General features: G+C 57.1%; 97 protein-coding genes, 3 tRNA genes and 2 pseudogenes (2 of these 102 cut by a window edge). 30 read left to right on the top strand and 72 right to left on the bottom strand.

Annotated features, from left to right (window positions below; all coding sequences use genetic code 11):
* Both ACZ5K9_RS08355 and hflX read left to right on the top strand, forming a co-directional pair.
* Nucleotides 1-402, top strand: the final stretch of a protein-coding gene (locus ACZ5K9_RS08355; protein ID WP_464270880.1) for a phenylacetate--CoA ligase family protein. 921 nt of this gene lie to the left of the window's left edge; only the last 402 of its 1,323 coding nucleotides appear in the window; its start codon lies beyond the left edge, outside the window; it ends in the stop codon at nucleotides 400-402.
* 428 nt (nucleotides 403-830) lie between these two features.
* On the top strand, nucleotides 831-2,534 hold the full coding sequence (gene hflX, locus ACZ5K9_RS08350) for a GTPase HflX (RefSeq protein WP_464270879.1): 1,704 nt from the start codon (nucleotides 831-833) through the stop codon (nucleotides 2,532-2,534).
* Nucleotides 2,535-2,640: 106 nt separating this feature from the next.
* Here the strand turns inward: hflX and ACZ5K9_RS08345 are convergent, their stop codons facing one another.
* The gene (locus tag ACZ5K9_RS08345) at nucleotides 2,641-3,594 is read right to left on the bottom strand and encodes a bifunctional riboflavin kinase/FAD synthetase (protein ID WP_464270878.1); all 954 of its coding nucleotides are present in this window, start codon (nucleotides 3,592-3,594) and stop codon (nucleotides 2,641-2,643) included.
* A gap of 107 nt (nucleotides 3,595-3,701) precedes the next feature.
* Between ACZ5K9_RS08345 and ACZ5K9_RS08340 the strand changes: the two genes are divergently transcribed.
* Together ACZ5K9_RS08340 and ACZ5K9_RS08335 are read left to right on the top strand one after the other, a co-directional pair.
* Nucleotides 3,702-3,789 (top strand) — tRNA-Leu (locus ACZ5K9_RS08340).
* A 427-nt stretch (nucleotides 3,790-4,216) separates the two neighbouring features.
* Nucleotides 4,217-5,860: an AMP-binding protein gene (locus ACZ5K9_RS08335; protein WP_464270877.1), complete on the top strand. Its 1,644-nt coding sequence runs from the start codon at nucleotides 4,217-4,219 to the stop codon at nucleotides 5,858-5,860.
* A 952-nt stretch (nucleotides 5,861-6,812) separates the two neighbouring features.
* On the opposite strand, the gene ACZ5K9_RS08330 is transcribed toward ACZ5K9_RS08335, so the two are convergent.
* From ACZ5K9_RS08330 to gabT, 3 genes are all read right to left on the bottom strand, one after another.
* Nucleotides 6,813-7,229 (bottom strand): universal stress protein, encoded by a 417-nt coding sequence (locus tag ACZ5K9_RS08330; RefSeq protein WP_464270876.1) that lies wholly within the window; start codon nucleotides 7,227-7,229, stop codon nucleotides 6,813-6,815.
* A gap of 81 nt (nucleotides 7,230-7,310) precedes the next feature.
* Complete coding sequence (locus ACZ5K9_RS08325) at nucleotides 7,311-9,083, bottom strand: aldehyde ferredoxin oxidoreductase family protein (RefSeq protein WP_464270875.1); 1,773 nt, start codon at nucleotides 9,081-9,083, stop codon at nucleotides 7,311-7,313.
* A gap of 148 nt (nucleotides 9,084-9,231) precedes the next feature.
* Nucleotides 9,232-10,536: a 4-aminobutyrate--2-oxoglutarate transaminase gene (gene gabT / locus ACZ5K9_RS08320; protein WP_464270874.1), complete on the bottom strand. Its 1,305-nt coding sequence runs from the start codon at nucleotides 10,534-10,536 to the stop codon at nucleotides 9,232-9,234.
* A gap of 320 nt (nucleotides 10,537-10,856) precedes the next feature.
* Between gabT and ACZ5K9_RS08315 the strand changes: the two genes are divergently transcribed.
* The 6 genes from ACZ5K9_RS08315 to ACZ5K9_RS08290 all read left to right on the top strand — a co-directional run bounded on the left by ACZ5K9_RS08315 (nucleotide 10,857) and on the right by ACZ5K9_RS08290 (nucleotide 17,581).
* Complete coding sequence (locus ACZ5K9_RS08315) at nucleotides 10,857-12,665, top strand: sigma-54 interaction domain-containing protein (RefSeq protein ID WP_464270873.1); 1,809 nt, start codon at nucleotides 10,857-10,859, stop codon at nucleotides 12,663-12,665.
* A 168-nt stretch (nucleotides 12,666-12,833) separates the two neighbouring features.
* On the top strand, nucleotides 12,834-14,072 hold the full coding sequence (locus ACZ5K9_RS08310; RefSeq protein ID WP_464270872.1) for an amino acid ABC transporter substrate-binding protein: 1,239 nt from the start codon (nucleotides 12,834-12,836) through the stop codon (nucleotides 14,070-14,072).
* Nucleotides 14,073-14,278: 206 nt separating this feature from the next.
* A complete protein-coding gene (locus tag ACZ5K9_RS08305; protein ID WP_464270871.1) occupies nucleotides 14,279-15,163 on the top strand; it encodes a branched-chain amino acid ABC transporter permease in 885 nt (294 codons plus the stop codon).
* A 3-nt stretch (nucleotides 15,164-15,166) separates the two neighbouring features.
* On the top strand, nucleotides 15,167-16,156 hold the full coding sequence (locus tag ACZ5K9_RS08300) for a branched-chain amino acid ABC transporter permease (protein ID WP_464270870.1): 990 nt from the start codon (nucleotides 15,167-15,169) through the stop codon (nucleotides 16,154-16,156).
* Nucleotides 16,149-16,874 (top strand): ABC transporter ATP-binding protein, encoded by a 726-nt coding sequence (locus ACZ5K9_RS08295; RefSeq protein WP_464270869.1) that lies wholly within the window; start codon nucleotides 16,149-16,151, stop codon nucleotides 16,872-16,874. The genes ACZ5K9_RS08300 and ACZ5K9_RS08295 overlap by 8 nt, the downstream gene beginning before the upstream one ends.
* A complete protein-coding gene (locus tag ACZ5K9_RS08290; protein WP_464270868.1) occupies nucleotides 16,871-17,581 on the top strand; it encodes an ABC transporter ATP-binding protein in 711 nt (236 codons plus the stop codon). Before ACZ5K9_RS08295 ends, ACZ5K9_RS08290 begins: the two co-directional genes overlap by 4 nt.
* Nucleotides 17,582-17,626: 45 nt before the next feature.
* Here ACZ5K9_RS08290 and ACZ5K9_RS08285 read toward each other — a convergent pair whose 3' ends face one another.
* The 24 genes from ACZ5K9_RS08285 to ACZ5K9_RS08170 all read right to left on the bottom strand — a co-directional run bounded on the left by ACZ5K9_RS08285 (nucleotide 17,627) and on the right by ACZ5K9_RS08170 (nucleotide 41,977).
* Nucleotides 17,627-18,034 (bottom strand): hypothetical protein, encoded by a 408-nt coding sequence (locus ACZ5K9_RS08285; protein ID WP_464270867.1) that lies wholly within the window; start codon nucleotides 18,032-18,034, stop codon nucleotides 17,627-17,629.
* A gap of 135 nt (nucleotides 18,035-18,169) precedes the next feature.
* A complete protein-coding gene (locus tag ACZ5K9_RS08280; protein WP_464270866.1) occupies nucleotides 18,170-18,394 on the bottom strand; it encodes a transcriptional coactivator p15/PC4 family protein in 225 nt (74 codons plus the stop codon).
* 51 nt (nucleotides 18,395-18,445) lie between these two features.
* A complete protein-coding gene (locus tag ACZ5K9_RS08275; protein ID WP_464270865.1) occupies nucleotides 18,446-19,474 on the bottom strand; it encodes an RluA family pseudouridine synthase in 1,029 nt (342 codons plus the stop codon).
* Nucleotides 19,475-19,481: 7 nt separating this feature from the next.
* Nucleotides 19,482-20,507, bottom strand: coding sequence for a PIN/TRAM domain-containing protein (locus tag ACZ5K9_RS08270; protein ID WP_464270864.1), 1,026 nt, complete (start codon nucleotides 20,505-20,507; stop codon nucleotides 19,482-19,484).
* Between the two features lie 138 nt (nucleotides 20,508-20,645).
* Nucleotides 20,646-21,125 carry a CarD family transcriptional regulator gene (locus ACZ5K9_RS08265; protein WP_464270863.1) on the bottom strand — a complete coding sequence of 160 codons (480 nt, stop codon included), beginning with the start codon at nucleotides 21,123-21,125 and terminating at the stop codon, nucleotides 20,646-20,648.
* Between the two features lie 240 nt (nucleotides 21,126-21,365).
* Entirely contained in the window at nucleotides 21,366-23,360 is a 1,995-nt protein-coding gene (locus ACZ5K9_RS08260; RefSeq protein WP_464270862.1) for a sodium-translocating pyrophosphatase, read from the bottom strand.
* Between the two features lie 55 nt (nucleotides 23,361-23,415).
* Complete coding sequence (pth, locus tag ACZ5K9_RS08255) at nucleotides 23,416-24,081, bottom strand: aminoacyl-tRNA hydrolase (RefSeq protein ID WP_464270861.1); 666 nt, start codon at nucleotides 24,079-24,081, stop codon at nucleotides 23,416-23,418.
* The gene (locus tag ACZ5K9_RS08250; RefSeq protein ID WP_464270860.1) at nucleotides 24,082-24,711 is read right to left on the bottom strand and encodes a 50S ribosomal protein L25/general stress protein Ctc; all 630 of its coding nucleotides are present in this window, start codon (nucleotides 24,709-24,711) and stop codon (nucleotides 24,082-24,084) included.
* Between the two features lie 40 nt (nucleotides 24,712-24,751).
* Nucleotides 24,752-25,675: a ribose-phosphate pyrophosphokinase gene (locus ACZ5K9_RS08245; protein ID WP_464270859.1), complete on the bottom strand. Its 924-nt coding sequence runs from the start codon at nucleotides 25,673-25,675 to the stop codon at nucleotides 24,752-24,754.
* A 171-nt stretch (nucleotides 25,676-25,846) separates the two neighbouring features.
* A tRNA-Gln gene (locus tag ACZ5K9_RS08240) sits at nucleotides 25,847-25,921 on the bottom strand.
* 12 nt (nucleotides 25,922-25,933) lie between these two features.
* The gene (gene ispE / locus ACZ5K9_RS08235) at nucleotides 25,934-26,800 is read right to left on the bottom strand and encodes a 4-(cytidine 5'-diphospho)-2-C-methyl-D-erythritol kinase (RefSeq protein WP_464270858.1); all 867 of its coding nucleotides are present in this window, start codon (nucleotides 26,798-26,800) and stop codon (nucleotides 25,934-25,936) included.
* 124 nt (nucleotides 26,801-26,924) lie between these two features.
* Entirely contained in the window at nucleotides 26,925-27,374 is a 450-nt protein-coding gene (locus ACZ5K9_RS08230; protein WP_464270857.1) for a DUF1844 domain-containing protein, read from the bottom strand.
* An 18-nt stretch (nucleotides 27,375-27,392) separates the two neighbouring features.
* Entirely contained in the window at nucleotides 27,393-28,976 is a 1,584-nt protein-coding gene (gene serA / locus ACZ5K9_RS08225; protein ID WP_464270856.1) for a phosphoglycerate dehydrogenase, read from the bottom strand.
* A 123-nt stretch (nucleotides 28,977-29,099) separates the two neighbouring features.
* A complete protein-coding gene (locus ACZ5K9_RS08220) occupies nucleotides 29,100-30,509 on the bottom strand; it encodes a M48 family metallopeptidase (protein WP_464270855.1) in 1,410 nt (469 codons plus the stop codon).
* Nucleotides 30,506-30,922, bottom strand: a complete 417-nt coding sequence (gene rsfS / locus ACZ5K9_RS08215) for a ribosome silencing factor (protein ID WP_464270854.1) — start codon at nucleotides 30,920-30,922, stop codon at nucleotides 30,506-30,508. Before rsfS ends, ACZ5K9_RS08220 begins: the two co-directional genes overlap by 4 nt.
* A gap of 32 nt (nucleotides 30,923-30,954) precedes the next feature.
* A complete protein-coding gene (gene nadD / locus ACZ5K9_RS08210) occupies nucleotides 30,955-31,644 on the bottom strand; it encodes a nicotinate-nucleotide adenylyltransferase (protein WP_464270853.1) in 690 nt (229 codons plus the stop codon).
* 27 nt (nucleotides 31,645-31,671) lie between these two features.
* Entirely contained in the window at nucleotides 31,672-32,928 is a 1,257-nt protein-coding gene (locus ACZ5K9_RS08205; RefSeq protein ID WP_464270852.1) for a glutamate-5-semialdehyde dehydrogenase, read from the bottom strand.
* A 94-nt stretch (nucleotides 32,929-33,022) separates the two neighbouring features.
* Nucleotides 33,023-34,258, bottom strand: coding sequence for a glutamate 5-kinase (proB, locus tag ACZ5K9_RS08200; RefSeq protein ID WP_464270851.1), 1,236 nt, complete (start codon nucleotides 34,256-34,258; stop codon nucleotides 33,023-33,025).
* Between the two features lie 143 nt (nucleotides 34,259-34,401).
* A complete protein-coding gene (locus tag ACZ5K9_RS08195; protein ID WP_464270850.1) occupies nucleotides 34,402-35,838 on the bottom strand; it encodes a YihY/virulence factor BrkB family protein in 1,437 nt (478 codons plus the stop codon).
* Nucleotides 35,839-35,853: 15 nt separating this feature from the next.
* A complete protein-coding gene (locus ACZ5K9_RS08190) occupies nucleotides 35,854-37,197 on the bottom strand; it encodes a protein kinase domain-containing protein (RefSeq protein ID WP_464270849.1) in 1,344 nt (447 codons plus the stop codon).
* A 40-nt stretch (nucleotides 37,198-37,237) separates the two neighbouring features.
* A complete protein-coding gene (locus ACZ5K9_RS08185; RefSeq protein ID WP_464270848.1) occupies nucleotides 37,238-37,963 on the bottom strand; it encodes a metallophosphoesterase family protein in 726 nt (241 codons plus the stop codon).
* Nucleotides 37,964-38,202: 239 nt separating this feature from the next.
* Nucleotides 38,203-39,339 (bottom strand): glycosyltransferase family 4 protein, encoded by a 1,137-nt coding sequence (locus ACZ5K9_RS08180; protein WP_464270847.1) that lies wholly within the window; start codon nucleotides 39,337-39,339, stop codon nucleotides 38,203-38,205.
* Nucleotides 39,336-40,739 carry a glycosyltransferase gene (locus ACZ5K9_RS08175; RefSeq protein WP_464270846.1) on the bottom strand — a complete coding sequence of 468 codons (1,404 nt, stop codon included), beginning with the start codon at nucleotides 40,737-40,739 and terminating at the stop codon, nucleotides 39,336-39,338. The genes ACZ5K9_RS08180 and ACZ5K9_RS08175 overlap by 4 nt, the downstream gene beginning before the upstream one ends.
* Nucleotides 40,736-41,977, bottom strand: a complete 1,242-nt coding sequence (locus tag ACZ5K9_RS08170; protein ID WP_464270845.1) for a glycosyltransferase family protein — start codon at nucleotides 41,975-41,977, stop codon at nucleotides 40,736-40,738. The genes ACZ5K9_RS08175 and ACZ5K9_RS08170 overlap by 4 nt, the downstream gene beginning before the upstream one ends.
* A gap of 128 nt (nucleotides 41,978-42,105) precedes the next feature.
* On the opposite strand from ACZ5K9_RS08170, the gene ACZ5K9_RS08165 reads away from it, so the two are divergent.
* Nucleotides 42,106-42,489, top strand: a complete 384-nt coding sequence (locus ACZ5K9_RS08165; RefSeq protein ID WP_464270844.1) for a RidA family protein — start codon at nucleotides 42,106-42,108, stop codon at nucleotides 42,487-42,489.
* A 360-nt stretch (nucleotides 42,490-42,849) separates the two neighbouring features.
* Here the strand turns inward: ACZ5K9_RS08165 and ACZ5K9_RS08160 are convergent, their stop codons facing one another.
* The 7 genes from ACZ5K9_RS08160 to ACZ5K9_RS08130 all read right to left on the bottom strand — a co-directional run bounded on the left by ACZ5K9_RS08160 (nucleotide 42,850) and on the right by ACZ5K9_RS08130 (nucleotide 52,800).
* A complete protein-coding gene (locus ACZ5K9_RS08160) occupies nucleotides 42,850-42,963 on the bottom strand; it encodes a DUF2135 domain-containing protein (RefSeq protein WP_464270843.1) in 114 nt (37 codons plus the stop codon).
* A 1,651-nt stretch (nucleotides 42,964-44,614) separates the two neighbouring features.
* Nucleotides 44,615-45,127: a hypothetical protein gene (locus ACZ5K9_RS08155; RefSeq protein WP_464270842.1), complete on the bottom strand. Its 513-nt coding sequence runs from the start codon at nucleotides 45,125-45,127 to the stop codon at nucleotides 44,615-44,617.
* A 1,027-nt stretch (nucleotides 45,128-46,154) separates the two neighbouring features.
* Complete coding sequence (locus ACZ5K9_RS08150) at nucleotides 46,155-46,922, bottom strand: M48 family metallopeptidase (RefSeq protein ID WP_464273946.1); 768 nt, start codon at nucleotides 46,920-46,922, stop codon at nucleotides 46,155-46,157.
* A gap of 76 nt (nucleotides 46,923-46,998) precedes the next feature.
* Nucleotides 46,999-47,640, bottom strand: a complete 642-nt coding sequence (locus ACZ5K9_RS08145; RefSeq protein ID WP_464270841.1) for a glycine zipper family protein — start codon at nucleotides 47,638-47,640, stop codon at nucleotides 46,999-47,001.
* Nucleotides 47,641-47,664: 24 nt separating this feature from the next.
* Entirely contained in the window at nucleotides 47,665-48,813 is a 1,149-nt protein-coding gene (locus ACZ5K9_RS08140; RefSeq protein ID WP_464270840.1) for a vWA domain-containing protein, read from the bottom strand.
* Between the two features lie 148 nt (nucleotides 48,814-48,961).
* Nucleotides 48,962-50,536: a protein kinase domain-containing protein gene (locus tag ACZ5K9_RS08135; RefSeq protein ID WP_464270839.1), complete on the bottom strand. Its 1,575-nt coding sequence runs from the start codon at nucleotides 50,534-50,536 to the stop codon at nucleotides 48,962-48,964.
* A gap of 14 nt (nucleotides 50,537-50,550) precedes the next feature.
* Entirely contained in the window at nucleotides 50,551-52,800 is a 2,250-nt protein-coding gene (locus tag ACZ5K9_RS08130) for a DUF6404 family protein (protein WP_464270838.1), read from the bottom strand.
* Between the two features lie 817 nt (nucleotides 52,801-53,617).
* Here ACZ5K9_RS08130 and ACZ5K9_RS08125 point away from each other — a divergent pair.
* From ACZ5K9_RS08125 to ACZ5K9_RS08105, 5 genes and pseudogenes are all read left to right on the top strand, one after another.
* Nucleotides 53,618-54,858: pseudogene (locus ACZ5K9_RS08125) on the top strand (IS256 family transposase).
* A 105-nt stretch (nucleotides 54,859-54,963) separates the two neighbouring features.
* Nucleotides 54,964-55,038 (top strand) — tRNA-Thr (locus tag ACZ5K9_RS08120).
* A gap of 1,946 nt (nucleotides 55,039-56,984) precedes the next feature.
* The gene (locus ACZ5K9_RS08115) at nucleotides 56,985-57,683 is read left to right on the top strand and encodes a DUF429 domain-containing protein (RefSeq protein WP_464273911.1); all 699 of its coding nucleotides are present in this window, start codon (nucleotides 56,985-56,987) and stop codon (nucleotides 57,681-57,683) included.
* Between the two features lie 441 nt (nucleotides 57,684-58,124).
* The gene (locus tag ACZ5K9_RS08110) at nucleotides 58,125-59,102 is read left to right on the top strand and encodes a lipoate--protein ligase (protein ID WP_464273910.1); all 978 of its coding nucleotides are present in this window, start codon (nucleotides 58,125-58,127) and stop codon (nucleotides 59,100-59,102) included.
* A gap of 396 nt (nucleotides 59,103-59,498) precedes the next feature.
* Entirely contained in the window at nucleotides 59,499-59,825 is a 327-nt protein-coding gene (locus ACZ5K9_RS08105; protein ID WP_464273909.1) for a carboxymuconolactone decarboxylase family protein, read from the top strand.
* A gap of 60 nt (nucleotides 59,826-59,885) precedes the next feature.
* Here ACZ5K9_RS08105 and ACZ5K9_RS08100 read toward each other — a convergent pair whose 3' ends face one another.
* Genes ACZ5K9_RS08100 through ACZ5K9_RS08075 form a run of 6 tightly spaced genes read right to left on the bottom strand, consistent with a single transcriptional unit; the run spans nucleotide 59,886 to nucleotide 65,008 of the window.
* Entirely contained in the window at nucleotides 59,886-60,197 is a 312-nt protein-coding gene (locus ACZ5K9_RS08100) for a DUF6506 family protein (protein ID WP_464273908.1), read from the bottom strand.
* 33 nt (nucleotides 60,198-60,230) lie between these two features.
* Nucleotides 60,231-61,220, bottom strand: coding sequence for an ATP-NAD kinase family protein (locus ACZ5K9_RS08095; protein ID WP_464273907.1), 990 nt, complete (start codon nucleotides 61,218-61,220; stop codon nucleotides 60,231-60,233).
* A gap of 46 nt (nucleotides 61,221-61,266) precedes the next feature.
* Nucleotides 61,267-62,241 carry an alpha-ketoacid dehydrogenase subunit beta gene (locus tag ACZ5K9_RS08090; protein WP_464273906.1) on the bottom strand — a complete coding sequence of 325 codons (975 nt, stop codon included), beginning with the start codon at nucleotides 62,239-62,241 and terminating at the stop codon, nucleotides 61,267-61,269.
* A gap of 54 nt (nucleotides 62,242-62,295) precedes the next feature.
* Complete coding sequence (locus tag ACZ5K9_RS08085) at nucleotides 62,296-63,255, bottom strand: thiamine pyrophosphate-dependent dehydrogenase E1 component subunit alpha (RefSeq protein WP_464273905.1); 960 nt, start codon at nucleotides 63,253-63,255, stop codon at nucleotides 62,296-62,298.
* Between the two features lie 40 nt (nucleotides 63,256-63,295).
* Complete coding sequence (locus ACZ5K9_RS08080) at nucleotides 63,296-63,658, bottom strand: Lin0512 family protein (protein ID WP_464273904.1); 363 nt, start codon at nucleotides 63,656-63,658, stop codon at nucleotides 63,296-63,298.
* A gap of 15 nt (nucleotides 63,659-63,673) precedes the next feature.
* Nucleotides 63,674-65,008 (bottom strand): dihydrolipoamide acetyltransferase family protein, encoded by a 1,335-nt coding sequence (locus ACZ5K9_RS08075; RefSeq protein WP_464273903.1) that lies wholly within the window; start codon nucleotides 65,006-65,008, stop codon nucleotides 63,674-63,676.
* 415 nt (nucleotides 65,009-65,423) lie between these two features.
* Here ACZ5K9_RS08075 and ACZ5K9_RS08070 point away from each other — a divergent pair, with 415 nt between their 5' ends.
* Nucleotides 65,424-67,340, top strand: a complete 1,917-nt coding sequence (locus ACZ5K9_RS08070; protein ID WP_464273902.1) for a sigma-54-dependent Fis family transcriptional regulator — start codon at nucleotides 65,424-65,426, stop codon at nucleotides 67,338-67,340.
* Between the two features lie 220 nt (nucleotides 67,341-67,560).
* Here the strand turns inward: ACZ5K9_RS08070 and fdhF are convergent, their stop codons facing one another.
* The 15 genes from fdhF to ACZ5K9_RS07995 all read right to left on the bottom strand — a co-directional run bounded on the left by fdhF (nucleotide 67,561) and on the right by ACZ5K9_RS07995 (nucleotide 83,752).
* Complete coding sequence (fdhF, locus tag ACZ5K9_RS08065) at nucleotides 67,561-70,233, bottom strand: formate dehydrogenase subunit alpha (RefSeq protein WP_464273901.1); 2,673 nt, start codon at nucleotides 70,231-70,233, stop codon at nucleotides 67,561-67,563.
* Nucleotides 70,234-70,329: 96 nt separating this feature from the next.
* Nucleotides 70,330-71,793, bottom strand: coding sequence for an NADH-quinone oxidoreductase subunit N (locus ACZ5K9_RS08060; protein ID WP_464273900.1), 1,464 nt, complete (start codon nucleotides 71,791-71,793; stop codon nucleotides 70,330-70,332).
* 35 nt (nucleotides 71,794-71,828) lie between these two features.
* On the bottom strand, nucleotides 71,829-73,397 hold the full coding sequence (locus ACZ5K9_RS08055; protein WP_464273899.1) for an NADH-quinone oxidoreductase subunit M: 1,569 nt from the start codon (nucleotides 73,395-73,397) through the stop codon (nucleotides 71,829-71,831).
* The gene (locus ACZ5K9_RS08050) at nucleotides 73,394-75,175 is read right to left on the bottom strand and encodes a Na(+)/H(+) antiporter subunit D (RefSeq protein ID WP_464273898.1); all 1,782 of its coding nucleotides are present in this window, start codon (nucleotides 75,173-75,175) and stop codon (nucleotides 73,394-73,396) included. The genes ACZ5K9_RS08055 and ACZ5K9_RS08050 overlap by 4 nt, the downstream gene beginning before the upstream one ends.
* The gene (locus ACZ5K9_RS08045; protein ID WP_464273897.1) at nucleotides 75,168-75,425 is read right to left on the bottom strand and encodes a hypothetical protein; all 258 of its coding nucleotides are present in this window, start codon (nucleotides 75,423-75,425) and stop codon (nucleotides 75,168-75,170) included. Before ACZ5K9_RS08045 ends, ACZ5K9_RS08050 begins: the two co-directional genes overlap by 8 nt.
* On the bottom strand, nucleotides 75,422-76,927 hold the full coding sequence (locus tag ACZ5K9_RS08040; RefSeq protein ID WP_464273896.1) for a monovalent cation/H+ antiporter subunit D family protein: 1,506 nt from the start codon (nucleotides 76,925-76,927) through the stop codon (nucleotides 75,422-75,424). Before ACZ5K9_RS08040 ends, ACZ5K9_RS08045 begins: the two co-directional genes overlap by 4 nt.
* A 7-nt stretch (nucleotides 76,928-76,934) precedes the next feature.
* Nucleotides 76,935-77,237, bottom strand: coding sequence for an NADH-quinone oxidoreductase subunit NuoK (gene nuoK, locus ACZ5K9_RS08035; RefSeq protein WP_464273895.1), 303 nt, complete (start codon nucleotides 77,235-77,237; stop codon nucleotides 76,935-76,937).
* A gap of 31 nt (nucleotides 77,238-77,268) precedes the next feature.
* Complete coding sequence (locus tag ACZ5K9_RS08030) at nucleotides 77,269-77,784, bottom strand: NADH-quinone oxidoreductase subunit J family protein (protein ID WP_464273894.1); 516 nt, start codon at nucleotides 77,782-77,784, stop codon at nucleotides 77,269-77,271.
* Nucleotides 77,772-78,395, bottom strand: coding sequence for a NuoI/complex I 23 kDa subunit family protein (locus tag ACZ5K9_RS08025; RefSeq protein ID WP_464273893.1), 624 nt, complete (start codon nucleotides 78,393-78,395; stop codon nucleotides 77,772-77,774). The genes ACZ5K9_RS08030 and ACZ5K9_RS08025 overlap by 13 nt, the downstream gene beginning before the upstream one ends.
* Nucleotides 78,392-79,465, bottom strand: coding sequence for an NADH-quinone oxidoreductase subunit NuoH (nuoH, locus tag ACZ5K9_RS08020; RefSeq protein WP_464273892.1), 1,074 nt, complete (start codon nucleotides 79,463-79,465; stop codon nucleotides 78,392-78,394). Before nuoH ends, ACZ5K9_RS08025 begins: the two co-directional genes overlap by 4 nt.
* A gap of 2 nt (nucleotides 79,466-79,467) precedes the next feature.
* On the bottom strand, nucleotides 79,468-80,661 hold the full coding sequence (locus ACZ5K9_RS08015) for an NADH-quinone oxidoreductase subunit D (RefSeq protein WP_464273891.1): 1,194 nt from the start codon (nucleotides 80,659-80,661) through the stop codon (nucleotides 79,468-79,470).
* Nucleotides 80,662-80,686: 25 nt separating this feature from the next.
* Nucleotides 80,687-81,169: an NADH-quinone oxidoreductase subunit C gene (locus ACZ5K9_RS08010; protein ID WP_464273890.1), complete on the bottom strand. Its 483-nt coding sequence runs from the start codon at nucleotides 81,167-81,169 to the stop codon at nucleotides 80,687-80,689.
* A 29-nt stretch (nucleotides 81,170-81,198) separates the two neighbouring features.
* A complete protein-coding gene (locus ACZ5K9_RS08005; RefSeq protein ID WP_464273889.1) occupies nucleotides 81,199-81,768 on the bottom strand; it encodes an NADH-quinone oxidoreductase subunit B in 570 nt (189 codons plus the stop codon).
* The gene (locus ACZ5K9_RS08000; protein WP_464273888.1) at nucleotides 81,759-82,112 is read right to left on the bottom strand and encodes an NADH-quinone oxidoreductase subunit A; all 354 of its coding nucleotides are present in this window, start codon (nucleotides 82,110-82,112) and stop codon (nucleotides 81,759-81,761) included. The genes ACZ5K9_RS08005 and ACZ5K9_RS08000 overlap by 10 nt, the downstream gene beginning before the upstream one ends.
* Before the next feature lie 230 nt (nucleotides 82,113-82,342).
* A complete protein-coding gene (locus tag ACZ5K9_RS07995; protein ID WP_464273887.1) occupies nucleotides 82,343-83,752 on the bottom strand; it encodes a B12-binding domain-containing radical SAM protein in 1,410 nt (469 codons plus the stop codon).
* A 99-nt stretch (nucleotides 83,753-83,851) separates the two neighbouring features.
* On the opposite strand from ACZ5K9_RS07995, the gene dtd reads away from it, so the two are divergent.
* The 4 genes from dtd to ACZ5K9_RS07975 are packed head-to-tail and all read left to right on the top strand — an operon-like array spanning nucleotide 83,852 to nucleotide 86,593.
* Nucleotides 83,852-84,301 (top strand): D-aminoacyl-tRNA deacylase, encoded by a 450-nt coding sequence (gene dtd, locus ACZ5K9_RS07990; RefSeq protein WP_464273886.1) that lies wholly within the window; start codon nucleotides 83,852-83,854, stop codon nucleotides 84,299-84,301.
* A gap of 37 nt (nucleotides 84,302-84,338) precedes the next feature.
* Nucleotides 84,339-84,884, top strand: coding sequence for a hypothetical protein (locus tag ACZ5K9_RS07985; protein WP_464273885.1), 546 nt, complete (start codon nucleotides 84,339-84,341; stop codon nucleotides 84,882-84,884).
* 37 nt (nucleotides 84,885-84,921) lie between these two features.
* Nucleotides 84,922-85,590 (top strand): metallophosphoesterase family protein, encoded by a 669-nt coding sequence (locus tag ACZ5K9_RS07980; RefSeq protein WP_464273884.1) that lies wholly within the window; start codon nucleotides 84,922-84,924, stop codon nucleotides 85,588-85,590.
* Nucleotides 85,514-86,593 (top strand): Lrp/AsnC ligand binding domain-containing protein, encoded by a 1,080-nt coding sequence (locus tag ACZ5K9_RS07975; RefSeq protein WP_464273883.1) that lies wholly within the window; start codon nucleotides 85,514-85,516, stop codon nucleotides 86,591-86,593. The genes ACZ5K9_RS07980 and ACZ5K9_RS07975 overlap by 77 nt, the downstream gene beginning before the upstream one ends.
* Nucleotides 86,594-86,680: 87 nt before the next feature.
* Here ACZ5K9_RS07975 and ACZ5K9_RS07970 read toward each other — a convergent pair whose 3' ends face one another.
* Nucleotides 86,681-87,280, bottom strand: coding sequence for a Tll0287-like domain-containing protein (locus tag ACZ5K9_RS07970; RefSeq protein ID WP_464273882.1), 600 nt, complete (start codon nucleotides 87,278-87,280; stop codon nucleotides 86,681-86,683).
* A gap of 132 nt (nucleotides 87,281-87,412) precedes the next feature.
* Between ACZ5K9_RS07970 and ACZ5K9_RS07965 the strand changes: the two genes are divergently transcribed.
* Nucleotides 87,413-87,988 (top strand): rhodanese-like domain-containing protein, encoded by a 576-nt coding sequence (locus tag ACZ5K9_RS07965; RefSeq protein WP_464273881.1) that lies wholly within the window; start codon nucleotides 87,413-87,415, stop codon nucleotides 87,986-87,988.
* Between the two features lie 147 nt (nucleotides 87,989-88,135).
* Here ACZ5K9_RS07965 and ACZ5K9_RS07960 read toward each other — a convergent pair whose 3' ends face one another.
* The 4 genes from ACZ5K9_RS07960 to ACZ5K9_RS07945 all read right to left on the bottom strand — a co-directional run bounded on the left by ACZ5K9_RS07960 (nucleotide 88,136) and on the right by ACZ5K9_RS07945 (nucleotide 94,649).
* Entirely contained in the window at nucleotides 88,136-88,525 is a 390-nt protein-coding gene (locus tag ACZ5K9_RS07960) for a metallopeptidase family protein (protein ID WP_464273880.1), read from the bottom strand.
* A gap of 94 nt (nucleotides 88,526-88,619) precedes the next feature.
* Entirely contained in the window at nucleotides 88,620-89,945 is a 1,326-nt protein-coding gene (locus tag ACZ5K9_RS07955; protein ID WP_464273879.1) for a DUF362 domain-containing protein, read from the bottom strand.
* 356 nt (nucleotides 89,946-90,301) lie between these two features.
* Nucleotides 90,302-93,505, bottom strand: coding sequence for a carbamoyl-phosphate synthase large subunit (carB, locus tag ACZ5K9_RS07950; RefSeq protein WP_464273878.1), 3,204 nt, complete (start codon nucleotides 93,503-93,505; stop codon nucleotides 90,302-90,304).
* Nucleotides 93,506-93,752: 247 nt separating this feature from the next.
* Nucleotides 93,753-94,649 carry a Tim44 domain-containing protein gene (locus ACZ5K9_RS07945; protein ID WP_464273877.1) on the bottom strand — a complete coding sequence of 299 codons (897 nt, stop codon included), beginning with the start codon at nucleotides 94,647-94,649 and terminating at the stop codon, nucleotides 93,753-93,755.
* A 141-nt stretch (nucleotides 94,650-94,790) separates the two neighbouring features.
* Between ACZ5K9_RS07945 and ACZ5K9_RS07940 the strand changes: the two genes are divergently transcribed.
* Nucleotides 94,791-95,111 (top strand): heavy metal-binding domain-containing protein, encoded by a 321-nt coding sequence (locus tag ACZ5K9_RS07940; protein WP_464273876.1) that lies wholly within the window; start codon nucleotides 94,791-94,793, stop codon nucleotides 95,109-95,111.
* Here ACZ5K9_RS07940 and ACZ5K9_RS07935 read toward each other — a convergent pair.
* From ACZ5K9_RS07935 to ACZ5K9_RS07925, 3 genes are all read right to left on the bottom strand, one after another.
* Nucleotides 95,108-95,887, bottom strand: a complete 780-nt coding sequence (locus tag ACZ5K9_RS07935; protein ID WP_464273875.1) for a thymidylate synthase family protein — start codon at nucleotides 95,885-95,887, stop codon at nucleotides 95,108-95,110. The genes ACZ5K9_RS07940 and ACZ5K9_RS07935 overlap by 4 nt on opposite strands.
* A 273-nt stretch (nucleotides 95,888-96,160) precedes the next feature.
* Nucleotides 96,161-96,808 (bottom strand): superoxide dismutase, encoded by a 648-nt coding sequence (locus tag ACZ5K9_RS07930; RefSeq protein WP_464273945.1) that lies wholly within the window; start codon nucleotides 96,806-96,808, stop codon nucleotides 96,161-96,163.
* 291 nt (nucleotides 96,809-97,099) lie between these two features.
* On the bottom strand, nucleotides 97,100-98,515 hold the full coding sequence (locus ACZ5K9_RS07925) for a DNA recombination protein RmuC (protein ID WP_464273874.1): 1,416 nt from the start codon (nucleotides 98,513-98,515) through the stop codon (nucleotides 97,100-97,102).
* A gap of 500 nt (nucleotides 98,516-99,015) precedes the next feature.
* Here ACZ5K9_RS07925 and ACZ5K9_RS07920 point away from each other — a divergent pair, with 500 nt between their 5' ends.
* On the top strand, nucleotides 99,016-100,341 hold the full coding sequence (locus tag ACZ5K9_RS07920) for an IS1380 family transposase (RefSeq protein WP_464273873.1): 1,326 nt from the start codon (nucleotides 99,016-99,018) through the stop codon (nucleotides 100,339-100,341).
* A gap of 1,815 nt (nucleotides 100,342-102,156) precedes the next feature.
* Nucleotides 102,157-102,675 (top strand): annotated as a pseudogene (locus tag ACZ5K9_RS07915) (lipocalin family protein).
* A gap of 780 nt (nucleotides 102,676-103,455) precedes the next feature.
* On the opposite strand, the gene ACZ5K9_RS07910 reads toward ACZ5K9_RS07915, so the two are convergent.
* The 3 genes from ACZ5K9_RS07910 to ACZ5K9_RS07900 form a co-directional block, all read right to left on the bottom strand.
* Nucleotides 103,456-104,298: an IS3 family transposase gene (locus ACZ5K9_RS07910; protein ID WP_464273872.1), complete on the bottom strand. Its 843-nt coding sequence runs from the start codon at nucleotides 104,296-104,298 to the stop codon at nucleotides 103,456-103,458.
* A complete protein-coding gene (locus ACZ5K9_RS07905; protein WP_464273871.1) occupies nucleotides 104,286-104,618 on the bottom strand; it encodes a transposase in 333 nt (110 codons plus the stop codon). Before ACZ5K9_RS07905 ends, ACZ5K9_RS07910 begins: the two co-directional genes overlap by 13 nt.
* 1,354 nt (nucleotides 104,619-105,972) lie before the next feature.
* Nucleotides 105,973-106,248 (bottom strand): hypothetical protein, encoded by a 276-nt coding sequence (locus tag ACZ5K9_RS07900; RefSeq protein ID WP_464273870.1) that lies wholly within the window; start codon nucleotides 106,246-106,248, stop codon nucleotides 105,973-105,975.
* Between the two features lie 329 nt (nucleotides 106,249-106,577).
* Between ACZ5K9_RS07900 and ACZ5K9_RS07895 the strand changes: the two genes are divergently transcribed.
* The 4 genes from ACZ5K9_RS07895 (at nucleotide 106,578) to ACZ5K9_RS07880 (ending at nucleotide 110,425) form a co-directional block, all read left to right on the top strand.
* Nucleotides 106,578-107,141: a Uma2 family endonuclease gene (locus tag ACZ5K9_RS07895; RefSeq protein ID WP_464273869.1), complete on the top strand. Its 564-nt coding sequence runs from the start codon at nucleotides 106,578-106,580 to the stop codon at nucleotides 107,139-107,141.
* Nucleotides 107,142-107,328: 187 nt separating this feature from the next.
* Nucleotides 107,329-107,892, top strand: coding sequence for a Uma2 family endonuclease (locus tag ACZ5K9_RS07890; protein WP_464273868.1), 564 nt, complete (start codon nucleotides 107,329-107,331; stop codon nucleotides 107,890-107,892).
* Between the two features lie 1,575 nt (nucleotides 107,893-109,467).
* Nucleotides 109,468-109,926, top strand: a complete 459-nt coding sequence (locus tag ACZ5K9_RS07885; RefSeq protein ID WP_464273867.1) for a universal stress protein — start codon at nucleotides 109,468-109,470, stop codon at nucleotides 109,924-109,926.
* Between the two features lie 304 nt (nucleotides 109,927-110,230).
* A complete protein-coding gene (locus ACZ5K9_RS07880) occupies nucleotides 110,231-110,425 on the top strand; it encodes a ferredoxin (protein WP_464273866.1) in 195 nt (64 codons plus the stop codon).
* 635 nt (nucleotides 110,426-111,060) lie between these two features.
* Here ACZ5K9_RS07880 and ACZ5K9_RS07875 read toward each other — a convergent pair.
* A complete protein-coding gene (locus ACZ5K9_RS07875) occupies nucleotides 111,061-111,195 on the bottom strand; it encodes a hypothetical protein (RefSeq protein WP_464273865.1) in 135 nt (44 codons plus the stop codon).
* A 358-nt stretch (nucleotides 111,196-111,553) separates the two neighbouring features.
* Here ACZ5K9_RS07875 and ACZ5K9_RS07870 point away from each other — a divergent pair, with 358 nt between their 5' ends.
* The gene (locus tag ACZ5K9_RS07870) at nucleotides 111,554-111,748 is read left to right on the top strand and encodes a ferredoxin (protein WP_464273864.1); all 195 of its coding nucleotides are present in this window, start codon (nucleotides 111,554-111,556) and stop codon (nucleotides 111,746-111,748) included.
* 809 nt (nucleotides 111,749-112,557) lie between these two features.
* Here the strand turns inward: ACZ5K9_RS07870 and hepT are convergent.
* From hepT to ACZ5K9_RS07850, 4 genes are all read right to left on the bottom strand, one after another.
* Nucleotides 112,558-113,064: a type VII toxin-antitoxin system HepT family RNase toxin gene (gene hepT / locus ACZ5K9_RS07865; RefSeq protein ID WP_464273863.1), complete on the bottom strand. Its 507-nt coding sequence runs from the start codon at nucleotides 113,062-113,064 to the stop codon at nucleotides 112,558-112,560.
* The gene (locus ACZ5K9_RS07860) at nucleotides 113,061-113,294 is read right to left on the bottom strand and encodes a nucleotidyltransferase domain-containing protein (RefSeq protein ID WP_464273862.1); all 234 of its coding nucleotides are present in this window, start codon (nucleotides 113,292-113,294) and stop codon (nucleotides 113,061-113,063) included. Before ACZ5K9_RS07860 ends, hepT begins: the two co-directional genes overlap by 4 nt.
* Before the next feature lie 1,166 nt (nucleotides 113,295-114,460).
* Entirely contained in the window at nucleotides 114,461-114,622 is a 162-nt protein-coding gene (locus tag ACZ5K9_RS07855; RefSeq protein ID WP_464273861.1) for a hypothetical protein, read from the bottom strand.
* A gap of 434 nt (nucleotides 114,623-115,056) precedes the next feature.
* A protein-coding gene (locus ACZ5K9_RS07850) for a right-handed parallel beta-helix repeat-containing protein (RefSeq protein ID WP_464273860.1) crosses the window boundary here: on the bottom strand, nucleotides 115,057-115,343 show its final stretch. Its footprint extends 1,435 nt past the window's final position; the window shows 287 of its 1,722 coding nt (coding positions 1,436-1,722); its start codon lies beyond the right edge, outside the window; the stop codon is at nucleotides 115,057-115,059.

Raw genomic sequence — 115,343 nt, 5'->3', positions numbered from 1 at the left:
ACCCGTCTTTTGCCGGGACACTGCCAATGCGGCCGGGCTCACCGACGATTGGACCGCATCCAAGGCCGCTCCGACGATATGTTCATTCTTAAAGGCGTCAACATTTTCCCGGTCCAGGTGGAACAGGTCCTCATGGCCATTCCTGAAGTCGGCAATAATTACCGCATCGTTTTGGATCGGCAGGAAAACGTGGATGTGATGACCGTGGAGGTCGAGGTCACCGACAAAATCTTTGTGGAAGACATGCGCCGGCTTCAGACCATCCAAAAGAAGATCGCCAAGGAATTAAAAAGCGAACTGCTGGTCACTCCGGAAGTCAAACTGGTGGAACCCAACGGCCTGCCCAAGAATGAGGGGAAAGCTGTGCGTCTGCTCGATCGACGGAATCCTTACGCCGGTTGAAAAGGGTTGCGAAAATGGGGCATCCTTGGGAGGTTCTGGCCCAACCTGGCTTAACCACAGATCGCAGCCCATGGATGGGCATCGGGGGAGATACAGGGCCGACGGGCACGACGGACGATAGCTTTGGGAAGTCTCCGGTGCGGGGTCGCAATGGCTGCCGCCCCACAGAGCCGCGGGAGCCCGGGCCATGCATGGAGCCCCATGAGCCTCCCGCCGCCGCGGCACGGACATTCCGCGAAATTGCACGCACACTGCGGGTGTGAATGATTTTTTTCCTGGGATTCTCCGGTTAAAATAAAACCACTTCAAACATGCGACGGATGCTCATTTAATCCCATCCTTTCAAGGGATGTCCTCTGGAGGCGAGACACACAGGAGGATCAACCATCTCGAAAATCTACGGAGACATCACAGGTCTGAAAAAGCAGGTGCGAAAGCGCCTGGAAAACTTTACCCGACGGCGTTCCTTGCCTCGCGACGTCATTTCCCCGGATCTGGCTCGGGACCTGGCTCGCGTGTCTTTCGAAAGCGGGCGCCAAATCGGCCTGATGATCGGACGGGACGGTGCCGTGGAAATGGTCCTCGTCGGGGATTCTCGATCCATCTACATCCCGGATCTTCCCAAATCCCGCGCCGGCCGGTGGCGGTTGCGCGGGCTCCGTTTTGTGCACACGCACCTGCGGGAGGAACCGCTCACCCAGGACGACCTCATGGATTTGGTGTTTCTGCGCCTGGACTGCATCGGGGTCGTGCGGGTGGATCTCCACGGAGGGGCGAAAGACCTGGAGATAGCCCACATTCTTCCCACATCGGGAGCGGCGGAACCAGCTTGGCGGGTGCTCCCGCCCACGCCGTGTGCAGAGCCGGCTCTGGATTTCCTTCAGTTCGTTCAATCCTTGGAAGAAGAACTGGAACGAGGGCGACAGTCCTATGCAGCGGCCGAGGCCAGGGACCGGGCGATTCTCGTGAGTGTGACTACCGAAGATCGCGAATCCGCGGAAACGTCTCTGGAGGAACTGAAGGAACTGGCACGCAGTGCCGGCATCAGCGTCGCAGACACCATCATCCAGCGGCAGCGTCAGGCCAATCCGAAGTATCTCATCGGAAAAGGCAAACTCAGTGAGATCATCGTCCGAGCTCTCCAATGCGGTGTGGATCTTCTGATCTTCGACCAAGATCTCAATCCTTCCCAAATCCGATCCATCACCGACACCACGGAGTTGCGTGTCATCGACCGCACCCAGCTCATCCTGGACATATTCGCTCAAAGAGCCCAGAGCCGAGAGGGAAAACTTCAGGTGGAAATCGCCCAACTGAAGTATCTATTGCCTCGATTGGGCGTGAAAGACGACGCCTTGTCGCGACTGCGGGGCGGTATCGGTGTGCGCGGTCCGGGAGAAACCAAGCTGGAGATCAACCGGCGACGCATCAAAGACCGGATCGCTCACTTGGAAAGGCAGTTGCACCAGATTCGAAAAGACCGTTCCCAGCGCCGGGCCAAGCGGCTTCGTCAGACCCTGCCCATTCTGTCCATCGTGGGCTATACGAACGCAGGAAAATCCACGCTCCTCAATACCCTGACCCATAGTCGAGTATGGGCTGAGGATCAATTATTCGCTACCTTGGACCCAACCACCAGACGCCTTCGCTTTCCTAGAGATGTGGAAGTCATCGTGACGGATACGGTGGGGTTCATCAGAAATCTTCCGCAAAATCTTCTCGATGCCTTCGCCGCTACGCTGGAGGAACTCAACGACGCGGATCTCCTCCTCCACGTTGTGGACATCAGCAACCCTCACTACGAAGAACAAATGGCGTCTGTGGATCTGGTTTTGGAAAAGTTGGGCTTGGACCGTAAGCCCACGGTTCTGGTCTTCAACAAAATCGACAAGACGGACGCAGAAACTCTTGCACGGGCTCTGCGCCGTTACGATGCCGTCGCCATATCCGCCATCGACCGAAGCACCCTCATGCCCTTGATTGAAGTGCTTCAGCATAAGGTAGAAAATTTCCTACCTGTGGAAAGCGGGATGAACGGAGAACAACCCGGAGTTCCCGCGCCGCCGTCTCCGGTCTCCCAAGGGGAAGGGGATTCGCTTGAAAGCCTCGCTTCGGAAGGAATGCGGGCTTAAAACAAGACCGGCTCAGGGCGTCTGCTGCTGCGGCCTGAGCCCGGTATGTGGCTTGAGTGAAAATCTGAAGGATCCCGCCCGAACGGGCGGCGCTCGATCTCCGGCATTATCCGGACGCGGCGAGGGCCATGGGCTTTCTGACGGCTAGAATGTGCCGTACGGTTTCCACGTCCTGGCGGATCTGGGCAACGAGAGCTTCAGGGCCCGGGAAACGCCTTTCGTCTCGAATGCGCTCCATAAAACGAACGGCAATTTCTTTGCCGTACAAATCACCATCGAAATCCAATACGTGGACTTCCAGAGACGGGGTCGGATCGCCGAAGGTGGGATTCCAGCCGAAATTGGCCGCACCCATATGTTCTTTGCCGTCGATATCCACTTCCACGGCATAGACTCCGGGCTTGGGAGGCACTTGCTTTTGGATGTCCAGGTTGGCCGTTGGGAACCCCAGGAGCCGCCCCCGTTCTCGGCCTTTGACGACGCGGCCGACAATCTCGTAAGGGCGTCCCAAAAGGCGTTCCGCCTCGTGGAGTTCCCCATTTCGAATGAGTTGGCGGATGGCGGTGCTGCTCACCACGGTCCCGTCCAGTTCAATGCCGGACACCATCTCCACCTGAAAACCGTATCGGGCGCCCAGTTCCCTCAGCAGGCGAATGTCCCCTTCACGGTTCCTGCCGAAGCGGTAGTCGTAGCCGACGACGAGCCCCTTGATGCCGATACGGTCCACAAGGAGATCCTTGACAAAGTCATGCGCGGAAATTTGGGCGAAATCCTTGCTGAAAGGAATGACGATGGTCACGTCGATTCCTTCGGCTTCGATAAGCTCCAGTTTCTTGCCGTGGGATGTGATGAAATCCGGCCCTCGAGACGGCGCCAACACCTGCAGAGGATGAGGGTCGAAGGTCATGACCACCGATTGCCCGCCCAGTTTCTTTGCCCAATCCACGACTCGCTGAAACAAGACTTTATGACCGCGATGAACTCCGTCGAAGTTGCCGATGGTCATCACGGGTTTCACGAGGGGCTTTTGAATCTCTTCCAAGCTCCGAATCACCTTCATCGCTACCCTGCGAACCTCCGGTTTCACCACAAATTGCCCTTGACAGCTGAAGGCTTTTACCATAGTTTATCCGCGCTTCCAAGGCAACGCCTTTTTTGAATGATAATGCCGAAGTGGCGGAATTGGTAGACGCGCTAGATTCAGGATCTAGTGGGCAATAGGCCTGTCGGGGTTCGAGTCCCCGCTTCGGCACCAGAAAATGACCGCAGCCCAAGGGGCGTGCGGTTTTTGATTTTTTTGATGGTCCCCAAACGCCCCCCACTTCCATCGTCCGATATAGCAGGCCGTGGTTCACCCGTTCTGGTCTTTCGCCCGTGGTCGTTCCACCGCTCCCATGGAGCGTTTCCCCTTATCCCGGAAGAGAAGGCGTTCATCTTGCTTTCTAGATAGCTTCCAAGAAGCTGGGAAAACGCTGGGCATGGCCTCATGCCGGTGGAGCCGAGCACAGATGTTCTGGAGTGCGGTGACGACCACTCTTACAGGATGCAGCACTCGGGCAAAGTTTTGTTTCCATATTTTGGAAACCGTTGACTCCCTGTATTTTTGGAACGACACTCGCCCATATTCGGTGGTTGTGGATTTAGTGCAGTTTCCATCCCTTTCAAAGACAAGGAGCTCCCCGATGGCCATGACGAACATGAACCCACACGAGGCAATTCACTCATGGATGGAAGAGTACGGTGGAGTCGGGCTTTCCGCAGCCCATTTCCTCTGTGATCGGCACGCTCGGATCCCCGAAAAAATTGCACTGTTCTACGAGGATGAACAAGGACAGGCATCAAAATGGACTTTCAAGGAATTTCAGGAGCTTTCCTCCAGAATGGCCGGATTCCTGAGTTCCCTCGGTGTTAAAAAGGGGGATCGGGTGGCAGCTCTCCTTCCCAAGACGCCGGAATTGTTTATCACCACTCTTGCCGTCTGGCGTTTGGGGGCTGTGTATGTTCCGCTTTTCACGGCATTCGGCCCTGATGCCATCGATTACCGCATCGGTGACAGCACCACCCGGGTGATCATCACGAATGCCATGCATCGGCCCAAACTGAATGAGACCTCAAGTTACGCCGCGGGCCGGTTGGAGGTGATCACCATCGCTGATGAGAAGGGGAGAGGAATCGAAAAGGGTGACCACAGTTTCTGGCACGAACTGGAGCGAGCTCAGCCGATTGTCCATCCCACACCTGTAGACGGGAACGACATGATGATCATGCTCTACACCTCGGGCACGACCGGGAGCCCCAAAGGTGTGGAGGTGCCCGTGAAAGCGCTGGCATCCTTTCAGGCCTACATGGAGTTCGGGCTGGACATTCGTGAAGACGACATGTACTGGAATATGGCTGATCCCGGATGGGCTTACGGACTGTATTACAACCTGGTCGGGCCCCTGCTCGTGGGTAAATCCACCCTGTTTTTCAATGCGCCTTTCAACCCCGCCAATGTCTATCGGATACTGAGCAAATACCAGGTGACCAATTTTGCATCAGCCCCGACGGCTTATCGGGCCCTCAAAGCGGGGGGAGATAAGCTGGCGAAACAGTATCCCGTTCAGCTGAGAGTTGCTTCCAGTGCAGGCGAGCCGCTCAACCCAGAAGTCATCGATTGGAGCGAGAAAATCTGGGGCATTCCCATACACGATCATTTCGGACAAACCGAATTGGGGATGGTTGCTAACAATCATCACCGGTCCGACTTGAAACGGCCGATCAAAAAGGGCTCCATGGGCCAATCCATGCCAGGTTTTCGCATGGTCGTGCTGGACGATCAAGGCCAAGAGGCGGGCCCGGGACAAGAAGGCATGTTTGCCGTGGACGTGGAAAACTCTCCCTTGTTTTGGTTTCGTGGATATTGGAAAGACCCCAAAAGAACGCAAGAAAAGTTCTTGGGCGGCGGCAGATACTGCGCGGCCGGGGACACGGTCAGCATGGATGAGGAGGGCTATTTTTACTTTAGCGGGCGATCGGATGACATCATCCTGTCTGCCGGCTATAGGATCGGACCTTTTGAAGTCGAAAGCGCCCTGATGAAGCATCCTGATGTGGCTGAAGCCGCAGTGGTCGGCAAACCGGACGAACTGCGCGGGGAAGCCATTAAAGCCTACGTGGCATTAAAACCCGGTGCCACTGCGAGCGAGACACTGGCCGAGGAACTGAAAGCCTTCGTCAAAAAGCACCTGGCGGCTCATCAAGCGCCGCGTGAAATCGAGTTCGTGGCCCAGCTCCCCAAAACCCCCAGTGGAAAGATCCAGAGGTTCCTCCTACGCCGGAGCTAACCGCGTGCCCGACCCTCACAAACGGGGGTCGGGCCATGCCCAATCGCCATACGCTCCGCCACGCTTCCCCTCTGGTTTTTCCCCATTTCCGAAACCTGAAAAGATGTGCAGGATTATGCAGCTTCCTCGGATGGGATCCACCCGGGGCACGTCCGATGCCCCGGGCAAGGAATCACTGTGCTTTTCCATAGATCTCCGACCCGGGAGATCATTTCCGGCTTTCTCAACAACCCGGCTCGCCATGATGCCCGCAGCAGCTCTTGCCCGTCTTGAGCTTAATCCAGTTGTTTCGTAACCAAAGGCGAATCTTGGTCGTCCAGGGCATAGGGACAGACAAGTTGGAGAGGAATGCTTTCAAGCTTGGCATGTCGTATCTCCCAAGATTGCGATTCCATTTCGAGACCGACCATTTCGAATCATCTGAGCGTGGAAAGATGCTCGGCCTGCCCATGTCGATCGGCGGTCATGCGCATCCTGACATGGATATAACACCTTGAAGGCTTGGTCTCCAAACACAGGTCCCCTCGGCCATTCAACAGCGGATGGTCCGGGTATACCTAGATCCTCTGTGACTCCACAGCCTCTCCGATCTGAAGATCCCACGGCGACTTCGGCCGAAAGAGAAATAAAATCCGGCATCGCCCCCCGTGAAGACAACGGACCATTCACCGAGGCACGATGCCGTTAACTGTAGGATCAGGCGCAGCAAAAACCGGCGGGCTTCGCCCCGTGACGGAAAAAGCAATAAGGAATTGGCCGCGACCCAGTCGGAGTGGAGTTCACTTTGGAGCAGGTTCGTCCGTGGAGGTTGATCCCAGGCTTTTCGAAATAACCAGCAGCGGTGAGCCCTTTTAGTCAAATCGTGGTCATTGCCAACGTGACCACGGCACCGTCTTGGGGCAATAAACCGACTTAAAAGACAAAAGGTGTTTCTGGACGCATTCCCCTTCTGTCACTTTACGCTCACCACCGGGCAGGGAGCGTTGAGAATCACAAACCGTGCGGTGGATCCGAAGATGAGTTTTCCTACTTGAGACCGGCGTCGGACCCCGATAATGATTTCGTGGACGCCCTGCTCCTCGGCGAATCGCACCAAGTCTTCACCCGGGGAAAATCCTCGGATCAAGAGGTGAGTTCGGCATGGAATGCCCGCTTCGCGAAAAAGAGTCTCCGCATGCTGCAAGCCATCCCATGCGCCGTCGATTTCTTCTTGAGAGGTGGCTTGCCCCCCATGAAGGGACCAGGCCACATCCACCTCGGCCTGAAAATGTCGGGCATGGAACAAAGCGACGTCCAAAGCTTCTTTGGCCGTTCTCGTCCCATCGTAGCCCACGAGAATCTTGAAAGGTCGCGTGCTGTTTCGGGTCATGACCTGTTCCTCAGTGCCTCCTGCTGCGCATGCCCCTTGACCATAGGATCTCCCAAATCCTGCGGATTCACGGGTGAAAGCTCAAGGGACGATTTGTCCGGAAGACGAGGGTGGCACCCCTAGAGGGTTCCATCCTCGAAGGCGGTAATAGTCTTGGACAAGCCGGTTGATCTCTTCGGCGGTCAGGCGACGGCCATCTTCCAAGGGCTCCTCGAGCAGCCTCCGGGGAAGGCGATCGTCTGCAGCAGTGAGCCCTTCCCGCAGGTTAAACCACCGGGTGCTATCGACCACGAAGGATGCAATCCTTTGGAGGTCGACTTTTTCCACACGTTCCCCTGTGGTCAATGCAACAATTTTGGCAAGCTCTTCCCACGGATAAAAATCTCTGTAAAACCGGCACAGGATAAGGCAGTCAAACAGGGTGCACCGGTCCTCAAAATCCAGAAACAGTTCGGCTTTGCCCTCAATCTGTTTGGGATCGATCAACCCTGCCAGTTCGGCTTTGTAAAAGGTGGACCGCAAATGACAAGCACCGCGCCCGCTCACCGCATAGGCCAGCCCCATGCCTTTCAGGGCTCGAGGGTCATAACCCGCGGGCTCCAGACCCTTGACATGCACGGCCAGATCCTCCAGACCCAGCTCCGCAGCCGCTGTCCGAATGCCTTGGGCGAGCAGATCCCCAATACCATCCCGTTTTGCAACTTTTTCGATCAGTTCGGCGATACCGTCCACGTCGCCGTAGTCGAGTCGTTCCCGGATCTTCCCCCGTCGAGATGCTTCGATGGCAAAAGCTGCCATGTTACCCGCCGTGATGGTGTCCACCCCCAACCGATCGCAGAGATCGTTGAGGTGGGCGATTTCGTCAAGGGCGCCGATTTCGCATAACCCCCCGAAAGCATAGATGGTTTCATATTCAGGGCCTTCAATCTTCAGACCTTTGTGACGTCCCTCTTGGATTTCCATATATTTTCCGCATCCCATAAAGCACGTGCGGCACGCCTTCGGTCTCGCCCCAAATCGATCGACAAGGATTTCCGCACTGATCTTTCGCCAGTGCTCAAAAGTGCCCTTGGACCAGTAGCGCGTCGGGAAACCGCCGACCGTGTTTAAGAGGGCGACCATCATGGGGGTGCCGTGGGTGCGGTAAGCCTGGGTGGCCTTATGATCCTTGAACTTTGTGACTGTTTCCTTGGCGTAGGCTTTGATGCCTTCTTCGTCGGCCACCGGTCGGGAGATGCCGCCGTGAAACACTACGGCTTTGATTTTTTTGGACCCAAGGACGGCCCCCATGCCGCAGCGGCCGGCCGACCGCCAATAGTCGTTTTCCATAAGCGCGTAGCGGACCAAGTTCTCCCCCGCAGGGCCGATGACGACAGCACCGGCTTGGTCGCTCGCGGCTCGATCCAGTACCGCATCTTCTGTCTCGAAGGTCTCTTTTCCCCATAAGTCCGAGGCGTCGTGGAAACGGACTTCTGACTCGGTCACTTCAAGCCACACAGGGGTCGAGGACGCTCCTTCGATGACAATGGCGTCATAGCCCGTGCGACTCATGGGAATGGCCGCTTTGCCTCCGGAGTAGGATTCCCCGTAGAATCCCGTCAGGGGAGATTTGGAATAGACGCCGTGGCGGCACGATCCATAGATTGGCGTATCCACAGCCGGACCGAGGGCAAAGATCAGGCAATTTTCCGGCGATAACGGATCGACCCCCGCGGGCGTTCTCTGAAGAAGCAGTTGTGTGGCCAGCCCCTTTCCCCCCAAGGTGCGGCGGAGAAGAGTATCGTCCAGCGGGACCGCGTTCCAGCGACGGGCCCCGACGTCAATCACCAGATATCGCCCGAAAAACCCCTTCATATGCCCCCCTCTCGTCGTGTGGACACTCTTTGCGGCCGTCTTGGAGCCCACAAAACCTGACTTTCCTGGATGTGAAGGCCCTGGGCGGTGTCAAGGCAACCTCCACTCTCCGGGAAAACAGGACATCGTCAACAGTCCTCACGGGCCTTCACCGAGACACTTCCTTCAGAGATTCCTCCAAGATGGCCATGCCCCGATCCAGTTGTTCGTCAGTGATCACCAAAGGCATCAATGTTCGGATCACATTGCCAAAATTGCCACAAGAGAGCAATACAAGGCCTTTTTGGTAACAAAGATTGACCAGTCTTTTGGCTTCATCCGTGGCCGGTTCTTTGGTTTCGCGATCCCGCACCAGTTCCAAGGCGAGCATCGGACCTTTTCCCCTGACATCCCCAATAATTTCGAAAGACTGCTGCAGCTGGGCAAAAGCGGCCCGCACTTTCTCCCCAAGGGTCTCTGCCGTTTTGAGTAGTCCGTCATCCAAGAGGATCTCCAGCACGGCCAAAGCAGCCCGACAGGCCAAGGGATTGCCTCCGTACGTGCCTCCCAAGCCTCCGACATGAGGTTTATTCATGAGGTCGGCGCGCCCGACGACGGCGCTAAGCGGCATGCCCGCCGCCAAACTTTTGGCCAAAGTCATCAGGTCGGGAACGATACCCCAATGTTCGATGGCAAACAGCTTTCCTGTGCGCCCCATGGCCGATTGGACTTCATCTATAATGAGCAAAATCCCATACTTCTGACAAATACCATGGATCTTCTTGAAGTATTCCGGGGGCGGCGTGACGAAACCCCCTTCTCCCTGAATGGGCTCGGCGATGACCGCCGCGGTGCATTCCGCCGCTACATAGGAAATGAAAAACTCTTCAAGATAATCCGCACAGGCCACCTCGCATCCCGGATACGTCAAATTAAACGGACACCGGTAGCAGTAGGCAAAAGGGATGCGATAAACCTCAGGTGCAAAAGGTCCGAACCCCAGTTTGTAGGGCTTGATCTTGCTGGTCAGGGTCATGGTCAAGAGCGTTCGCCCATGGAAGCCGTTCTCGAAGCAGATGACCGCCGGCCTCTGGGTGACATAACGGGCAATTTTTACCGCGTTTTCCACCGCCTCGGCCCCGCTATTGGCAAACAGCGTCATTTTGTCGAAATCTCCGGGCGCCAAAGTATTCAACCTTTCGGCAAGCTCCACGTAGGGTTCGTACATGGCAACGTGGAAACAGGTGTGAGTGAATTTCCCTGCCTGGTCCTTCAGCGCCGCCACAACCTTGGGATGGGAATGCCCCACGTTCATCACACCGATGCCGCCAGCGAAGTCAATTAACTCCCTGCCGTCGACATCGATCAAAGCGGCTCCTCGAGCTTCTCTGATGAAAGCTGTTGTCACGTTGAAAGGCCCTTGGGGGACGCTGCGGTTTCTTCTCTCCAGCAAAGCCCGTGAATTGTCGCTCATTCTCAAACTCCTTTCTCCAGGGAGGATCCCGCTTTGGATAACGTACACAGGTGTTTTCAAGTAACAAGGAGCATACCAAATGAAGAGCTGTGTTCGCCCCGTCGCGGATCTTCTTGTTATCATCGACGTCCTGATGAAGCCCGAATTTCTATCGAAAACGCCTCGGGAACGCTAGCCGACGACGGAAAAGTACCGCTGTGTCAATGTTGACGATGCCACAGCGCATAGGCTATGCGTAAAGGCATCACCTGGCTCGTGTAGGATTCAAAACGAAGGCACGCATGGACTCGCTTATGGGAGAGTAGATTAGGATGCCAAGATTGGCCAAAGAACGCCAAAAGTCTTTTCGCAAGCCGCCCGAGGGTGCGCGGGCCGCGAATGACCCCGGTCTGCAACTTCTCGATGCACTGGGGCACCCCCTTCTTGTGGCCCAAGCCACGGGGATTATCACCTTCGTCAATCGAGCTGGCCGGGAATTTCTTGGACTTTCGCCGGGAAACAGCCTGAACATCGCCTTTCCCAGCGTTTGGAAGGAAGCTTCTCGCACCCTTAGTGACGGTGCAGTGCGATTCGGGTTTATCCAAGACACTCAAGAAAACCGCTACATGGTCCGCATCAGTCCTATGGACAGTGCGCCTTTTGGTCCCGGGGTCCTATGCCATTTTGTGAATAGTCTCCAGTTAGACGAAGTCACCAGGGCCTTACTGTCCTTTCAAAACCTTTCCCGCGAACTAGATGCCATCATCGACTCTTCTTACGACGGATTGTGGATTTGCGACGCTCAAGGAACGGTGCTTCGAATCAACCGCGCCTCAGAACGGTTGAACGCCCTGAAAGCCCAAGACGTGGTGGGAAGGAACATGAGAGAACTGGTTGAAGAAGGGCTGATAGACCGCTCCGCCACGCTTGAGGTGATCCAAACAAAGCGTGTGGTCAACCTCCTGCAAAACACCCGAGGCGGGCGGAAACTCATGCTCACCGGAAGCCCTGTTTTTGACGAGCACGGACGTTTGTCCCTGATCGTTGTCAACGAACGCGACATTACAGAAATCGATGCCCTCTACAAAAGCCTAGAACAGGAAAAAGCCCTCAAAGACCAATACAAGCACCAAATCCTGGATATGCAATTGGCCCATCTTCGAGAACATCAAATCATTGCACGTAGCCCCGCTATGGTCAACGTGATCCACCAAGCTTTCAAAGTGAGCGCTGTGGACTCAACCGTCCTCGTCCACGGCGAGTCCGGTGTGGGGAAAGGCCTTATCGCCGATATCATCCACAAGTTCTCTCACCGATCCCAAAATCCCATGATCCGCATCAACTGCGGGGCCATCCCAGAAACACTCATAGAAGCGGAACTCTTCGGCTACGAGCGTGGTGCCTTTACTGGGGCGAAGCAAACCGGGAAGCCGGGCTATTTCGAGCTTGCTGACGGAGGAACGCTCCTCCTGGATGAGGTCTCCGAGCTGCCTTTGACTTCCCAAGTGAAACTCCTTCGTTTCCTGGAAGATGGGCGAATCACCCGCGTGGGCGGCACGGCGAGCCGTAAATTGGATGTGCGCATTTTGGCGGCCACAAATCGAGACTTGGCTTCTATGGTCCAAAAAGGCGAGTTCCGAAAGGATCTCTTTTATCGCCTGAACGTCATCCCGTTATGGATCCCTCCTTTGAGGGAACGGCGCGAATGCATTTTTCCGATGCTCCAGCATTATCTGGAACACTTTTGTAGCAAGTTGCAAAAACCAGCCCTTCGTTTGAGCCGAGCAGCCGCGGATGTGCTCGTCACCTATGACTATCCGGGCAATGTCCGGGAACTGGTTAACCTGTGTGAGCGTCTCGCGGTCATGTGTGAGAACAACCCCATAGGTTTGGAGGATCTCCCACAGAACGTCACAGCGCATACCATCCTTCGAGAAGACGACAAAGATGTTCCTCTGGAGGGCACCTCTTTTAGAAAACTTCTGGAAGCCGCCGAACGCCGGATCCTTGCCAAGGCGTTGGAAACATATGGTACCCAATGGGCGGTCGCTCAAAAGCTAGGGATCAACCAATCCACCGTGTCTCGAAAGATTAAAAAGTATAGCCTGAACGCTAACTCTCACGGTGGGCCGAACAATGGTATGCTCTAGAGCATAACACGGCATTCGAGCACTAGCGGGCAAGCCTTAGCTGGGGCAGAAAACACGGTGCGGTAAGGTGTTTTTTTCCGGTATGAGTGTTGCAAGAGCATCACGCGCATGTGGTACGGGAGATGCACCGTGTATTACGATCACCCTTGATGGTACAGGAGGTGCTCCATGAAGAAGGTCGCATTGTGTTGTCTTGTCCTCATTTCAATATTCATCGGCACCGCCGACGCCGATGAAACGCGGGACTACTTCAAAATCGGGGTTATCACATCCCTTTCCGGGGATTTGGCCACCGGAGGCAATGTCACGAAAAGGGGCTACGACCTATGGGCCCAAACCGTGAATGAGCAAGGCGGAATAGAAATCGACGGAAAGAAATACCCCGTGAAGCTCTTTTACGCCGATGCCCAGTCAGAACCCGCAGTCGGAGCGTCAGCCGCGGAGCGGCTCGCCACCCAAGAAAAAGTGGATTTCGTTCTAGGCCCGTACTCTTCTGGGGTAACCTTAGCCTGCGCACCTGTACTGGAAAAATACCGCATTCCCATGATAACCGGGTCCGCCGAATCACCTCTTATTTGGCGCCAGAAGTTCCGCTACACTTTCGGCACGATCCCGCCGGTCAACTACACGGGCTCCATTCCCATCGAAACCCTTTCTCGCTTGGATCCTGCCCCCAAGACGGCCATCATTCTTGGATCCAACGACGCCTTTTCCAAAGCCACCGCGGAAGCTTTTAAAGCATCAGCTGAAACCCGCGGCATCAAGGTTTTGAAATTTGACATTGTCCCTGCCGGTCAAGATCTTACGCCATACATGTCCGTTGCCAAAGCGACACGTCCGGATCTTATTGCCTTCGGCGGTCACGATGAAGAACTGATAAACTTGGTAAAGGCCCTACGCCAGATCGACTACACTCCGAAAGCCCTGTTAATGCATTATGGGGTCACCGAGCCTGCCTTTGTCGAGGCGTTAGGCAAAGATGCTGAAGGGGTTTTCGGAGGCGCCGTGTGGACCGGAAATCTTAAAACGCACGGCACCGTGCTGTGGGCGGATGCCCGGACATATGCTGACGCGGCTCTGAAAGCCTTCAATGTCCCCGCGGATTACACCCAAGCTGGCTCATCGGCGGCAGGACTTGCCTTTCAAGCGGCAATCCAGAAGATTAAAGCCACTCCGCCCCTCTCTGAACAAGAGCGGGAAGAGCTGGTGCAGGCCTTGGAACAATTGGATCTCGACACGTTCTACGGAAAAATCAATTTCGCCGATGAAGGGGAATTTTATCATGCCAACGTCGGTCTGACCCCGTTAACGATTCAGATCCAGCAAGGCCACGTCAAGATCGTGGGCCCGAAGGAATACGCCGAGAGCGCGGCCATCTATCCTCTGAAACCCTGGAAAGAACGCTAAGTCTCCGGCGTGACGGTATCCAACGTCAATAGGCGGTTTCTTTTTCCCGCTCTTGAGGGGCACCCCGCGCCCCTCCCTCCAAAGGCTCCACCATGACATCAGGGGTTATCGGAGGCATACGGGCACATAATGAAGCTCCGCTCTTAGCTTTTGGGAATTCCGGGATGGACCCCGGATTAACACACTGACCCCGGAGTCATCGCATCATGTTGCTTTTACCTCAGGCTATCGCGGACGGACTCCTCATCGGCGGCATTTATATCACTATCGCCATAGGCTTTTCCCTTTCCTACGGCGTCATGCACATCATTGATTTTGCCGTCGGAGAATGGATCATGCTAGGAGCCTTCATGGGCTACTATCTGAACCAGTGGTTCGGTTGGGAACCTTTTCTCGTTTTGCCCCTTATTTTCTTGGTCTTTTATTGCATTGGCTTTTGGATACAGCCCCTGATCCATCGCGTCCTCAGTGGTCGACGGGGCAATCCGGTTTTGATGGGGCTCGTGTTCACCTTCGGCTTGGCATTGATGTTCCGAGGTCTAGCTTTGACGGGCTTCGGCTTCTTTTCCCGTTCCATTCCCTCGGTTTTAGCGAAAGGCTCATGGTTTTTCCAGTCCGGAGATTTTTTCCTAACTGTTCCGCTCATTCGTTTTTCGGGTCTGTGTTACGCTTTGGCCATTACCGGAGGGCTACACTACCTGCTGAAGAAAACGGACTTCGGTTTGGCTGTCCAGGCCCTGGCCCAGCACAAGGAATCAGCTGGCCTAATGGGGATTGATTCCAAACGGATCAGCTCCCACGTCTACGGCATCTACGTGGCCATCAGTGCTATGACAGGGACCATCTTCGGATGCATCTTTTCCATTAGCGCTCAAATGGGCCCTGACCTTACAGTGTTTGCCTTCTTTGTTGTTGTATTGGCAGGAATGGGCTATTTGGCTGGCGTGCCATGGGCGGCTTTCCTGCTCGGTTTCGTCCAATCCTTCTTCCTCATCTACCTCAGCCCGGCGTATACCCTTTTAGCTGTTTTCGCCATGCTTTACGTGATCTTGCTCATTTCTCCCAAAGGGCTCTTTAGAAAGGGAGTCTGAACCATGCCCCGCAAGCCTGTCCTCTGGGCCTTCGGGCTCACCCTCTTCCTTGCCGCCGTTCCTATGGTCATCCATGACACCTTCTACCTCAGGGTTCTCACGGAGGCCATCATGTGGATTGGACTGGCCGTCACCTGGGATGTTCTGGCCGGATACACGGGCTACCTGAACTTTGGGCACGGTGCATTTTTCGGCCTCGGAGCTTATACGACAGCCATTCTCATGGTTAAGGCGGGATGGCCGTTTGCGGGTGCAGTCGCAGCCGGCGGCATGTTGGCTGGTGCAGCTGCCTTTTTCGCGGGAATCCCGACTCTACGCCTGAAAGGCGCCTATTTCGCGATCGCCACCTGGGCGTTAGCGCGGGCCGTTCAACAAATCGCCTTGGTTCTCGGGATTACTGGTGGGCCTGACGGCATGAGACTCCCTCCTTATCTCCACCCGCAGTTTTTCTTTTATGCCATGCTGCTTGTCACGGCCGGGGTTTTTTTTATTCTTTGGTACCTCCTGGAATTCGCCCCTTTCGGACTCAAACTGAAAGCCATCCGAGAAAACGAAGACGGCGCCATGGCGCTCGGCCTGAATCCCACTCGAATCAAAGTTCAAGCCTTCATGCTGTCGGCGTCTCCGGCCGGAATCATCGGTGGTATCTATGCATACTGGATCACTTATATCGACCCGGCCTCGACGCTTGGAGATCTCATCACCGACCAGGCTGTGGTCATGGCCGTTTTCGGGGGACTCGGCACATTGATCGGGCCAGCTTTGGGTGCCATCGTCCTTTTCACACTTAAAACTTACTTTTGGGCTTACCTCTCCGACTATCAAGTGCTTTATCTCGTCATCCTTGGCGCTCTCATTGCCTTCAGCGTTGTGTTCCTCCCAGACGGTTTGTGGGGTTCCATTTTAAGCCGCCTGTCGAGAAGGGCGCAGCCCGCGCCAGTTTCCTCTGAGCCGAGAAGTCCACAGGAAAGCCCGGAGAGTTCCCATGCTTGAAAATACGCTTCATGTGGATTCGATTTGTAAATCGTTTGGTGGTCTGCACGCCGTCGACGGCGTGACTTTTTCCATTGCACCTCAAGAAATTGTCGGATTGATCGGGCCCAACGGCGCCGGCAAAACCACCCTTTTCAATCTCATTAGCGGTTTTTATCGACCCACTCGAGGCCGCGTGCTCTTTAAGAACCATGACATCACAGGAATGCCCCCATATAGGCTTGCGAGGCTCGGCATTGGGCGGACCTTCCAAATCGTTAAACCGTTCACGGGTTTGACGGTCTTGGAAAACGTGGTCGTCGGGGCCCTTTCGAAGTACCCGAGAAGAAAAGACGCGGAACGACATGCGTGGCAGGTCTTGGAGTTTACCGGACTGGCCGAACGAGCACAGGACGTAGCTGCAAGCTTGACGCTTGCTGGCAGAAAAAGGCTGGAAATCAGCAAAGCATTGGCCTTGGAGCCGTCCCTGTTGTTGCTCGATGAAGTTGTCGCTGGCCTTAATCCTAAGGAAGCCGATCGCACCGCGGATTTGATCCTTAGTCTCCGGGAACTCGGCCTGACCATTCTCATCGTCGAACACATCATGCGCGTCATCATGAATATCAGCGATCGAGTGGTTGTGCTGAATTATGGACAAAAGATCGCCGAAGGCAGCCCGAGAGAAGTCGCTGAAGATCCAGCGGTGATCGAAGCCTACCTAGGGGAATCCGTCGCATGAACATCCTTCGAGCCCAATCCGTTTCAGCCCATTACGGCGATGTGCAGGCCCTCTGGGACATCACTTTCGACGTTCAAGAACGGCAGATCGTCGCCCTTATCGGCGCTAACGGCGCCGGCAAGACCACCACTCTGAAGGCCTTATGCGGCTTAATACCCATCAGCCGAGGTGAAATTCGATACGAAAATCGGCGCATTGACGGAATGCCGGTCCATGAAGTGGTCGCTCTGGGCATCACCCTGGTCCCCGAAGGCCGCCAGCTCTTCCCCAAAATGACCGTGGAAGAAAACCTCCTCCTAGGCGCCTACTTGAAACGCGCCAAGGAAAAACGCCGTCAGAACCTGAAGCGGGTCTACGATCTCTTTCCCCGGCTTGCCGAACGACGAAACCAGATTGCAGAAACTCTTTCCGGCGGGGAACAGCAGATGCTGGCCATCGGCCGAGGACTCATGCAGGACCCCAGCATCCTCATGTTCGATGAACCGAGCCTCGGTTTGGCGCCGATCTTGGTCCACGAAGTCTTTCGAGTGGTGAGGGAACTCAATGCAATGGGACTCACCATTTTCATTGTGGAACAAAACGTGCGCCAAACACTGCGAATCGCCCATTACTGCTATGTGCTGGAAAGCGGGCGCATTATCCAGCACGGGCCAAGCCGGGATCTGGAAAGGGATCCGAAAGTGCGCGAAGCCTACCTGGGCTTATAATGTTCTGTTCGGCTTCACGTCGTGTCCCATCGGACAGTGGATGGGCTAGAGAGGCTTCAGAACAAAAACCTGTTTGACAACCCGAGCAATTTTGACCTCTTTCACGTCGGTGAGCCGCTCCGGATGCGCTTCCAGGTCCTCCCATGAGTCCAGCACCACTGCACTGCCGTTGTGCGACACCAGGACGGGTATGGTCTGCTTGGGCGGTTTCTTTCCCTCGAAGACGAGATCCGCCTTCTCTTCGGGTTTCACAAAACGTCGTTCCACGACGTAACATCCCACGGTTTCATAAACCGGGATCCGACAATACTCCTCCGGGGGAAGATCCCGCACCGTCCCGTTCTCCACGACGAAGAAACGCGTCGAGCTTACCTTGTCCGGTTCCTCAGGTCGCGCCTTGGGTTTCATGGTGTAGGTCTCCTTAATTCTCCCTGCCGCCACCCAGAGGGCCACGTGGTCGTCCTCGGCCGCCGATGTCAACGCAGGGCATGGCAGCCGGCACGTCAGGCACCGCAACAGGGGAATGAATCGTTCCTCTTTGGGGCACCATGTAAATTGGCTTCGCCGGGTGTGGAGGGTCGCGGGCATCTACGCCTCAAGGGCTTCTTCCAGTTTTTTCATAGCCTCTTTCAGGTCGGGAAAAAGTTCCGGAGACAGGGTGATGCCTTTCTTGGACGGATGATACTCGCCGTCGTCCCCTTTGTAGTAGATGCGGATGTCAATGTATTCCTTGCCGCGAAAAACACTCAGGGACACCCGGATCTCTTCCAGCGCGTTCCTTTGGAAACTGTGGATCAGTCGATTTTCAGCCATGAAATGCTTCTCTCCCTTCGCGGAGCTTTTTGATGAAGCTACAAAAGCGATTCACCGCGGTCTTGTCAATGACTTTTCGCCGTCCACACCCGAAGCGGACAAGCGGGTCTCATCCAACGCCTCCCAAAGCCGACGAAAATCTTCGGGAAGCGGCGCGGTGAATTCAAGAACCTGCCGATTGCGCGGGTGAACAAAAGCGAGATGCCAGGCGTGGAGCATGGGGCGATGAGCATGCGTGATGACGGCCGATCGAAGGCCCGGGTGAGGCAGGCGATGCGCCCGCCGGGATCCCCCTCCGTATGTCTCGTCCCCAACAACCGGACGGCCCATGGCGTGACAGTGGACGCGGATCTGGTGCGTGCGCCCGGTGAGAATACGCACCTCGAGGAGCGAGATCCACTCGAACCAAACCCGGCGCACCCGCCAAAAGGTGATGGCCTCTTTGCCCAAATGGTCCACCACCGCCATTTTCTTTCGGTCCGTCGGGTGGCGCCCGATGAGGCTGCGCATCTCCCCGGATGGCTGAGGAAATTTACCGTAGACGAAGGCCAGGTAGGTCTTGCGCACCTCATGGCGCTTGAATTGATCGATGAGATCCAGGTAGGCCGTGTCGCTTTTGGCCACCACCAGAACCCCGGAGGTGTCTTGGTCCAGGCGATGCACGATCCCGGGGCGCAGGGGCGCGCCTTGACTCGCCAGGCGGTCGCAATACCACAAAAGCCCATGGACCAAGGTGCCCCGATCATGCCCTGCTCCCGGGTGGACCACCAGTCCGGCGGGCTTGTTAATCACGATGATCTCGCTGTCCTCATAGAGCACCTCAAGGGGTATGGGTTCCGGGATCACCTCCATATCCCCCGAGGGCGCCACCACCTGGACGACGATCTCATCCCCTTCCTGCACCACGTAGGCGGGCTTGACGGGGTGCCCATTGACAAGAACACGTCCCGCTTCGATCCATTTCTTGTACTGGGACCGGGAGCGTTCGGGGTCTCGAGCGCTCAAAAAAACGTCCAGGCGTCGGCCTGTATCCAGCGCCTGGACGTGGAAGATTTCCGAAGGTTTGGACAGGCTGTGCATGGTCCGACTAGTGCCGCCGTCCCGATTCCGAGGGCTTCAGGGTGGTGAAGATCATTCGGCCTCCGGTCGTCTGGAGGATACTCGTCACCGAAGCCTCCACCTCCTGGCCCAGCATCTTGGCCGCATTCTCCACCACCACCATGGTGCCGTCTTCCAAATAGGCAATGCCTTGCCCTTCTTCCTTCCCCTCCTTGAGGATCTGCAGCCGTAGGACTTCTCCCGGCAGGACCACCGGCCGCAAGGCGTTGGCCAGGCGGTTGATGTTGAGCACCGGGATTCCTTGGACTTCGGCGACCTTGGAAAGATTGTAATCGTTGGTGACAATAGAGGCGTTAAGTCGTACAGCAAGCGCCGTGAGCTTGGCGTCCACGTCGTTGAGGTGGGGAAAATCCTGTCGCTCTATGCGAATCTCCGCCAACTCGTCTTCTTGAAGCTTCTTGAGCATATCCAAGCCCCTGCGGCCACGCAGCTTCCGGGACGGATCGGGGCTGTCGGCAATATGTTGCAATTCTTGGAGCACAAATTCAGGGATGACAAGAATCCCTTCCAAAAAGCCGGCTTCGAGGATGTCAATAATCCGCCCGTCAATGATGGCGCTGGTATCCAGGATTTTCAGTGAGGCTCCACGCCCCCCAGTTCTTTGGAAAAAAGGCCAACTCGGCCAACCCAACTCTTCAATCTTGATGCTGCCCACCACCATGCCGACGTATCCGAAAATGCAGACGAGGACCACGGAACTCGCCACGCGGATGGTCGTGTTTTCAATACCGATGAAGGCAAAACTCAGCAATTTCACGATCAGAAGCCCCATCACCAGTCCTAGCGTGCCCCCAAGAAGGACCTTGATGGGGAGACGACGGACCGTCTTCACCAGCCAAATGGCCAAAAGAGCGAAGCAAAACCCGACGGCCACCCCTGCCCACGGGGCCCACCCGTACACGGCCAGTCGCTCAATCTGGCCGGCAATCAAATATCCCCCAATGCTGCAGACGACGATCAGGACAATCTTGATGACAAGTCCAGCCCAAGCCACATATCTCACCCCCCTTCAAGAAAAGTCAAAAAAAAACCTCTGTGATCCATACGTTAAGACAAGATCAATCCGCTGAGGAACGAACCGGTGGTACGGTGGGTGCCGTGCGCCCCGTTGCCGGAGACCAAAGGGGACGGGCTATCGAAGGATTTCGTCGATTTCACAGGCAATCTGGCTTTCCTGGGCTCCCCTCGCCATGGCGACCTCCGTCACCAGAAGCGCTCGAGCAGTTTCCAGCATCTTGCGTTCCCCGAAACTCAACTCCTTGTCGTTTTGCAGCACCGTCAGATCCCGAAGCACCTCAGCCAGTTCGTAAATGGAGCCCGTCTTGATCTTCTCCATGTACTCCCGATAACGGCGATTCCACGTGGTGGAGTTGACGGAAATCTCCCGGCGGCGCAGGATGTCATAGACTCTGTGCACCTCATCCACATCGATCAGACGGCGTAAGCCCACCACATGCGCGTTCCGCACCGGGATCATGATTTTCATGTCGTTTTCCAAGATGCGCATGATGTAGAAATCCTGGGAATGACCGCCGATGGATTTGGTTTCGATGGCTTCTATTTTGCCGACGCCATGGGCTGGGTACACGGCAAGATCCCCGACCTTAAACATCCTGACCTCCCTGTCTCCCGACAAAGCCGAGCGCTTTTCGGCAGACGGTCTAACCTCATCGACCCACCCGCAGTGGGCTGGAAACTAATAAGTTTTAAAATAATAACACCTTGGGGAGGTCCTGGAAAGACCAAACCGAGGTCGGGTGAGATAGCAGACGCGATGACCCTTACCGCCGGAACAGCGTTGAAAAGGGCCCCGGCATCCCCGGGGCCCTTCTCGGTGGCAAGGCGTGGTCGCTTAGCGGATGAGCAGCGGAGCGATAACGAGCGAAATGACCGAGACCAGCTTGATCAGAATGTTCATGGTCGGGCCGGAAGTATCCTTGAACGGATCGCCCACGGTGTCGCCCACGACGGCCGCTTTGTGGTTGTCGGAACCTTTGCCGCCGAAGTGACCCTTTTCAATGTACTTCTTGGCATTATCCCATGCCCCGCCGCCATTGGCCATGAACAGAGCCAGCATGACGCCGGAGATGGTGCAGCCCAGAAGCGTTCCACCCAAAGCCTGGGGACCGATGAGGAAGCCCACGACCACGGGGACCGTCACGCCCACAAGACCCGGGAGCATCATGCGGCGAATAGCCCCTTTGGTGGCGATGGCCACGCACCGGGCCGGATCGGGCTTGGCCTTGCCTTCCATCAAGCCCGGAATTTCACGGAACTGGCGGCGAATTTCTTCCACCATGTCAAACGCCGCGTCGCCCACGGCCGTCATGGTCAAAGCGGCCACGACAAAGGGGATGATGCCGCCGATCAAGGCCCCGATGGTCACATAGGGATCCGTGATGTCAATGGTGGAAAGCTTAGCCGCCTGAGCGTAGGCCTGGAACAAAGCCACCGCCGTCAAGGCCGCCGCGCCGATGGCAAAGCCCTTGCCGATCGCAGCCGTGGTGTTGCCCAAAGCGTCCAGGCTGTCCGTGATGGCGCGGGTTTCAGGACCCAACTCCGCCATTTCCGAAATACCGCCGGCGTTATCCGCAATGGGACCATAAGCATCCACCGTCATAGTGGCACCCACGGTGGCCAGCATGCCGACGGCCGAAATACCGATGCCGTAAATCCCGCCCGTCACGTAGGCAATGTAGGTGGCCGCACAGATGCCGATGACCGGCAGAGCCACACTTTCCATACCCACGGCAAGACCGGCGATGATCACCGTGGCCGGACCGGTTTCGGACTGGCCGGCAATTTTTCGGACCGGCGCCATGGAGGTGTAGTATTCCGCGAGAAGCCCGATGATGATGCCCACCACGAGACCACTCACCACCGCGTAGAAGACACCGCTCGGCAATCCAAGCGCTTTGTTGATGTAATAGGTGATCCCCACAAAGGCAACAGCGGCCACAAAGGTCGTGTACCGCAACGCGCTCTGCGGATTCATGCCGCTCATGGCCTTCAAGCTGAAAACACCCAAGGCCGAGGAAATCAGCCCACCCATGACCACCAAAAGCGGCATGGCCATGTATGCGGAACGGTCCGCACCCTGGAGCATTTCCTGAGGCATGGTCGCGGCAATGGCGATGGTGGCGATGACGGCGCCCACGTAGGACTCGAAAATGTCGGCGCCCATGCCGGCGATGTCGCCCACGTTGTCCCCCACGTTATCCGCGATGACGCCCGGGTTGCGCGGGTCGTCTTCCGGAATCCCGGCTTCCACTTTGCCCACCAGGTCGGCACCCACGTCCGCCGCCTTGGTGTAGATGCCGCCGCCCATACGAGCAAAAAGAGCGATGGAGCTGGCGCCCATGGCGAAACCGTTAATGTAGTTGGCGGTCACCGGATCTTTTCCGAACAGATAGTACGCCACACCCACGCCCAGGAGCCCGAGGCCGGCCACGGACAGCCCCATGACCGAACCCGAAAAATAGGACACGGTCAAAGCCTTGGCCTGGCCCCACTGATTGGCCGCCCATGCGGTGCGGGAATTGCCGCGGGTCGCCGCCGTCATGCCCGTAAAACCGGCAATGATGGAGCAGGCTGCACCGCCCAAGAAACAGTAGGCCGTTTGCGGATTCACGCCAAAATAGAGAAGACCGGCCACCACGGCGATAAAGATGAGCAGGACCGAATACTCCGTCTTGAGGAAAGCCATGGCACCCACGTGAATCATTTCCTCAAGTTCCTGCATCTTTTCCGTGCCGGGCGGTTGCTTCTTGACCCACATAAAGATCATAAAAGCCAATAGAAAGCCGGCCACGCCAAAGATCGGTGCATAGGTCGTGTAGTTGAGCATGCTCCCATCCTCCTTCACCTTGTGCAAAATTGAACTTGACAGGATAAAAAATTTTTTACACCCGCGTTTCCGCCCGAGGTGGCGCGCCCCCCGCTGCATCCCTCTGATTATAGAGGTTCATGGCCGCGTCCACACCCTTTTCCAAGATAACCCGAGCCGCTAGGGCGCCGTGGGACACCATGCGTTCGAAACGGTCCAGCTCGTCCTCCTGAGGCAGGCTCAAAACAAAAGCTTCCACCGGCTCCCCGCGTCGAGGCCGGCCGATCCCCAATTTCAGACGAGGGAAACCGCTGTCCCCCACCCACTCAATGATGGACGCCACACCCCGATGTCCCCCCGCACTGCCTTTGCGCACGATCTTGACCCGACCAAGCGGCAGATCCAGATCGTCATGGATGACCAACATCCGGCTGTGCGGGAGTTTGAAATACTGGAGCATGGCTTTGACGGCCTCTCCGCTTCGATTCATGTATGTCGTCGGCTTGATGAACAGGACCTTTCGGCCTTCCACCACGCCTTCTCCCCACTGCGCTGGAAATTTCCTTTCCTGGAGACTCACCCCGTAGTGTGCCGCTATGGCCTCCACCACCATAAACCCCGCATTGTGCCGCGTGCCGTCGTAACGACGCCCGGGGTTGCCCAGCCCGACCACCACGTTGATCCACTCCAGCCCGGATACCCCTCGACTCTCAGCCTCTGGGCGGAAATCCCCCTCGACCACCTATGCCTTTGTCACCTCCTCTCCTCCTTCAGTTGGCGATTCGGACGCCTGCGCCGCTTTTTCCGAATCCGGAGCCGCCACGGTCACCACAGTATAGCTGTCATCGTCCAAGATCTCAAAGGGATACTTGCCTCTGAGATCGGCGATGTGCAACGATTCTCCCATCCGGAGTCCGCTCACGTCCACACTGATCTTGTCCGGAATGTCCGTCGGGAGGCACCGCACCGACAGGCTGTATCGGATTTGATTAAGGATCCCACCATCGGTGACGCCCACCGGCGTGCCCACAACCTCTACGGGAACATCCACCGTCATAGGCTCATCGAGCGCCACTTCGTGGAAATCCACGTGCATGACCCGCCGCTTGTACGGGTGGTACTGAACCTCCCGGATCACCACTTTCTTCGTCTTCTTTTTTCCCCCGTCATCCACCACCAGCGGGATTAAGCGGGTTTCCTCCCCGAGCTCCTTCAAGCACTTGAGCAGCTGGTTCTGGGGTACGCTCAAAGGGACAGGAGACGTCTTCGGCCCGTAGCATACTCCGGGGATCCACTCTTCTTGACGCAACCGCCTCGCCGGACCTTTTCCCGTTTGTGTGCGAACTTTCGCCGACAACTCCAACATCGCCATCTATCGCCTCCACACGAAAAGAATGTATCGGGTCGGGCCGCTACGGAAAAAGGCGGCTCACCGATTCGTCCCGATGGATATGAAGCATGACCTGAGCCAAAAGAGGCCCCACACTGACCGTTTGCACCTTGGGACTCCGCGCTGCCCTGTTCCCCAAAGGAATGGTGTCCGTCACCACCAAAGTCCGCAGAGGGGATGCGTCGAGCCGCTCCACGGCCCCTTCCGAAAGGACTCCGTGCACGCAAAAAGCACGGACATCTCTCGCCCCATAAGCCATGACCGCCTGCGCGGCCGTACACACTTTGGTCGCCGTATCGACCATGTCATCATAGATAATGACCGACCGCCCGCGGACCTGACCCACCACCACCGGGTCCTTTTGGCCGGTTTCCCGCTCCTGGTGAATAATGGCCAAAGGAAGCCTCAGTTTTTCCGCCAACACCCGAGCTCGTGCCACGCCCGCAGCGTCGGGCGCCACCACCACGGTGTCCTGATCTACACACCGTTGGACCTCTTCCATAAAAAAACAGTGCCCGGGGACGTCATCCACAGGCAGCCGGAAAAACCCTTGAATCTGTCCGGCGTGCAAGGAACAGGACACCACCCGGTCCACTCCCGCGGCACTCAACAGGTTGGCCACCATCTTGGCTGTAATGGGCACCCGCGGCTTGTCTTTCTGATCTCTACGCCCATAACCGTAATACGGAATGACCGCGTTGATACGCGCCGCCGAAGCTCTCCTCAGGGCGTCGACCATCAAAAGGAGCTCCATCAGATGGTCGTTCACCGGTCGGCACGTGGACTGGATGACAAATGCATCCACCCCGCGGACATTCTCGCCGATCTCCACGCGAATCTCCCCGTCGGAGAAACGCGCCACCAGAGCCTTCCCCAAGGACAAGCCCAAAAAACGGCATACTCTCTCTGCCAGTGTCGGGTTCGAAGATCCAGCAAAGACTTTCACCCGACTGTGCATCCTCTCCCGACCTGTCCTAAGGCGCCCGCCTTCATGAACCGGCTCAGCGACGTCACCGTATGTTCGCTGACAAGCGATTTATCCTGCCCTCGGGGCGGTTGTGTTTATCGTCCCGAGGGCTGCCTTGGGCACCGCCCCAAAGCTTTTCTCGGAACCCGATGGCTGGGGTGGGAGGATTCGAACCTCCGAATGCGGGTTCCAAAGACCCGTGCCTTTCCCCTTGGCGACACCCCAATACGCTTGGCTTCAGTGGCGTGATGAGATTGCCGGTTCATTGAGTGTGGTGGTCGCCGCACACCACCACGTCGGCCACACCCGCCGACCCTCTTCGGCCACGGCAGCCGCCTGACCCACGGTTTCAAAGATGCCAAAAACCGTAGGACCACTCCCCGTCATGAGCGCCCCTACGGCCCCATTGCGCCGCAGCCAGCCCTTAATGGCGATAATGTCCGGGTGCCTTTCCGCAACCACGTCTTCCAAATCATTTTCCAAACATGACGCCGGGTTGTGAGGGCAGGCCAACAGCGTGTCGATCTTAATGTGACTCCCTCCCCTTGTCAACTTCAAACTCCCGTAAGCCCAGGCCGTGGAAACGGCAAAGGGCGGCTTGATCAACACCAGAGGGTACTTGGGCAAGCCGGAAACAGGTTGCAGGACGTCTCCAATGCCCGCAGCCAAAGCCGGAGCTCCCAGCAGAAAGAAAGGCACGTCCGCGCCGAGACTTCGAGCGAGCTCATGGAGCGCCTGGGAAGAAAGCCTCTGAGGCGTGATCCGGTTCAGGCAGGTCAATACAGCCGCCGCATCGGCGCTCCCGCCCCCCATGCCGGCCCCGACCGGAATCCCCTTTTGGAGGCGGATGTGCAATCCAATCCGCCATCCGGATCTTTGGAAAAACGCTTCAGCGGCCCGCCACACGAGATTCCTATCGTCCTTTGGCACTTCAGGATGTGGGCACTCCAGCCTCATGCCCCTGTGGACAACCTCGACGTCCAGGCGATCATAGACGGCCACAGGGAGCATCAACGTGGACAGGTCGTGGTATCCGTCCGGGCGCTTTCGTAAAACCTCCAACCACAAATTGATCTTCCCGTAGGCACAGACCGTGGTTCTCATCGGACGCCGTTGCCCCTTCGAACGTTGGATGCACAAAAGCACAGGGGCACGGCATCCCGTGCCCCTATAACAAAGCAGGATTCAATAATTTAAGACGAAATCTTCAGGCCCCCATGCACAGGGATCACGAGCCGCTTTGCCTGACGAAACGCAACCGCAGATCATAAAGGACCGTTTGCAACAACTGGTCTTCGTCCTTGTCCAAATTGCCCTTGGTCTTTTCCTGGAGCATAGCCAGGGTGTCGATAATCTGCTTGGCCAAGGGAAGGTCCTTTTCCACCTTTTGCGTGTTCGGATCGGGCACCTCGCCCAAATGGACCAAAGCCGAAGAGCTCAGAGAAAACACAAAAGTGGAGAACGTCACTTGCGGATACGCGCCGGCCGGGCGGCTCCTCCGGGCGGCCTCATCCGCCTCAGCCTTGGCCTTTTCTTGATCCGAAGACGCTGCGGACGCCATCGGCTCCTCTTTAGGCGCCGCTTTTTCCGCCTCTGCCGGTTCTTGGGTTTCCACTTCGTCCAGCGAGATCCTTCGCCGATCTCTGACGACAAAGCCTTTCTTTTCCTGCTCCTCCATAGGCCCTCCGTCGCACGGCTAGAGTTCGAGGATCTGCACGATGTTCACGTTCTCCAAGGACAGCAATTCCTTGACCACATCCGGGGTCACCGGGGTATCCGTGCGCAGCAGAATGATATTCTGCCCGCGTTCCAACACTTGGCCCACATCCATCATGGAGATGTTGATGTTATGGCGCCCAAGGCAGGTCCCGATGGCCCCAATGGTCCCCGGCGTGTCGATATTGTAGATGAGGAGCAAATGCCCTTCCATGGCGGCTTCCAGACGGAAGTCGTTGATGCGCACCAGTCGCACGTCCTTTTTGCCGAAAATGGTTCCGGCCACAAGATTTTCATCTTGGGATGTCTTCATGTAGATACTGATCAGATTGGTGAAATCCTCGGCCTCGGCGCGCAGACTCTCGGTGACACGAATCCCTCGTTCTTTGGCGTGCACCGGGGCATTGACGAAGTTCACCTGATCTCCCAGCATGGGAGTCAAAATCCCCTTCAAAACGGAAATGGTGAGGGGTTTGGTGTCTTTCACCTGGCACACATCGCCCACGTATTCGATGGAAATCTGCTGGGGCGCCCCTGGCGTGATCTGTTGCACCAGACTGCCCAGTTTCTCGGACAGCTCCAAGTACGGGCGCATGGTGGCCAGGATCTCTCCATCAATAGACGGGGCGTTCACGGCGTTTCGGATGGTCCCGTTCAACAGATAATCGATGATTTGGTCGGCCACAGCCAAGGCCACATTTTCCTGAGCTTCCTCGGTGGACGCTCCCAGATGCGGCGTCGCAATAACCTTGTCCAGCTCCAGCAGTGGGTTGTCCTTCGGCGGTTCTTGGGTGAACACATCCAATGCCGCTCCGGCCACGATCCCTTCCTGAACGGCCTCGTAGAGGTCCTGCTCGTTGACGATCCCCCCGCGGGCGCAGTTGATGATGAAAACCCCGGGCTTCATCTTTTTAAAGGCATCTTTGTTGATGAGGTTGCGGGTCTCCTGGGTCATGGGCGTATGCACCGTGATGTAATCCGCCCGTGCGAGGAGCTCGTCGAAGCTCACCGCTTCGACCCCGAGCTTACGAATGCTTTCTTCATTGATGTAGGGGTCGTAGGCGATGACGTTCATTTTCAATCCCTTGGCCCGATCCGCGACGACCCGACCGATGCGGCCGATGCCCACCACCCCGAGGGTCTTGTTGAAGACTTCCTTGCCCCGGAATTTCTTCTTTTCCCACTTGCCTTCTTTCATGGATTTGTTGGCTTGGGGAATGTTTCGCGTCAAGGCCATGAGCATGGCGATGGTGTGTTCCGCGGTGGTGATCACATTCCCTTCCGGGGTGTTCATGACCACAATGCCGCGTTTGGTGGCGGCGGCGATGTCCACATTGTCCAAGCCAATCCCCGCCCGACCGATGACCTTCAAGTTATCGGCGGCTTCAATGACCTCCCGCGTCACTTTGGTGGCGCTTCGGATGACCAACGCGTCGTATTCCTTGATGACGCTGCACAACTCTTCATGGGTCAGGCTGGTGTTCACTTCCACTTCAAAGCCGGGAACGGCCTTGAGTTTTTCTATCCCCGATTCGGATAGATTATCGCTGACCAGGATTTTCATCGATGCCTCCTCGACGCCCCAGGCCCGCACCTTGGGTCCATTCGTGTTTCTTCCAAAACCTTGCCCCCTCACGTGTAAGTTGCATGTGTAACACTGTTTTTCAAAAACCGTCAAGTTGTTGGATTATGAGCCTCGAGAGGTCTTCCTCGTCTCTTTCAACCACCGCTGCAGTTCTTTGAGCCGCTCATCCGTTGCAGAAAGGTAATTCTTGGCCTTCTCCAAATGAAACGCCACGAGCTGGGCCTCACCGCGCCGCATGGCATAGCGGGCGAGGTAATAATGCGCGGGGCCCAGATCCTGCATGCGGCCGTACACGACCCCCAACTGGTAGTCCAATTCAGCATTGAGCGGAGCCAGTCCTTCCGCCCTCTTGAGGTGTTGCAGGGCGTCCTGCCACCGCTCCTGTTCCTGATACAGCTGGCCGAGCCGCAGATGAACCATGGGAGATTCATCGTCGATGGCCAGCGCCGACCGCAGGGCCCTCTCCGCCTCATTGAGCTGTCCAAGACGATGATAGGCTTCACCAAGGCTATTCAAAACCAAAGGGCTAAGCGGCGCCGCCATGGCCGCTTGCCGCAGAAAACCTAAGGCGTCGTCCAGGCGCCCTTTATGAAGGTTCAAGCGCCCAAGCCCGTAGAGAGCCGCTGCCTTGCGCGCAGGTTCCTGCAACCACGCATTGAAACGACTTTGAGCCGCATCGAAATCCGCATGCCGGCTGAAAAGGATGGCTTGAATGAAAGGGTAGTCCCCTACGGAATCCCGGGCCGGCCCCGTCCACGATTGAGATCCCTTCTGGGCCACCAGTTGCTCCAAATAACCAACCCGCTCCCCCAGTGCCGGGTGGGTCATGAGGTATGACGGCACCCGAGAATCGCTCTGCCAATTCATGCGGCGCATCTTCTGCATGACCGTCACCATGGCCTGAGGGTCGTATCCGGTCGACTTCAGGTAGGCAAACCCCAACCGGTCGGCTTCCTCCTCGTTTTCCCGGCTGTATTTGAGCTGCAGGGTCTGCACACCTGCCATGGTCCCCACGGCAAGCGCTTGAGCCGCACCGCTTTCCAGACCGAGAAAGGCGCCCGCCAAGGTCCCCACAATGGCGGCGATGCTCAGCATTCGGCCTTTTTCCAGTTGCTTGTGAATGTGCCGGGACTGCACGTGGGCCAACTCGTGGGCGAGGATGCTCGCCAATTCGGCTTCCGACTCCATCAGCTCCAAAAGACCCCGAAAAACGAAAACATAGCCCCCGGGAATGGCGAAAGCATTCGGAGTGGCATCGTCAATGACGAAAAAGGCGTAATCGTAGTGAACGGGTCCGGCGGCCCGCACCACCCGCTTCCCGATGGATTGGACATACCCGGCCACCTCCGGATCTTCGATCAGACGGAAATGTTCCCGGACCGTTTGCAGCATCTTTCGGCCCAGTTCTTTTTCTTCGTCAAGATCCAAAGCCCAGGCCGGAGTCAATCCGGCCCCCAGAAGCAGGCAGACAATCACCCCCACGACGAGGCGCCGCATGCCAACGTTGGTCATGACCTTTCCCCGCTCGGCACGGACAAATGCTTCTCGATGGGCACAACCGTTCCGTCTGACCAAAGACTCTCCAGATCGTAGAGTTCTCTGATGGGCTGATAGAAGATGTGCACGATCACATCCCCGTAGTCCATGAGGATCCAATGTCCTTCTCTTTCCCCTTCCACCCCCAACGGCCGCACCCCCAGCTCCCTCAGGCGCGTCTGGACCCCATCCGCAATCCCTTGCACCTGACGGCTGGACCGGCCGCTGCAGATGAGAAAGTAATCCGCCAAAGTGGTGATCTTGGAGACGTCCAAAAGGACGATATCCAGGGCTTTGCGATCATCCGCCTCCTTCGCGCACGACAGCGCCTTGGTCAACGGATCCATGAGCGGGCGTGTGTTCTTGACGCGGTTGACTGAATTGGTCATTCTTCCTCCCAAAATGCTTTATCCACAAAGCTTCATCGATACAATCTGTTTTCGTTAATATAATCCATTACGGCGTCGGGGACCAGAAACCGAATGGACTTTCCCCGGGCCGTCAAGGCCCTGAGGCGCGATGAGGCAATGTCCAGAAGGGTGGTGGCCAAAAAGACCACAGGCCGTAACGTCAACGACCGATAAATTGCCCGCACGGCGGTGTTTTCCCCTTGAAGCGGCGGGGCCTCCCGGGAATAGTCTCCGGACACATGCTGATGTAAAAACGACAGAGGATCCCCGTGCACCACTCCGGGCCTATTCAGTACCGTTACCGAAGCCCTTGCGAAAATTTCCCGGTAATGCCACCACGTGGGCATCTCAAAAAAAGCGTCGGTCCCCACCAGGAGAAAAAGTTCGGTTCCCGCCGGCAACTCACACCCCAGAGCTCGAAGGGTGCGCACCGTGTACGAGGTCCCTTCCAAACGTCTTTCCACATCCGATACACGAAAACGTGGATGTCCGGCAACGGCCTGTTGGAGCATCCACCGACGATGTTCGTAAGGGGCGATCTTCGGATCAGGTTTATGCGGAGGCACCCATGCCGGAATAAACAGGCATAGGTCCAAATCCAAAGCCTCCACGGCCTCCTCGGCCATGCGCAGATGGCCCATGTGCACCGGATTGAAGGTACCACCCAAAACTCCGACGCGCCTCGGACCTTCCCGGCTCATGACCTCCTCATGCCGTTACCGTTGCCCCTATTCGCGCAATTGCCCCGTCCCGAAGGCAATGAACTTGGTCGTCGTCAATTCCTCCACCCCCATGGGTCCGAAAGCATGGAGACGCGATGTGGAAATCCCGATTTCGGCTCCCAAACCCAACTGATACCCGTCGTTAAAGCGGGTCGAGGCATTGACCAAAACCAGGCTCGATTGAACCTCTTGAACGAAACGCATGGCCCGATCAAAATCTTCCGTCAGGATGGCTTCCGTATGGCTGGACCCGTATCGGGTGATGTGGTCAATGGCCTCGTCCATGGAAGCCACCACCTTGACCGCCAAAATGAGGTCCAGATACTCCGCCCCCCAGTCCTCTTCCGCAGCCGGCCGACAGCCCGGCACCAAGCGGCACGTCTCGGGGCATCCTCGCAGCTCCACCCCATGGCGGTGGAAGGTTTGCGCCATGCGCGGCAAGAACACCGGAGCGACCTTTTGGTGGACGAGCAGTGTCTCCATGGCGTTGCACACACCGGGCCGTTGCACCTTCGCGTTCAGGCACACCCGTTCGGCCATATCCATATCCACGCGTTCATCGACGTAGATGTGGCAAACCCCCTTGTAGTGTTTCAGGACCGGCATGCGAGCATTTTCCGCCACAAAACGAATGAGCTCTTCGCCCCCTCTGGGAATCATCACGTCAATGAAGTCTTCCAGTCGCAAAAGCTCCAAGACGGCTTCCCGATCCGTGGTGTCCACCGCCTGGACGGCCTCCTGGGGCAAGCCCGTTTCCACGAGGGTTTCCCGGAGGATCTCCACCAGGCATCGGTTGGAATGGAACGCTTCGGAGCCCCCCCTCAGGATCACGGCGTTTCCCGCCTTGATGCACAAACCCGCCGCATCCACCGTAACGTTGGGACGGGATTCGTAGATGATCCCCACAACGCCCAAGGGAATCCGCATGCGGCCCACCCGCAACCCGTTGGGTCGGGTCCACAGGCCCGTCACCTGTCCCACCGGATCCGGGAGCCGCGCCACCTGCCGAAGGCCGTCCGTCATTTCCCGGATCACCTTATCGGTGAGTCGCAATCGATCCACCTTGGCCTTGGGAAGACCTTTTTCCTCAGCTGCCGTAATATCTCGGGCGTTGGCCTGGGCGATGCGATCCCGTTCGGCGAGAATTCTGTCGGCCGTCTTTTCCAAAAAGAGCTGCTTCACCGTCATGCCCGCCTTGCCCATAAGGTGCGCCGCCTCCCGCGCCTTACGGCCCATGGCTGTCATCGTTTCCCTGTAATCCATGGCTTTTCCTCCGAGACCAGGCCCGCTTCTGCGCCCCCCGGCCGACCCACATCGTGTCCCCGCCCGGGCGGGTCCTGCGCCACCCCCGGACCGCTCAATCCGAGGCGCCGGCAGGTTCCGCCAAGACAAAGTTGTTCCGATGGATGACCTCATCCGAATGCTTGTAGCCCAAGATCATCTCGATATCTTCGGTATGATGTCCTTTGATCCGCTCAATTTCCCCCGAGCGGTAATTGGTCAAGCCCACACCCACAAGCATCCCCGTTTCGTCCACACAGCGCACCGCCGCCCCGACCCCGAAAGTGCCCCGCACCTCCCGAACCCCGATGGGCAGGAGAGATTTGCCGGCTTTTTGCAAGGCCCGCACAGCGCCCGGATCCAACACCAATTCGCCGGCCGGCTTGGGCAGATTGGCCAGCCAGATCTTCTTGCCGTGATACAGGCGCCGCTTCGGAAGAAACAGCGTCCCCAAAGGCTCCCCGTCAAAAAGCCGCACCAGGACATCCTTTTCCCGACCCGGCCCAATGACCACTGGAATCCCGGAGGCCAGGCACTTCTTCGCCGCCTGCAGCTTGCTCAACATCCCGCCCGTGCCTACAGATCCGGGTTCGGGCGTCGCGCAGGCCACAAGCTTCGGGCTGAAGCCGTGCACGACCCGAATCAGTCGGGCGTCGGCATGGGTTCTCGGATCGCAGTCGTACAGTCCTTCGGTGTCCGTAAGGATCACCACGAGGTCGGCGGCCACCAAACCGGCGATGAGTGCCGAAAGCTGATCATTGTCCCCGAACTTAATCTCCTCGACGACAACGGTGTCGTTTTCGTTGACCACCGGCACGATGTTCCAATCCAATAGTGTTTCCAAGGTGTTGCGGGCGTTGAGATAGCGGTGCCGATGGGCGAGATCCTCATGAGTCAGCAGAATCTGGGCCGTAAGAAGATCAAACTTATCGAAGGCGTCCTCCCAGGCGTTCATGAGGAAGGTTTGCCCGATGGCGGCCGTTGCCTGCTTTTGAGGGATGGTGCGCGGTTTTTCTTTGAGACCCACCTTGCGCATCCCTGATGCCACGGCTCCCGAGGACACAACGAGCACCTCATGGCCTTTGTGCTTCAATTCGACAATTTGATCCGTAAGCCGATGGATGACGACACGGTCCAGGCCACGGGGCGTGGTGAGCACGGCGCTGCCCACCTTCACCACCACGCGGCGACAACGCCGGAACCACGAAAGCCGATCGGGAACGTCCTCGTCCTGGGAGCCGAAAACACCCACATCCGTCTCTTCGCCCCCCGCGGGAGCGTGGGGAGAAATCCTCGTTGGAAACTCTTTCATGGTTCTGAATTCCTTAGACATGGATCGATCCTGACGTCAAACCCATTCCACAGAACGGATTTTCACAGGAACCGCACGGGATTGGCAAGAAAAAAGCCTTCTCCACCGCCGCCCGTTTCACGGCGGTGTCCCTGGGAATCTTTTCAGAGCTCCTCCGTCCGTTCCGGACCGCCCAATCCTGCAGATTCCGCACAAGTCCCGCCCATCTCCCCCAAGGCGTTTTCCAAGTTTCTTCCGGCAAACGGGGAAAGATACCCACGCAGGGCACTCTCCAGCAGCCCCCACGCCGGATTCCGGGGTTTGAGAGAACCTGGAGGCGCCGAAGATTCAAATGGCCGGCCTGTCGCCATCAAGGGGATTTCTCCGGGGAACTCCTTTTCATGGAGCCATCGCACCACCCGATCCAACTCAATCAGCCTGGGATGGCGCCCAAGGGTGAAGCGCACCCCGAAACGGGCGTCTTCCACCAGGATCCCGCGGTCCACAAGAAACTCGGCAATGTCCAACAACACGTCCTGGGGTACGCCCACCTCGTCGGCCAGCACTGCCAGTTCGGGTGTCGGACGTCCTTTGAGAAAGCTCTCGTAGACACGAAAAAGCAGAAAAAGGCCCAGAAAAACCTGGGAAAAACGATGAGCCCCCTGCCCTTTGTTCTGCTCCGAAATCAAAGCCTTGGTGTTCTGAAGTGCATAACTCAGCTGACCGCCCCATAAGATGATGATCCAGGTGAGAAAAAGCCAGATGAAAAAAAGAGGTACGGTGGCCAGCTTTCGATAGAAGTTGGTCACCCCGCCGGCTTGAATGACGTAAAGGTAAAAGCCCTTCTTGGAAAGCTCCCAAAGGATGGCGGCACACAACCCGGCGATGACGGCATTGCGGAAGCGCACCCGAGCGGACGGCAAGTACAGGTAGAGCAGGGCAAAGCAGATGGTTTCCACCAAAACGGGAGCGCATAGGTTGTAGAGGCTCCGCACCACGACATGGCGCGCAAGAAAGGATTCCACGGCACCCCCTTGGGGCACCAGCACATTGCCGATCCACATGGAAGCCAGGATGACAAAAGGACTGGAAGTCAACAGCACCCAGAAAGCGGTGACCTTTTGGAAGTAATGGCGGGAACCCTTCACCCGCCACATGGTGTTGAAAACGCGTTCCGCCGTGACCAAGAGGTTGAGGGCTCCCACGATGAGCCCCAGCAGCGCCGCTAAATTGATCAGGCCCGCCGGGCCGGCTTTGAACACCGTCGGGGAAATGGAACTTTTCAGCCAGCCCATGACCTGGTTGTGAAATTCGGGGACCACAGCGGGAAGAATCTTTTGCTGCACGAAGTGGATGATCCGTTCCCCGCCTCCCAACAACCCCACAAAGCTGAAAAAGAGAACCGCGAACGGAATCAACGACAGAATGGTGGCAAAAGCCAGGCTGGCTGCCCGATCGAAGCAAAAATCCCGGTGGAACTTCCAGAGGCTCAGATAGATCAAGCGTCCCGCGGGACGCATCCGGGCCAGAAGAGCGCCTGCGGGGCGATCCTCCGCCTCGAAAAGAAAACCCCTCAACCGATCCACCCAGCGTGCCCCCATGATCCCCCCTCGGCATCAGCTGGGCCCGTCAGGCCCGGCCACTGCCCTGACGTGCATTCGACAGGAAAAATCCTGCAGCGCAATGTAGCCCAGTTCTGAGCTGGCATACCAGGCCGAACGAAAGGAGCATCGATCCGCCGACCAAAACCGCTGGACCCGTCGAGAAAAAACGGGCTCCAAACAAAATGTCTCCGGATATCGAGGCCTCTTGAGAAGGGTGGAAAGTTCTGAAACTGTCGGAAGACGCCAATCCGTGCGACGGCCAAAACCGTTTCGGCAGAGCTCCTGCACGTACCTTTGCGCCTCATGCCACGACAGCCTCTCCCTGGAACCGTCACGTTGCCACCAGAGGCCCGTGGACTTGTCGTGAAGCACCTCCCCGAAGAGGATCCACTCATTGAGCGTCTCGCGACGAGGGCGCCATAACGGGTCCAGATCGAAAAAGTCCTGGGCGTCCTTTCGGCGCACTTTGGTCGGTACATGGCGACACACCACGCGTTCCCGCCCCTTGGGGATCTCTTCCTGCCAAAGGCGACACGCTCGGTCCAGGGACGCGTCAAAGGCTCTCTCGAGCGAGCTCAAGGCTCGGAGCATTCCCTGGGCCGTTTGATGGCGCCGTGTAGGATCGGCAGAGCAGGCCTTGCGGAAAAACGCCTTCCAGGAAGATCCATCAAATGGATGCGGCAGCGAGGTGAGGGCAAGCGGTGAGGGGAGAGATCCCGTCAACAGGCGAAACACGATGACCCCGACGCTATAGAGGTCCGAGGCCGCCGTGGCCTCGTCGGGATGTCGTTCTTGCTCCGGCGCGGCATAGTAAGGCGTGCCCACAATGAGTTGGCGCGCCTTCGGGAACGAGATCCCCGGGATTTTGGATAAGCCGAAATCGATGAGTTTCACCGAGTCGTGGTCTGTCAGGAGCACGTTGGCGGGCTTGACGTCGCGATGGACGAGCCCCATGCGGTGCATGGCTCCAAGACCGAGCAGGATCTCCCGGGTCAGCCGAAAAGCTTCGTGGGCGGGCAAAGGCCGGGTGGGGCGTTCGAGAACCTCATTTTCCCCGATGTGCTCCGCCAACTGACGACAGTGGTACTCCATGACAAAAAAGGGCCGACCGTCGTGCACCCCCCTGTCTATGATTGCGGCCAGGTGTGGGTGTCGCAGGCGTTCCATGACGTCGGCTTCCAGAAGGAAGAGCTTTTGAGCCTGCGCTTCGCCGAGAGTGGAGACCAGGTGCGGGTGAGGGGCCAAAATTTTCAGGGCCACAGGGGAGCCTGTGTCGGGATCCAACACCCGATAGACCCGGCCCATACCGCCTCGGCCCAGAGCCCCCACCACCTGATAACGACCGATCCACCGCACGGAACCTCGTGCTCCTCTCCATCACGTGCAACAACCTCGGCTACCACAGCCGATCAGCGTTTATCCGGGGAAAACCCAAAGCGAGGATCTTTTCCGCCGTTTTTGCGATGTCGTAGGGTACGCGTCGCACCTGAATCGTCCCGCCCAGAGTATCCCACAAGATGTACTTCGCCCGGTTATCCCCATCGCGGGGTTGGCCGACACTGCCCACATTGATGATGTAGCGCGCGGAGGGGTCCAACTCCAAGACATCTTCCTGAAACCGGCCGCTCACGACGGTGGCTCCGTCCCATCGCACCCAGAGGAGTTGGTGCGTGTGCCCGACAAAACAGAGAGATTCTTCGTAGAGGGAAAAAAGCACGGAAAACTCTTCCTTTGGCACTTCAAAGAGATATCGGGTCACCGAATCGGGGGGACATCCGTGAACACACAAAGCCCCCTCGAGACGGAGCGTCGTCGGCCATTGCGCAAGGCGCCGGACCATTTCGGGCGGGAGAAGTTCTGCCGTCCTTTGCAAGGACAGTCGAGCTGAAGGGTTGAACCAGTCGAGATGGGCCGGATGGATCAAGGCCCACTCGTGATTCCCCAAAATTGTTGAGATCCCATGACCTTGGATCAGCCGCACCACGGCTTCGGGATCGGGTCCGTAGCCGACGACATCGCCGAGACACACCGTGTGGTCGGGCCGGGTGTCCTCAAGGTCCCGCAGGACTTCCCGAAGTGCTTCCAGGTTGCCGTGAATGTCAGAGAGGATAGCCATCTTCATCGGGGTAGGACCCTTTGTGTCCCTGGTCGCTCTGTGCGGAACTGGATTTTCCTCTTTTCACCGCTCTCGCCTCTTATCCAGGCGGGGCCGCGGGAGTCAGCCACTTTTCGGAACCCTCGGAATGGATCTTGACGATTTGCGAGCCGGAACGACCTTCTTCCGGTCCAGTATCCCGGTGTGGCTCCATTTTCAAGGATGAGATGGCCTCCAGAAACGAGCACAGAGAAGCCCCAAGGTGTTTAGGAAAAAAACTTCCCCGACGCTCTATTGACGAGCCATTCCAAAAGTCCGGCCAAATACCGGGCCTGGACGTGAAAGTTTCGGTACCTGCGGACAAACCGCTCAGCCTCCCGGCCCATGTGCTGTCGGCGCGGCTCATCCCTCAGCAACCGCAAAATCGCCTCGCCGTACAGGGCTGGTTCCCTATTGGGAATCAGCACTCCGGTGACGGCGTCGGCGACCACCTGATCCACGCCTCCGTCCCGCAGCGCCACAACCGGAAGGCCGCACGCTTGGGCTTCCAAATACACCATCCCCAAGGATTCTCCGATACCGGGAAAGGCGAAAAGATCCGCCGCGCTGTAACATGGAGCCAAATCCTCCCGGGCCACGCGCCCGGCAAACACGACACGCCCGCCGACAGATGCCGCGGCTGCTCGGCGAACCTTGGCTTCCAAAGGACCGTCGCCAACCACCATGAGGCGCCACGGCACATCCACTTCCCGCAGCTGCACCAGGGCCTGAAAGAGAAAATGCAAGCTTTCCCATTTCACCCCCGGACGAAACCGAGCCACCGTCAGCACTACCCAGTCATCGTCCGAGATGCCGTAGCGGCGCCGGACGGCCCTTCCGCCCGCGTCGTCCCGAGAAAACATCTCCGGAAAAATGCCCGGAGCCAGATAAGCCAACCGAGTTGAGGAAACGACCCGCGCCAAGGCCGGCTGATCCCGTCTATTGTTGAATACCGCCAGGTCGGCGCGCCTCAAGGCCCATCGGTTGAGAAAGAACCCCGGACGCGTCTTGGGGTCGCGCCGGCGCCGAGTGCCGTACATGGGCTGAAAAAGCACATACGGGATATCCAAAAGACGGGACAGCCACGGCCCGATGACGTCCGGTGCCTTGTAATAGGTGTGGTAGGTAAGCCAGAGGTGCGGGCGCCATGTTCCACACCGGCGCAGCGCCTGAACACCTCCTTGAATCGCCTGCCGCCATCCCCCTTTTTGTCTCCAAAACCATCGCGCTCGAAAAGTGCTCACTTCCCGGCAGGGATGTCCGAGATCTCCCAGAGCGCGAACAAGACCCTGAGCGATGGTCTGGTCCCCGGAAGGTTCGGGATGCCCTAGGGGTTTATTGGGGCAATAAAAGGCGATTCTCAAGAAATGCCGACAGCCTCCCGTAACAGGTCAAAAAGGTTTCGGATACAACGGCGGTTGTCGAAATGGGTTTCCACCTTCATTCGTGCGGCGCGTCTTTGGGTGTCGAGGGACGAGCCGGCTTCCAGAACCTTCTTGATCGCCCCGGCCAAAGCGTCGGGGGAACCCGGCGGGACCAAAGTCCCCGTGACCCCGTCGTCGATGAGTTCCGGAATGGCCGAATGGCGTGTGCTCACCACCGGCAAGCCAACCGCCATGGCTTCCACCAGCACGTTGGGAATTCCGTCCCGATCCCCATTGGGGGCCGTTTTGCAGGCGAGGACGAACACATGCGATGCCCGGTAAAAATCCAGGACCTTCTCGTGCGGGAGTGTCCCATGGAAAACGACCCGCTTCCATAATCCGAGGCGACGGGCCACATCGCGGATCTTTTCGCCGTCTTCCCCGGACCCGATATGGTCGAAACGAAAATCAATCCCCGACGTCTCCAAGGTTTTCAGCGCCCGCAGGAGGTCATCGTAGCCTTTCTTCGGCACGATTCGACCCACCGAAAGGACCCGGAAGGGCGGGGGAGGCGGAGGAGACGTGCCGTAAGTGAAAAACCGGAGGTCAATCCCATGATAGATGGTGTGGATGGGGACGGCCGCGCCTCCGCGGCCGCACGCTCCATTCCATAGAGATCGGAGATAGCGGGCGTTGTAGTCCGTGCAGGTGACCACAAACCGGGCTCGAGCCATTTTTCGCAGCAATTGGTCGGCATCCGACGTGTAGATATCCTTGGCATGGGCGGTGAAGCTGTAGGGCAGGCCCGTCAGTTGGGAAGCGCAATAGGCCACCGATGTGGGCGTGTGACAGAAATGCGCGTGAAGATGCCGCACGGGACGTCCCATCAACCGATGCCACGCCAGATAGCCCCCTTGCAGGAAATGGCGTACTGTGGCGGGAGAGCGACGCCCCACGGCCCGACGCACGGCTTCCTCAAAACACCGGACGTATCGGGTCCCCAGCCGGGCCCACAGTCGGAGGTTGGCCCCAAGGAGGGAGGAAAGATTGGGAAGCACGTATTCGGGAAGGTAGGTCACGGGGGCTCGAATCCGCTGGACGCGGCCATGACTGAAAGACTCCCTCGGGCGACGCAGGGAATAGATCTCGATGGGGATGCCCAAGGACTCCAAGAGTTCGACTTCTTGGATGATAAAGCTTTCGGAGATCCGGGGATACCCCTTGAGGATCATCCCGAGGCGATGAAAGGGAGCTCCCGAGCGTTCACCACCCAAGGCCGACGACCGCCGATTCGACGTCGCAAGGCCGGAAAGGCGTCCTACGGCGGAATATCCCCCGCGGCCGGCATGACGTGGCGATTCCCGCTTCTCCCCAACCCCGCGCGTGCTCTCCGGCCTCATTGCACCCCGCAACCCTTGTCACATCCCGAAACGCGCGATCGAATGACTTCCAGGGCCGTGAAAGGAAATTCCACGGCATTTTGCGAAATATCCATGCCGTTTTCCAGGAGGTGGACAACCTTGCGGTAAACGGCCGCGGGGCTGAGGTGGTCGGGGTGGAGGTATTCACAGAAGCCACGGCGGCACAGAACTTCCGCCCGGATGAGCTGCTCTTCCCGGGGAACCGTCCGGGGAATGATGAGAAACGGTTTTTTTTGGCTGATGATTTCGCACACCGTGTTGTACCCGCCCATACTGACGATGACATCCGCGGCTCCGATGAGTCCCTCCATGAACCGATGAAACCGGAAAACGTGAAAACCCAAAAGTTCGCACCGGCGAGCCACTTCCTTGAAGAGCATCGGGGAAAGGAAAGGTCCGGTGACGATGACCGCACGCATGTCTCGGGGCGGCGCATGCTCTTCAAAAGCTTTGAGGAAAGTGTTGACCACGGGAAATCCATCGCCGCCGCCCCCGGTGGTCATCAGGACCATCTTGACCCCGGCATCCAATCCCAGCTCCTCACGAACCCCTTTGACATCCGAGGCGGACGGCACATGCCGCGGGATGTAGCCGGTGAAAGTGATTTTGCGCGCCACGGTCTCCGGAATGCGGTACTCCCGGACCGGGTCGTAAAAGGATCGGTCGCCATAAACCCAGATTTCGTCGTACAGGGTCTCCATGGCCCCGTAAATCCCTTTGCTCTCCCAGTCCTCCACGGTGGCCTCAGCCCCGTCCATGATATCCCTTAAGCCCAGAATGGTAGTGCACCTCGGGAGCGCCTCGCGCATCCAGTGAAGGGTATCCATGACTTCGCGTTTCAAACCCAGAGGGGCCTTGTCCACGATAAAAAAATCGGGGCAAAAAGCCTGAGCCGTGCTGAGGATAATGCTTTTTCGGATCTCCAGAACTTCGGTGGCCTCCAGTTTCATCGACAGGGGCAAGTATTGTTCGTTGGTCACTTTGATCATTCCGGGGACGCGAACGAAATCCACTCTTCGGGGGATATTGAAGCGGCCGACAAGGGGGGAACCTGTGAGGATCAACACGGTGGCGGGGACTTTCCGCAAGCTTCGGGCGATGGCCAGGGTGCGCCGGATGTGGCCCAAACCGAAGGTGTCGTGACTGTACATGAGGATTTTTTTTACGGGAAAGGAACCCACGCGTCCCCCGCCGCCTACCGTCTGTGCGTCACTCAACGTTTCGACATTCCAAAGAATCCTCAGAAGGCATCTTAAAGACATGGGAGCGGCTTGGCAACCGTCTTTTCGGATGGTACAAGGGAGCACTCCCAGGGCATTCGTCAACACATCCACGGAGGACGATCATGGCTCTTGATGTGGTCCACACCGACAAGGCCCCGGCCGCCATCGGCCCATACAGCCAAGCGGTCCAGGCAGGTCCATGGCTTTTTGTGAGCGGCCAGATTCCCTTGGTCCCGGAAACCGGACAGCTGGTCGGCGACGGCTTCGAAGAGCAGGCTCGCCAGGCGCTTTGGAACATCCGTGCCGTCCTTGAAGCCGCGGGCTACGGGATGCGCGATGTGGCCGCCGTGGACGTCTTCCTCACGGATCTCGGGAAATTTCAAACCTTCAACACCATTTATGAAGATGCCTTTGCGGGGCATAAGCCGGCTCGGGCCGTGGTGCAGGTGAGCGCTTTGCCCAGAGGGGCCCAGGTGGAGATCAAGTGCGTGGCCATCAAGACCTGACGCTCCTCGGATTTGTGGTGGAATTGACCTCGCCTCGTTAGGGCTCTGCGGGGCTCATCTCGGCCAACCCGCCATTAAGATTTAGAGCTTAAGTTTTTGCATTCACTGTTAAAAATTTGCAAGAATCTTACCTATGCGGTGCGCCACTGATCCCTCTGTGCCGATAGGGTCGAGACGCCTACCCCCGAAAAATGAATGGACTGCGGCTAAAAGGCAGCTGGCTATGATTTGATGACTCGCATGAATAAGGGGCCGATAAAGTCTCATTTCGTCTCATAGGGCCTGCCAACTTCTTTCATCACCGCTTCAATTTCGAATTTAGTGATGGCTACCACCTCGTTCGCGAATGACAAGCAATGATTAAGCGATTCGTCCCTTGGCCGATGTACCGAAACCGGTTGTCAATCCCACCATGAGGGGTGTTGGTCCGGACAAAACCTGCTGGCGGTAGCCGTAGCATTGAACTTGAACCAAACACCTTCCATTTTAAGCGCCTTAGGGAAAACTCCTCCGGTCTATAGCCGCCGGGAAAATGATCCGACACGCCACCGCTTCGATATGCCGGATTGTTTCCATAGCAGGCTTATTCATTGTCGGGACCGGTCACCCATAGGTCTATGTCCAAGTCGTCTGAATCCAATAAGATGACCACACGCAGGTCAAGCGGCATATTGCGCCGAAGAGGCCAGTCAACACGCGACAAATCAACGAGTGACCCCTTGCTTCGGCGAGCCCGGAATTTGCCATCAGCTTTGCCAGGGCAATAAGTTCAACCCATGGGAAAAGACCTCGACATGGGCGAGATAATACTTCCCGCAAAGCTTTGACGGCCTCCGGTGCTAATCCCCGCTTCCGCCCACGCGATCCGCAAATCGCGATAGAATTGCGGCTCTTCCGGCGCGATCCCGGTCAGATGCTTGAATGCAGCGATGGCCAGGTACGGTTCTTTTGCCTCCATCAACGATAACCCAGGATGCGCAACAACCGTCGACTTTCAAGGTTCATTTGGGCAAGGTCAGATAGGACGCACACACAGAGATCATGAAGCCCCGCTCAAAAAACATATAGGGGCATCAATGAAAAATGCGCTATTGTCCCCATCGCTTCCGCGCTCATCAAGACAGATGCAATATAAGTCGGCATTCAGTCATTCTAACAGAGGCCTACGATATGGCATGATAGTTTCTCATTTTTTTAAAGGGTTAGATATTGGTTGGGTGTCTAAAACTTGAGGTTCTCCTGCGATTGCAAATCCATGATCTTTCACTTTTTATACGAGGAAAGCTTTTGAAATCCCAAAGTCTTCAAATGAATCGATGATCTTTGGGAAAACCGTGGTTCTGCCAGGCAACGTTTTGTTCAAATGTGCGGATCACTTGAGCCAAATGCTCCTAGCGATCAGCGGCTTCCCTGGTCGTAAAGCCCTCATGCTGCTCAAAAGCTTCACGCCGTTCCGCCGGAGATGCAGTGTCATGGCGCACATAGTCTTCCACCCTTTTTGACCCGCCGCTGGCTGGAAAAATTTTTTCAGAATGACATGGACCTCTGCTTGGGTGCTCTCAAGACGCTGGCAAAAGCCTCGCACGCTTCGAATACGGGACACTTGTCGGCCGGGGACTCCGTGAACACATCCACCAAGGTTTCGGTCCGGCCGATAAAGCAAACCAGCTCGTGGGCTTCGTCATGACCATCATTTAAATCGGCCTTCCCGATCTCTCTTCACAGTTTCCCCTCATGACAAGGGATTTCACGCGTCAAGTCAAAAACCATCATCATATTTTCTGAACACTTGTTGTCGCCTCACTTAAGCCAATAAAACATTCTATTTATAATTATTTCTGGGGGCACATATTATATTGAATTGATTTTTATCTGATGCAATAGAATCTGCTGTCAACTTTTCACACGGAAGGTGCACTCATCACGAGGAAGGATGTGAGCTGACACGCCCCAAATGGATTTGCTCAACGGGACGTTCGGAGTCGCGATAGTCCTAGCCGCTTGGCTGAATACTTGAGGATACCCCCCTTTGGCTTGCTTTTCACCTAGAGAAGACCATGTGATCCGAGAATCCCCGCGACCCCTGGACCCCTCGACGTCCTGACAATCTTTGCAGTTCCAATGCTTAGAAAGAGACTTCGAAAGCGCAAGCCATCACGTCGTTCAAGCAGTCTTGCGTCCCGTCGGAAGGGCAGGTCTCTATTTTTTGCTCAATTGTGTACTTTCCTTGTTGAACGCTCTTTGGCACCTGGATGCGGCCACCAATTTGATACGTTCCTCGTTCCCGCTCTTTTTCATCTTTTGCCAACGTGGAAATTTCCATTTCACCCCGCTTGAGAACCCATTCTTCGCGTATGCGCAGCGCTTTTCTTGTTTCAGGAGGGCGGACGGAGTACTCTACGAGGACTTCCAGTTCTTTTCCCGGTTTGATCTGCTTCGGCTCGCAGGTTATGCTTTCTATCTTCAAAGTTTCTTGGGAACCTTCGGGAGGAGCCTTCCAGCTTTTCGTAAGTTCTCGAAAATCACTCATAAAGCGGTCCAGCATGACGTGCGCCGTCGTACAGCCGAGAGAGACAAGAGCGAGGATCACGAGGCCAGCTAGACCACAAAAACAAATCGTTTGGCTTCGAGTTCTCATCTTTCTTTTCCTTCGTCTAGATTATCCCGATCCTGAATTCCTGAGACTCTGTTAAGAAAGCAGACTTAGGGGCCCGGAACAGCCGTTTTTCCCGGCTGACAATATCCTGACTCAGCGCATTCCTCTGGTCCACGACCTAGGAGCGGCAGAAAAAATCTCATAATGAGCATCTCAGCTGTTTTCGGGTACGCTTCACCCCCCGTTCAACGTTGAACAGAGCTCGCTCCAGTCGTGTGCAACGAGTATCCTTACTCTTATCCTGGGCAAAACCCAAGACAAACCCTGCGACACGCCTGAAAGGCCGGCCAAGGCCGGCCGATCTGCGTTTTCCGTCGACGGCCGCTTCGCGTAACACGAGTTGCCAGATCAATGAGTTTTTTGGTGACGCTCTTCACACAATGTCACTTGGCACCATATCGTACGGGCGAAATGGGGCTAAAATCCACTTTGCCTTAGATTGCGCAGGATGTATGGGACAATCCCCCCAGCGTCAACATCAGCACATTGGTGGCCGACTTTCCGGACGGCCATCGCTCCAAGTCCGGATCGAACCCGATCTCGTTGGAGAACGGCCGGCTCGGACCGCGCCTTTCATAAAGGCGGATCACGAAATCCTCACCCGTGGAAAGCGACGTCCGGCGGCTTTCCAGATGGATATCGGGCGGGATCAGCCGTGCCCCTTAGCATCCCATAGCCTCTCGGCGCCCAGGCTCACCCGCCGAAACTGATAGATTTCCTCTTGTTCCAGCCAAGCCCCTCAAGTGTTCAATATCACCTCTTTCTTGTCGGGTCGGGGCTCGCTCACACGGCCTTCTCTCAAGACCCGATCACATCAAGAAAGCACATTCGCCGTGCGAAAGTTCCATTGCACCATAAAGCTCACCTTAGGGTCTCGGCTAAGCTCCAAAGGGTTTCCATGGGTTCTTGAGAAATTTTCCATATCACCATAAGAGGTTTTCGGCTCGTTATGATATCTACAATAAGACATTACCATGTATTTATGAAATCCCACCGACTAAAGCCTATCTTAAAAACAGTCATGGGGAGGTGATAAATCGGGACCTTCAATTTTCTGTGCACCCCTATACTGTTCGAGGGACGAGAATTCTTTTCGAACAACCTTTTGTATTTCAATGAAATCAGGAGAATTGTGAGCACCTTTAGGTGGATGTTGTTGCAGCCACTGCTTGATACGGAGAATCCGCCATGATGCGAATTCCGAAGGGAATTGATGTGCGAGCCTTTGGGCCAGGTCTAGGAGGCCTTTCGGGTCGTAGTCTGAGCGTCGAAGGATGCCCAGGGCATATTCGTCAGCTTCCCACTCCTTCTGCGGTGAAAGCACTTGGGTCAAGGAGCACCACTGTGTCATTCGGCTCGTTTTTCCTTGCTGCACGAAAAAGGGCTTAAACAAAGCACTCAAGGCGAAAAAGTCCCGACTGCTCCAAGTGCTCCGAAAGTGTCCTGCCTGTTCATGACCTATTTCGTGGGCTAAAATGGCGGCAAGTTCAGACTCGCTCTCGACGGCGGCCACCGCTCCATCGGACACATAAATTGCCCTGCCCTTGACTGAGAAGGCCCTTATCGCCAAATCTCTAATGACAAGGACTGACCACTCTTGCCCTTGTTGCGGCACAGCGTTTCTTACAAGGCGACCTCCAATATTTCGGACAAAATTGGAAACTGGGTCCGAATCCTCACGAAGCGGCCAGCGAGATGAGATGATCCTCCTCGCATCTCTTGAGCTCCCGATGTCGACACTAGCGTCTGGTTCCCACGCTTCAAAGGCTCCAGACATTCCCAACGTATCGGGGCTCACGATGGAAATCAAAACGCACAAGAGCAGGGCTCTCCGAGATATGAGTTGCGCCAGACTAGCCGGCCACTTTGAACACTGACGAAACGACATCGTAACTTGTTCCTGTCCGAATTTTAAATTCAATGAAATACTCTCCAGGTTCGACTGAAGCTGGAATTTGAATCTTCCCCCCCACTTGGTATCCGCCGGGTTGGCGCACCTTCTGTTCCCGCATTAAATCCACCAACACCTGTCCGTCGGCCTTCTTGACACTCAATGCCTCTTCAACATTGATCTCATGGAGGTTTCCTGGAGCGCTCACGGAGTAATCAGCAATAAAATCCATTTGACCCTGCTTTCGAACGGTTGTCGGTGTGCAGCTTGAACTTCTGATTTTTACCAGTGGTGTGGTGTTGACCGGAGTCAGTCCGTAAACCTTTTGATCCTCCTCAGCTGTCCGCACCTGACGAGCCTGGTATTGGGACAACGTGACTGCCGCAAAACCGAGTACGCCCCCTGCAGCAGCCCCTATGATGGCCGACTTGACGTCTTTTCCCGCCAGGCCCCCCACAGCCGCTCCCAAAAGGGCTCCTGTCAGAGCTCCCGCAGCCTGCTGCTGGGATTGCTGCGGGTCTGTTGCACAGGCTGTCAGGAGCAGGACACAGCACATTGCAATGGTGACGAGCCTATGTCGATCCACCAAACGAATCGCGCGCATAGTTTCCCCCCTCCCCCAGAATGCCTACTGAGACGGTTGAGTGACAATCGACGAGCCTTCGGCAAAAAAGGGATTACCTCCTTCTGGAAGGGGCGGAACCGCTTTATTGATCTCCGCAATTTTCTGCATGATTTGCGAAGCGGGCGGAGGGCTGATCGCTTCGAATCGACCACCATCGTAGGTGTATTTTCCACTTCCGGTTGGAAATTCAACCCCGATTTTGAATGCGTGCGCTTCTCCGTCCACAGGGATGGGTGACTTAAATGTGAGGACGTAGTCACCTTGGATAATGTATTGGATTTCTTCCACCGTTTGCTGCATTTGATGATAGGCTTCACCGATGAGATAATATTTTCCCAAGGAATTCTTGCTAATGGATTCGAGATTTTTGAAATGTTCTGGACTCACTTTGGTGTAGGCCAAAGAATAAATCGGTATGGGAAAGGACAAATTGGAAATGCGAGTATTCAGCTCCTCCCTAGATATGGCGCTCCCCTCATCCTTTCCGTCCGAGAGAACGACGATCGAGCAGGAAACGACGTAGTTGGAGGCATCGGGTTCAATAGACCCTTGGGGCGTCACGACGCACGCCTGCATGGCAGCTCCAATGCTGTCGTAAAGGCGTGTCTTAATCCCATCGCACTTGACGTCAGCGAGACGCCTCCCCAAGGCCCCAGGATCCCGCTCGTATTCTGAGACGACTTCATAGCCGTCTTTCGTGTCACGAATGGCGAGCACCATGACTTCATCCTGCGGACGCTTACTATCGATAAAGCGGGCGCAAGCCTGCAACGCCGCTTCGAACGGCTTCCCCGCCATGGATTTGCTGGCGTCGAGAACAATCACCGTACGGACAGGCTCTTTTCTCTGGCGCAGATTCTGAACGAAATACTGCCGCTTCATGGGATCATAGCTGCGCCCCTTCACCATGAGACCAATGTTTCGCTCATTTAAATTCACGAGGGGCAGTCCATTTACGTCATAAGTTCGAAAATAGACTTGAACATAGGGGTAAAGCAAAGAACTGACGTGATAAATCTTGATTGCATAGGTGCCCGGCAAGGAGAACTGCTGAGCTTGAGCGTTATCAGTCCCTGCAAAGCCCACTGTGGAAATCACAACGGCCGTCAAAAAAATCCAGATTCTTTCCCACACCGACACTCTAGTCATCATACCCCCCTCCTATTTTGAAGAAATGATAAGTTAAAGACCCGCGAGACGGTGGAGCTTTCTTATGAAACAACCATCCTACCGTCGAGCCCCAAAGATATAGGCTCAACAAACCGATTCATGGTTCATGCAAAGTTTTATTGCAGTGATCTCAATATTTTTTTATATCGACTGTAGGACGATAACCCCAACCTTCAGTTTTCTGAGATGTTGGCGGTGATGCGGGTTTTTTCCGAACTTTAGGCGGCATAGAGGTGCTCTCAGGGGCATCCGTCGTGTCAGACTTTGGAATCCGGCTCTCCTTTAGCACGTCCAGGGCGCTCGCCGATTTTTCGTTTGTAGGCTTGGGACCACCCTCGCCTCTTAACTGCCCTGATTCTGAAGAACTCAAGGGCTGGTCAACATTAGCTTGTCCCACTGAGGTGTCGGTACTTGGTTTGGCCTCGGGTGGTTTCATTGATTCAGTGACGCCGCTGCTCTCCGACACCGGGGGCAACCGGTCGGCTGAACTATCATTCGTGACTCGACTAACCGCATCCTTCTTGTGGTAGAAGTGGACATACCCAACCGCTAGAAGAACTGCGGCCAAGAGGCAGAGCAGTCCCACAATCGTTTTTGATCGCCGTGATGGTTGTGCTCCCAGGGACGCAGGAATCCGATTCGCCGTCTCGCCCATCTTTGGCGAAAACATGGCTCGGACGGAAGCGGTTCCGCGAGTTTCCTCCACCCGAATCGTCCGCATGGCGTGGACATCCAGCGGGCCCGTTTCCCTCTTCAAGGTGTCCAGCACATCCTGAATCTCACGGACCGATTGGGGGCGCTCGTTCATGTTCAGGTTCAGACACCTTTGCAGTATCTCACTCAGGGCCAGGGGGATTCCAGGCGCCAATTCGGAAAGAGGGACCAGTTCCTTGCCGGCGATTCGGTCGTGAGCCGCTGGAGGCACCTTGCCGGAAAGGACGAAATAGAAAGTCGCCCCAAAAGCGTAAATATCCGAACGTTCGTCGGTTCCGGTACTCAGCACTTGCTCTGGGGGGCTGAATCCATGGGAGGCCGCTCGCGCTATGGTCCTCGTGAACAAAGCGTTGTCGAATTCTTTTGAAATCCCAAAATCGATGAGCATAATTCGGTTGTTTTGGTCGAGTAGAATGTTGTCGGGTTTCAGGTCTCGATGAATGATGGGAGGGTCTTGGGAGTGGAGGTAATCTAAGGCTTCGCAAACTTGGCTCATCCACGGCAGCGCGGTATCCAGCGGTACGGGTCCACCGTGGTTTTCACAATACTGGGCGATGGTTTTGTCCCCCCCGTATTCCAAAACGAGGTAAATCATGCCGTCAATGTCGAATCGGTCGATGATGTCTGGAATAAAAGGATGATGCAGCTGACTCAAGACCTTCACTTCACTTTCGTCGAACATGAGTTGAGGGATCTCTTTGAGAGCTCGACGTTTGCCTTTCAACTTCAGGTCGCTGATAAGGTAAGTCGCCCCAAATCCTCCCTTACCGAGGAACTTTTCAATCTTATAGCGCTCGTTGATGATCTCTCCTTCATCCCTCACATATCCGAAAACACCCCGAATGCTGCCGTTGGGAGCGACGTCTAGGTAAGCCATCTCCAGTCCGCAATGCGGACAGCGATACTCATTGGTGCTCAATTCCAGCCTGGTGGTCTGCCCTCGGCAGCGACCACATGTCAGCCGACTTCCTTCGGCACCGGTATTTTCCATGATCGACCTCTCCTTCATAAGGTCCTGCCATCCTTCCATTTCAAACCGCCCACAGCCAACGCCAGGCAAACCAGCGTCATCAGGCAGATGGCAACCATATTCTGCGCCAGACCCGTTTCCACCTGAACGAGCCCCCTGACTTCATCAGAGAAGAGGTTCTTCATCGCCTCAAAGGCTGAGTAAGCAAGAATCATGGCACGGGCGAGGGTTTTTTCGACCTGCCCAAGAGCAACCACGAAATTCGAAAAAATCACCTGAGGAATGAGAAGAATCGGGACAAGCGCCACAGCCTTGTCGCTGGTATTCACTACTGTGCTCACGGCAAGTCCCATGGCCGTTGCGGCGATGCCCGTCGCGGCGAGTACCGACAGTCTGGCAGCGAAAGGGCCGGACCACGAGGTCAGGACGGTCACCACACCCAACAGCATGGTGCATTGCAGGGCGCATAAGATCGCAAGCGGCAGGAATTTGCTGAAAAGGTACGGCACAAGCCCCAATCCCACAGCCCGTTCTCTTAAATAAACGGGAAGCTCCTTGACGATTTCCCGCGTAGAATTGAGGCAGCCGCACCAAATTGCGGACAGGACCAGCATGAAAGCCACTTGCGATTCTCCAAGCAGCTTGGCCTGAGGCTCGCCGGAAATGTCGAAGACAAGCCCGATTAGCAAAGCGATGATAGGAGCCTGCGCCAGAAGCATGAGGGAATTGCGGCGATCCGAGAGCAATAGGTCCACGTATCTCTGCACCAGCATCCAAAACTGCAGCAGCGAATCTTTCAATTTGGAAGGCTGGGTTCGCAGTTGCGTCGGAAATGCTTGCTGAGATGACTCTTTTTTCGACGTGGTGTATCTGCGGCGGACGAATTCCTCGTAGAGTTCGGATTTTAAATACCTTTCGGCCATGGCCGTGGCGGACTGCTCTTCGATGGTTTCGTAAATTTCCGGAAGACGGGAAACCCCAAAGTAGACCATCGCTTCCTTTGGAGGACCGAAGAAGATCACCTTGCCTTGATGGACCAGGAGAACGAGATGACACGCGGCCACGTTTTCCAATGTGTGGGTGACGCAGACAACGCTCTTTTTTTCCGAAGCGAGTTCGGCAAACAGTTGCATCATCCTCTTGTCCGTCCCGGCGTCCAATCCACTCGTAACCTCATCCAAAAAGAGCACGTTGGGGTTGGCAATAAGCTCGGCAGCAAGGCTCACTCTCTTCATTTGCCCCCCACTCAGCGGTGTCGGGGTATCGATGGAACACCAAGCCTTTTCCCGCAATCCCAATTGATCCAATACCCTTTGAATGTGAGCGTCGATCTCATCGGGGGACGTGTCGGTGGGGAGCCGCAGTCTTGCTGTGTAGTGGAGGGCCCTTTGTACCTTTATCTTTCTATGGACGATATCCTGTTGAGGGACGTATCCGATGTTTTTTCGAAAAAGGTCCATGCAGGCGTAAAAATCGATGCCATTGTAAAATAACTTTCCCTGCCCAGCCGGCCGCCTGCCGCTCAGAGCATCCAGAAGCGTCGATTTTCCTGAGCCGCTGGAACCGAAAATGACTACGAATTCACCAGGTTCGATAACCACGTCCACATTGTCTAGAAGGCATTTGGATCGTCCCGAGGAGCGGTCGTGCACTTTCTTGCCTAAAGCGTGGGCTTCGATCCGGATCAAACCAAGGGTGTCCAGTGGCTGTAGCCGCTGTCCGTCGAAAACATAACTAAACGTGGCGATTTGGATTTTGTCGCCCGGGCGAAGAATTTTCGTCCCTACGACCCTTTCGCCGTTGAGGAACGTCCCATTGGTGCTGTTGAGATCCTTCAGGTAAGCACGACCATCCGAAAGGGTCACCTCGGCATGCCGGCGGGAAACCAAGGGAGACGGAATGGGGACATCACTATCCAACAATCTCCCGATCAAAAATCGACGAGAGGTTGGCGATTCGATGTTCCCGTCCTTTTCAACCTCATCGGGTTTGTCGGTCGGCGGCGGTATCTTTACCTGGAAAACGGAATGTCCTAAGGAAACCCAATCCCCATCGTCCAGCCGTGACGGGCCTGAAACCTTTTTCCCGTTTACCGACACAGGAGCGTCAGCGATGGGCTCGATGTAGAAGTCGTTTCGTTTTCGAATAATGCGAGCATGTTCGGGCAGGATGCCCTCTCCGGGTAGCGATAATCCCTGCGCGCTTCCAATGATAATGAGGCCGTCTTTATTGAAACGCGCCGAGGCCACTTGACGATTGCGTGCTGTAACAAAGAGAAGCTCCATTACGGGTTCCCCTCAGCACGATTCACGTATCCAGGTCGGCCTTGCAGGGATCTAAGGCGGCGACCTTTTTTAAAATTTGAAATAGTATGTCAGGAGAAACAATGCCTGTCAACACAAGGATTGCTTCAGGATGCCTTCGCCCTGATTATCGCTTCGCGCCGTTGGCAGGGTACTACGCGTAAAAATCTACGGGATATTGCAATTTTTCCTTTATCTGAGCCGAGATGTCTGAAGATGTAGATCCAATCTGCTGTAAACGAAAAAATTCCAGTGCTGAAGAAAAGGTCGGCATTCTAAAGGGGGGCGCCTCGTGGAGAGGATCGCGCTTCGCGATATTTGGAAGGAGTTGGCCATGATACCATGCTCCCTCACCTTTGCTGCGAGGCGTTCTTTGAGATGAGATCGGGGGGCTTTCAAAACTAGCCGGGACCTTCGAGCTTACAGACGGGAAAAGAAGACCACTCAACTGGAAGAGAAACTCGCTAGGCAGCATGATGTCCTCTTGGGAGCTTATGGGAGGGCACCAGGCCGGTGAAAAATCCTGCGTAAATCTGAGCGCCGCATGGGTCCCTCAGGACGCACTTGGCCTCCTTTAGAATTTTGTGGGCACCGGAGCGATAAAGACAGGCCTTGCCACGCTCGGGCGTTTGCGGTGGATCGTGTAGGTCCCAAGCTGGTTGTGTGACTGAAAGAAGCGTTACGGAAAACTCGGTGGTTTAAGATTTTTTGTGCAAGTTCTAAGCAGTAGAAAAAAGGGCGCTTTTCCGTTAAGAGAGGGTTTCGCCCAAAACAACCTCAAAGAAAGGAAAAGCGCCCAATGAGAATCGAAATCAGTGTACCCGAGGTGGTAAGCATTTTCAAAGAGATTCGGCAAAACCCGGAGCAGATATTCCAGATGGTTCGGCTGGATGTAAAGGAAAGAGTTGGACGGTATCTTTCTGAGATGATGAATGCCGAGATCACCCATTTCCTCGCAAGAGTGCCCTACGAGAGGAAAGATGCGGGTGAGGCGGAGCCGGGAGCCGCCAACTCCCGAAACGGCTACTACGAAAGAAGATTGACTCTCAAGGGAATCGGGGAGGTTTGGACCAAGGTCCCTCGGGAGAGAAACGGTGAGTCCCACACGCAGGTTCTTCCCCGCTCGAAGCCCTATGAGAGCGAGATTGCCCATGATCTGTGCCTGATGTTTCTGGGTGGGGTGAGCACACGGACTCCAGCCATGATGACCGAGCGGCTCGCGTGGGAAGAAAGATCTCCCACACCGAGATCAGCCAGGCAAGCGGTGAGCTTAAAGAAGCCGTGGAGAAGTGGAGAAACAGGGACCTGTCGAAAGAGCCGCTAAAGTATCTGTTCGTCGACGGGGTCAACTTCGCTATGATGAGTGGAGATTCCATAGAGAAGGTCCCCGTGCTCGTTGTCATTGGAGTGACCGAGCAGGGGTGCCGGTATGTGCTTGGGCTGCAGGCGGGAGACAAGGAATCGGCCCCCACCTGGAGAGAGTTCTTCAAAGATCTTAAAAGAAGAGGCCTTGAGGCTTCCAGGATCACTTTGGGAGTGATGGATGGGCTGCCGGGGCTGGAGGCCGTCTTTAAGTAAGAGTTTCCCAAAGCGAAGATCCAGCGCTGCCAAGTTCATGTGGCCCGAAACGTTCCGGCCAAGGTTCCTCAGAAGTTCACACAAGAGGTGGCAGACGCGATGAGGTCCATCTTCTATGCCTCCTGTCGGGACAAGGCCCTGGAGTTCTTCAAGGAATTCAAGGAAAGATGGGAAAAGCCTATCCCATCCGCGGTGAAATGTCTGGAGAAGAGCCTGGATGCGTGCCTGACCTTCTTCCACTTCCCTGAAGAAGAATGGATCTCTCTTCGAACCACCAACATCATCGAGAGGCTCAATAAAGAGTTTCAGAGAAGAACCAGGCCGATGGAGATCGTGGCAGGTGTGCAGTCCTGCTCCACCCTCCTTGCATTCATTGCATTGAAGATGGAGCTCCCCTGGAGATCCAATCCTCTCGGAAAAGTCGCTAAAAATCTGCCCCTTTGGAAGCAGTTGGAGGGGTAATGAATTTACACAAAGCGGTTGACACTACCTGCTTATGTTATCCAGCCTTGCGTTGCCACTTGACCGGATCTAACGCCGCGTGCTATATGGCGCTTCACGCCGTGGGCCGGCGTAGCTCAGGGGTAGAGCAGCTGATTCGTAATCAGCAGGTCGCGGGTTCGAATCCCATCGCCGGCTCCAGAAGCCAAGGACTTGGGCGACATCGCTCAAGTCTTTTTTTTCATTCCCATCTCACTCCAAGCTTACCTCATCTTTGTCCGGCACAACCCGCCTACGCATGCGGATCCGCCGCCATTTTCTTCGTGCTCAGCATGCCGCGTTCGTTCTCTTTTCTATTTCATCCATCGTATTCCTTTGACTGGCCATGACACACGTCGTAGACGGTCCCCCCAGGGAGCGGTACCCCTATGGGCACGGCAGATCATGTGATTTTTCCAAAAGACCATCCGTCGCGCGGCTGACCAGTTGGTTCTTTTGCCTGATTTTGCCATTAAGGTCAGGCTCAGGCCGCAGCCCCGATTTCAAATCACCTATGGGGTGTACCGTGAGCACTAGCGTCCCAAAGGCTATGCTCCACGCGAGCCTGCTTCTCCAGAGGCTCCGCGGCATGCATGACGGGCCGGCCTGAGCCCCCGCAGTGTCTCCCGGAGGAAGTTGTATGGCCCGCTCTTTGGTCAAACCCGAGGTTTTCGTGACAGCCGCGGTTCGGTCATCTGGCCACGAAAAACGTAAGCGCCCGACAAGGTGAAGCCTTGGCTGGGTGGTTTGAGCGCACCACATGGCCGACGAACTCTAGATGATTTGACAAAAAGATGCGCATCCGAACCACGTCGGGACGAGAGACCGCTTCTTGACCGGGCTTCCGGTGGACCACGCGCATCTGGCCCGCGACTTGTTTAGCATAACTATGCGGGCAGGTCAGGGGGATCTTGGGTAGATATCGGTATCCTTGCAGACCTTCGCCTTATTGGCTAGCTTACCTGCAAGAGCACGCTGCTGAACAATGTGCGGAAAGATAAGTTCGATTCCAGGGTGCCGGGGATCGTGGAGCACCGAGCCGAGGCATCTGTGTCGCAGCAAATGCTCGTAGCCCGACAAGCAGGCGATGTCGGTTTTCCTATTTCAGTTCCATACACCCCTGTGAGCCCAAGAGATGGGCTGGAAGGATTCGGCTGCGAGGACATTTATCTCCTTATTGTTCCTTGAAATTTCTATTTCATCACTTTGTGGTGGTTAATCCTATTACAAACCCTGAGGGCTGGGCGTAGATCATGATGGAGCCAGAACGCAATAAGTCGATAACCGTATCGGATAAAGGGAGATGTCGAGCACTGCGGCGATCTTACATGCCTGTCATCAAAAGAACACATATCTTCACTCCCCATTGATTCAGTAGGCTTAAAGGCTCCAACCCGGCGGGATGCCCGAAATCTCCTGCGAATCATCTCGCCGTTCGGCACTTAATGATGGCTCTTTGGCACGCCTTTTTATTATTTCGCCGTAGCTCCCATGAGTCGCGGGCTGAAAATCTTCTTCTTGCCATTGGCCTATTGATGGCAATGGCAGCATAAACATCTACCTTACTCCCCTTAAATCTGGACCAGCATTCGGACACCTCTCTTTAGGGGGTACCCTTTTTCGGACCCCCAAGGGCTTTTCGTCCATCGAGATACACCATAAGGAGTAGGATCTCCTAGCGGAGCCACGGTTGAGACCGCTTCTTGAAATTTCAAACAGTTGAGCTGTATGCCCCCAAAAGGGGGCAGGTGCTCCTCAAGAGTCTTATCCGGTCACGTCCTTCCCACAGGAATTGGACTTTCACGGTTTCCAGCCTTTTTGGCCCACATGTTTTGAATCAACTAATATACGGCCTTCAAGACACATTTCTCGTTGGATTGCATTCCGCCTTCCAAAGCTCTAAGCAATGCAGGAGGACTGATATCCGGTTGCCTTGATTCAGTCCGGGGCTTCGAAGGGGAAACATGATTGTCTAGGGAAATGGAAACTTGTAACTTGAGGATAAGAAATGCGACCGATGGCCAGCCATCCATCAGGGGCATAAACACCATCACGATGCGAAGGGCTACGGACATACCACCAATTCAAACCGAGGAAGGGATAACAGAATGATCGCCGGTGTGGATGGGTGCAAAGCCGGATGGGTCGTCGTCATGGCCGACGAGTGGCCGATCCGCACACCGACCCTGGTCGTCTGTCGGGATTTTGCCACAGTTCTTGCCGTCACTCAACGCTGTGTCATGGTCACCGTGGACATCCCCATCGGCCTTCCTCCGGCCGGACAGCTCCGGGAATGTGACGCCCTCGCAAAAAAAATCTTGGGCCGAAGAGCACCGTGCGTCTTTTTCCCACCCCCGAGAACCTTGTTGGAACTGACCGACTACGCCGCTTTCAACAAAAAGCATCGCGAAAAGTTCGGGAAGGGCATACCCAAGCAAAGCTTCGCCCTCCGGCCTAAACTGCTCGAGGTCGATCGATGGATGACGCCGGAGAGGCAAATCCGCATCCGTGAATTTCATCCCGAATTGGTCTGGTATCGATTGGCCGCAGAGGTCCTCCCGAGCAAGCACAAAGCGGAGGGCATCGCGGCCCGCCGGAAGATCCTCAGGCCGATCGTCCCCTGCCTCGATGACCTCCTGGCGTCGCCTTCGCACGCGGGAAGATCGGTCAAAGCAGACGATGTGCTGGATGCTTTGGCGGGTTTGGAACTGGCCCACCGGCTGACAGCCCGGCCCTTGAAAGCCGGATGCCTTCCCCCCCGATCCCCCCGCGATGAACGCGGCCTTCGAATGGAAATCTGGTTCTGACCCCCAATGGGCTGCTCGGCTCCCATAATGCCGCTCAAGGCACCACCGGTTCCACTCGGAAGCTTCTGCGGCCCCATCAAACCAAGGGCCGGCAACCCGACGGTTGATGACATCGCAGGAAGAACAGTCGCTTCAGCGATTTGATCGGCGGAACGGGCGTTGCGCCCGATTTTTGCTCTACGGTAAAAAGGCCCGATGACGAACGGCAGGCGAATCCCGAGCTTCGCACTTTACGGGCCATGCCGGCGATGTCGACCACCCAATGATCGTCGGGTGAGAAGTCCCGTTTTGGATCCACGGAGAACCGCACAGTTTGATTCCGGCCTGAGGGAGTTTCAACGGGATGGAGACTTCAGTCACGGACCATGCCGTCCGACTTGGAAGGAAGGCTGAGCGGGGTGCGCTTCTCCACATCCAATGATCCATACTGGGGAGGAGGCCATGATCGGTATCCTGAATGACCAAACGGATCCCGCGTGGAACTTGGCCGCGGAAGAATACTTGTTGGAAAAGGCCGAGGAACCTTGTTTTCTTTTGTGGAGGAACCGGGAGGCGGTCATCGTCGGCCGGAACCAAAACACGTGCGCTCAAATCAACCGACCGTTCGTGGAAACCCGAGGGATCCACGTGGTGCGGCGTCTCAGCGGAGGAGGTGCCGTCTATCACGACCTGGGAAACATCAACTTCACATTTATCGAGCCCGGCCGCGGTTCCGAGCCGACATCCTTTCAAGATTTTACCGCGCCCATTTTGCACTTTCTTTTGAATTTAGGGGTTCCGGCGGCTTTCGACGGCCGAAACGACATCTGCGTCCACGGGCTCAAAATCTCCGGCAATGCGCAGTACAGCCGCCGCGGCAACCTTCTTCACCACGGAACCCTGCTTTTCGACACGGACCTTGATACAATGGAAGAGGCCCTGCGCGTCGGGGACGTCAAATACAGCGACCGCGGCATCCCGTCCATCCGAAAGCGGGTGACCAACCTTCGGGACCATCTCAGCGCAGACCTTTCACCCGAAGCGTTCATGCACAGCCTTTTTGAGTTTATCCGAAAAGAGAAAACATCACGGGTGGTCAATCTTTCCCCATGCGACTGTGAGGCCATCGATCGATTGGCCGATCGGCGCTACCGGCTCTGGGAGTGGAACTACGGCAGCTCACCGCCCTACAATTTTCATAAGGTGACGAAGACCCATGCGGGGGTTTTGGAAGTCTATCTCGAGGTCCAGTGCGGCGTGATCCAGAATGCCCGCATCTTCGGTGACTTTTTCGGCTCCGGGGAAATGGCCGATCTCGAGTCGGGCCTGCGCGGGCTAAGACACGACCTCCAAGAGCTCGCCGCCCATTTGGAAACTCGGTCGGTGCAACACTACATCCAAGGGATATACCCCCGTCAGTTGGCCGAAGCGTTGGTCTAGTCTGTTGCGGCGCACGGACTGCGCACGTTTGTTCCATCTTGAAACATTGCGTGAAAAGCCTGTTCTAAACCCGAACAGGCTGCATTCCACCCGAGAGTTCCTCTCACGCCTCTGATTCATTCCTGTGCCGCATGAACGGCACAAAAAACGGTTCGGCCCTGAACCCTCTTTCTCTGAAAAGTCCGGCGGGCTTGCACACGCCAGGCGCACCTCTTCGCTTGATTGTCGCCGCGGCATGTCAAAGCCACGGATTCTCATGGGGGGATTTGAATGCCAGGAGTCCCGCATCGTTATCCAGACGGCTCAGCACGATCTTTGCTCCCCTGGTCCATGACGGTCTTTTCGACAGGGGAGTGCCGGCCAATGGAATCTGTTGGGAAGGGGAGGAAGGATTCGATGAATACGGCGGAAAAAGCAGGTGAGGCCTTTGAGGCCATTCAAAAACACGTTCCCGAGGTTTATGAAAAATATCTGGAATTCACCAAATCCATGTCCTTGAAAGGAGACCTCAGCCCTCGAGAAAAGGAATTGATTCTCGTGGCCTGCTCCGTCATGTCTCAATGCGACATGTGCATCGCCATTCACGTGGAAGCCGCCGCGGCCGCAGGGGCACCGCGGGACCAAATCCTCCAGGCGGCGCTCATGGCCGTCGCCATGGGAGGATCGCCGAAGCTTATGTATCTGAAATACGTTTTCGAGGCTCTGGAAGATCTTTTCGGCTGAACCGCTGGAAAGGTCGGGGCCCGGGATCATCCCTTGGACCCGGCCTTCATCACCGAAGAATTAAAACAGCGAATCTCCGCTGCCATTGCCCAGTCCAGGGTGCACGTCGAAACGGACCACACCCACGGGCACCGATTCCCCCACAGCCTCGGCCACCAAAGCCGTCCCGCGATGACCGAACCCACCGCAGAGCTCGATGGCTTGGATCCCCTCTTTGGCCACCAACTCTTTGGCCATTTGAGCCGCCACTTGATAGTTGCAAACGCCCAGGACCAGAAGGTGGACCTTAGGGGTTTTCACCCACTGGCGATGCACGCCGGGGTCGGCTTCCGGTGCGACGAAAAGAAACGCAGCTTTCAGGACTTCGCCCATCTTTTCTCCTCTCGGCTTCCCCGCGGAAGCCCATCATCGCCTGTTGACAAAAACACCCTTGTCGCGCGCTCGCTCCATGAGGCGCGGGACACTCACCACAAATGGACCATCCAGCGACAACCGAACGGATAACGACGTGTCCGGCTTGACCTCCAGCTCCCGCTCGCCGTCCAAAGCCAGGACACACCGCTGTCCCAACACCGGATAGGACCGGTCCGGCACCATTCTTTCGAATCGTTTCAGAGCCACGTTGCGAATCAATCCGGGTGCGATGGCCGCGGAAACCTCCAGGCCTCCTCCCCCCATGACCAGGTGGAGCCCCGAGGGTTCTTGGGGTTCGATGGTCGTCAACTGTCCCCCAACCGCGGACAACCCAATGGATTCCGGCCGGCATCGGGAAAGAAAAACCTGCCGGACTTTTTCCACCTCCCAAACAGCCCGCGCCCCGATGAAACTGCCTTCGCACACGGCCACATCCACGAGGGCGAGATCCACTGGTGTGTCGTCACACAACACTTCCAGGCATGTCACCCTGGAACCCGATTCCTCCAAGGGGACAGCCCCGGTGGCCACCAACCCGGCCGCCAATCCTGCAATGGTGGCTTCCAGGACGTGTGGGAAGACATTGTTGGTCCCGGTGGAAATGGGCAGGAGAGGCACGCTTCGGGTGCCTTTGGTCACCGCGCGGCACGTGCCGTCTCCCCCCAGAACCACGAGGCACCCTACACCTCGGGCTTCCATCCACGCGGCCGCTTGTGTGGAGTCCTCTTGACCGTCCTTAATGGCCATGGGCACCGGGTGGACGGCCATGGCCACAGAACAGCCCCGCAAAGCCCGATCCACGATGGCGTACGCATCGGGCATGTAATAGACCGATCGAACCCCCACGGCCTCGAGGCCCATGAGAATCCGCCGGACAATGCGGACCTTTTCCTGATTATCGAACACGCTGCCGTGAGCCACTAACCTTCGGATATCTTTTCCTGAAGCAGGGTTGGCCACAATCCCTACCGAGGCGGACATGGCGATCCTTTTCCAATGGAGCCGTCAGTTTTGCGAGAACGTCCGCTCAACCGCGGATTTTTTTCACTGCCTCCACAATGTCATTCACCTTGGGAAGGAACGCCTGCTCCAAGGGTGGGGAGAACGGCACGGGCGTAAACGGTGCCGCCACCCTCATGATGGGTCCGTCCAGGTAATCGAAGGCCAATTCGGCCACCTGGGCGGCGATTTCTGCACCGAATCCCCCCTGTTTGACCGCCTCGTGGACCACCACAAGGGCATGGGTCTTTTTGACGGATTCCACCACGGTATCGGTATCAAAGGGAACAAGGGTCCGGGGATCGATGACCTCCGCCGAAATGCCGTCCTTAGCGAGAACGTCCGCGGCTTCAAGGGCCGTATGGACCATCTTGGCCGTGGCCACAAGGGTCACGTCGTTCCCGGATCTTCTCACTTCCGCTTTCCCAAAGGGCACGGTGTATAACTCATCCGGAACTTCGCCTTCGAGGCCATAGAGGAGCTTGTGTTCCAGAAAGACCACCGGATTGTCATCCCGGATGGCAGTGATGAGCAGCCCCTTGGCGTCGTAAGGCGTCGCCGGCATGGCCACTTTCAGACCCGGCACATGGGCGAACCACGCTTCCAGGCTTTGGGAGTGTTGGGCCGCCGCTCCGATACCCGCTCCTTGCGGGGTGCGAAGCACCATGGGGATTTTGGCTTTCCCGCCGAACATGTAGCGCATCTTGGCCGCTTGATTGAACAACTGGTCCAAGGCCACCCCAATGAAATCCACAAACATGATCTCGCACACCGGCCGCAACCCGGCCGCCGCGGCACCCGTAGCCGCCCCGATGATGGCGCTTTCCGTAATGGGCGTGTCTCTGACCCTCTTTTCCCCGAATTGCTCGTACAGGCCCTTGGTGACCCCGAAGCACCCTCCGAAAGGACCCACATCTTCCCCCATGATGAACACATCCGAATCGCGCTCCATCTCCTGACGAAGGGCTTCGTTGATGGCCTGAAGATAAGTCTTGGTCGGCATGGCTTTCTCCTCGAACCCTTGGAGTTGACGGCGACGGAAAGGTTTATCCGCCGGCTACGCGTAAACGTCTTCCAGAACTTCTTCCGGCGCCGGAAGCGGGCTTTCTTCGGCAAATCGGACGGCTTCCTGGAGTTCTCTGGCGATCCCTTCCCGAATTTCCCGGTCTTTCGCCTCCGTGAGGATTCCTTGATCCATGAGTTTTGCTCGAAACCGGGCGATGGGATCTTTTTCTTTCCATGTGCGGACCTCATCTTCGTCCCGGTACGTGCAGGCATCCCCTTCGAAATGCCCGCACCAGCGATAGGTCTTGCATTCGATGAGCGACGGGCCATTGCCGGCGCGAGCCCGGGCCACGGCTTCGGCTACCGCTTCGTAAACCGCCACCACATCGTTGCCGTCCACGACCACACCGGGCATGTCATAGGCGGCGGCCCGATCGGCGATGTCCGCAACGGCCATGGACTTGCATGTGGGACAAGAAATGCCGTAGCCGTTGTTTTCGTTGACGAACACTACGGGAAGCTTCCAGGCACTGGCCAGATTCATGGCTTCTTGCGTCGTCCCCTGGTTAGCGGCGCCGTCCCCGAAAAAGCACACCGCCACCTGATCTGTCCCTCGGTACTGAGCAGCCAGAGCCGCCCCATTGGCGATGGGACCGCCACCGCCGACAATCCCGTTGGCACCGAGGATGCCGAGATCCACATCGGCGATGTGCATGGATCCCCCTTTGCCTTTGCAGTACCCGGTTCTCCGGCCGAACAGTTCCGCCATCATCCTCTTCAGGTCCCCGCCCTTGGCAATCAAATGCCCGTGGCCCCGGTGCGTGCTGGTGATGTAGTCGGAGGAGTGGAGTACGGCGCATGTCCCGGTGGCCACGGCCTCTTCGCCGATGTACAAGTGGACAAAACCCGGAATTTTGCCTGCGGCGAAAAACTCTTGAACCTTGCTTTCAAAGTCTCGAATCCTGACCATGGTGGTGTACATCTGTACGAGGTTTTCTTCGGTCAGACTCATGGTGCACCTCCCGAGCGGGGTGCCTCAGGCACCCGTTTTCCTATGAATCCACGGATACGGTGATCGCTGCATTGGCCACGACAATCCGGTCACACCTTTCGGCGAACCGGTCGACGCAAATCCCCGGGGCCATCATTCCCCCGGAGATCACTCGGACGGTTTTGCGGCCGATGGGGACTTCCGCCGCGACGGCATCCCGGTCGACCTGGTCCGGATCGGGACAGGCCACGAGGATCTCCACCTGCACCTCCTCCAAACTCTCAAGACCGAGAATCTCGATCAGCCCACACAGGCAGCTGCGCCCGATGGCATCCCGCACAGCCCGGCAGGCGGCTTTGGTCATGTTCTCACCGTGCAAATCCGCTCCCGTTCCCAGCTCCACCACAAATCGTTTGACAGCCATGGCCCGATTCCTTTCTTAGGCGATCAACGTGGCGGGATCTTCCAGATAATCCGCTAAGGTTCTCAAGAAGGTCATGGCCGGGACACCGTCTGTGACTCGATGGTCGAAGGTCAGGCTCAAGGTCATCAAGCTGCGAATGTGGATTTGCTCCTGATATACGGCAGGCTTGAGCACCACCCGCCCCACCCCCAAGATGCCCGTTTCCGGCGGATTAAGAATCGGCGTGAAGCCGTCCACCCCCTGACGGCTCACGTTGGTGACGGTGAACGTCCCGCCCTGGATTTCATCCACCGTGAGGCGATTTTCCCGCGCCTTGGTCACCACTTCCCTGATGTCCCGAGACAACTCGAAGAGGCTCTTTCGGTGGGCATCCTTGACATTGGGGACAATGAGTCCCTCGGGTAGAGCGACGGCAATCCCCAGGTTGACGCCCTCATGGATGCGGATGCCCTCTTCCGTGAGCCAGGAGTTCATCACGGGGACACGCTGAAGAGCACGACACAGGGCGTAGCAGATGAGGTCGTTGATGCCGACCTTTGGGTCGTTGACCGAAGAAAATCGTGCTCGGAGGCGATCCCTGAGCCGAAGCAGTTCGGTGACGTCCACTTCCACAAAGACCGTGAGCTGCGCCGAGTGATGCAGACTCGCCATCATGTTGTCGGCGATGATTTTGCGCATGCCGCTCAGCGGACGCACCGCCCCCGGAAGAACACTCGGCTTTTCGGGACGTTGCGGTTCTTGCCCCGCCGGAGCCTTTTTCTTCGCCTCCACGGCCCGAAGCACGTCCACCTTGGTGATCCGACCGCCTTCGCCCGTGCCCTGAACCATGGCCAGGTCAATTCCTTCTTTTTCAGCCAGATCCCTGGCCTGAGGGCTGACGGCCGGACCCGCCTCCACTTGTGCCTTGTGGCGGCGGACATCCTGCTCCGTCACCCGTCCTTCGGGGCCGGAGCCTTGAATCCCGGCCAAGTCCATTCCCCACTCCCTGGCCAAGCGACGCGCGGCCGGTGTCGCTCGCACGAAGGAGGGCTGAGGAGTCGCCGCCGCTTCAGGTTTCTGCGGAAGGTCTCCGACGGGTTCAGATGCCCCGGCGAGACGTTCGAGTTTCTCCCCGGCTTCGGCGATGATGGCGACCAGAGTCTTCACGGGAACCGTTACCCCGGCAGGAACCAGAATCTGAAACAGGATCCCGGTGGCGGGCGATTCCACCTTGTTGGTAATCTTACTTGTTTCCACCTCGAACAGCGGCTCGCCCACAGCCACCGGGTCCCCTTCCTCCTTGAACCACCGGGTGATCTTGCCTTCGGTCATCGTGAGGCCCCATTTGGGCATGAACACCTGAACGGCCACCGCTTACCTCCTTGTCTGTGTACCCAGGATGAACCAGAGATTTTCAAACAAAGCTTCCGGGCAAAAGAGGTGCCAAGCACAAAGCATGAAGGGACAACGATTTTCCTGGGGGTAGTTTCCGGCGGACTGTTCTGTTTTCGAACACCAGCTGGGCCCAAAACCGCCACTCCGGAAAAAGATGTTGGAAAGTACAAGGCGTTCATTTTATGAATAGCAACAGTAGGGAACGAAGGCGGCCGTCGCAGGGCATCTTCCTGCAGCACGAAGGGTTTCTCGCTTCGCTGAGGAGGTGGGAACCATGTATGAATTGGTCTGGCAGGGATCCCGGTTCCAACTTGTCCCGTCTTCCAGGTCAAAGAAACTTTCCGGCGCTTGTAACACCTCCCCTCTCATTCTCTCGTCGCGAAATCTAGACATGAAAACTTGGAAGGACTACGTGCTCAAAGGGGTTCCCTCCGAATCTGTCCGTGAGGTCATCGTTCGCTCCTGGTCCCGGTGCCGGCAAAGCGGGGTGGACCCGGCGGAAGGCAAATGTCGGGACATCCGCTCCGACGCCGAACTGGGTGATGAATTCAAGTTTCTCAAAGATCTCACGCTGGATATCCAGACCCAAATCTATGGTCTCATCCGTAACCAGGGTCTTCTCGTGACGGTCAGCGACGGGCGGGGATATCTGTTGGGGATGTTCGGAGACGTGAAGGCACTGAGCGCGGCGGATCTGTTGAATTTCGGTCCTGGAGCCAATTGGTCTGAAAACAGCGTGGGGACCAATGCCATCGGGACCGCTCTGCAATGCGGCCATCCTCTCCGGGTCCAGGGAAAGGAACATTTCTGCGAGAGTCACCACAGCTGGATCTGCTCCGCTGCACCCATCTTTGGATGGGACGGCAAGCCTGTGGCGGTGTTGGATATCTCAGGCCCACTTGACGTCGATCACGAACGCGCGCTGGAGGTGGCCTTGCATGGAGCGCGACTCATTGAAAGCCGTCTCTATCGGATGGAGGCGGCCCAACACCTGTTTCGAGCCTATAACCTGGTACAGCAGCTGAGCGGCTCCGTGGCGGTGGGCCTGCTCTTTGTCGACCCTGACGGGATAATCCTGGAAGGTAACGACGCGGCTGCGGACCTTCTCGGAATACCCCGAAACCAGCTCTGGGGTGCCAAGGCCCGCACTTGGTTCGACCTGCCACGGCCGACAACGAAAGGCTCCTACCAAAAGAGTTTCGACTCCAAAGGAGGCGTGATTCCTGTGCGGTGCTTTGGGAAGGAATCGGTGTCGGCTTTTGTCCATCCCGTTCGGAGCCGAAATGGAACGGCCATGGGCACATGCTTGATCCTCCAGGAATCTAGAACCGTGCCAAAAGTGAAAGCGGTGCCTGACGATGAGGATGATCCCTTCGGCACGCTCCTGGGCCGAAGTCCAGCCATTCGCAAGGCCGTCGAGGTGGCCAGACGCGTGGCCCGGACGGATACCACCGTTCTTGTCGTCGGGGAGAGTGGCACAGGGAAAGAAGTCCTGGCTCGCGCCATTCACGAAGGAAGTCCGAGGCGTCGCGGACCCTTTGTGGCGGTGAACTGCGGAGCCATCCCGTCCGGGCTCGTCCAGAGCGTCCTCTTCGGATATGAAGAGGGAGCATTTACCGGGGCACGGCGGGGAGGCTCTCCCGGCAAATTTGAATCGGCTTCCGGCGGCACCTTATTCTTGGATGAAATCGCGGAGATGCCCTTAGATATGCAAGTGAATCTGCTGCGGGTGCTCGAGGAAGGGCACGTAACTCGCGTAGGGGGGACCAAACCGATACCCGTAGATGTCCGTATCATCGCCGCAACCCACAGGAACCTGGCTCAAAGGGTCGCGGCGGGTCAGTTTCGCGAGGACCTGTTTTATCGGCTGAATGTGGTGCGGATTTCATTGCCGCCGTTGCGCGAGCGGACAGAGGATCTCGAGCTTCTGATCCAACATTTTATCCGGCTGCATGGCAAAAAATTGCAACGTGAGGTTCGAGCGGTACTTCCCGATTTTTACGCTGCTTTGCGCCGATACCATTGGCCGGGGAATGTCAGGGAGCTGCGTTATGCCATTGAGGCGGCAATCGCCCTGATGCCGGGAGATGTGCTCTCTGCAGAATGTCTCCCCGAAGATCTTCTCCAAGGCACGTCCTTATCGGCGCCTTCTTCGGAAGCCGCGGATTTCAATCTGAAGCGCCGGGAAGCGGAATCGATCCGCCAAGCCTACCTCCATTTCCGGGGAAACATCTCCGAGGCCGCACGGGCCTTAGGTATCGGCCGAAACACCCTCTACAGCAAACTGAAGAGGCACAAAATTCTCTGAACAAAATCCCCCCCATCGGCCTGACGCCCTCCGTGTGGGCCGCAGGGGCCGCACAACCCGATTTTCTGGCATTGCCTTGTCTCCCCCGTGGACGGCATTGAGGGACAGAGCTCGTGAAGAAATGGGAAGGCTCCCGTTGGCGGATATGAAGCTCAGGGCAAAAAAAATCCCCGGCGGGATCGCCCTCCCTCCGGGGATCAGGACTCTTCAATGCCAACCTCTACGCGGCTTTTTCCACCTTGACGGCACACACCTTCAGTTCGGGTATCTTGGAGACGGGATCCAAGGCGCTGATGGTCAACCGGTTGGCGGCCGCCTCATAGAAGTGGAAGGGGACAAACACCACGCCGCGCGCCGTGATGTTGGACACCATCGCCTTGATGGTGATGCTGCCCCGCCGCGACGAAATCCGCACATACTCCCCATCGGCGATTTTCAGCTTCTTTGCGTCCTGAGCATTGATTTCCGCCAGGGGCTCCGGATAAAGGCGGTTCAAGGCGAATCCCTTCCGGGTCATGGTTCCGGTATGATAATGCCAGTGGACCCGGCCTGTGGTGAGCACAAACGGGTACTCCGCGTCGGCCAGTTCCGCCGGGGGCTGGTAGTCAATGGCGAAAAAGGCCCCTTTCCCCCTCGTGAACCGTCCCACGTGGAGGATGGGCGTCCCTGGATGGTCCTGGGTCGGGCAGGGCCAGACCAATCCGCCTTTTTCCAATCGTTCGTAAGTGATTCCGCCGTAGCTCGGGGTCACGGCGTTGATTTCTTTCATGATGGCTTCCGGGCCGTCGTATTCCATGGGATAGCCCATGCGCTTGGCGATTTCCGCCGTAATCCACCAGTCTTCTCTGGCCTCCCCGGGAGCATCCACGGCCTTGCGAACCCGAAGGACCTTCCGCTCGGTATTGCTGAACGTCCCTTCTTTTTCCGCAAAACAGGCACTGGGGAGCACCACGTGCGCCAGCTTTGCCGTCTCCGTCAAGAAAATGTCCTGGACCACCAGGAAGTCCAAGGACGCCAAGGCTTTCTCCGCGTGGTTGATGTCGGCATCGCTGAGGACCGGATTTTCGCCCATGATATACAACGCTTTGATGGCTTTGCCGGCATTCGCCACCATTTCCGTGACCGTCATGCCCACCTTATCGGAGAGCTTTGGCACACCCCACGCCTTCTCGAACTTTTGGCGGTTCTCTTCGGCCGTGACCACTTGGTATCCGGAGTAGACGTTGGGCAAGCCGCCCATGTCACAGGCTCCCTGCACGTTGTTCTGTCCGCGCAGCGGGCACACTCCTCCGCCGGGCACTCCCACATAACCGCACAGCATAGACAGGGCGGCCAAGCATTTCACGTTGTTTGTCCCTGTCGTGTGCTGCGTGATCCCCATGCAGTAGAGGATGGCGCCCGGTCCCGACGTGGCGAAAAGCCGTGCTGCCGCAATGATATCTTTTTCCTTGAGACCCGTGATCTTGGAAACATACTTGGGCGTGTACTTGGCGACGCACGCCTTCAGCTCCTCGAATCCCTCGGTGCGTTCCTCCACGTAGGCCTTGTTATAGAGGTTCTCTTCAAGAATGACGTTCATCAGCCCGTTGATCCAGGCCACGTTGGTCCCCACGGCTGGCTGGAGCCACAGAGTGGCAATGTCCACCAGCTTGATGCACCGCGGATCAACGACGATGAGTTTCGCTCCACGCTTTGTCACCGCTTCGTGGATGTAATTGGCCACAATCGGATGATTCGCCGTGGTGTTGGATCCCGTGAGGAGGATGACGCCCGAATTGAGCACATCCTTCAACGGGTTCGTCATGGCACCGCTTCCGAACGTGGCGGCAAGACCTGCCACCGTGGAGCTGTGTCAGAGACGGGCGCAGTGATCCACATTGTTGGTGCCGATCACCGCGCGCATAAATTTCTGGAAGACGTAGTTTTCTTCATTGGTGCACCGGGCCGAGGCAAATCCTCCGATGGCATCCGGCCCGTGTTCGGCCTTGATCCGCTGGAGGTTCTTGGCGACGTGATCGAGGGCTTCGTTCCAACTTACTTCCACAAAGCCCTCTCCCTTTCGGATCAAGGGCTTCTTCAACCGCTCCTCACTGGCAACGAACTCGTATCCGAACCGCCCCTTGACACACAGGCTCGCCTCGTTGATGGTCGGGTCATGTCGTCCGTTCACGGCAACAATGCGATTGTCCAGCACACTAAGCTCGATCTGACAGCCGCAGCCGCAATAGGCGCACGTGGTAGGGACCTTTTTCGTGGTAAAGACGCGCGCTTTGATCGGGCTCAAATTCTCCGTCAAAGCTCCCGTTGGGCAGACCTGCAGGCACTCGCCGCAGGAGACACACTTTTCCGGAGTGACCCTCATCTCCATGGAGCCGTTGACTTCCACAAAATCGATGGCTCCCTGGCCTTTGATTTCCCGACAGGCGGCTGCGCACCGTTGGCACAGCACGCATCGATCGCGCCAGTATTTGATGAGCGGGGTCGCATAGACCACATCGGTCCGCTCCTTGGGCGCCTCATAGCTCTCGGCCGTCACCCCGAGATCCACCACCAAATCCTGGAGCCGACAGTCGCCGGCTTTGTCGCAGATGGGGCAATCCAACGGATGGTGCACCAAGAGCCGTTGCATGGCCTTCTGCCGCATGGCCTGCAGCAGCTCCGAGTCTGTGGTGACCTGCATGCCGTCTTCCGCCGCCGTCTTGCACGCCTGAACCGGAGCGCTCTTGCCGGCGACTTCCACCACGCAGAGGTTGCACGACCCGATAGGATTGAGCCGTTCGTGGTAGCATAGCGTCGGAATCTTCACGCCGGCGGCGTGCGCCGCGTCGAGGAGTGAACTTCCCGCCGCGACGGCGACCTCCCGCCCGTCAATCGTCAGTTTTACCGAACTCATCCCTTTTTCTCTCTTCGCAACCGGTTTTCCCTTTACCTTACCCCCGCACGCCAGTTTAGCCGACTCCGACGCGACGGGAAACCCCTGCGTGGGGTTTTAGAGAAAGGACAGAAAGGATTCTTTCACCATGGCCACATAGGTTGAGGGAAACAGCCCCAGGGACAGTACGCCGTAGGCGGATATGGCGACCGCGACGATCAGCGCCGGCGACAACGCCGCGGCCGTCGGCACAGACTCGGTCCTTTCCGGCGGCTGCATGTACATCGCCACCGTCACCCGCAGATAGTAATAGACGGAGACGACACTGTTCAGCACGCCGATGATGGCCAGCCAGATGAACCCCTGCTTGATGGCGGCGGAGAAGATATAAAATTTCCCCATGAAGCCCCCCGTCGGAGGAATGCCAGCCAACGAGAAGAGAAAAAGGCTCATGGCCAAGGCCGCCACTGGGTGCTTGTACCCGACCCCACGGTAGTCTTCCACTCTCACCCGAGATTCCCCGGCTCCAGCGAGCATGGTGATCACGGCGAATGCCCCAACGTTCATGAAAGTGTAGACCAGCATGTAATAAAGGATGCTCGTCAGCCCCAGTTCTCCGGCCGCGAGAAAGGCCACTAGCACGTACCCTGCATGAGCGATGCTGGAATAGGCGAGCATCCTTTTGATGTTTTCCTGCACCAGGGCAATGATGTTTCCGGCCGTCATGGTCAAGGCGGCCATGACCCAGATCACCATCATCCAGCTCGTCTGCAGGGACGGCAGAGCCTCCATGAAAATCCGCACGAACGCGGCGAACGCCGCAGCCTTCGGGCCCGCGGACATGAAGCCCGTCACAGGAGCCGGCGCCCCTTCATACACGTCCGGAGCCCACATGTGGAACGGCACCGAGGCGGTCTTGAAGCCGAAGCCCACGATCAACAACGCCATGCCCATGACAAGCACCGCCGCACCGCTCCCGGCCTCCGCAGTATACCGGGCGATATCGGGAATCTGCGAACTCCCGGTGGTGCCGTAAATCAGCGCAATCCCGTAGATGAGAAACCCCGAGGCAAACGATCCAAGGATGAAATACTTTATGGCCGCTTCGTTGGACATCATGCGCGAGCGCGTGTAGCCGGCCAGGGCATAGAGCGCAATGGACATGAGCTCCACCCCGAGGAAGATGGTGATCAGCTCCGTCGCGCTGGCCATGATCATCATGCCCACGGTGCACATGAGCATCAGCGCGTAGTATTCGCCGTGCTGCATGGCTTCGTTGTCGAGGTACTTGATGGAAATGAGAACGGTGAGGCCGGTCCCCAGCAGGAAGATCAGCTTGAAAAACCGTGAGAAGTTATCCACGACCCACATATTGTTGAAAGAATATTCCACGATCCTCGCATCGAAAGGCCCAGGACGGCTCAGCAGCAGATAGACGCTCGCCGCCACCCCGACCAAGCTCACATATGCGTAGGATTCCCGAAATCTCTTCCCGGCGACAGCTTGGATCATTAACACGATCAATCCGCAAGCGACCAAAACCAACTCCGGAGCAATCGCGCTGAGACTGATGCTGCTCATCACCTGTTCCATAAGTTACCGCCCTTGGCCCTTTGTCAGCTGTTGGAGATCAACTTCGCGACAAGATGCTGAAACCATGCCGGTCCTTGAAATGTCGCGTGCGCCGTTGTTCTCGACTGAACGGATTCCAGCAGGTGCCCGACGGAGGCATCCATGGTCCTGAGGAAGGGTTTGGGATAGAGCCCGATCCAGAAGATAAAGAGGAGAACCGGCAGCATGTAGGCATATTCCCTGGGCGTCATGTCCTTGAGTTCCCGGTTCTCGGCCTTGGTGATCGGCCCGTACGCCACCCTTCTGACCGTCCACAGCAAGTACACCGCCCCGAGAATCAAGCCTACGGTTGCGGCCAGTCCGAACTTCAAGGAAGCCTGGAATGCGCCGATGAGGATCAACAGTTCGCCCACAAACCCGTTGGTTCCCGGCACGCCCATGGACGAGAAGGCCACCATGAGAAAGATGAAGGCGAAGATGGGCATGACCTTCATGATTCCGCCATATTCAGAGATCAATCGGGTATGGCGCCGCTCGTAAAGGATCCCCACAATCAAGAACAGGGCCCCCGTGCTCAAACCGTGGTTCACCATCTGAATGAGGCTGCCTTTAATTCCGTCCGCATTCAAGGCGAACATGCCGAGCATGCAGTAACCGAGATGGCTCACGCTGGAGTAGGCCACCAATTTCTTCACATCATCCTGCGCCAAGGACACCATGGCCCCATAGATGATCCCGATCAGCGACAAAGTGAGGATCAACGGGACAAACTGCACGGTCGCCTCGGGAAACATGGGGAGGCAAAACCTTAGAAAGCCGTACGTTCCCATCTTCAGAAGCACACCCGCCAGGATGACACTCCCTGCCGTGGGGGCTTCCACGTGGGCATCCGGAAGCCATGTATGGAACGGAAACATGGGAACCTTGATGGCGAAGGCCACCGCGAAGGCCAAAAACAACCACATCTGGATGTTCGCCGGCAGTCCCAGCTTATGATAGTCGAGAATATGGAAGCTATAGGTCCCCGTCGCCTCGTAGTGCATGAAATACAGCACGAGAATGGCCACCAACATGAGCACGCTGCCACTCATGGTGTAAATGAAGAACTTGACGGCGGCGTAAATCCTCCGGGGTCCGCCCCAAATCCCGATGATAAAGTACATGGGAATCAGCATGACTTCCCAGAAGACATAGAACAGGATGAAGTCCAGGGCGCAGAACACCCCGATCATCCCGGTTTCCAGGAGCAGCAGGGACGCCATATAGGCCTTCACCCGCTCGGTCACCGCCGTCCACGTGGAGAGCACGGACACGGCCGAAAGGAAGGTCGTCAGCAGGACCAAAAGGAGACTGATCCCGTCGATGCCCATCTGATACCGAATGGCGAACTGGGGAATCCACGAGGCGTCCTCGACAAACTGCATCTCCCACGTGGTCGTGTCAAACCGGGTGTACAGCTGCAGCGAGACAATAAACGTCGCCACGGTCGCCAGAAAGGCCGTCCACTGGATCGCCTTGCGGTGCCGGCTTGGAATGAGACACACCAGCACCATGCCCACGAGAGGCAGATACGTCGTCACCGACAGGATGGGAAAATTCGCCGCATTCATCATAGACTCATCAAAGTGGAGAAGAGGTAATAGCCGAGGATGACGATGCCTGCGATGAGCATCGTCGCCGCATAATGCCGCACAAACCCTGTGGCCGTGGTCCGAACCCTGCGAGAAGCCGCGAGGAAAAAGTCCGCAACGCCGTTCACGGCCCCGTCAATGCCGCGGACATCCATGATTCGAGCGAGAATGTCCGAGAAGAACAGCGTGAACCGGGAAAACCATGTCCGGTAGATTTCCCCCACATACGCATCCGTGGTGGCCACCGGACGCTGCGCCAGCCACATGAATACCCGACTCCCCTTACGGTAAAACCAATCCGTGTCGATACTGATCGTCGGCTCGGGATCCAGCTTTTTCAGCAGCATGAAGAACCCAAGGCCCGTGAAGAGCAAAATCCCCAGAGCGCTCGTGACATGATCCCCCGTGTATGGGTCGAAATCCACCGGGAACGGCAACAGATCATAGAGAGGCTTCGGATAGCATCCGATGCCGATGCACAGGAAGGACGCGATGACCATGGCCCAGATCATATTGGCAGGAGGTTCTTTGGCCTCGAGGCCGGAATCCTTCCCGAAGAACATGTAGTAGGGTAGCTTCAGACCCGTATGGAGAAATGTTCCCGACGACGCCATGGTCAGCAGGAGCGCCACCAGCGGCCGGTGGTCGTGGCTTGCGGCGGCGACCACCATAGATTTCGTCACAAAGCCGCTGAAAAGCGGGAAGGCCGAGATGGCGAAGCCTCCGATCATGTAGAGCACCAAAGTGATGGGCATGGTGCGGTACAGTCCGCCCAGCTCCGTGAGTTTCCTCCGGCCGGTCATGTGAATCACCGCCCCGGCTCCCATGAAGAGCAGGCCTTTGTAGAGGATGTGGGCGAAGGCGTGGGACACCGACCCGTTCAGAGACATTTCCGTCCCGATGCCCACTCCGGTGACCATGTAGCCCACCTGACTCACGATGTGGTACGCCAGCAGTCGCCTGGAGTCGTTTTCCAACACGGCGTAAACGACGCCGTAGAGCGCCATGATGGTCCCAAGAACCACCAAAAGCTCGGTCCCTGGGAACACTCGGACCAGGACATAAACCGCCGTTTTCGTCGTGAAGGCCGACATGAAGACCGATCCGGTGACCGTCCCTTCGGGATAGGCGTCCGTGAGCCACGCATGGAGCGGCGGGACGGCGGCGTTGATGATGACGCCGATGAGCATCAGGTAAAAAGCCAAACTGCCGTCCTGTTCCAGCGGGCCCACCACCATGGACCCTCCGCTGAGGTAGTGCAGAACCACCCCGGCGAGCAGGCACACCCCCCCGAAGGCGTGCACCAAGATGTATCGGAAGCCTGCCGCTATGGCGTCCGGCTCGCGCCTCGCGAATACCAGATAGACCGAAGAGAAGGCCATGAGCTCCCAGAAGATGAACAAGGTCAAGAAATCTCCCGCAAAGGTCACCCCTAGAGATCCCCCGACGTAGAGCAAGGCGGCGACGTGCTGACCCGTATCGTCCACGTGAAGCGCATAGACCATGCCGATAAACGACATGATCGTAAACACCCACCCGAACACGATACTCAGCTTGTCCACCGACCCGAAGCACATGGACTGGCCAAGGAAATTCCACGTCCAGTAGCACCCGTGGGGCAGCTGCATCATGAGATACATGGAGGCCGTTCCCAGAAGCGGCAGGGCCAACATGGCCGCCTTCTGGAACCGCCCGCGCAGGAACGGAAGGAGAAAGGCCCCGGGAATGTAGAAGACGGACGGGTGAATCCACTCAGTCATTGTAGTAATCCTCGTCCCTCATGATGCGGCACTGATGACCGTAGAACTTGGACGCCAAGATGATGATCACGCACGAGACAAAACCATACAACGCCCCCCAGCCGGGGATTTTGTCCCAAATGTACATGGCATGTTCCCGGTGAACGAAGAAGTCGGAGATGAAGGTCACGATCAACATGGCGATCCCGATCTTCTTCACCTTTTTGGAATTCTTGGGGTCACCGATAAAAAGAACCAACCTTCGGATCATCGGATTACCTCCTTGGCCAATGTGAGGAAGTAATCGGGAAAGATCCCTACGAGCACGGAAATGATGGCAGTCAAAACCAGAGGGACAACCACGAATTTCAGTTCCCGAATCTCCTCATGGTGCTCATCACCATGCCCGTGTCCATGAGCTGCGACGTCGTGGGGGTGATGTTCCTTCTCGAAAAACGCCTTGTAGGTGATGGGCAGAAAGTACGCCGCATTCAACAGGGTGCTCATCACCAAAACCATGAGTATGGGCACAGCGTGCGCCTCAACGGATCCCACCGCCAGGAACCATTTGCTCGTAAAACCCGCCGCGGGCGGCACCCCGATCATGCTCAGCGATGCAATGAAAAAGGCTGCCATCGTCCACGGCATTTTCTTCCCGATGCCGGACAGCTGGCTGACCTCCGTCTTGTGGGCGCAGGCGTACAGCGAGCCGGCGCAGAAGAACAGTGTGATTTTGGAGAACGCATGGTTGGCGATATGCATAATCCCACCCACCATGCTGCTCGGAGTCAGCAAAACCGCCCCAAGGATGACGTAGGACAGCTGACTCACCGTGGAATAGGCCAGCCGGGCTTTCAGATTGTCCTTGGTCAGGGCGATCACCGAAGCCATGATAATGGTGAACGAGACGACGTAAGCAGCAGTGATTCCCAGATTCATCCGGCTCATGAGGTCCACGCCGTAAATGTGGAACACGACCCTCAGGATCGAAAACACACCAACTTTCACAACGGCCACCGCATGGAGCAGGGCGCTGACGGGGGTCGGCGCCACCATGGCCGAAGGCAGCCAGTTGTGGAAGGGCATCACCGCCCCTTTGGCAAAACCGAAGAGGAACAGGAAGAAGGCTGCGAACAAGAGCGCCGATCCGGCATGGGGCCTCAGCAGCCCGCCCGGCTGGAAGTCTGTGGTCCCGGCGTGGATGTAGACGATGATGACTCCAGCAAGCAGCAAAGTCTTGGATAACCCCAGGAGATACAAGAAGTATTTTGTGGCACCCTGGAGCGCCTCATCCGTTTCCTTATGCCCGACCAAAGGCACCGTGGCCAAACTGAGGATTTCGTAAAACAGGAACAACGTCACCAAGTTGGCCGAGAAAGCCACACCCATGGTCGCCGACAAACTGATGGCAAAGCAGCTAAAATAACGGGTCTGCGCATGCTCCTTCCCCGCCCGCATGTACCCGACGGAGTAGAAGGTCGTCACGATCCACAAAAACGAGGAGACCGTGGCAAAGAGCAACCCGAAGGCATCGACACGGAACTTCAGGTCGATCCCTTTGTAGAACCCTTCCACCAACGTGTACTCGATGGTGTGCCCGGAAAGAATCGCCGGGGCCATGGAGACGACGATGGAAAATTTGAGGATCCCGGCCAGAACGGACCAAAACTCCCGCAGATTCGGCTTCTCGTCCCCGGTCTTCAGGATCAGCGGCACCGCCAGAAGTGACACCAGCACGGCCAGCAAGGGTTTGATCGACTGAATGGTTTCCACGTCCTTCCTAACCTTTGCTTAAATGGATTTCGTCCACATCGACGGTCGGCTTGTTGCGGAAAAGCGCAATGAGGATCGCCAACCCCACGGCAGCCTCCGCCGCCGCCACGGTCATGATCATGAAGACGTAGACATGACCGTCCAAGCTGTTTAAAAACCGTGAAAAGGCCACAATGGTGAGGTTGACGGCGTTCAGCATCAATTCAATGCACATGTAGATGATCAACGCATTGCGATGCGCCAACACCCCAACCGCACCAATGGAAAACAGCACCGCGCCCAACATGAGGTATGCGTTTAACGAGACCATAAGCTCCACCCGATAACCCCGAGGTCGCCGATCACACCCCGGAGTTATCTATCCTCCTCTTGGCTAGGATCACCGCCCCGACGATCGCCGCCAGCAACAGCACGGACGCGATTTCAAACGGCAACAAATACTTGGTGAACAGCATCCAGCCCACCGCTTTGGTCGTCCCGAAGGTTTCGTCCACTTCCACAGCCGTGACCGGAGCCCCCACCTTGTTCATGACCACCACCATGGCCACCATCAAAATGCCCACCACCACGGTTCCGGCCAGCTGGATGAAGAAAACGTTTTTGGCCAGTTTGCCTTCCTTTTCCTCGATGTTCAGCAGCATGATGACAAAGAGGAACAAGACCATGATGGCCCCGGCATAGACGATGAGTTGCAACACCGCGATAAGATGGGCATTCAAGAGGGCGTACAAACCCGCCAGAAAGGACATGGTGGCCACAAGGCTCATGGCCGCCCGCACGGGCCGCTTGGTCGTCACCATCAGAAGGGCCGAAACCACAGCCCCCACGCAGAAGCCATAGAAGATCAGTAGTTCCATTTGGAGTATATCCTTCTGACAAAAGAAAGACGTCCCTTGACTTTCCCCTCCGCCCTCAGCAACTGCTCCTTTTCGAATACCAGACGGCTGCGATCCCTCTGCGCCAACCCCTGATACTCATCGCTCATCACAATGGCTTCCTTGGGACACACCTCTTCGCAATAACCGCAATAGACACACCGGCCCATATCCAGGGTGTATCGAGCCGGATAACGTTCCCCGGGGGCCTTTTCCGCCGCCACGATGGAAATGGCGTGGGCGGGACACATGGTTTCGCACAAACCACACGCCACGCATTTTTCTGTGCCCTCGGCATCGGCCACAAGCACCGGGCGCCCGCGGTAGGCCGGTGGCAGCGGAAAGGTCTCTTCTGGGTAGTACACGGTGAAGACCTTTCGCTTCTTTCCGGCGGGTGGGAAAATGAAGCCGATCATGTTGATGAAAAAATGCTTGCTGGTGACCACCAGCCCGCGCACAATCTCGGCCACATACAACTTTTCCCACAGCGTCATGTCCAGACGGCGGCGCACCTTCTTGGCCTTCACCACCGCCGCCGGAACGCCCACCTTCACCGAATACGGGGTGTGCTCCGAACCTGTCATTGTGCTCATAGCAGCAAAACCACCAGCCCGGTAATTGAGAGGTTGATGAGTGAAAGCGGCAGCAACATCTTCCAGCACATTCTCATGACCTGGTCATAACGGAAGCGCGGAAGCGTCCACCGAATGGTCATCTGCAACCAGATGAAGAAGGAGACCTTGGCGAAGAACACGGCGACATTCACCAGCATGGCCAAGGCCGCCGCACCGTTCGGGCCCGCCCCCTGAAACCAGGACAGCAGCATGGCGTCCGTCACAAAGGGGATATGCCACGCTCCGAAAAACAGCGTCGTGACCACGGCGCTGATGGTGACCATCTCAAGAAACTCGGCCATCCAAAACATGATGAACTTGAGGCCGCTATACTCTGTGAAATATCCCGCCACGAGCTCCGATTCCGCCTCGGGAATGTCGAAGGGGATGCGCTTGTTTTCCGCGATGGCGCATGTGAGGAAAATGATGAAGCCCACAGGCTGGAGGAAAATCCCCCATCGGAAGAAGTTTTCCTGGATGGCCCCGATTTCGGTGAGCTTGAGCGTCCCATAGACCATGATGAGACCGATGATGCTCAACCCCATGGCCACTTCGTAGGAGAGCATCTGGGCCGAGGCGCGCAACCCGCCCAGCAGTGACCAGTTGCTGCGCGACGCCCACCCGGCAAGAACGGTCCCATACGTGGCCAATCCCGCCAAAGCGAAGACGTAAAGAATCCCCACGTCCAAATCGGCAATGACCAGGTTGATCTCTCTGCCGAAGAGTTCGTAGCGGCCGCCGAAAGGCACGATGGCAAAGGCCGCGATGGCCGGCACCAGGGAAATGAACGGCGCAAGCGTGTGAAAAAACTTGTTGGCATTGGCAGGGATAAAATCTTCCTTGGTGAGCACCTTGATGGCATCGGCAAGGGAATGAAACAGCCCGATGGCCGTAAAACCGAAAATGTCGGCTCGGTTGGCACCGATGCGGTCCTGCATCACGGCGCTCTGTTTCCGCTCCACCCACCCGAGAATCGGAGCGAACACGCCCACGTTCACGGTGAAGATGAAGATGATTTTGGCAAGGGATTCGATGAGGTCTGCAGCCATGGTTATCTATCGCATTCTCCGCCGATCATGTTGATCATGTCGAATGTGGGGACGATATCGGCGAGCAGCCGGCCTTTGACCAATCTCGGCATGGCGGCCGTCAAGGCAAAGCACGGTGGCCGCACCCGACACTTGTACGGCTTCCCGCTGCCGTCGCTCACCAGATAAAATCCCAGCTCACCGTTTCCGCCCTCCACGGCCAAATACACTTCGCCCGGCGGCGGTTTGATGCCTTCGATGACCGTCTTGAAATGGTAGATCAAGGAATCGATGCGGGTGTAAATCTTCTCTTTGGGCTCCATGCGGACCTGAGGCAGACGGACGTTGATGGGGCCGTCCGGCATCTGCGCCAGGGCCTGCTCCACAATGCGCATGCTCTGCTGGATCTCTTCCATGCGCACCAAGTACTTGTCGTAGTTGTCGCCCGTCTCTCCAATGGGCACCTCAAAGTCCATCCGGTCATAGACCAGATAGGGCTGGGCCTTGCGCACGTCATACGGCACACCGCACGCCCTGAGGCAAGGTCCCGTAAATCCGTAGGCAATGGCCTCTTCGGCGGAAATGGCCCCCACACCGCGCACGCGGTCGATAAAGATCCGGTTTTTCGTCAACAGCTTGTCCACATCCTTCCACAGGCGGCGGACCTCTTTGAAGGTGTAACGGACCTTCTCCTCGAATCTTTCCGGCAGGTCATTCTTCAACCCGCCGATACGCACATAGTTGACGGTCACCCGGGCCCCGCACAGGGCTTCGATGAGATCCCAGACCAATTCCCGAGCTTCGACAAAATAGAGAAACGCGGTAAAAGCCCCCAGCTCCAAGCCGGCCGCCGCCACGTTGGTCAGGTGGTCGGAAAGACGGGACAGTTCGCAGGCGATCACCCGCAGGTACTTGCACCGCTCGGGCACGTCGATGCCCAGGAGTTTCTCCACGGCCAACGCGTAGCCCGTGTTGTTGATCAAGGGGGACACGTAGTTGAGCCGGTCCGTGTAGGGGATGACCTGTTGCCATGTGCTGTTTTCGCACATCTTTTCGAAACCCCGATGGAGGTAGCCGATCTCCACCTCGAGGTCCACAATGGTCTCCCCTTCGAGGGTCGCGAGAAACTTCACCGTGCCATGGGTCACCGGGTGGGAGGGACCCATGTTGATCACCATGAGTTCGGTATGGAGGTCCTTGGAGGAAATTTCAGACATGGCTCAACGTCTACCCGTTGCAGTGTTAGTTGACGGGACCGATCAAGGGCTGCCGTTTCTTGAGAGGATAGTCCTTCCGCAGGGGATGCCCCTGGAAACCTTCGTAGAGCAGGATGCGGCGCAGGTTGGGATGCCCCTGGAACACCACCCCGTACATGTCGTAGGCTTCCCGCTCGAACCAATCGGCGGCGATCCACACCGGGACCACGGAATCGATGGTGAGATCGGATTCAGGCACGAGGGCCTTGAGGCGAACCCTTTGGTTGTGTGCCAGGGAATACAAGTGATAAACGACCTCGAACCGAGGATCTCGGCCCAGGTAGTCCACCACGGTGAGGTCCATCATGAAGTTATAGAGCAGCTCCGGGTCATCCCTGAGGAACAGGCAAATGTCGCGGATCCTCTCCTTCTTGACGATCGCCGTGTCGTCGCCTCGGTAATTGTGCGTTCCCACGACATCGTCCGGGAATTTCTGCGTGAGCTTCCTTAGCGTGATGCTTGCTTCCATGCGCCCCATATCCTCGTTGGCTGCCACCGCTAACACCGGCTCACCGGCGCCTCACCCCGCGGCCAATCCGACCATCGCTCTTTGACCACCTTCTGTTGCAGCTGGAGCAGACCGTCCAAGACCATCTCCGGGCGCGGCGGACATCCCGGTACGTAAATGTCCACGGGAATCAAGGTGTCGATCCCCTGAACCACGGAGTAATTGTCATAGAACCCGCCCGAAACGGCGCACACCCCGAAGGCGAACACCCATTTGGGTTCCGCCATTTGGTTGTAGACCTTGACCAAAATGGGGGCCTGCTTGTGGCTGATGGTGCCTACGACCATGAGAAGGTCGGCCTGGCGGGGAGAAAACCGAGGCAGGGCGGCCCCGAAGCGGTCCAGATCGTATCGGGGGCCGGCCACCGACATGAATTCCATGCCGCAACATGCCGTCACGAAGGGATACAGAAAAAAAGAATATTTGCGCGCCCAGTTCACCGCCGCTTCCAGACGGGTCAGAATGACGCTCCCATCCAAAAGCCTTTCGGGCCCTTGGCTTTCCTTCTGTCCTCTGAAAAGATCGCGGGGGGCTTTCCACCGCGGGAGGTTCAATCCCATTCCAACGCTCCCCTTCGCCAAACGTAGATGAGGCCGATGGCCAAGATCACAACGAAAAGCATCATTTCCACGAAGCCGAACCAGCCGAGATCGTTAAACAGAACGGCCCACGGATACAAGAAGACAGTTTCAATATCGAATATCACGAAGAACAGCGCGATGAGGTAAAACTTGACCGAAAATCTCTGTTTGGGGTTGACGATGGGGCTTTCACCGCATTCGAAAACCTCCAACTTTTCGGCAAACTTCTTTTTCGGCCCGATGTAGGTTGTGGCTGCGATCATCCCGGCGGCCGTGGCTGCCGCGAGGAACAACATCATGAGGACGGGAACGTAAGCGTTCATGAGCGCGATCCGATGGTCGAATGTCCTTCATCTCCCCGGGCTCTGCCCTGGGGATTGTGATCCTTGTCACACACCATCACCCCTCCACCCTGACCGGGAACCGGAATCCAGAGCCTGAATTGGTCAGGATGCCCTTTCTGGGATGATATCTATAGCGCTGCTGTCTCGGGGGGTCAAGAAATATTTCACGAGTCTTCCACCGGGCAGAGCATACCCCCTCCGCCGCTGACCTAGGGACTCAAGTGTCCATCGTGCGGTCCGCAGTGGCTCAGCCGGAGGCTCCGACGGGCATGCCGAGCCAAACGCTTGAGGGATTCCAGATCGTTCACCGTAAAGTCAGGCCTTCGACATGCAAAAAAAGAATTATTGTGCGTCAACGGTTCATCTTCCAGCGGGAACGCACTGAGCGACACGGCATCCCGCCACACGGCCGTGCCGGGAATGGGAGAAAACTCCGCCACAAACGGAAGCATCCCCGCCGACTTGACCAATGCAATGCCTTCCGCCACCTCTTCAGGGGTTTGACCGGGAACACCCGCAAGGAGGTACACCCCGATGCGCTCTCCGGCAAAACCCGCATCCGCCAACGCCTCCACCGCCCGATAAAACATGGCAAGATCCGCCTTACCTCCCCATTGTCGGTGCCTTTCCGAGCGCGTCGTCTCCAGCCCCAACCGCACGGTGGTAAAACCACTCTCAAAAAGGAGACGGCACACTCGCGCATCGGTCAAGGCCCGGACATGAAGGGCGTTGGGCGTGTGAAACCGCAGGGAAAGTCCTTCTCGATCAAGCCGTTGCAGGAGATCCTGAAGCACGGACCCCCCTGTGACAAGGAGGGCGTCGTCGTAGAAGGCCACGTCGCGAACACCGGTTTTTTCATGGAAGGCCAGAAGCGACTCAAAAACCCGCCGGACGTCAAAGACAACCCTTTCACGGTGGAGCACCGAAGAAGCGCAGTAAGGACAGCGATAAGGACAGCCAAGACTCAGCAGGATCGGCACGTAGGTGGGATCTTCAATGAAATCCAGGGCCGGGGGAGGGGCTTTGGCGATGTTCCGCCAATTTTCTTTGTTGTCCAACCGGAAATCCAGCGCCTCTTCCAACGCCTCCGCCAAAGATCCCAAAGTCCCCGTAACAACCCGATCCGCTCCGGTGTGCTTCCGAGCGTGGTCGGGGCACAACCGCGCGTAGATCCCCCCCAGCCACACGGGCACCTCAGGGAAGACCTCACGCACATAGGCGATGGTCTCCCGGACCCCGGGATACCAATACGTCATGAGGCTTGTGACACAAATGAGGTCCGGCTTCGCAATGGCGCCGAGCTTCTTGAGGAAACTGTCCGGGTGGATGCCGTATCGGAAAAAGGGCCGGCCCGTTTCCGCCAACACCTCGGGGACAGGAATGGGCATCTTGGGGTATTTTCCCGTCCCGAAGGGATCGTCCCGACCCGGAATCACTCCGGGGCACGCATTCGTGTCCGGATCGTGCCGCTGCAGGCAATCGATGAAATAGACGCGGCATCCCCCTTGCCGCAAAAGGGCGCCCAGAAGCAAAAGGCCCAAAGGTTTGGCCCACAGGTCGTAGGCGGCGAAATCGGTGATCCACGGATTGATGAGGAGCACCACAGGGGCTCGGGGCATGAGAAATGGTCCTTCCTGATGAAAACCGTTTGCCAATCGGCGCGGGCCTTTTATATCCTGCACTCGTAGCGAACGTCAAAAGCCCGGGAGGATGCGCCCATGCGGGCTGTGGTGCAAAGGGTTTCCCAAGCTTCGGTGGATGTCGCCCAACAGACCGTGGGCGCCATCGGAGCCGGTCTTCTCGTGCTCATCGGTGTGGGTCGTGACGACACCGACGAGGATGCGCGGTATCTTGCGGACAAAATTGTCCATCTCCGCATCTTCCCCGACGAAAACGACAAACTCAACCGGTCTGTGCTTGATACGGGCGGGTCCATCCTTGCCGTTTCCCAATTCACCCTTTGGGGCGATTGCCGCAAGGGCCGCCGCCCCTCTTTTGTGGAAGCCGCCGCCCCCGAGGCGGCTCGACGCCTGTATGAAGCTTTTGTCCAGGCGGTGCGGGATTTGGGTGTGCCCGTCGCCACAGGGGTTTTCCAAGAAACCATGGCCGTGCACTTGACCAACGACGGTCCGGTGACACTGATCCTTGACAGCCGAAAGGCGTTTTGACTCGAGAATGCCGATGCCCTGACCCATAGGAGAAATCATGAACGAGAACACGCTCGACAATCGCCAGACACACACGCCATCCGCTTCGCTCAACGGAGAAGAAACCGGCATTTTCGTGGACCGAGAAGGGGACTGGTTCTACGGCGATCGGCCCATCTTTCGGAAGGAAATCCTCGAAACCTTCTACCAATGTCTGCGTCAACTCGACGACGGCCGATACGTCCTGGAATGGCAGGGACGGCTGTACCCTATCACGGTGGCCGATACCCCTTTTGTCATCACCCGGGTGGATCGAATCACCAACGGGTCCACAGAAGCTCACATTCTGCTCACCTTCAAGCACCTTGCCGACACAGAGGTGTTGGATCCGACCACCTTGTGGGTCGGACCGGAAAACGTGCTCTACTGCCGGATCCGTGGGGGCCGATTCCTTGCCCGGTTTTCCCGGCCCGCCTATTACCAGATTGCTCAATGGATCGAACCGGTGGAAGAGGATCAGTTTGCGCTGCGCCTCGGCGCTCACCTGTATCCCGTGGCTCGGACGCCCCAAGACAATGGAGGGTGCGAAAAGGATTCCGGATGATGCGCCGGTCGGCCCCATTGCTCAACGGACCTGATTCATGCGTCTTTTGACCGTGTCCGATGTGGTGGCCCCGGAACTTTTTCCTGTGGCCCACCGAGAGGCCGTGGAACCTGTGGATGCCGTGCTCTCCTGCGGCGATGTGCCCCCGGAATACTTGACCTATCTCGGTCATTTCTTCCGGGTTCCCGTCTACTACGTGCGGGGCAATCACGATCTTCGATACCGCAGCCGCCCCCCGCAAGGGGCGACGGATGTCCATGCCCGAGTGGTGGAACTGAAAGGGCTTCGGATTGTGGGGTTCGAAGGATCCATGTGGTACAACGGCGGCCCCATGCAATACACCGAAGCCGAAATGCGCTGGATTGTCTGGAAAACGCGCCCCCTTGTCTGGTGGCGGGGCGGGGTGGATCTGGTCATGGCCCACGCCCCGCCCCGGGGCTACGGCGATGGGGACGATTTGTGCCACCGGGGTTTTCAATGCTTCGTCCCCTTCATACGCGCTCACCAACCCCGCTGGTTCATTCACGGGCACGTCCACCGGAGCTTCCGCGATCCGGCCGACAGGCTCATGCAGCTGGAAAAGACAACCATCCTCAACACCTTCGGCTGGTACATCCTGGATTTCGATCATGAGACGATTCCTCGAAAAGATCGGGCTCCGAAAAACGCCGTCCCGAAAAAGCGATGGCGCCGCCTGTTTTCATGAACTCCAGCAAAACGACGGCGCCTATGAATGCCGGGATCGGGGCCTGCGCACGGTGCCCTTGGCGAAGATCGTCGGCAGTGTGGGGCGCTATCAAGACTTTGACGAGCGATTCCGGTTGAAAAGCCGAGCGCCGTCCGAACGGCTGGAACAGATCAAGGAGGCCATGCGCGGCGGGGCGGTCCTTCCGCCGGTGAGACTCTGGCAAATACGAGATGTGTACTACGTCGAAGACGGCAATCACCGGGTGGCGGCGGCCAAGGCGCTGGGGCACGATGAAATCCTTGCCCACATCGTGGAATTCATCCCTTCAGGCGACAACCTCCAGGACACCCTCTACCGCCAGCGAGCGCAATTCCTCGATGAAACCGGCCTTCAAGCGGACATCCCCCTGACCGAACCCGGTCAATACGAGCGGCTCCTCTCTCAAATCCGCCGACATCACCAACACCTCCAGCGCACGGAACGGACCGACGTCAGTTTTCAGGAAGCCGCCAAAGATTGGTACCATCACATTTACCGGCCATTGACCGCACTCCTTGCCCGCGCCCGTCTCGCCGAAGGCTTTCCCGGCCGGACCACGGCGGACCTTTATGCTTATGTGTCCGTAAGGCTGTGGGAAAAGGGGGAACGACGCCACTACGGCATCGGCCTCAACGAAATCCTTCCTGATGACATGGAGGCCTTTCGCGAGCAGATGAAAAACGCCGACATCCAACATTATCCGGAAATGCAGCGGACCATCACGGCCTTCGTGCTCATGAACGTTCAGGCCAAAAAGGAACACAAGATTGTGGAAAAGCTCTTTCAGTTGGAAGAAGTCAAAGAGGTCCACAGCGTCTTCGGCGATGTGGACCTCCTCGTCAAGGTGCGGCTGCACCGGGATTTTCTCAGTTCCGACGCCGAGACCATTTCTCAATTCGTCCACGAAAACATCCGTCAGTTGCCCGGCGTTCTCGCCACCAAGACGCTGATTCCCGGAGTATCCCACATCAAAGAACGTTGATAAAAATCCCGACGCTCACACGGAAAGCCTTCGCGAAGAGGCGGACCGATCGAGCCCTTGGGCCCAAGGCCGCCCAGTGCCGGCGTTTTAAGGTCCCGCCACCTCTTCTCGAGGAATGGTCACGTGGATGACGCCTCGAAACTCTCCTGGTGCGTAGCCCCGAGCACGATCCCCAGGGTAGAGCGTGTCCAAGGTTGCCTTGATGTTTTCCGGCATTTTTTCTTCCGGGCCGTGACAGGTCAGACACATCCCCACGATGCGGATCGGTTCAAAATAGTGATAAGTTGTGCTCTGCACGAACATCACCGGCTGAAGCGGCGCATCCTCTCGAGACGCCGCGTCCATGTCCTGTAAGACTTTGGTTTCCAAGGCGTCCGGACGATTCATCTCGTTTCGCCATCGCAAGCTCGTGCGCTTCACCGTCATGGTGGGGATCTCCATCAAACGGGGAATGTCTGCCGTGAGCAGCAAGGCCTTCTGAGAACACACCCGAATGGCCTGTCCGGGACCGCCGCTCTGCATGGCGGCCGCCAACTCCGAACGCAGCACCTTTTGCAATTCGGCCGCCGCGTTGGCCCCCAACTGCCGCGCCTTCTCCTCCGGCGTCACCCCTTCAGCCGATCCCAGGCATAGGCTGGCAAGCACGAGCAGCCCGACGATCCTTCTCATTCGAGCCTTGTGGTCCATGGCAAACCCTCCGGGGTGGCTGTCCTAGATGTTTACATTGATTTTCAATTGAGTTTATCATTGACAGTACCTCTGGCATTGTCAATCGTTAAACAAGCGGGTGTGGGGAACGAACACACAAAGGAGGTAAAGATGAAACGACGGAGCATCACCTGCATCGCCATCTGGGTCCTCTTGGTTTTTACCTCGGGGGCGCTCGCGGCCGACGTGCCCTCCGATGAAAAGAAGAGAACAAGTCTCAATAAGTATGTGACCGCTTTGGAAGCCTATGAAATGTGGAAGGCCGATCCCCAAAAGGTCAAGGTGCTTGACGTGAGAACCCCGCAAGAATACGTGTTTGTCGGGCACGCGGCCATGGCCGTGAACATCCCATCCGAATTGTGGACCGGAAAATGGGACCCGGCAGTGAAGGACTTCCCGCTCGCACCCAACCCTGATTTTGAAGCCCAGGTCAAAGCGCGGTTTCAACCTGATGACGTTCTTGTAGTGATGTGCCGATCCGGACACCGCAGTGCCAGAGCCATTGAACGCTTGGCGGCTGCAGGCTTCACCAACGTCTATAATATCGTGGACGGGTTCGAAGGCGATAAGGTCAAAGACGCGGAAAGCTATTTTAAAGGCAAAAGAATGACCAACGGCTGGAAAAACTCTGGGGCGCCGTGGACCTACGATCTGGATCCTCAGCTCGTTTTCGCACCCGGACAATGATTTTTTCGGATCCGGTGCCCCCACACCCGAGCTTCGAGCGGCGGCCGAAAAGACTTTCTCGGTTTCGGCCGCTTTTTTCCATCTTCCCGTCTTATTCCCCAGGTCCCCCGAACCCGGCGAGGAAACCTCCGCCACTTCGGCTCGCCCTTAGCCGTATCCCAACTCTTCAAGCCGCTCGTCGCTCAGCCCGAGCGCGTGGGCAACTTCGTGGACTACGGTGATTTCAATCTCTTCGATGAGTTCTTCTCGTGTGCTGCACAGTTCTTCCAACGGGTCCTGGAATAAGTAGATCGTGTCCGGGTACAATGGGGGATCTGTAAGGCTGCGTTCGGTCAGCGGCACACCGTCGAAAAGACCCAAGAGGGTCTCACCGCGGGGAATCCCCATTTCCTCCAGGAGCTCCCGACTCGGGCGTCGCTCCACAGCGATCACCATATTGTCCAGGTGCTGCCGGATTTCCCAAGGGATCCGAGCGATCGCCTGTTCCACAACCTTTTCAAACTCACGGGTGCTCAACCGGATTCTTTTTTGCGTCATCCATGGTCCTTTCGCCCAAGACCTGAGCCCCCTGGGCTTCACTTCCCCGTGACGGGCCGGCGCTTCCCACGGCCAAGGAGCGGGCACAAGGTGATCAGGGCGTCTGATACAACGCCTCATCGAATTCGGGATTGCCCGCATACCTTTTCATAAACCGCCCGGGGTAAAGAGCATAGCTTTCCAGGACCGCCGCATCCACGGGAATGCCCGCCTCGTGAAAAGCCTTGGCGATCTCGGCCGGTTTCGGTGGACAGCCGCCGACGGCGATGGCATGGGCGATGGCCGGGTTGTGCCGGTGCCTCTGCGCCATGCATCGGCCCAGAAGAATGGTGTGTTTCTTTCCCGGTGTCGGATCCATGGCCTTTCCAGTGAGGACCTCCACATCATCCCAGGTTTTCCCCTGCCACGCCCTGGCGATGGCCGTGAGCACCAATCCGTTCATGAAGGAGCAATACGTGCACAGCGTTTCGTCGTATTTTCGGTAGCTCACGCCCCTGATCCCCATCTTGGCCATGGCCTCCGGCAGGGTCCCTTCGGCGTTATAGTCGAAGGTGTAAGCATGAGGCCGCTGCAGCGTCTCGGGGGATTCTCCATGGACCACGAGATCGGAAAGGTCTGTGGGACGACCAGCCTCCTCGGCGGCGTAGCGCAGGTGAGGTACCCGGTCCGCCCCATAACCCAACAGATGGGCCCCGACCTTGTCCGCGGAAAGCACATCGCCGGAGGCGATCAAGACATTCATCCGATGGGCCGTCCCGTCGAAAGCCGGTCCTCGTTCGTTGCTGAAAATCCCATCAATGAGCGTGAAGACAGGCGGGAGGTTCCGGGGCAGCGTGGAAATCATGCGATGGAGGTTCCATTGAGGGTCCGGGCTGTGACATCGCTTACGCGACGCCAGGTCGATGAGACCTTTCAAGTTCTTGATCCCGAGACTCACCACAGTCTGGGCATGGGTTTTGAGCACCGGAAGGTTGACGATGAGGTCGCTGTCCAGCGCGTCCACGTTAAAGGCAAGCTCCAGTCCATCGGCGACGGGCAGCTTCCGGAATGGCCTCTTGAACACATCCACCAACGTGACGTCATAGCGCCGGGCCAGGTCTTCATATCCCAAAGCCTTGAAGGCCCTGGCCGCCAAGTCTTTGTCCTTGGGGTTGAGGTTTACCAGGCCTTCGCCCAGCGCGATCGAACCGACTCCGGCATCCCTGAGGCACCGCAGCACATCCTCCACGACCCGCGTCGTGGTGATGACGCCCCATTTGGGGAAGGGGGATGCCGACGTCCAGCACACTACATTGGGCTTAACAAAGACCCGCGTGTCAGGCCGCAATGCACCGAATCCCCCGGCCGCCTCCACCGCCGCCGCCACCGAACGATACGGCTCATCATAACGCACCAGCCCGACGCGATATGTCTTTTCCATGATGCCTCTCCAACGCTTCACCGATAACGATGCTCGTGGCCCGCCACCGGTTTGAGTGTCCCCTACCCTGGGGCTTTTCGGTTTCCGCCTCCTCGGTGGAGTGCAAAGCCGTTCCACGCTCCCGAGCCGTCCGCGATCCCATTCCGAAGCTTTCGGCGATCGATGCACCTCCACGGAGGTCTCCACCGAAGGCTGAAGTTTCCCTATGGAAGGGCCCGACCGTCTGCTCCAGAACCCGTAGATCCGGCGGTTGTGGGAACGGCGGGGTCTCGCCTTCCCCACCGAGTGGGCCGGCCGGATCTAGGAAAAACCCGCCTGGAAACGAATCGGGTCTCTGCCGGGCCCCCTCTTTCCGGTTATCGAATAGCCGCGTGGTATTCCTGAAGGGACTTCACATCGCCGTGGCCACGCCGCCACGCCTCGATGCCGCGTACCGCGGCTTCCGCCGCCGCTATGGTGGTGATGTACGGAATTTTGTATTTGACCGCCGCTTTGCGGATGTAAGAGTCGTCGTGTTCACCCCGTCGGCCGCTGGGCGTATTGACGACAAGCTGGATTTCCCCGTTTTTCACCGCATCCACAATGTTGGGGCGTCCTTCATGCATCTTGTCGATCCGCTCACAGGAAAGGCCGTTATCCAGGAAATACCGACAGGTCCCGGCAGTCGCCCGGATTTTGAATCCCATTTGATGAAACCGCTTGGCCACTTCCAAAGCCGCCGGCTTGTCTTTGTCGGTCACGGTGAAAAGGACGCAGCCTTCCACCGGCAAACGCTGCATGGCCGCTTCTTCGGCCTTATAAAAAGCCAAACCGAAAGAATCGGCCAAGCCCAACACCTCTCCCGTCGAACGCATCTCGGGACCCAGCACAGGGTCCACCTCCGGAAACATGTTGAACGGAAACACGGCTTCCTTCACCCCGTAATGGCCGAAGGCGCGTGTGGCCCACAGTCCGAGATCGGCCAACGTCTTTCCGAGCATGAGTTCCGTCGCCAATCGTGCCATGGGGATGTTGCACACCTTGGAGACCAAAGGCACCGTCCGGGACGCCCGAGGATTGGCCTCCAGGACGTACACCGTATCCTTGGCAATGGCGTATTGGATGTTCATCAGGCCGACCACGTGCAGCTCCACGGCGATCCTGCGGGTGTATTCCCGGATGGTTTCCAGATGACGCGCGGGGATGCTGATGGGCGGGATGACACATGCCGAATCTCCGGAATGGATCCCCGCTCTTTCAATGTGTTCCATGACCGCCGGGACGAACGCGTCCTTCCCGTCGGCCAAGGCGTCGGCTTCCGCCTCGATGGCGTCTTCCAGGAAGCGGTCAATGAGGATGGGCCGATCCGGGGTGACCCCCACAGCCGCCGACACGTACTCGCGCAGCATGTCCTCGTCGTACACCACCTCCATCCCGCGGCCTCCCAGCACATAGGACGGGCGAACCATCAAGGGGTAACCGATGCGTTTGGCCACCCCTAAAGCTTCTTCCAAAGTGCTCGCCATCCCCGACTCCGGCATGGGAATCCCCAGGTCTGCCATGCGTTTGCGGAAACGGTCACGATCCTCCGCCAGATCTATCGCCTCAGGGGATGTGCCCAAAATGTTCACCCCGGCTTCGGCCAATTCCCGGGCGATATTGAGAGGCGTTTGGCCGCCGAACTGGACCACGGCCCCGATGGGTTTTTCCTTTTCATAGATGGCCAGAACGTCTTCCACGGTGACGGGTTCAAAGTAAAGCTTGTCCGACGTGTCATAATCCGTGGAGACCGTTTCCGGATTACAGTTGACCATGATCGTCTCATAGCCCAAATCTCGCAGCGCAAAAGCCGCATGGACACAGCAGTAGTCGAACTCGATCCCTTGACCGATGCGGTTGGGACCGCCGCCCAAAACCATGACCTTGGGTCGCTCGGTGGTCGTCACCTGATCCGGCGCATTGTAAGTGGAATAGTAATACGCCGCGTTTTCCACACCGCTCACGGGAAGGGCATGCCAGCCTTGGACGATGCCCAGTTGTTTTCTCCGATCGCGGATGGAGGCTTCCGACACGCCCAAGAGTCCTGCCAAATACCGGTCGCTGAAGCCGTCCTCCTTGGCCCGCCGCAGCAGATCGTCGGGCAAGGGTTTGCCTCGATAGGCGAGAATTTCTTCTTCCAAGAGAACCAACTCGCGCATCTGTTCGAGAAAATACGGTTTGATGTAGGTCTTCTTGTAGAGTGTGGGAATGTCCACCCCCCGACGCAGGGCTTCATAAATGAGAAAGTACCGCTCGCTGCTCGGTTCCGCGAGCATCTCCAGAAGCTCATCTGGAGATTTGGTATGGAAGTCGCGGGCGAACCCCAAACCGTACCGACCGATTTCCAAAGACCGCACAGCTTTTTGAAGCGCTTCCTTAAAATTCTTCCCGATGCTCATGACCTCACCCACGGCCCGCATCTGGGTGCCCAACACGTCATGAGAACCGGGGAATTTTTCAAAAGCCCACCGCGCAAATTTCACCACCACGTATTCCCCCCAGGGGGCGTATTTTTCCAGCGTGCCTTCCTTCCAGTAGGGGATTTCGTCCAGGGTGACCCCGGCGGCCAGCATGGCCGAGATGAGGGCAATGGGGAAGCCGGTGGCTTTGGAAGCCAAGGCCGATGACCGGGAAGTTCGGGGGTTGATTTCAATGACCACCACACGCCCGGTTTTGGGATCGTGGGCAAATTGGATATTCGTGCCGCCGATGACCTCAATGGCTTCCACAATAGCATAGGAAGCTTCCTGCAGCCGTTTTTGAAGGGCCGGATCGATGGTGAGCATGGGAGCCGTGCAGAAGGAATCCCCGGTATGCACGCCCATGGCATCCACATTTTCGATGAAACACACCGTAATGCGCTGATTTTTGGCGTCCCGAACGACTTCCAGTTCCAGCTCTTCCCAGCCGAGCACCGATTCTTCCACAAGGATCTGCCCCACCATGCTGGCGGCGATCCCCCGGCTGGCCACCGTGCGCAGTTCCTCGACGTTGTAGACCAACCCGCCTCCGGTGCCCCCCAAGGTGTATGCCGGCCGGATGACGACCGGGTACCCCAATTCGGCGGCGATTTCTTCGGCTTCTTCCACACTGAACGCCGGTCGGCTGCGGGGCATGTCGATCCCAAGGCGGTTCATGGTCTCTTTGAAGGCGATGCGGTCTTCCCCCCGCTCGATGGCATCGGCTTGGACGCCGATAATGCGCACCCCGTAGCGGTCCAGAATACCTCGGCGATGGAGTTGCGCCGTCAGATTCAGACCCGTTTGGCCCCCGAGGTTGGGCAGCACGGCATCCGGACGTTCCTTGGCAATGATTTTTTCCAGAAACTCGACGGTCAGCGGTTCCAGATAGGTGACATCGGCCATGCCCGGATCGGTCATGATGGTGGCCGGATTGGAATTCACCAGCACGATCTCGTAACCCAATTTGCGCAGCGCCTTACAAGCCTGTGTCCCCGAGTAGTCGAATTCGCACGCTTGGCCGATGACGATGGGACCCGAGCCGATGATCAAGACCTTGTGGATGTCGTCTCTCCTGGGCATACGCGAACCGCCTTTCCTTCTCAAAGTTCAGGACATTATGAGTTTCACTAAAAATGCGGGTGGTGACCGCGAGTTCGGCGCGGGACTATACCAGAAAGGACTGCGCCCTGTATAGCGCGCTCATGGGACATCAGCTCAGGGAGCCGAAACAAAAAGAGGCCCGGGCCTCCATGCCGCCCGGACCTCTCTATTCGCCACACTGAATGACCTCGAGCCGTTTCCTTCCAATGAACCGCAGCGGAAACGGTCAGCCGGCCACCTGCTGAAGGCCCTCCACCACCCAGGCATCCCGATGGTCATGGCGCCGAAAGTGCCACAACTCACGGACCTGTTTGGCCATTTCCTGCTCGGTTTCCCGCATCATGACGTCAAACAGCACGGACGCCACGGTGTGGCCCTCCAGTTCTCGAACTTCCAAAAGTTCCGGATTGACCCACAACAGATGCGTCTGACTCGGCGTGGGATCTTCCTGCGCTTGGCGCCGGATTTCATCGTAGACTTCAGGGGAAACCGCCGGCCGGATCGCCTCGAGATCCCGCCGATCCCACGCTTCCTGGAGCTGGACGTAAAGCTTTTTCGCCGTCTCGATGAAACTCTGAGGGTCGAAATCTTTCGGGTACGAGGGCACCGTGCGTTCGGATGCGGCCGAATAGCCGCGGGCCTCCTGCGAGCCGCCCCCAAATCCGACGTCCGCCGCCGTTCCGACGCCGGACATGCCGAAGCCCGACGCCGATTGAGCGGCCAGCCTCCGGGCCTTCAAGAAACGAAAGAGAAGAAAGAGCCCCCCTCCAATGACCGCAAGATCCAACAGGCTTGGCCCACCCCAGGCATGCGACCCGCCGAAAAGGAGCGAGCCGATAAGGCCGCCCAAAAGGAGTCCACCCAACATGCCACCCCATGAACGGGTCGGCGAGGCGAAAGGCGATTGCCCCAGCGTCCCGGGCAAGGTCTGCCCGGTATCCCGCTGCGGCGAACTGAAAGTCTTGGACGGCGCCGGGGCGCTCCGTTGGTAGCTGGGACGACTCCCGAAAGATTTACCACCTCCGAACCGAGCCGCCTCCGCCACCTCAGCCCCAAAAGCCCAAAGGAAAACCCCCAAAAGAAGCAGCGCACCCCATAGCACAAGGACGGACTTCCGTTCCATGACTCCCCTTTTTCCCTTTTTCATCCCATGTTCCATGTCAGAGATCCCAAAAAATGTTGCCATTCCCAAACCCATTTCGTAATTTGAAAAATAACCAAGGTGGAACCCTGAGGCAACGATAATCGGAAGGAGGCGTCTCCGATGATCCTCACCACCACCCCCAGTGTCGAAGGGCGCAAGATCACCCAATATCTCGGCATCGTCACCGGCGAAGCCGTTATGGGAGCCAACCTTTTTCGCGATCTCTTCGCCGGCATCCGCGACATCGTGGGCGGCCGTTCGGCAGCCTACGAAAAGGAATTGCGCAAGGCCCGCGAGACGGCCTTTGAAGAGATTAAGGCGGCGGCTTTGAGCTTGGGCGCGGATGCCGTGGTCGGTGTGGACATCGACTACGAAGTCTTGGGGGAAAAAAACGGGATGCTCATGGTCAGTGTGAGCGGCACCGCGGTGCGCCTAGGCTAAGAGGAATCCCGTCGGGTATTGAGGTAGAGGCGCAGTCGGGCGAGGTCAAAATAGGCTTCCGCCAAGCCCAGTTTGAGGCACGTGACGAACATTTCGCCGTCTTCCACGCCGATCTGCTGGGCCATGTATTCCTTGACAAGCTGCAGGCAGGCCAAGTTCGCGGGAAGTCCGTTCCATAGGTTCCAGCTGCGGAAATGAACGCTGAAATGCAGCCGGCCGTACTTGATGGCCGTGTCCACGCCCCGCAGGCACTGGGTGGTGCCGGGTTCCCTTTTGTTAAAATCATTCGAAATCTTCCGTTCCCTCAGGCGTTTCCCGGTCGCCCGCTCAGCGACGCGAATGACTTCTTCGTAGTCCACCGACTCGTCATAAAAGAGAAGGCTTTCCGGCCGTCCGACGGTCATGTAGCAATGCTTGGTGCCCGGGCCGTTCTTTCGGTAATAGTCAATGACCCATTCAATCTGCCAAGCCAAATCCTGGCCGTAGGTGTAATGCTCCCCGGGCTGGACCACATCCGTCATGTAATACGGAAGATATTTTTCGGCATAGCCCGGTTCGACGGGATTCGGAATCCCGACCCCAGGCGGGATGTCCGGTTCCAACGGACGGGTCCCGGGATGGGTGATCTGAGCGGAAACAAAATCCAGTTCCCAACGTTTGGTGGGCGTGCTTCCCTTATCCACTTTGTATTCGCGGCCTTCTTCCACAGCCCGACGCACCAGTTGGTACCAAAGATCCGGAATATCCCGGGCCACCACAAAGGCCGCCTTCAGCATGCCCCGTCCTTTCCGTGTCTTGAAGCTTTTTGTGGAATCCGCGCACCGCCCGGTGAGCCTCTCCTTGACCGATTCCCCCGGCAGACGATGCACGCCGTCTCAAACCCGGGTCACTATGAAGACCCGATGAGGTTCTGTCAAGCTGCCGCCCCGACTCCATATGACCGGCCTCCGCGCGAGGATGATGCGGCACCGGCGCATTCCCCCTGGAGGTCGGTGCCCTGAGAAGAGGCTTCGGCCCTATGGCTCGGCCGAACCTCCCTCCCGAATCCATCACGCGATGCCGAGATTTTTTGCCACGAAGGACCAATCGATGAGGTGGGCGATAAAAGCATCCACATAGTCGGCCCGGCGGTTTTGATAGTCCAGGTAATACGCGTGCTCCCAAACATCTACCGTCAGCAGGGGTTTTTGGCCGTGAGCGATGGGCGTGTCAGCATTGGCAGTCTGGACGATCTTGAGCACCCCGGCGTCTTCCACAAGCCATGCCCAGCCGCTGCCGAAAACCCCGAGAGCGGCCGTTCGGAATTGTTCCACAAAAGCCCGAAAACTTCCAAAGTCCTTGATAAACCTCTGCATCAACGCCACATCGGGCTCGCCACCGCCTCCAGGTTTCATGCTGCGCCAGTAGAAGGTATGATTCCATACCTGAGCCGCATTGTTGAACACAGCCTTGTGCGCCGCCTTATCCGCCGTTTCGGTGACAATTTTTTCCAATCCCATTTCCGCAAAAGGCGTCCCTTGAACCAGTTCTTTCAATTTGGAGGCATAGCCGTGGTGGTGCTTGCCGTAATGAAACGATAGGGTTTTGGCGGACAGATGCGGCTCCAGAGCATTTTCCGGGTAAGGCAAGGCCGGCACATCCCAGGCCGCACCGCCATTGGTCTGTTGGGCCATGGCCGGACGGATCACGCCCGGCATGGATAAGATGACCGCCCCGGCCGTCATCGCGTGAAGAAATGTGCGGCGATCGATTCCCAATTCCTGTCGCGTCGTCATCGTCGTCCTCCTTCGGGTTTCCCCCCGATCCGCTCCGGGTTCTTGACTTTTCACCAGGCCGGTCCTTGCGCAGGTTTTCCCCGAAAATGTTCATCCTCGGTGCCCCCCAAGGCCGTGGACATCACTGGGCTGTTTATAATCCATCGTCCGCGACCTGACGACCCCCTCCACGGAATGCACGAAGAGCCAAAGAGAAGCCCTAGGGCAAGGCCCTCAGTCATCATGAGACAAATCCGGCGCAGTGAGGCTTCGGGGGCGAAGATCCACCTGAGGCTGTTCGGGAATGGGGGGGTGCGAGACGACCCCCAAATCCTGAAACCGGCGGGCGGCGGCGAGGACGCGACTTTCCAAAGACCCTACGGCATCGTTGTAGGCTTTGGTGGCCTTTGCCAAATGCCGGCCGATACCGGCGAAGTGTTCCGCCATTTTCGTGAGGCGCTCATAGAGCTGCTTGCCGAGCTCACTGATCTCTTGAGCGTTTCTCGCCATCTGCTCCTGCCGCCACCCGTAGGCCACCGCCCGAAGCAGGGCGATGAGTGTCGTGGGCGTGGCCATGATGACTCGATTTTCCAGGCCGTCTTCGATGACGGAACGGTCCGCATCCACGGCGGCACTGAAAAAGGATTCCCCAGGGACGAACATGACCACAAACTCCGGCGACCGCCGGAATTGTTCCCAATAGTGTCTGTCGGCCAAAGCTTTCATGTGGGCCCGCACCTGGGCGGCGTGCCTTTTCAGTGCCGCCTGGCGCTCTTCTTCCGATTCCGCCCCGACGGCGTCCAGATAAGCCTCGAGGGAAACCTTGGCATCCACGATGATCTCCCGTTCCGCCGGCAGCCGCACCACAAGGTCCGGCCGCATTCGACCGTCCTCGCTGCGCACGCTGACCTGTTCGGCAAAATCGCAGTGGTCGGACATTCCCGCCAGTTCCACGACCCGTCGCAAGGTCATTTCCCCCCAACGGCCTCGCACCTGGGGTTTACGCAGGGCGTTCACCAGATTCGCCGTCTCCTTTTGGAGGTTCTGATACCCGTCGTTCAAAATCTTCAGATGCGCCGTCAAGCCGGAGTAGGCCTCTTGGCGACTCTTTTCGACGGCGCGCAGCTGTTCTTCAAATTTCGCCAGCGTGTCGGCCAAAGGTTTCACCAGACCCTGGAGGGCCTCTTCCCGACGGCCCAAATCCCCTCGCGCGTCGGCCAACACCTTTTCAAACGTCTGTTTGGCCAAACCGAGAAAAATGTCCGAACTGCGCTGAAGCGTATCGCCGGCCAAAGACTTGAACGCATCGGTGAGATGGGTTTTGGCTTCGACGAGGAGGGCTTTTTCTTCCTCGAGGCGCCGTTCCGTTTCCGCGAGCCGTGTTTCCGCGGTCACCCGCAGCGTGCGCTCGGCAGACAGTTGATCCGTGAGGGCCTTCTTCTCCTCGGAGATCTTTTCGTGTTGAGTGCGCAATTCCGCAACGATTCCCTCCAAGCCCGCGGCGCGGTTTTCGGCCTCTTGAACCCGCCGCTCCAACGCCTCCACCGCTTCACTCTGCACCTTCCTTACCCAAACCAGCGCCACAAGCCAGGCAACCACAGCCCCCGCAGCGGCCCCAGTCAGCAAGAAAATAATCTTTTGCATTTCCATGACCTCACCTCCGCAATGCACCGATGGATTCCCACACTCCAGACTCGCGTGCTTCCGTTTGTGTCGGCAGATTTTCCCGCGAGTCGGCAACAGATGCGCCGCATCCCCGAAACGCCGAAAGAGGTTCATCAGTCCCGGTCGCTCTCCGAACACGTAGGGCGACCAGGACCCGAAACTGTTTCCAGAACGGCCGTTCGACCTTTGTCCTGCGTCTGGATAAGTCGTCGGACCGCCTCCACGATCATGTCCTTGGCAATGGCTTCGAAGGTTTGACCGTGCCGTTTCACTATCCGGTATTGGATGGGAGACCCCGGAATTTGTCCGCACCAGGCATAACAGAGGCGTGGCACGGGGATCGAGAAAAAGCCGTTCAAAGGCAATCCTTAATCCGTGAAATAGCGCCTATGCATAAAACTATTTTACTTTAGATATCTCATTGGATTTACATCTCATTTATGCTATAGGGTCTCCTGTCACATTTTCACCCGGCAGGTGAACTCATGAAGAAAATTGAGATCGAACAATCTTCGAAGGCCTTCTACAGCGGACACGCGGGCTTGGCCCTTGTGGGGAATCTGATCAACGGCTACACGAGCCTGTGCGAGCAGTTGGAAAAGGAAGTTCCAGGACGGCCGATGATCTCGCACGCGGATGTGGTCAAGACCTACTTGGGGCTTCTGTGTCTGGGCAAGAGTGACTTTGAAGCCGCTGCAGAGGTCGCCGGCGATGACTGGTTCAAAGAGGCTCTGGACATTCAGAAGGTCCCTTCGCAAGAAACTTTGCGGCAACGTTTGGACAAGCACGCGAGAGTTTTCGAACGTCTTGTCGGCGCAAGTAGCGTAGAATTGCTTGAGAGGACCCAGGTTCCCGTGACGGCGCTTTCCACGGGGCATGTGCCTTTGGACATGGATGTTTTCTGCCTGGACAATTCCGACACAAAGAAAGAAGGGGTTTCGCGGACGTACCAGGACTACGACGGATATGCGCCGATCGGGGCCTACCTTGGCCAGGAGGGATGGTGTGTGGGCCTGGAGCTTCGCCCGGGGTCTCAGCATTCTCAGAGTGGATTTGTTGACTTTTTGCGTAAGGTGTTGGTGCATGCGCGCAAGGTGACCTGCAAGCCCCTTTTGGTGCGAACGGACGCGGCTCATGATGCCCTGGAAACGCTTGTGGAGCTTCGCCGACACCCCAAGCTGAGCTTTATCATCCAATGGAATCCGCGCAGGGCCGACGTCCTTTCCTGGCGTGATCGGGCCTTCAGGGAAGGCCGTGTGAGTGAGCCCCGGCCCGGCAAGAAAGTGGCGGTCTTCAGCACGTGGGTGACGCGACACCATGAAAAGAGAACCTATCGGTTTCGGCTGGTGATCCGGGTCACCGAGAGGATATGGGATAGCGAGGGACAAATCTTGATCCGGCCTGATATCAAGCTGGAGGGTTGGTGGACGTCGCTTTCCGTCCCTGAAGATGAAGTCATCGGGTTGTACGAGAAGCGGGGTCTGAGCGAGCAGTTTCACAGTGAGATCACCTCCGACCTGGACTTGGAACGATTGCCGTCTGGAAAGTTTGCCACCAATGCGCTGGTGTTGACCCTGGGCGGACTGGCTTACAACATTTTGCGCATCCTGGGGCAAAACGGGCTCCTGGGCCATTTTTCGCCCGTACGGCATCGGGCCAAGCGACGTCGCGTAAAGACCGTGATCCAGGAGCTGATCTATATGGCAGCGCGCGTGATCCGAAGCGCTCGTCGGCTGAAGCTCCAGTTTGGTCGGCATTGTCCCGCTTTTCACGCTTTTCGGAGTGTTTATCTGAAATTTTGCCCAGCGTAGGGATCGCCGCCGCAAAAGCCTGAAAGCTCCTCTGGCCATAAGGGGGTGAAGAGTGTCCGAAAATGTCTGAGATGGCATCGTCATGAGAGCTTTTCAGTCCTTGAAAAGGCGATGACCCGAAAAAGTGGCTGAATCAGGGCATCAATGAGCCCCAAAATGGGTTCCGAATCCATGCTCGTCAGTCCACCCAATCACACTTCACTGATTCAGGGCAATGCAAGTAAAAAAGATATTGTTCGATTTAAAATGCCTTTTTCTGTTAAAAAAACATCCTCCAATGGGATGTCCCGCCCCATGGGTCCACGCCCTTTCACGCGATCCCCAGAAGCCACCCGCACGGACGTTGCGGTCTCCAATCAGTGGCCATCCGTTCGGCCGTCTTTTTTCAAAAGACGTCTTTCGATTACCATACCATACAACCTGTCTCTCCTTCGGGATCTTTTCACACTCACATGCGTCGCCATCCTGACCAAAAGGCGACGGCAAAACAGCCCTCCGGCGGAGTGCGTTTTTGGGCTCCTCCGTCCGATATCTGAAGCCGACAGGCGGAACCGCCGGTGCGAATCAGTGACTTTGACCGTCCTTTCGGGTCGGATAACGCTCACTTAGCAATGTGTAAAGAGAAATCCCACGTATCGATCGCCCGGGCTCGGCGGATGATTCCGGTCAAGCGTAATGGCCCATACGAGAGGCGTCGAGCCCAGATGCCGGTTTTTTCGTTCAAGGCAACAGCGGCCCTCCCTGGCCTCCTTGGGGCCACGGAGAGCCTGCCACCGTCCGAGGAGGAAGTCATGCCGCACGCACAAGAACCTTCCGACCGTCTTTTCGGCGATACCTTCCCGACCGCGGTCCGTCACGACCGAATACAGACCTCCTGGACCAACCGAAACGGGTGACGTTCGGACGGATCCGTCTGCGTGGCCAATACGGCCATGAGATGTTCATGGCAAGGCTTCCGCAACTCCTGCACGTCATGAGGGCGGGGGTCGCCTCGCTGGCCCTGACCGAAAGCTTCGCGCATGGGCTTTCCAGCGCCGTCACGCGTGCCTCAGGCTTTGGCCACGATCCGATCGGCCGCCGCCGTGCCGGATGATTTGTCTTGTCCGGAATCCGTGAGATTGCGTCCATGAGCAATACCGTCTTGCTGAATATACCATGGTCGGTTGACGTCTTTTTATGCTCTGGGATCTCTTGTCGCATTTTCAACTGGCCGGTGCATCGAATGGGATATGTGAAGGTCGGCCCACTTTGTCTCGTTCCACAGATTCAGGTGGATCGTGATGCCGCACCCCATCGGCGGCACTGTTATCCCCGCTGGGGCGCCCCCATGGTCGCCCCGATGCCGGGCTGCGCCCTGACCCAATGGAGCGCACCGATTTAGGGCAGGCAGGGGGGTCTGCCCCTACGGGATCGTTGCCCCAGGCTGGCATCGATTCCACATCATGCCCACAAAACACTAGAGCGATGGCGGGATCACACGGATTCAGGAATTGTCCAATCCTTCTCACGGGCAAGCCATAGCGTGACGGAGCCCCTGTCGTGAGCGGCTGGGAACGTAAATTTCGGCACGGCAATCCGTTCCTGCAGGCGGGTCATGCCGTCGCCTGTCGTGCACTTAAAAGCATGACAGGTTATCATCCCGTGGACATGACACTTAAACAGAGTTCGGCCATTGGCCGGCAACCCATTGCCGGCCAGGGGCACGACCCGGTCCGAAAGGCGACTCATGCAACAGGAGCATCAAGCGAACCCGGGCTTCCAACAAGCACAGAAGAGTAGCCCCACGTTACGTAGCGCGGGGCAGAGGAGGGCGACATGCCATTGAAATGGGCGACTGTTTTGTTTTCATTTTTCATGACGAGCTGCACGGGAATCCCGGCAGACGTGAAACCTGTCGATCACTTCAATTTAGAGAAATATCTAGGCACATGGTACGAAATCGCCCGACTGGATCATCCCTTCGAGCGAGGGCTGACCCAAGTCACGGCCGTTTACAGCCTGCGCGAAGACGGCCGTCTCAGGGTGGTGAACCGCGGTTACTCGGTCAATGAAGGCAAATGGAAGGAAGTGGAGGGGCATGCCGACTTCGTCGATCGACGAGACCAAGGATAGCTGAAGGTCACATTCTTTTGGCCATTCTACAGTTCTTACATTGTCTTTGAACTGGATCACATCGGATACCAATATGCACTGGTCTGTGGATCCACCAAATCTTATCTGTGGATTTTGGCGAGAACACCTAAAATCACCGATGAACTGAAGCAGAGCCTCGTGAAAAAGGCTGCATCGCTGGGTTTTTCTACTGAAAAGCTCATCTTCGTCGAGCATGAATAGGCCAGGTTGTGCACGCGACTCCATGCGGTCGCCTGTCATTTTTCCCTGAATCCGTGCGATCCCCGCCATCGCTCGATTGTTTGTGGTCATCGTTTTGAATGTTTGCCCCCGTCGGGCAACGATAATATCGGGGCAGGCCCCTGTGCCGCCCGATCTCCGTGCCCGGTGCCTGCCCCCGAACGGGGCGGGCACAGCGGCCCGCCCCTACAAGTGCATCATGGGGCCGTGCCGGCTCTCATGGGACATCCACACAAAGGAACACCCCGACGGACGCCGTTCATCCTTGAGGGCAAACCCCGTGGCTGCATTGTAGCGGCCGCCCCACGTGTTGGCACTGGAGGGGTAGGCCCCCGCACCTGCCCGACATCGGTCGGGTCCACCGTATGAGGACCACACCCGGTATCACGGCGACCGCGACGGCTCGCCTCACAAGGACAACAGTTCCGTGTAATGACCCCTATGAATCAAGACCAGAATTCACATTATTGGAAACGTGCTGCTCTTGCCTTTTTTCTCCGTGGCAAAAACAAAGGGTCATGCCCTTTCGGCCTTCGCTCCAGGCCTTGACAACCGGTTTTGGGCCTGATGACCGGGAGGCGGTTTTGGCGGTTGCACTGAGGAAAAGGCGTTGGTTTGTCCGCCCTTGCCCGCTTTCCATGATAGCAGGCCCAAAACCGGCAAGCCCTTCGGGTTGTCAAGGTCGTTTCGCTCCCGCCGGTGCCTCCGGCGGGGCGGTTCCCTAAGGAAAAAGGAACAGCCCAACCGGGTTTGTCATGTCGGCTAAGCGGCCAGCTCACAGCGATACTCAACCGGACTCACATACCCCAGCTCTTGGTGTGGTCTCTCGGTGTTGTACTCCTGGATCCAGGCCCCGATGGTCGCCTTCGCCTCAGCAAAGGACGAAAACAGGTTGAGCCAGATGCACTCCTCCTTAAGGGTTCTCATGAACCGCTCGATCACCCCGTTTTGCTCCGGACTGTAAGGGGTGATGTACTCGGCGCGCAGACCGTAGGCGCGGACGAGTTTGAGGTAGCGTTTCGACGTGAAGATGAGTCCATTGTCACTTCTCAGAGCAAGCCCACGGGAGGCGGCTTTGTTTCGAGCAAATCGGCAAATGAGGGCATCTTCCAAGGCGCCTTCCGCCACCTTGGCATTTTGCCTGCGGCTGATCCGATAACCCACAATCTCCCGGTTCCAACAATCGATCACCGCAACCACATGACACCATCCGGAATCCGAGCAGAAAAAGTGCGTCATATCCGTCGCCCAACGTACATTGGGGGCGTCGGCCACCGAGCTCTTACTTTGGGCCCGTGGCCGCATGCCTCGAGGACGCTTGGCCACGATCCAACCATTTCGCTGCATGATCCTGTGGACCTTTTTCCTGTTTACGATCAAGTCCATACGCCGGCGGAGCATGACGGTGATCCGTCGATAACCATAACGGGGATAACGTTGGATCAGCTGGTAGATTGCCTGTTCGACCTCACGATCAACTGAAAGTGCTTTGCGCTTTCGAGGCTTGTAGTGCACCGTCGACCAAGGCACCGCTAACCACCCGGCTACTTTGCGCAAGCTGACTTTATGGCCCTGTGCTTCAAGCTCCGTTTTTACTCGGAGCACGAGCTCTCTTGCTCGATGAGAATAGTTTCGGCTTTTTTTAAAACATCGATCTGCAGCACCAGTTCACCGATCTTTTCCCGGTGCCGCTTGAGCTCCTTCCGGAAGATCGCTTCCATGGATTTCGGCTTGACCTTGAGAGCCTGGGTGCCGAACGCGATGAACGTATCCATCCATTGCTGGATTTCGCTCTGCTTGAGATCGTGCTCGCGCGCCACATCCACGATGGTCTTGTGGCCCTTGAGGACCTCCAGCACGATCTCCCTTTTACGATTGGCCGTCCACCTTTGGATACGAACCAGCTTAACCGCTTTCCCTTCCATCACGTACCCCCTTTCGCGGACCCAATCTACCTTTTATTGCTGGTCCAGTCCAGTTGGGGGTCATTATATCCGTGCATGTGTTTTGGCATCACGATAAGCCTGAATTCTTGGAACGGGACGGCGTGCACTGACCTTTAGATGTCCGAATTGATGCACATGCCTGGGGAAATGTCATGGAAAACTCTTCGGCATAAAAAACATTAAATTCAATATCATACCTTCGCTACGATGATTTTAGATTGAAACGCAACTTCGTGCATTCTTAAGGTTTCATTGTGAATCGGCCCAATCAAGCACGCATGGAGCAAGGAAATCGGCCACGGGCATTTTATCTTCGAACCTCATGATTTTATCCGGCATGCCGACGAGGTTCTCGATCTCCGCATAAACAGGATCCGAGCCAATCACGACCCTTTCATGAATCCATTGTCGCTCCCGCTCCGGCATGTCCGCCGATGAGTGCTGCGAAGCTTTACCCGCAGCGTCACCGAAACCCGATAGACGAGAATACCAATAAAAATTGCATCTTACCTAAACAAAACAATAGTCTTTCGCGCGTAATTTTTTTTGTCTTAGTAGAGACAACACATCGGCTCACGGGTGCGGGCCGTTTTCGGGCCCCAACCCCTGTGGACCTGGTTGTGATAGTCCTTTTTTCATTTTGAATGATTCCACCACCTGGCGGACATCAGCCAAACATCATTGGCCGCTTGGATTCATCGAGGCGCATTGACACCCGCCAGACTTCTTTTCAAGAAGAATTTTGGCATAAATGAGTGATCTGCCGTTTTTTTCAAAATCATTTTCAATGTCTTTTTTCGTGTACCCAAAGCAGTAACAAACGATATCCTCATCATTGAATCTCGGTCTCTTGAAAAAGGGCGATTCCATCGCCATTGTTTTCCCCCACATTCCCTTGAGTTTCCTATACTGTCAAGTGCCTGCAAATGCACAGATTGTCGCCGGTGAATCGGCCGGCAATGCGGAGCGGCCGAGTCGGCGGCTTATGTGAATGCAGGTTTGAACATTGTGTGTCATTATTTTTTTAATTTCAACACAACGACAGAGGGCTGTTCCGAGCAACCCGCCCATCATTGGCGTGAACCCATAAAGCCAACGCTCCGACATAGGCCGGTCATCCACAGATACTGCAACCCGTGTGTTCTAAGGCGGATGCCCCGGCGATTTTCTGAAGGAACGAGAAATCAGATGGGCGACGGTGACCCGAGTTCATACGATCCCCGCCGTCAATCTATTGGTTTGTGGTCATAAACTGGAATCGATGCTGGCCTCGGGCAACGGTACCATAAGGGCAGGCCCCTGCGTCTGCCCGGAATCGGTGCGGTCCATTGGATCAGGGCGCAGCCCGGTATCGGGCCGACCACGGGGCATGGCCCCTCTGAGCTTGGGAAGGCCTTGGCTCCAGCTCCATGGCCGCCTTTGGCGCGGCACATTCTTTCATCTGCCCAAAAAGGCGGATGGTGTCGTGGGTTCGATCCCCGGCTTCGCCCTGCCGATGACGCTTAGGGGGCGACCCGGCGCGGCGCTTCACGACCCTGCGAATCAACAGTTGCACATGCGCATCCATAAGGCACGCGCCCGACAGAACAACAACCTCGTCCGACCTCATGGACTACTCCTTCCTTTGTCCCTCCGAGGCTTTTCTTCATTTCTGGAAGTGCTTTGGTCACTATCCAACGACAATATTTTCAGCTTCAGGGTAAAAAGTATTGGGCATCCTTGTGCAGGTTTTCCGTCATTGGGCGCCGGATGGCGCTCCGGAGGGATCTTCAGAGGCGACTGGAATCCCCGCAACCGAGACCCAGAACAGCTTAGGCTGAGTCGGATTTTGCTTCTGAGAACGCTGTCGGCACATGTGCGGGGTTTCTTGACACGTGAGGCCAACCCGGTGATATTTTCCTCTAATCTTTTGTCACTTTCCTGAGAACGGGCACAGCGATGTCAGAACCAGCGAAGAAACGGGCCGTGTATGAAGATCTCTACGCGCTGCCCGAAAACGTCATCGGTGAGATCATCAACGGCGAAATGGTCGTCGCGCCGCGTCCATCGCGCAAGCACGCCGTGGTCTCCTCACGTATAGGTGGGGAAATTATCCCTTTTTTTGATTTCGGCCGTGGTGGGGGCCCGGGAGGGTGGGTGATCATCCTGGAGCCGGAAGTCGCCTTCGGCGACGATATCCTGGTACCGGACCTGGCCGGGTGGACAAAAGAGCGGTTCCCACGGGAAGAGTCCCACAATTGGATTTCCGTCGTTCCCGACTGGATCTGCGAAGTGCTTTCTCCTGCCACCGCACGCCGCGACAGGGCGGTCAAAATGCCCTTGTACGGCCGTCACGGCGTGAAACACCTCTGGCTCCTGGATCCTGATCTGCAGACCCTGGAAGTTTTCGCACTCAAGGAAAGCCGATGGGTGCTGGCGGGCGTCTATGCCGGCTCGGACAAAATCCGTGCCGAACCTTTTGATCTGGTGGAACTCGACCTGGGTCTGATCTGGCTGGATTAAAGCTTGACGACAAGAAACCGCTGGGGTCACTTTCACGCACGGGGGGCTGCCAAACGCGGCCTGGATCGAACTGGATTGGCATACCTTAGGATTTCGTTGGCTCGTATTTGGCTGATTTTTAGAGACATAAGACCGACCCGGTAATATCATTGAATCTACCGTCAGCAGCTTGAGAATGGGTGAAGCCATGTCAGAACCAGCGAAGAAACGGGCCGTGTATGAAGATCTCTACGCGCTGCCCGAAAATGTCATCGGTGAGATCATCAACGGCGAAATGGTCGTCGCGCCGCGTCCATCGCGCAAGCACGCCGTCGCGGCGGCGCGGATCGGATACGAAATCGGCCCGCCTTTTGATTTCGGCCGTGGTGGGGGCCCGGGAGGGTGGGTGATCATCCTGGAGCCGGAAGTCGCCTTCGGCGACGATATCCTGGTACCGGACCTGGCCGGGTGGACAAAAGAGCGGTTCCCACGGGAAGAGTCCCACAATTGGATTTCCGTCGTTCCCGACTGGATCTGCGAAGTGCTTTCTCCTGCCACCGCACGCCGCGACAGGGCGGTCAAAATGCCCTTGTACGGCCGTCACGGCGTGAAACACCTCTGGCTCCTGGATCCTGATCTGCAGACCCTGGAAGTTTTCGCGCTCAAGGAAAGCCGATGGGTGCTGACGGACGTCTATGCCGGCTCGGACAAAATCCGTGCCGAACCTTTTGATCTGGTGGAACTCGACCTGGGTCTGATCTGGCTGGACTAAAAAGTTTTCGGATCAACCTGGTCGGTTGGACATGGATCGTGCGTGCCTTTTCCCCAGGGATGCCGCTCCTTTTCCGTCATCGGTCCGCAGGGGCATGAGACTCTCCATGGCTGAACCAATCTCAGGACGCTCCGGGGGCGCATGCCTCTAGACAACCCATCGCGGGGCTCTCGCAGTTCGCGTCAGCTTTGGGGATCGTCCATAGGGCAGACTCCGCCAAACCGTGAGGGACTTTTGCGTCCCCATTTGCTCGCACAATCATGCATCTCGGGTCTTCTGACGCCTCAACGAGGTGTTCCACCTCGTGGCAAGACCCCAAGAGGAAGGCTGACACTGAGCATTATGGGCTGGAACGCACGGTGCGCCGCTCTTGGGCGGCGGGCGAAAGAGGGTGGCAAAGATGATCACGATCGCGGTAGGAAATGATGCGTGCACCATGTTTCGGCAAAACCCCCGCCGACGTCTTTCCAAAAGGAGCTCGTTTAGGCGAGTTTATATGAAAAAATGTGTATATACGAATAGATACATAGAGTTCATTGTCTGTTCCGTCGTTTGCATTCAGTGAAAAAGGTCGACCCGGCCAGCAGGATTGCCAATTTCGACTGAACCGCCGCGCGCCCTGCGGAGCTTTTCCAGGTGCGGGCGGTCCCATTTCGGGAGCGCATCCTGAACAGGCTGCGATAGGGGAATGGGCGTGTGACCTGGGTGCTGCCGTGTTATCGTCCCCGTCGGCAGCTTCCCGGCAGTTGCGTGTGCGGTGCGTCGCCCGCGGAGTGCAGGTTTGTCCTGGTCTTCAGTCTTGTCTTGGGATTTCGATCGGCGCCCACGTCTCCACGCCCATCGCCACCCCCCTGATCCTTCACGGGATTTGGCCCGGCGCGGCCAAGGTTTTTCTCCCGGCAGGTCCTGCTGCCAACACGGCGACGCTCATGGTGTTCTCACACGTTTTGGGGCAAATCGGCCACTGCCGTCTATCTCGTCTCCGTCGCTCCGTTTATTCTGGGCATGAGGTGCTCACCTGTGTCTCGTTCCACACCTTCCGGATTCCCATGAATGGGGACGGCTTTTTCCCCAAGCTGCCCACAGCGGATCTCCGGCGGGCTCCACCGACGGTTTTGCTCCTGACCCTATGCCGGTTTTTGCCGCCTTCAGGAAGGCCCGCAACCTTTATTCCACGCAAACGTCCTGCCCTCAAGCCGCTTCCCGGAGCCGTTCGTCCCTTTCCGGCCCACGACCTTCCGCCCATGAGCCGCAGCGGCCCCGGGGCTTCCATGCAAGGTTGCCTGATATGCCGGATTTTCCTCGTTTTTTGCACTGGACCTCGTCATGCACAAAAACGAACTGTGCGTTGAACCTGATAAAGAGGGCACATGTTTTTATAAGCTCCATGAAAAAGTACGGCCGGCAAACGCCGAAAACTCTTTCTGAAAGCCCTCCGGCCCGCCATGGCGCGAAAGGCTCCGTTGCCACTTTCACTCATCGATGAGCCCTCGGAATGAAAGCGGCGTTCCTTGTGAAACATGTCCCTCGGAATTACTGTAAAGACACAACGATGCTCGAAAAGGAGGACCGATCATGAAAGTTTCCAAAATCTTATGGCCGACCGACTTATCCAAGAGTTCCTCTGCGGCCTTGGATTACGTGTTAGATTTTTCCGCCAAGTACGGTGCCGAAGTGATCTTGCTCTATGTGGTTGAAGATATGAGCGGGCATGAGCCATGGTATGGTGAATGGGGTCGCAGGCATCTGGAGGAGTTTCACAAGTGGATCGTCGGCGAAGCCACCGAGCGTCTCGACCAGATTTGCAGGGAGCGCCTGAAAGGGTGTCCTCGTTTTGAACGGGTTGTCGAGGGTGGGGATCCGGCGAAGAAGATCCTCGAGACCATTGAAAACAGAGGGATTGACATGGTCGTGCTCACAAGCCATGGGCTCAAAGGACATTTCCCCTTCGGCAGTGTCGCCGAAAGGGTGGTAAAGAATGCCAAGGTGCCGGTCCTGGTGGTTCGGCCTTCATCGGGCGGCAACCGCGGCTAGTGCCCGACTGCCAACCCCGTGCTGGGCTCCCAACCGGACGCATTTGGATCCTCAGGGCAATCCGAAGGATCCCCCAAAGGCGAAAAACATAACCACCGGTGACCTGAAGCCTCATGCCGGCAGGGGAAACGGATCGTGAAACGCTTGGCTCACGCGGGCACGCCTGTCCACTGATGATCTCTAACGGACCTGAAAGGCATGCCCTATCGTTTGTGCCGTAACGGCTGGGGGCTGTGTCGCAACGAAGACGGCATGCTCCGAGTCACCAAGATTTTCCACTTTTGACGAAAAAGGGAGGCACATCATGAAGGTTCGGATCGACTACGATTTGTGCATGGGAGATCGAAACTGCAACACTGTTTGTCCGGAGGTTTTCCAATACGATGAGGACAAACTGATCTCCAGGGTGTTGGTGGACGTTGTCCCGCCGCATTTGGAAGCCAAGGTCCGAAAGGCGGCGGAGGAATGCGCCCCAGGTGCGATCATCATCGAGGAATAGACTTTTTCAGGGAGCGTCCTGGTACGGTCGCCGGCCTTTTGCACCCCACGATGGCCATGGTCCTGCGGGAGGCATCTGCACATCGTGAGGCGAAGGAGCGGGAGCTGTGGCACATCATTGGAGGAGCAGGAGGACGTAAGGAACTCGCCAAGGTTTGTCATTTTCCAGAGTGAGAGCGGCTGCACGGGAATCCACGACCCTTGACGACTCGACCCATAGTGCCGGTTCGTTTTCAGCGGGCAGGGGGATCGTCGCCCGGCCGATGACATCATCGGCCTTTGTCACCGGCTACCTGACCCCGCTCCACCGGATCAAAGGGGCTGGGCGAACTTTTGGAAACCAGTCCGCAAAAACGACATACCCGGTTCATCTGCCAAAGGGCGGCGATCACACTCAACCCGGCGCGTATTGCATCAGCCTCTGAGCGCAGGATCGGGGGTACCTGTTCGGTGATCCGCTCAATGGGCAAATGTCATTGCCCCACACGCTGCGGATCGGGCGCCAGGCATGGTTGGAAACCGCCGCGAACCGTCCATCGTCGGGTGAAGTGGATGTTCGTTTGTTAATCTCCTAAGGGTTTCTTCCGAAGGGTCTGGGAAGGGGAGCGCCACAATCGCGCCCCTTTCCGGCTGTGCTCATTTCTTTTGTTCCTTGTCCTTCCTTTGCTCTTCAGCAAGCACCACTTTGCGGCCACACAAATCCCAGGCGCCCTGTTCCGTAATGCAAGGCTGTCGCGGGCCTTCCCCGCCGCAGATACCACATTTGGTCATGTTCATTCACCTCCTTTTGCGGCTATTTGGATTCCACTCAATCCCCAAAAATAACGGAGCACGAAAGCGTTTCTGTAGCCGTTGCTAAAGAAAGGCCCTTTCAAAGCCGGGGGGCCAGCGAAATTTCGCTCGCCCGTTCACGTCCCCAAGAAGACTTCCGACCTCCCCGTAGGTTTATGCCTCAAATGTGCGCCTCGTCTTTTCCGGCGTCCCAAAGGGCGATGAATTCGTTGCATGTCCCTTGAAAAAGCCTTCGTTCGGTTGACCCGCTGTCATGGAGGTCTTAAGAGAAGTGCGATGTGAATGTACGTTCACAACGAAATTTCCATTTCTTTGCGTTGAAAAAAGGAGGTCCACCATGGGACGACGCGTTGTGCTCGACGAAGAATGCTGCCTTGGATGTGAATCCTGTGTCGAACTTTGTCCTGAGGTCTTCGCCATGGATACCGACAAGGAAAAGGCTTACGTTTTGAGCGAGGCCGCTGGGAACGAGGAATGCATCGAAGAGGCCATGGCCTCGTGCCCTTCCGAATGTATTTCCTGGGAGGATTGATTTAGGCAGGGCGGCTCCGTCGGCCATACTTGGAAGCCTGTGGAGATGACGGAGCTCACCATCGTCACCACCGCTGGAGATCGGTCTCGAGCTGCACCCCTGCATCCTTGAGCCAAAGGTTAAAAGAAGACATCCGACTTAGTGAAATCAGTTTCACCAAATTTCAAGAAAGACCGTGTGGACGCTTGCTTTTCCCGCCGAGTGGCACGGCGCCAGATTCAGCGTCCTGCACGAAAGCATCGTCCGGTGAAGCGAAGGTGAGTTCGCCGCCGAGGGGCACAGCCGCCCCCGCGCAGCCCTCCTCCATCATGAGCCGTTATTCACGAGCAACACTTCTGGAAGGACATCGAACTCATTGCATATCCGCAACGACTCTGACAGAGAAAGCTCTCGAGTCGCTATCTCATAATTGACCAAGCCAGCCTAGGAAATACCAATTCGCTCGGCAAACTCCGGCAACGTCAGCCGCGATTCATGAAGGTACATCAAGATCCGTCCAAATGGTCGTATCACAGGTGGTCTTACCCGCTTTGTACCCTTCCTGAAGGACTTTTCCTTAATCCATTCCATCGTGGCACACCGCCACTCCCTGCGAGACCTTGCCGATGATCCGGCGGGCCTATCCGTGCTGGAGTTCTTCCGCCATCTTGAAAAGCATCTCGAGATGAAAACTCTTTTCGAGGTTCTCAAGGATCCAAACACGGGGAGCCACTATCGGCTATATGAAGGAATCAACGAGGAGCATATGCCTTGTGAATTCACATTCACCGATATGTCACGGCCCATTGCGTTGCGCCTTTTCTCTGCGCTCACTGTGCCTCTTTTATGACCGGTTTCGGGGGATCCTTCGGGTCAGAGGGCCGTATCGATTTTTTCCGGTCCGGGTGGTCTTGGATCCACTTCAGGATGCGCTCCAGGAGGCTTTCGATATCGCCGGCACGGCGGGCGCATATATCGTAGAGTTCCTCCACGCCGACTTCATGGTAGAAGAGCACGAGCCGATTGCGATAGCCGGCCAGTTGCTGCAGCCGGCGGGCTTCTTCCGCCCCGAGGACCTGCGCCCATTCCAGTTCGCGGGCGATTTCCCTGTATTCCGTTGGTGTGACGGCAAACCCCTCGGCCAGCTGGTGACGCCCGAGATCCAACAAGGCTTCGAGGGGCCGGCGAAGGTAGGATTCGGCCGCCGCCACATTGCGCGGGTCGCCACGGAAGGCATCGAGGCTTTCCAGAAGCAGCGCGCGGATCCCACAGAGCATGTTTCGGATCCACGCCGCCCGTTCCGTGACCACGGTGCGGCGCAAGACGGCCGGTGTCATCTCGCGCCTTCCTCCAGGATCATCCGCATGCGCTCCCGCTTGAAAGGGGCCAGGTCAGCGGCCCGGCGAAGGACATGCAGCTGGCTGCGAGCCTCTTCGTCGGCGTCGGCGCAATAGAGAAGTTCGCCGCGGACGATGTCCAGCGCCAAGTAAGGGTCCGCTTCCGGCAGGATCACCAGATCGACACGGGGGGCCGAAAAGAGATCCTCCAGCTGCAGGGTGAGTTCCACCCGGGCCCTGGCCGTGAGGCGAACGCCGAAAAAAGGACGACGCCGATGTCGAGATCAGAGCCGGGATCGAAGAGCGTGGGATCGGCCTGCAGGGCCTCGAGCTGTGCCGCCGCGGCTCGGGCCCGGCTGCCGAAGGCGTAATTGTCGGCAATACCGTAGTGCCGGGCGATGCGCTCAAGCTTCGCCGCGATGGTCGCAGCGGATGGGCGGGGTTCCGTGGGCATGCTCAGGTCTCTCACTATGCCGGTGCTCAGGACAGCCAACTTACAGGCTCTTTATGAACCCGCTGTTCTTGGCTCTTCAGCCGTTTACAAAACGGGGCGCCGTAGATCGTCCGCTGAAGCTCTCGTGGGTCGTCATCCCAAAAGCACACCACAACGGCGGCCAAGGCTCCTCCACCAAGAAATCCGGATCGCTTTTGTTTATTGTCGGGCAAGCTACCAAGAAAGGCGGCAACCGATGTCCCGATGGGAATCGGGAGGCAAACTCGGGGTGTCGCTCTGCGCCTCCATGGGCCCAATAAAGATATGAGCACACACACAAGGCACCCTGTGCAGCTGGGCCGACTCGACTCCGGGCATCAGCGCCCCGCCCGAACCGTCGAACGTATCGCTCCTGCGTCGCCTTCATGACGTGGGGTTGACGTCCCGGTTTGATGTCGTGAAATACCACCTGGAGACACTCTTCAGACTTTACGAGTTCAGTCCGGCATGTCAAGCGGCACAAGATCTCCCAGAGGCACACAGTTTTCGAACTGCGGAAAGGGAACGAAAGGCTTCAAGGCTTAGTTTTCAAGCCATGACAGGAGTCCCGGAAATTGTCGATGCCCATAGGCGAAGTGAACCTCTTACGGCTGAACAGTTGTTCAACGAGCCGCCGACGGGGTTCATCCCCCTTCCCGGTCCCATGGTGAAGGAGACGATTGTTTCGTTCATTGGGCTTGTTTCCTTGCCAACAGCACCTCGCCAGGGAAATCCAGGACATCGGCAGCATCCATGCTCTGGTCACCCAGCGCCTGCCCAGCAGCCGATCATCCACTGAAAGTGTCGAGGGTTGTCGTCCCTTTAGCGCTTTTTCGCAGGACACAGCTTCAGGGGGGTGTGTCAAGCGGCAACGGTCTTCAGGAGAATGGGCGGCGGAGGAAGGATGCCGCCGATTTCCGGGCTTCAGGAATGGGTCTGCCCGCGCACCACCGGTTCGGGGCGTTTCAGGTACACCTTGGTGTCAGACGGGACCAATTCGGTGATCCAGACGTTCCCGCCCATCAGCGACTTCGGGCCGATCACGGTGTCTCCTCCGAGGATGGTCGCTCCGGAATAGATGATCACGTCGCCTTCGATGGTGGGGTGGCGTTTCCGGCTTCGAAGGGTCCCTACGCGGTCCTTCGCAAGCGGGATGTCTCCTCAGGTCACTCCCTGCTAGATCTGTACTTCATAGCCGAGACGGTGGCTTCGCCGATCGCGACGCCGGTGCCGTGATCGTTGAAGAAGCGTTCACCGATGCGGGCGCCGAGTCAATGTCGATCCCGGTCTTTCCGATGGAAAACGACCGGGTCGCATCGTTTCAGGTGATCTCCAAACTGAGGCGATCAAAGCGGTATCGCCTCGGGGTCACGATCTGCACGAATGTCCTTGCTGGGGACCCACGGACACGGATCGTGGGACTTTTCCAGCTCCCGGCCGCTTTCACAAAGCGGATGCCGATGCCCTGCTTGCTCCGCCGAATGGGTTCGGGGCACATGAGCGCGAGGGTGGCCGCGCGATCAAAATCTTCCTATGTCCGCGGGCCGGTTTCCGGTGATCTGGGTGGCCGCATCGAGGGTGAGTGAAGCTCCAGCGCTCTCGAAAACGATCACCCCGTAGTTCCTGTTGCCCTGAATGACCGACTCGGTGACAACGGCGGCGCTGCCTTTGTCATTCACACCGAGTCCGAAACCGGTGTTATCGGTGAGGCTCACTCCGTGCAATTCAGCCGCGGCATGCCTCGTGACCGACACACCTCCCTCGGTGTTCCGGCGGCAGGTGGTTCCCTCCAGGCGTGCCCATGCCC

The organism is Desulfosoma profundi (assembly GCF_055387865.1).
Note: the sequence above shows the minus strand (reverse complement) of the source record. Positions and strands in the feature narration are given on the sequence as shown.

Bases quoted from the DNA above. Each gene is read 5' to 3' on its own strand.
- ACZ5K9_RS08345 (WP_464270878.1), bottom strand. From the start codon at position 3,594: ATGAAGGTGATTCGGAGCTTGGAAGAGATTCAAAAGCCCCTCGTGAAA.
- ACZ5K9_RS08335 (WP_464270877.1), top strand. From the start codon at position 4,217: ATGGCCATGACGAACATGAACCCACACGAGGCAATTCACTCATGGATG.
- ACZ5K9_RS08330 (WP_464270876.1), bottom strand. From the start codon at position 7,229: ATGACCCGAAACAGCACGCGACCTTTCAAGATTCTCGTGGGCTACGAT.
- ACZ5K9_RS08325 (WP_464270875.1), bottom strand. From the start codon at position 9,083: ATGAAGGGGTTTTTCGGGCGATATCTGGTGATTGACGTCGGGGCCCGT.
- gabT (WP_464270874.1), bottom strand. From the start codon at position 10,536: ATGAGCGACAATTCACGGGCTTTGCTGGAGAGAAGAAACCGCAGCGTC.
- ACZ5K9_RS08310 (WP_464270872.1), top strand. From the start codon at position 12,834: ATGAAGAAGGTCGCATTGTGTTGTCTTGTCCTCATTTCAATATTCATC.
- ACZ5K9_RS08305 (WP_464270871.1), top strand. From the start codon at position 14,279: ATGTTGCTTTTACCTCAGGCTATCGCGGACGGACTCCTCATCGGCGGC.
- ACZ5K9_RS08300 (WP_464270870.1), top strand. From the start codon at position 15,167: ATGCCCCGCAAGCCTGTCCTCTGGGCCTTCGGGCTCACCCTCTTCCTT.
- ACZ5K9_RS08295 (WP_464270869.1), top strand. From the start codon at position 16,149: ATGCTTGAAAATACGCTTCATGTGGATTCGATTTGTAAATCGTTTGGT.
- ACZ5K9_RS08290 (WP_464270868.1), top strand. From the start codon at position 16,871: ATGAACATCCTTCGAGCCCAATCCGTTTCAGCCCATTACGGCGATGTG.
- ACZ5K9_RS08280 (WP_464270866.1), bottom strand. From the start codon at position 18,394: ATGGCTGAAAATCGACTGATCCACAGTTTCCAAAGGAACGCGCTGGAA.
- ACZ5K9_RS08275 (WP_464270865.1), bottom strand. From the start codon at position 19,474: ATGCACAGCCTGTCCAAACCTTCGGAAATCTTCCACGTCCAGGCGCTG.
- ACZ5K9_RS08265 (WP_464270863.1), bottom strand. From the start codon at position 21,125: ATGTTTAAGGTCGGGGATCTTGCCGTGTACCCAGCCCATGGCGTCGGC.
- ACZ5K9_RS08260 (WP_464270862.1), bottom strand. From the start codon at position 23,360: ATGCTCAACTACACGACCTATGCACCGATCTTTGGCGTGGCCGGCTTT.
- ACZ5K9_RS08250 (WP_464270860.1), bottom strand. From the start codon at position 24,711: ATGGCGATGTTGGAGTTGTCGGCGAAAGTTCGCACACAAACGGGAAAA.
- ispE (WP_464270858.1), bottom strand. From the start codon at position 26,800: ATGAGAACCACGGTCTGTGCCTACGGGAAGATCAATTTGTGGTTGGAG.
- ACZ5K9_RS08230 (WP_464270857.1), bottom strand. From the start codon at position 27,374: ATGGAGGAGCAGGAAAAGAAAGGCTTTGTCGTCAGAGATCGGCGAAGG.
- serA (WP_464270856.1), bottom strand. From the start codon at position 28,976: ATGAAAATCCTGGTCAGCGATAATCTATCCGAATCGGGGATAGAAAAA.
- ACZ5K9_RS08220 (WP_464270855.1), bottom strand. From the start codon at position 30,509: ATGACCAACGTTGGCATGCGGCGCCTCGTCGTGGGGGTGATTGTCTGC.
- rsfS (WP_464270854.1), bottom strand. From the start codon at position 30,922: ATGACCAATTCAGTCAACCGCGTCAAGAACACACGCCCGCTCATGGAT.
- nadD (WP_464270853.1), bottom strand. From the start codon at position 31,644: ATGAGCCGGGAAGGTCCGAGGCGCGTCGGAGTTTTGGGTGGTACCTTC.
- ACZ5K9_RS08205 (WP_464270852.1), bottom strand. From the start codon at position 32,928: ATGGATTACAGGGAAACGATGACAGCCATGGGCCGTAAGGCGCGGGAG.
- proB (WP_464270851.1), bottom strand. From the start codon at position 34,258: ATGAAAGAGTTTCCAACGAGGATTTCTCCCCACGCTCCCGCGGGGGGC.
- ACZ5K9_RS08195 (WP_464270850.1), bottom strand. From the start codon at position 35,838: ATGGGGGCACGCTGGGTGGATCGGTTGAGGGGTTTTCTTTTCGAGGCG.
- ACZ5K9_RS08185 (WP_464270848.1), bottom strand. From the start codon at position 37,963: ATGAAGATGGCTATCCTCTCTGACATTCACGGCAACCTGGAAGCACTT.
- ACZ5K9_RS08175 (WP_464270846.1), bottom strand. From the start codon at position 40,739: ATGAGGCCGGAGAGCACGCGCGGGGTTGGGGAGAAGCGGGAATCGCCA.
- ACZ5K9_RS08165 (WP_464270844.1), top strand. From the start codon at position 42,106: ATGGCTCTTGATGTGGTCCACACCGACAAGGCCCCGGCCGCCATCGGC.
- ACZ5K9_RS08155 (WP_464270842.1), bottom strand. From the start codon at position 45,127: ATGAGAACTCGAAGCCAAACGATTTGTTTTTGTGGTCTAGCTGGCCTC.
- ACZ5K9_RS08150 (WP_464273946.1), bottom strand. From the start codon at position 46,922: ATGTCTGGAGCCTTTGAAGCGTGGGAACCAGACGCTAGTGTCGACATC.
- ACZ5K9_RS08145 (WP_464270841.1), bottom strand. From the start codon at position 47,640: ATGCGCGCGATTCGTTTGGTGGATCGACATAGGCTCGTCACCATTGCA.
- ACZ5K9_RS08140 (WP_464270840.1), bottom strand. From the start codon at position 48,813: ATGATGACTAGAGTGTCGGTGTGGGAAAGAATCTGGATTTTTTTGACG.
- ACZ5K9_RS08135 (WP_464270839.1), bottom strand. From the start codon at position 50,536: ATGGAAAATACCGGTGCCGAAGGAAGTCGGCTGACATGTGGTCGCTGC.
- ACZ5K9_RS08130 (WP_464270838.1), bottom strand. From the start codon at position 52,800: ATGGAGCTTCTCTTTGTTACAGCACGCAATCGTCAAGTGGCCTCGGCG.
- ACZ5K9_RS08115 (WP_464273911.1), top strand. From the start codon at position 56,985: ATGATCGCCGGTGTGGATGGGTGCAAAGCCGGATGGGTCGTCGTCATG.
- ACZ5K9_RS08110 (WP_464273910.1), top strand. From the start codon at position 58,125: ATGATCGGTATCCTGAATGACCAAACGGATCCCGCGTGGAACTTGGCC.
- ACZ5K9_RS08105 (WP_464273909.1), top strand. From the start codon at position 59,499: ATGAATACGGCGGAAAAAGCAGGTGAGGCCTTTGAGGCCATTCAAAAA.
- ACZ5K9_RS08100 (WP_464273908.1), bottom strand. From the start codon at position 60,197: ATGGGCGAAGTCCTGAAAGCTGCGTTTCTTTTCGTCGCACCGGAAGCC.
- ACZ5K9_RS08095 (WP_464273907.1), bottom strand. From the start codon at position 61,220: ATGTCCGCCTCGGTAGGGATTGTGGCCAACCCTGCTTCAGGAAAAGAT.
- ACZ5K9_RS08090 (WP_464273906.1), bottom strand. From the start codon at position 62,241: ATGCCGACCAAGACTTATCTTCAGGCCATCAACGAAGCCCTTCGTCAG.
- ACZ5K9_RS08085 (WP_464273905.1), bottom strand. From the start codon at position 63,255: ATGAGTCTGACCGAAGAAAACCTCGTACAGATGTACACCACCATGGTC.
- ACZ5K9_RS08080 (WP_464273904.1), bottom strand. From the start codon at position 63,658: ATGGCTGTCAAACGATTTGTGGTGGAGCTGGGAACGGGAGCGGATTTG.
- ACZ5K9_RS08070 (WP_464273902.1), top strand. From the start codon at position 65,424: ATGAAAACTTGGAAGGACTACGTGCTCAAAGGGGTTCCCTCCGAATCT.
- ACZ5K9_RS08060 (WP_464273900.1), bottom strand. From the start codon at position 71,793: ATGAGCAGCATCAGTCTCAGCGCGATTGCTCCGGAGTTGGTTTTGGTC.
- ACZ5K9_RS08055 (WP_464273899.1), bottom strand. From the start codon at position 73,397: ATGATGAATGCGGCGAATTTTCCCATCCTGTCGGTGACGACGTATCTG.
- ACZ5K9_RS08050 (WP_464273898.1), bottom strand. From the start codon at position 75,175: ATGACTGAGTGGATTCACCCGTCCGTCTTCTACATTCCCGGGGCCTTT.
- ACZ5K9_RS08045 (WP_464273897.1), bottom strand. From the start codon at position 75,425: ATGATCCGAAGGTTGGTTCTTTTTATCGGTGACCCCAAGAATTCCAAA.
- nuoK (WP_464273895.1), bottom strand. From the start codon at position 77,237: ATGGTCTCGTTAAACGCATACCTCATGTTGGGCGCGGTGCTGTTTTCC.
- ACZ5K9_RS08030 (WP_464273894.1), bottom strand. From the start codon at position 77,784: ATGGAACTACTGATCTTCTATGGCTTCTGCGTGGGGGCTGTGGTTTCG.
- ACZ5K9_RS08025 (WP_464273893.1), bottom strand. From the start codon at position 78,395: ATGAGCACAATGACAGGTTCGGAGCACACCCCGTATTCGGTGAAGGTG.
- nuoH (WP_464273892.1), bottom strand. From the start codon at position 79,465: ATGGCTGCAGACCTCATCGAATCCCTTGCCAAAATCATCTTCATCTTC.
- ACZ5K9_RS08015 (WP_464273891.1), bottom strand. From the start codon at position 80,661: ATGTCTGAAATTTCCTCCAAGGACCTCCATACCGAACTCATGGTGATC.
- ACZ5K9_RS08010 (WP_464273890.1), bottom strand. From the start codon at position 81,169: ATGGAAGCAAGCATCACGCTAAGGAAGCTCACGCAGAAATTCCCGGAC.
- ACZ5K9_RS08005 (WP_464273889.1), bottom strand. From the start codon at position 81,768: ATGGGATTGAACCTCCCGCGGTGGAAAGCCCCCCGCGATCTTTTCAGA.
- ACZ5K9_RS08000 (WP_464273888.1), bottom strand. From the start codon at position 82,112: ATGAACGCTTACGTTCCCGTCCTCATGATGTTGTTCCTCGCGGCAGCC.
- ACZ5K9_RS07995 (WP_464273887.1), bottom strand. From the start codon at position 83,752: ATGCCCCGAGCCCCTGTGGTGCTCCTCATCAATCCGTGGATCACCGAT.
- dtd (WP_464273886.1), top strand. From the start codon at position 83,852: ATGCGGGCTGTGGTGCAAAGGGTTTCCCAAGCTTCGGTGGATGTCGCC.
- ACZ5K9_RS07985 (WP_464273885.1), top strand. From the start codon at position 84,339: ATGAACGAGAACACGCTCGACAATCGCCAGACACACACGCCATCCGCT.
- ACZ5K9_RS07980 (WP_464273884.1), top strand. From the start codon at position 84,922: ATGCGTCTTTTGACCGTGTCCGATGTGGTGGCCCCGGAACTTTTTCCT.
- ACZ5K9_RS07975 (WP_464273883.1), top strand. From the start codon at position 85,514: ATGAGACGATTCCTCGAAAAGATCGGGCTCCGAAAAACGCCGTCCCGA.
- ACZ5K9_RS07970 (WP_464273882.1), bottom strand. From the start codon at position 87,280: ATGGACCACAAGGCTCGAATGAGAAGGATCGTCGGGCTGCTCGTGCTT.
- ACZ5K9_RS07965 (WP_464273881.1), top strand. From the start codon at position 87,413: ATGAAACGACGGAGCATCACCTGCATCGCCATCTGGGTCCTCTTGGTT.
- ACZ5K9_RS07960 (WP_464273880.1), bottom strand. From the start codon at position 88,525: ATGACGCAAAAAAGAATCCGGTTGAGCACCCGTGAGTTTGAAAAGGTT.
- ACZ5K9_RS07955 (WP_464273879.1), bottom strand. From the start codon at position 89,945: ATGGAAAAGACATATCGCGTCGGGCTGGTGCGTTATGATGAGCCGTAT.
- carB (WP_464273878.1), bottom strand. From the start codon at position 93,505: ATGCCCAGGAGAGACGACATCCACAAGGTCTTGATCATCGGCTCGGGT.
- ACZ5K9_RS07945 (WP_464273877.1), bottom strand. From the start codon at position 94,649: ATGGAACGGAAGTCCGTCCTTGTGCTATGGGGTGCGCTGCTTCTTTTG.
- ACZ5K9_RS07940 (WP_464273876.1), top strand. From the start codon at position 94,791: ATGATCCTCACCACCACCCCCAGTGTCGAAGGGCGCAAGATCACCCAA.
- ACZ5K9_RS07935 (WP_464273875.1), bottom strand. From the start codon at position 95,887: ATGCTGAAGGCGGCCTTTGTGGTGGCCCGGGATATTCCGGATCTTTGG.
- ACZ5K9_RS07930 (WP_464273945.1), bottom strand. From the start codon at position 96,808: ATGCCGGGCGTGATCCGTCCGGCCATGGCCCAACAGACCAATGGCGGT.
- ACZ5K9_RS07925 (WP_464273874.1), bottom strand. From the start codon at position 98,515: ATGGAAATGCAAAAGATTATTTTCTTGCTGACTGGGGCCGCTGCGGGG.
- ACZ5K9_RS07920 (WP_464273873.1), top strand. From the start codon at position 99,016: ATGAAGAAAATTGAGATCGAACAATCTTCGAAGGCCTTCTACAGCGGA.
- ACZ5K9_RS07905 (WP_464273871.1), bottom strand. From the start codon at position 104,618: ATGGAAGGGAAAGCGGTTAAGCTGGTTCGTATCCAAAGGTGGACGGCC.
- ACZ5K9_RS07900 (WP_464273870.1), bottom strand. From the start codon at position 106,248: ATGAGGTCGGACGAGGTTGTTGTTCTGTCGGGCGCGTGCCTTATGGAT.
- ACZ5K9_RS07895 (WP_464273869.1), top strand. From the start codon at position 106,578: ATGTCAGAACCAGCGAAGAAACGGGCCGTGTATGAAGATCTCTACGCG.
- ACZ5K9_RS07890 (WP_464273868.1), top strand. From the start codon at position 107,329: ATGTCAGAACCAGCGAAGAAACGGGCCGTGTATGAAGATCTCTACGCG.
- ACZ5K9_RS07885 (WP_464273867.1), top strand. From the start codon at position 109,468: ATGAAAGTTTCCAAAATCTTATGGCCGACCGACTTATCCAAGAGTTCC.
- ACZ5K9_RS07880 (WP_464273866.1), top strand. From the start codon at position 110,231: ATGAAGGTTCGGATCGACTACGATTTGTGCATGGGAGATCGAAACTGC.
- ACZ5K9_RS07875 (WP_464273865.1), bottom strand. From the start codon at position 111,195: ATGACCAAATGTGGTATCTGCGGCGGGGAAGGCCCGCGACAGCCTTGC.
- ACZ5K9_RS07870 (WP_464273864.1), top strand. From the start codon at position 111,554: ATGGGACGACGCGTTGTGCTCGACGAAGAATGCTGCCTTGGATGTGAA.
- hepT (WP_464273863.1), bottom strand. From the start codon at position 113,064: ATGACACCGGCCGTCTTGCGCCGCACCGTGGTCACGGAACGGGCGGCG.